The organism is Methanobacterium sp. BRmetb2, from assembly GCA_003491285.1.
Taxonomy (GTDB): Archaea; Methanobacteriota; Methanobacteria; order Methanobacteriales; family Methanobacteriaceae; genus UBA117.
On the sequence record CP022705.1, the window covers coordinates 57,672 to 173,014 of the forward strand.

Annotated in this window: 102 protein-coding genes, 1 tRNA gene and 1 pseudogene (2 of these 104 cut by a window edge); 84 read left to right on the plus strand and 20 right to left on the minus strand. The window is 33.9% G+C overall.

All coding sequences use genetic code 11. The features are described 5' to 3' along the window. A protein-coding gene (locus CIT01_00255; GenBank protein AXV36735.1) for a TIGR00374 family protein crosses the window boundary here: on the plus strand, nt 1-696 show its 3' portion. The gene continues 249 nt to the left of window position 1, outside the view; the window shows 696 of its 945 coding nt (coding positions 250-945); its start codon lies beyond the left edge, outside the window; its stop codon occupies nt 694-696. A 109-nt stretch (nt 697-805) separates the two neighbouring features. Continuing rightward, nucleotides 806-1,933, plus strand: coding sequence for an iron-sulfur cluster-binding protein (locus CIT01_00260; GenBank protein AXV36736.1), 1,128 nt, complete (start codon nt 806-808; stop codon nt 1,931-1,933). A gap of 4 nt (nt 1,934-1,937) precedes the next feature. On the opposite strand, the gene CIT01_00265 is transcribed toward CIT01_00260, so the two are convergent. Continuing rightward, nucleotides 1,938-3,392 (minus strand): lipopolysaccharide O-side chain biosynthesis protein, encoded by a 1,455-nt coding sequence (locus CIT01_00265; GenBank protein ID AXV36737.1) that lies wholly within the window; start codon nt 3,390-3,392, stop codon nt 1,938-1,940. 243 nt (nt 3,393-3,635) lie between these two features. Between CIT01_00265 and CIT01_00270 the strand changes: the two genes are divergently transcribed. From CIT01_00270 to CIT01_00325, 12 genes are all read left to right on the plus strand, one after another. Next, nucleotides 3,636-3,860 (plus strand): hypothetical protein, encoded by a 225-nt coding sequence (locus CIT01_00270; protein ID AXV36738.1) that lies wholly within the window; start codon nt 3,636-3,638, stop codon nt 3,858-3,860. Nucleotides 3,861-3,955: 95 nt separating this feature from the next. Beyond that, nucleotides 3,956-4,255, plus strand: a complete 300-nt coding sequence (locus CIT01_00275) for a TIGR04076 family protein (GenBank protein ID AXV38678.1) — start codon at nt 3,956-3,958, stop codon at nt 4,253-4,255. A gap of 4 nt (nt 4,256-4,259) precedes the next feature. Continuing rightward, a complete protein-coding gene (locus CIT01_00280) occupies nt 4,260-5,198 on the plus strand; it encodes a nucleoside-diphosphate sugar epimerase (GenBank protein ID AXV36739.1) in 939 nt (312 codons plus the stop codon). A 46-nt stretch (nt 5,199-5,244) separates the two neighbouring features. Further along, nucleotides 5,245-6,129, plus strand: coding sequence for a dolichyl-phosphate mannose synthase (locus CIT01_00285; protein AXV36740.1), 885 nt, complete (start codon nt 5,245-5,247; stop codon nt 6,127-6,129). A 32-nt stretch (nt 6,130-6,161) separates the two neighbouring features. After that, nucleotides 6,162-7,832, plus strand: coding sequence for a hypothetical protein (locus CIT01_00290; protein AXV36741.1), 1,671 nt, complete (start codon nt 6,162-6,164; stop codon nt 7,830-7,832). Between the two features lie 74 nt (nt 7,833-7,906). After that, on the plus strand, nt 7,907-9,670 hold the full coding sequence (locus CIT01_00295; protein ID AXV36742.1) for a hypothetical protein: 1,764 nt from the start codon (nt 7,907-7,909) through the stop codon (nt 9,668-9,670). A 216-nt stretch (nt 9,671-9,886) separates the two neighbouring features. Then, nucleotides 9,887-10,885: a nucleotide sugar epimerase gene (locus CIT01_00300; GenBank protein AXV36743.1), complete on the plus strand. Its 999-nt coding sequence runs from the start codon at nt 9,887-9,889 to the stop codon at nt 10,883-10,885. Between the two features lie 115 nt (nt 10,886-11,000). Continuing rightward, nucleotides 11,001-12,194, plus strand: coding sequence for a glycosyl transferase GT4 family protein (locus tag CIT01_00305; protein AXV36744.1), 1,194 nt, complete (start codon nt 11,001-11,003; stop codon nt 12,192-12,194). Continuing rightward, nucleotides 12,191-13,375, plus strand: coding sequence for a glycosyl transferase (locus CIT01_00310; protein ID AXV36745.1), 1,185 nt, complete (start codon nt 12,191-12,193; stop codon nt 13,373-13,375). The genes CIT01_00305 and CIT01_00310 overlap by 4 nt, the downstream gene beginning before the upstream one ends. A gap of 104 nt (nt 13,376-13,479) precedes the next feature. After that, nucleotides 13,480-14,019 (plus strand): hypothetical protein, encoded by a 540-nt coding sequence (locus CIT01_00315; GenBank protein AXV36746.1) that lies wholly within the window; start codon nt 13,480-13,482, stop codon nt 14,017-14,019. Nucleotides 14,020-14,056: 37 nt separating this feature from the next. After that, the gene (locus CIT01_00320; GenBank protein ID AXV36747.1) at nt 14,057-15,181 is read left to right on the plus strand and encodes a hypothetical protein; all 1,125 of its coding nucleotides are present in this window, start codon (nt 14,057-14,059) and stop codon (nt 15,179-15,181) included. A 69-nt stretch (nt 15,182-15,250) separates the two neighbouring features. Next, nucleotides 15,251-16,531 carry a hypothetical protein gene (locus tag CIT01_00325; GenBank protein ID AXV36748.1) on the plus strand — a complete coding sequence of 427 codons (1,281 nt, stop codon included), beginning with the start codon at nt 15,251-15,253 and terminating at the stop codon, nt 16,529-16,531. Between the two features lie 421 nt (nt 16,532-16,952). On the opposite strand, the gene CIT01_00330 is transcribed toward CIT01_00325, so the two are convergent. The 5 genes from CIT01_00330 to CIT01_00350 all read right to left on the minus strand — a co-directional run bounded on the left by CIT01_00330 (nt 16,953) and on the right by CIT01_00350 (nt 24,245). Next, on the minus strand, nt 16,953-18,254 hold the full coding sequence (locus CIT01_00330; protein AXV36749.1) for a hypothetical protein: 1,302 nt from the start codon (nt 18,252-18,254) through the stop codon (nt 16,953-16,955). A 65-nt stretch (nt 18,255-18,319) separates the two neighbouring features. After that, entirely contained in the window at nt 18,320-19,420 is a 1,101-nt protein-coding gene (locus tag CIT01_00335) for a UDP-N-acetylglucosamine 2-epimerase (non-hydrolyzing) (protein ID AXV36750.1), read from the minus strand. Nucleotides 19,421-19,477: 57 nt separating this feature from the next. Continuing rightward, complete coding sequence (locus CIT01_00340) at nt 19,478-20,794, minus strand: UDP-N-acetyl-D-glucosamine dehydrogenase (GenBank protein ID AXV36751.1); 1,317 nt, start codon at nt 20,792-20,794, stop codon at nt 19,478-19,480. 133 nt (nt 20,795-20,927) lie between these two features. Continuing rightward, nucleotides 20,928-21,857, minus strand: coding sequence for a GDP-mannose 4,6-dehydratase (locus CIT01_00345; GenBank protein AXV36752.1), 930 nt, complete (start codon nt 21,855-21,857; stop codon nt 20,928-20,930). A gap of 105 nt (nt 21,858-21,962) precedes the next feature. Further along, nucleotides 21,963-24,245, minus strand: coding sequence for a hypothetical protein (locus CIT01_00350; protein AXV36753.1), 2,283 nt, complete (start codon nt 24,243-24,245; stop codon nt 21,963-21,965). Between the two features lie 332 nt (nt 24,246-24,577). Here CIT01_00350 and CIT01_00355 point away from each other — a divergent pair, with 332 nt between their 5' ends. From CIT01_00355 to CIT01_00520, 34 genes are all read left to right on the plus strand, one after another. Beyond that, nucleotides 24,578-24,889: a hypothetical protein gene (locus CIT01_00355; protein ID AXV36754.1), complete on the plus strand. Its 312-nt coding sequence runs from the start codon at nt 24,578-24,580 to the stop codon at nt 24,887-24,889. Next, nucleotides 24,886-25,389: a hypothetical protein gene (locus tag CIT01_00360; GenBank protein AXV36755.1), complete on the plus strand. Its 504-nt coding sequence runs from the start codon at nt 24,886-24,888 to the stop codon at nt 25,387-25,389. The genes CIT01_00355 and CIT01_00360 overlap by 4 nt, the downstream gene beginning before the upstream one ends. A 49-nt stretch (nt 25,390-25,438) precedes the next feature. Further along, entirely contained in the window at nt 25,439-25,687 is a 249-nt protein-coding gene (locus CIT01_00365; GenBank protein ID AXV36756.1) for a hypothetical protein, read from the plus strand. A gap of 142 nt (nt 25,688-25,829) precedes the next feature. Further along, the gene (locus tag CIT01_00370; GenBank protein AXV36757.1) at nt 25,830-26,117 is read left to right on the plus strand and encodes an energy-converting hydrogenase A subunit D EhaD; all 288 of its coding nucleotides are present in this window, start codon (nt 25,830-25,832) and stop codon (nt 26,115-26,117) included. Further along, nucleotides 26,110-26,370 (plus strand): hypothetical protein, encoded by a 261-nt coding sequence (locus CIT01_00375; protein ID AXV36758.1) that lies wholly within the window; start codon nt 26,110-26,112, stop codon nt 26,368-26,370. The genes CIT01_00370 and CIT01_00375 overlap by 8 nt, the downstream gene beginning before the upstream one ends. Then, a complete protein-coding gene (locus CIT01_00380; GenBank protein AXV36759.1) occupies nt 26,367-26,846 on the plus strand; it encodes a hypothetical protein in 480 nt (159 codons plus the stop codon). Before CIT01_00375 ends, CIT01_00380 begins: the two co-directional genes overlap by 4 nt. Next, a complete protein-coding gene (locus CIT01_00385; GenBank protein AXV36760.1) occupies nt 26,847-27,515 on the plus strand; it encodes a hypothetical protein in 669 nt (222 codons plus the stop codon). Between the two features lie 71 nt (nt 27,516-27,586). Then, the gene (locus tag CIT01_00390) at nt 27,587-28,267 is read left to right on the plus strand and encodes a hypothetical protein (GenBank protein ID AXV36761.1); all 681 of its coding nucleotides are present in this window, start codon (nt 27,587-27,589) and stop codon (nt 28,265-28,267) included. A gap of 141 nt (nt 28,268-28,408) precedes the next feature. Beyond that, complete coding sequence (locus CIT01_00395; GenBank protein AXV36762.1) at nt 28,409-28,624, plus strand: DUF788 domain-containing protein; 216 nt, start codon at nt 28,409-28,411, stop codon at nt 28,622-28,624. Nucleotides 28,625-28,687: 63 nt separating this feature from the next. Further along, a complete protein-coding gene (locus CIT01_00400; GenBank protein AXV36763.1) occupies nt 28,688-29,548 on the plus strand; it encodes an NADH-ubiquinone oxidoreductase in 861 nt (286 codons plus the stop codon). Nucleotides 29,549-29,602: 54 nt separating this feature from the next. Beyond that, nucleotides 29,603-29,860, plus strand: a complete 258-nt coding sequence (locus CIT01_00405; GenBank protein ID AXV36764.1) for a hydrogenase — start codon at nt 29,603-29,605, stop codon at nt 29,858-29,860. Between the two features lie 102 nt (nt 29,861-29,962). Beyond that, complete coding sequence (locus tag CIT01_00410) at nt 29,963-30,286, plus strand: NiFe hydrogenase (protein ID AXV36765.1); 324 nt, start codon at nt 29,963-29,965, stop codon at nt 30,284-30,286. Continuing rightward, nucleotides 30,283-30,681: a NiFe hydrogenase gene (locus CIT01_00415; GenBank protein ID AXV36766.1), complete on the plus strand. Its 399-nt coding sequence runs from the start codon at nt 30,283-30,285 to the stop codon at nt 30,679-30,681. The genes CIT01_00410 and CIT01_00415 overlap by 4 nt, the downstream gene beginning before the upstream one ends. 4 nt (nt 30,682-30,685) lie before the next feature. Next, nucleotides 30,686-31,135 carry a hypothetical protein gene (locus CIT01_00420; protein AXV36767.1) on the plus strand — a complete coding sequence of 150 codons (450 nt, stop codon included), beginning with the start codon at nt 30,686-30,688 and terminating at the stop codon, nt 31,133-31,135. Continuing rightward, the gene (locus CIT01_00425; protein ID AXV36768.1) at nt 31,132-32,259 is read left to right on the plus strand and encodes a hypothetical protein; all 1,128 of its coding nucleotides are present in this window, start codon (nt 31,132-31,134) and stop codon (nt 32,257-32,259) included. The genes CIT01_00420 and CIT01_00425 overlap by 4 nt, the downstream gene beginning before the upstream one ends. A 71-nt stretch (nt 32,260-32,330) precedes the next feature. Next, complete coding sequence (locus CIT01_00430; protein AXV36769.1) at nt 32,331-33,362, plus strand: ferredoxin; 1,032 nt, start codon at nt 32,331-32,333, stop codon at nt 33,360-33,362. Nucleotides 33,363-33,366: 4 nt separating this feature from the next. After that, entirely contained in the window at nt 33,367-34,716 is a 1,350-nt protein-coding gene (locus CIT01_00435; protein ID AXV36770.1) for a ferredoxin, read from the plus strand. Nucleotides 34,717-34,918: 202 nt separating this feature from the next. Continuing rightward, entirely contained in the window at nt 34,919-35,947 is a 1,029-nt protein-coding gene (locus CIT01_00440) for a hypothetical protein (GenBank protein ID AXV36771.1), read from the plus strand. After that, complete coding sequence (locus tag CIT01_00445) at nt 35,940-36,824, plus strand: formylmethanofuran--tetrahydromethanopterin formyltransferase (protein AXV36772.1); 885 nt, start codon at nt 35,940-35,942, stop codon at nt 36,822-36,824. Before CIT01_00440 ends, CIT01_00445 begins: the two co-directional genes overlap by 8 nt. A gap of 61 nt (nt 36,825-36,885) precedes the next feature. After that, nucleotides 36,886-37,815, plus strand: a complete 930-nt coding sequence (locus CIT01_00450) for a ribokinase (protein ID AXV36773.1) — start codon at nt 36,886-36,888, stop codon at nt 37,813-37,815. Nucleotides 37,816-37,917: 102 nt separating this feature from the next. Beyond that, nucleotides 37,918-38,682, plus strand: coding sequence for a ferredoxin (locus CIT01_00455; protein ID AXV36774.1), 765 nt, complete (start codon nt 37,918-37,920; stop codon nt 38,680-38,682). Next, on the plus strand, nt 38,672-39,307 hold the full coding sequence (locus CIT01_00460; protein ID AXV36775.1) for a CBS domain-containing protein: 636 nt from the start codon (nt 38,672-38,674) through the stop codon (nt 39,305-39,307). Before CIT01_00455 ends, CIT01_00460 begins: the two co-directional genes overlap by 11 nt. A gap of 49 nt (nt 39,308-39,356) precedes the next feature. Further along, nucleotides 39,357-39,427: transfer RNA gene (locus CIT01_00465), tRNA-Cys, on the plus strand. A 62-nt stretch (nt 39,428-39,489) separates the two neighbouring features. Then, on the plus strand, nt 39,490-40,869 hold the full coding sequence (locus CIT01_00470; protein AXV36776.1) for a cysteine--tRNA ligase: 1,380 nt from the start codon (nt 39,490-39,492) through the stop codon (nt 40,867-40,869). Nucleotides 40,870-40,985: 116 nt separating this feature from the next. Then, on the plus strand, nt 40,986-41,384 hold the full coding sequence (locus CIT01_00475) for a flavin-nucleotide-binding protein (protein ID AXV36777.1): 399 nt from the start codon (nt 40,986-40,988) through the stop codon (nt 41,382-41,384). A 252-nt stretch (nt 41,385-41,636) separates the two neighbouring features. Then, nucleotides 41,637-43,139 (plus strand): asparagine synthase (glutamine-hydrolyzing), encoded by a 1,503-nt coding sequence (gene asnB / locus CIT01_00480; GenBank protein AXV36778.1) that lies wholly within the window; start codon nt 41,637-41,639, stop codon nt 43,137-43,139. 205 nt (nt 43,140-43,344) lie between these two features. Beyond that, nucleotides 43,345-43,560, plus strand: a complete 216-nt coding sequence (locus CIT01_00485) for an Asp-tRNA(Asn) amidotransferase GatCAB subunit C (protein AXV38679.1) — start codon at nt 43,345-43,347, stop codon at nt 43,558-43,560. Next, the gene (locus tag CIT01_00490) at nt 43,557-44,045 is read left to right on the plus strand and encodes an amino acid-binding protein (protein AXV36779.1); all 489 of its coding nucleotides are present in this window, start codon (nt 43,557-43,559) and stop codon (nt 44,043-44,045) included. The genes CIT01_00485 and CIT01_00490 overlap by 4 nt, the downstream gene beginning before the upstream one ends. Nucleotides 44,046-44,085: 40 nt before the next feature. Beyond that, on the plus strand, nt 44,086-45,099 hold the full coding sequence (locus CIT01_00495) for a homoserine dehydrogenase (GenBank protein AXV36780.1): 1,014 nt from the start codon (nt 44,086-44,088) through the stop codon (nt 45,097-45,099). Between the two features lie 112 nt (nt 45,100-45,211). Beyond that, complete coding sequence (locus tag CIT01_00500; GenBank protein ID AXV36781.1) at nt 45,212-46,432, plus strand: cofactor-independent phosphoglycerate mutase; 1,221 nt, start codon at nt 45,212-45,214, stop codon at nt 46,430-46,432. Between the two features lie 189 nt (nt 46,433-46,621). Further along, nucleotides 46,622-48,226: a CTP synthetase gene (locus CIT01_00505; protein AXV36782.1), complete on the plus strand. Its 1,605-nt coding sequence runs from the start codon at nt 46,622-46,624 to the stop codon at nt 48,224-48,226. Nucleotides 48,227-48,373: 147 nt separating this feature from the next. Next, entirely contained in the window at nt 48,374-49,540 is a 1,167-nt protein-coding gene (locus CIT01_00510) for a hypothetical protein (protein ID AXV36783.1), read from the plus strand. Nucleotides 49,541-49,636: 96 nt separating this feature from the next. Beyond that, complete coding sequence (locus tag CIT01_00515; protein AXV36784.1) at nt 49,637-50,062, plus strand: hypothetical protein; 426 nt, start codon at nt 49,637-49,639, stop codon at nt 50,060-50,062. Nucleotides 50,063-50,190: 128 nt separating this feature from the next. Then, nucleotides 50,191-51,090: a hypothetical protein gene (locus CIT01_00520; protein AXV36785.1), complete on the plus strand. Its 900-nt coding sequence runs from the start codon at nt 50,191-50,193 to the stop codon at nt 51,088-51,090. 79 nt (nt 51,091-51,169) lie between these two features. Here the strand turns inward: CIT01_00520 and CIT01_00525 are convergent, their stop codons facing one another. Beyond that, the gene (locus CIT01_00525; protein ID AXV36786.1) at nt 51,170-51,553 is read right to left on the minus strand and encodes a hypothetical protein; all 384 of its coding nucleotides are present in this window, start codon (nt 51,551-51,553) and stop codon (nt 51,170-51,172) included. Nucleotides 51,554-51,677: 124 nt separating this feature from the next. Between CIT01_00525 and CIT01_00530 the strand changes: the two genes are divergently transcribed. From CIT01_00530 to CIT01_00560, 7 genes and pseudogenes are all read left to right on the plus strand, one after another. Continuing rightward, nucleotides 51,678-52,574: a hypothetical protein gene (locus CIT01_00530; protein AXV36787.1), complete on the plus strand. Its 897-nt coding sequence runs from the start codon at nt 51,678-51,680 to the stop codon at nt 52,572-52,574. Between the two features lie 4 nt (nt 52,575-52,578). Further along, nucleotides 52,579-54,534, plus strand: a pseudogene (locus CIT01_00535) (hypothetical protein). 151 nt (nt 54,535-54,685) lie between these two features. After that, a complete protein-coding gene (locus tag CIT01_00540; GenBank protein ID AXV36788.1) occupies nt 54,686-55,732 on the plus strand; it encodes a hypothetical protein in 1,047 nt (348 codons plus the stop codon). Between the two features lie 27 nt (nt 55,733-55,759). Continuing rightward, nucleotides 55,760-56,161: a hypothetical protein gene (locus CIT01_00545; protein AXV36789.1), complete on the plus strand. Its 402-nt coding sequence runs from the start codon at nt 55,760-55,762 to the stop codon at nt 56,159-56,161. A 149-nt stretch (nt 56,162-56,310) separates the two neighbouring features. Beyond that, nucleotides 56,311-56,733 carry a hypothetical protein gene (locus tag CIT01_00550; protein AXV36790.1) on the plus strand — a complete coding sequence of 141 codons (423 nt, stop codon included), beginning with the start codon at nt 56,311-56,313 and terminating at the stop codon, nt 56,731-56,733. A gap of 5 nt (nt 56,734-56,738) precedes the next feature. Beyond that, nucleotides 56,739-57,542 carry a hypothetical protein gene (locus CIT01_00555; protein AXV36791.1) on the plus strand — a complete coding sequence of 268 codons (804 nt, stop codon included), beginning with the start codon at nt 56,739-56,741 and terminating at the stop codon, nt 57,540-57,542. Continuing rightward, on the plus strand, nt 57,539-58,219 hold the full coding sequence (locus CIT01_00560) for a TIGR00289 family protein (GenBank protein AXV36792.1): 681 nt from the start codon (nt 57,539-57,541) through the stop codon (nt 58,217-58,219). The genes CIT01_00555 and CIT01_00560 overlap by 4 nt, the downstream gene beginning before the upstream one ends. A 26-nt stretch (nt 58,220-58,245) precedes the next feature. On the opposite strand, the gene CIT01_00565 is transcribed toward CIT01_00560, so the two are convergent. From CIT01_00565 to CIT01_00575, 3 genes are all read right to left on the minus strand, one after another. Further along, nucleotides 58,246-58,632 (minus strand): hypothetical protein, encoded by a 387-nt coding sequence (locus CIT01_00565; GenBank protein ID AXV36793.1) that lies wholly within the window; start codon nt 58,630-58,632, stop codon nt 58,246-58,248. Between the two features lie 131 nt (nt 58,633-58,763). Next, nucleotides 58,764-59,324 carry a hypothetical protein gene (locus tag CIT01_00570; GenBank protein ID AXV36794.1) on the minus strand — a complete coding sequence of 187 codons (561 nt, stop codon included), beginning with the start codon at nt 59,322-59,324 and terminating at the stop codon, nt 58,764-58,766. A gap of 4 nt (nt 59,325-59,328) precedes the next feature. Continuing rightward, nucleotides 59,329-60,063: a phosphopantothenate/pantothenate synthetase gene (locus CIT01_00575; GenBank protein ID AXV36795.1), complete on the minus strand. Its 735-nt coding sequence runs from the start codon at nt 60,061-60,063 to the stop codon at nt 59,329-59,331. A 148-nt stretch (nt 60,064-60,211) separates the two neighbouring features. On the opposite strand from CIT01_00575, the gene CIT01_00580 reads away from it, so the two are divergent. Both CIT01_00580 and CIT01_00585 read left to right on the plus strand, forming a co-directional pair. Then, complete coding sequence (locus CIT01_00580) at nt 60,212-60,433, plus strand: hypothetical protein (GenBank protein ID AXV36796.1); 222 nt, start codon at nt 60,212-60,214, stop codon at nt 60,431-60,433. A gap of 137 nt (nt 60,434-60,570) precedes the next feature. Continuing rightward, on the plus strand, nt 60,571-61,599 hold the full coding sequence (locus CIT01_00585) for a peptidase M42 (protein ID AXV36797.1): 1,029 nt from the start codon (nt 60,571-60,573) through the stop codon (nt 61,597-61,599). A 129-nt stretch (nt 61,600-61,728) separates the two neighbouring features. On the opposite strand, the gene CIT01_00590 is transcribed toward CIT01_00585, so the two are convergent. The 4 genes from CIT01_00590 to CIT01_00605 all read right to left on the minus strand — a co-directional run bounded on the left by CIT01_00590 (nt 61,729) and on the right by CIT01_00605 (nt 67,557). Next, nucleotides 61,729-62,925: a potassium transporter gene (locus CIT01_00590; protein AXV36798.1), complete on the minus strand. Its 1,197-nt coding sequence runs from the start codon at nt 62,923-62,925 to the stop codon at nt 61,729-61,731. Nucleotides 62,926-63,412: 487 nt separating this feature from the next. Next, on the minus strand, nt 63,413-64,120 hold the full coding sequence (locus CIT01_00595; protein AXV36799.1) for a recombinase: 708 nt from the start codon (nt 64,118-64,120) through the stop codon (nt 63,413-63,415). A gap of 137 nt (nt 64,121-64,257) precedes the next feature. Next, on the minus strand, nt 64,258-65,529 hold the full coding sequence (locus CIT01_00600) for a hypothetical protein (GenBank protein AXV36800.1): 1,272 nt from the start codon (nt 65,527-65,529) through the stop codon (nt 64,258-64,260). Nucleotides 65,530-65,802: 273 nt separating this feature from the next. Then, entirely contained in the window at nt 65,803-67,557 is a 1,755-nt protein-coding gene (locus CIT01_00605; GenBank protein AXV36801.1) for an excinuclease ABC subunit C, read from the minus strand. 258 nt (nt 67,558-67,815) lie between these two features. Here CIT01_00605 and CIT01_00610 point away from each other — a divergent pair, with 258 nt between their 5' ends. The 12 genes from CIT01_00610 to CIT01_00665 all read left to right on the plus strand — a co-directional run bounded on the left by CIT01_00610 (nt 67,816) and on the right by CIT01_00665 (nt 84,703). Then, a complete protein-coding gene (locus tag CIT01_00610) occupies nt 67,816-69,768 on the plus strand; it encodes an excinuclease ABC subunit B (GenBank protein AXV36802.1) in 1,953 nt (650 codons plus the stop codon). Further along, nucleotides 69,768-72,677 (plus strand): excinuclease ABC subunit A, encoded by a 2,910-nt coding sequence (locus tag CIT01_00615; GenBank protein ID AXV36803.1) that lies wholly within the window; start codon nt 69,768-69,770, stop codon nt 72,675-72,677. The genes CIT01_00610 and CIT01_00615 overlap by 1 nt, the downstream gene beginning before the upstream one ends. A 309-nt stretch (nt 72,678-72,986) precedes the next feature. Beyond that, nucleotides 72,987-74,045, plus strand: a complete 1,059-nt coding sequence (locus tag CIT01_00620) for a two-component sensor histidine kinase (protein ID AXV36804.1) — start codon at nt 72,987-72,989, stop codon at nt 74,043-74,045. Between the two features lie 54 nt (nt 74,046-74,099). After that, complete coding sequence (locus tag CIT01_00625; GenBank protein AXV36805.1) at nt 74,100-74,534, plus strand: two-component system response regulator; 435 nt, start codon at nt 74,100-74,102, stop codon at nt 74,532-74,534. A 5-nt stretch (nt 74,535-74,539) separates the two neighbouring features. Then, nucleotides 74,540-76,687 carry a hypothetical protein gene (locus CIT01_00630; GenBank protein ID AXV36806.1) on the plus strand — a complete coding sequence of 716 codons (2,148 nt, stop codon included), beginning with the start codon at nt 74,540-74,542 and terminating at the stop codon, nt 76,685-76,687. Between the two features lie 68 nt (nt 76,688-76,755). Beyond that, a complete protein-coding gene (locus CIT01_00635; protein ID AXV36807.1) occupies nt 76,756-77,619 on the plus strand; it encodes a response regulator in 864 nt (287 codons plus the stop codon). Nucleotides 77,620-77,702: 83 nt separating this feature from the next. After that, nucleotides 77,703-78,887 (plus strand): hypothetical protein, encoded by a 1,185-nt coding sequence (locus tag CIT01_00640; protein AXV36808.1) that lies wholly within the window; start codon nt 77,703-77,705, stop codon nt 78,885-78,887. Between the two features lie 329 nt (nt 78,888-79,216). After that, complete coding sequence (locus CIT01_00645) at nt 79,217-80,284, plus strand: hypothetical protein (GenBank protein AXV36809.1); 1,068 nt, start codon at nt 79,217-79,219, stop codon at nt 80,282-80,284. A gap of 17 nt (nt 80,285-80,301) precedes the next feature. Next, on the plus strand, nt 80,302-81,411 hold the full coding sequence (locus tag CIT01_00650; protein AXV36810.1) for a nucleotidyltransferase: 1,110 nt from the start codon (nt 80,302-80,304) through the stop codon (nt 81,409-81,411). After that, complete coding sequence (locus CIT01_00655) at nt 81,411-83,270, plus strand: hypothetical protein (GenBank protein AXV36811.1); 1,860 nt, start codon at nt 81,411-81,413, stop codon at nt 83,268-83,270. The genes CIT01_00650 and CIT01_00655 overlap by 1 nt, the downstream gene beginning before the upstream one ends. Then, complete coding sequence (locus CIT01_00660) at nt 83,270-83,746, plus strand: hypothetical protein (protein AXV36812.1); 477 nt, start codon at nt 83,270-83,272, stop codon at nt 83,744-83,746. The genes CIT01_00655 and CIT01_00660 overlap by 1 nt, the downstream gene beginning before the upstream one ends. 318 nt (nt 83,747-84,064) lie before the next feature. Further along, nucleotides 84,065-84,703 (plus strand): hypothetical protein, encoded by a 639-nt coding sequence (locus tag CIT01_00665; GenBank protein AXV36813.1) that lies wholly within the window; start codon nt 84,065-84,067, stop codon nt 84,701-84,703. 796 nt (nt 84,704-85,499) lie between these two features. Here the strand turns inward: CIT01_00665 and CIT01_00670 are convergent. Then, nucleotides 85,500-85,850, minus strand: coding sequence for a hypothetical protein (locus tag CIT01_00670; protein ID AXV36814.1), 351 nt, complete (start codon nt 85,848-85,850; stop codon nt 85,500-85,502). Between the two features lie 463 nt (nt 85,851-86,313). Between CIT01_00670 and CIT01_00675 the strand changes: the two genes are divergently transcribed. The 10 genes from CIT01_00675 to CIT01_00720 all read left to right on the plus strand — a co-directional run bounded on the left by CIT01_00675 (nt 86,314) and on the right by CIT01_00720 (nt 105,061). Next, nucleotides 86,314-88,464: a hypothetical protein gene (locus CIT01_00675; GenBank protein AXV36815.1), complete on the plus strand. Its 2,151-nt coding sequence runs from the start codon at nt 86,314-86,316 to the stop codon at nt 88,462-88,464. 204 nt (nt 88,465-88,668) lie between these two features. Then, nucleotides 88,669-88,881 (plus strand): hypothetical protein, encoded by a 213-nt coding sequence (locus tag CIT01_00680; GenBank protein ID AXV36816.1) that lies wholly within the window; start codon nt 88,669-88,671, stop codon nt 88,879-88,881. Further along, complete coding sequence (locus CIT01_00685) at nt 88,878-90,011, plus strand: hypothetical protein (protein ID AXV36817.1); 1,134 nt, start codon at nt 88,878-88,880, stop codon at nt 90,009-90,011. Before CIT01_00680 ends, CIT01_00685 begins: the two co-directional genes overlap by 4 nt. A 316-nt stretch (nt 90,012-90,327) precedes the next feature. Then, the gene (locus CIT01_00690; protein ID AXV36818.1) at nt 90,328-91,854 is read left to right on the plus strand and encodes an N-6 DNA methylase; all 1,527 of its coding nucleotides are present in this window, start codon (nt 90,328-90,330) and stop codon (nt 91,852-91,854) included. Next, complete coding sequence (locus CIT01_00695) at nt 91,844-93,328, plus strand: hypothetical protein (protein ID AXV36819.1); 1,485 nt, start codon at nt 91,844-91,846, stop codon at nt 93,326-93,328. The genes CIT01_00690 and CIT01_00695 overlap by 11 nt, the downstream gene beginning before the upstream one ends. Before the next feature lie 135 nt (nt 93,329-93,463). Next, a complete protein-coding gene (locus CIT01_00700; GenBank protein ID AXV36820.1) occupies nt 93,464-94,726 on the plus strand; it encodes a hypothetical protein in 1,263 nt (420 codons plus the stop codon). 26 nt (nt 94,727-94,752) lie between these two features. Further along, nucleotides 94,753-95,844: a hypothetical protein gene (locus CIT01_00705; protein AXV36821.1), complete on the plus strand. Its 1,092-nt coding sequence runs from the start codon at nt 94,753-94,755 to the stop codon at nt 95,842-95,844. Next, a complete protein-coding gene (locus CIT01_00710; protein ID AXV36822.1) occupies nt 95,837-98,911 on the plus strand; it encodes a DEAD/DEAH box helicase in 3,075 nt (1,024 codons plus the stop codon). The genes CIT01_00705 and CIT01_00710 overlap by 8 nt, the downstream gene beginning before the upstream one ends. Nucleotides 98,912-98,928: 17 nt before the next feature. Continuing rightward, complete coding sequence (locus CIT01_00715) at nt 98,929-101,790, plus strand: hypothetical protein (GenBank protein ID AXV36823.1); 2,862 nt, start codon at nt 98,929-98,931, stop codon at nt 101,788-101,790. Nucleotides 101,791-101,866: 76 nt separating this feature from the next. Beyond that, nucleotides 101,867-105,061: a hypothetical protein gene (locus CIT01_00720; GenBank protein ID AXV36824.1), complete on the plus strand. Its 3,195-nt coding sequence runs from the start codon at nt 101,867-101,869 to the stop codon at nt 105,059-105,061. Nucleotides 105,062-105,555: 494 nt separating this feature from the next. On the opposite strand, the gene CIT01_00725 is transcribed toward CIT01_00720, so the two are convergent. The 4 genes from CIT01_00725 to CIT01_00740 all read right to left on the minus strand — a co-directional run bounded on the left by CIT01_00725 (nt 105,556) and on the right by CIT01_00740 (nt 108,849). Continuing rightward, on the minus strand, nt 105,556-106,245 hold the full coding sequence (locus CIT01_00725) for a hypothetical protein (GenBank protein ID AXV36825.1): 690 nt from the start codon (nt 106,243-106,245) through the stop codon (nt 105,556-105,558). Then, entirely contained in the window at nt 106,191-106,796 is a 606-nt protein-coding gene (locus CIT01_00730) for a hypothetical protein (GenBank protein AXV36826.1), read from the minus strand. The genes CIT01_00725 and CIT01_00730 overlap by 55 nt, the downstream gene beginning before the upstream one ends. 67 nt (nt 106,797-106,863) lie before the next feature. Then, on the minus strand, nt 106,864-107,625 hold the full coding sequence (locus CIT01_00735) for a hypothetical protein (protein AXV36827.1): 762 nt from the start codon (nt 107,623-107,625) through the stop codon (nt 106,864-106,866). A gap of 39 nt (nt 107,626-107,664) precedes the next feature. Further along, nucleotides 107,665-108,849, minus strand: a complete 1,185-nt coding sequence (locus tag CIT01_00740; GenBank protein AXV36828.1) for an integrase — start codon at nt 108,847-108,849, stop codon at nt 107,665-107,667. A gap of 188 nt (nt 108,850-109,037) precedes the next feature. On the opposite strand from CIT01_00740, the gene CIT01_00745 reads away from it, so the two are divergent. Both CIT01_00745 and CIT01_00750 read left to right on the plus strand, forming a co-directional pair. Next, complete coding sequence (locus tag CIT01_00745) at nt 109,038-110,816, plus strand: hypothetical protein (GenBank protein ID AXV36829.1); 1,779 nt, start codon at nt 109,038-109,040, stop codon at nt 110,814-110,816. A 16-nt stretch (nt 110,817-110,832) separates the two neighbouring features. Continuing rightward, a complete protein-coding gene (locus CIT01_00750; protein AXV36830.1) occupies nt 110,833-111,339 on the plus strand; it encodes a hypothetical protein in 507 nt (168 codons plus the stop codon). A 153-nt stretch (nt 111,340-111,492) separates the two neighbouring features. On the opposite strand, the gene CIT01_00755 is transcribed toward CIT01_00750, so the two are convergent. Continuing rightward, entirely contained in the window at nt 111,493-112,296 is an 804-nt protein-coding gene (locus tag CIT01_00755; protein AXV36831.1) for a hypothetical protein, read from the minus strand. Between the two features lie 250 nt (nt 112,297-112,546). On the opposite strand from CIT01_00755, the gene CIT01_00760 reads away from it, so the two are divergent. The 3 genes from CIT01_00760 to CIT01_00770 all read left to right on the plus strand — a co-directional run. Next, nucleotides 112,547-113,371, plus strand: a complete 825-nt coding sequence (locus CIT01_00760; protein AXV36832.1) for a hypothetical protein — start codon at nt 112,547-112,549, stop codon at nt 113,369-113,371. Between the two features lie 155 nt (nt 113,372-113,526). Further along, complete coding sequence (galE, locus tag CIT01_00765) at nt 113,527-114,498, plus strand: UDP-glucose 4-epimerase GalE (protein AXV36833.1); 972 nt, start codon at nt 113,527-113,529, stop codon at nt 114,496-114,498. Nucleotides 114,499-114,590: 92 nt separating this feature from the next. Next, nucleotides 114,591-115,343, plus strand: partial view of a CPBP family intramembrane metalloprotease domain-containing protein gene (locus CIT01_00770; protein ID AXV36834.1) — the 5' portion only. The gene runs 552 nt beyond the window's last position; the window shows 753 of its 1,305 coding nt (coding positions 1-753); it begins with the start codon at nt 114,591-114,593; its stop codon lies off the right edge, out of view.

Sequence of the window (115,343 nt, forward strand, 5' to 3'; positions counted from 1 at the left end):
GCCATGATTATAACTCCTGCTAAACTGGGAGAGATATGGAAAGGCTGGTTAATAAAAGAGATAAATGGAGAAGATCTGGGTAAAACCGTACCCGTGGTTATAGTGGATAGATTCACTGACCTTATATCCCTGTTATTATTATCTCTTTTAGGTTTCCTTTACTATGAAGAGGGAATGTGTATACTGGCCGTTTTTCTTATCATATTTTTTGCATTTATTATCATGATTAAATCAAAAAGACTCTCTAATTATCTGCTAACCTTTCTGGAGAGAAGAGCAGGTAAATATTCACGAGACATTAAAACCATGCACTACACATTCCAGGAAACAATGAGCTTCAAAAATCTTCTATCAATGTCCCTATTAGGTGTTTTAGCCTGGTTTTTTGAATGTTTAGGATTATATATGGTTGTGCAGGGTTTTGGAGATCACATCAGTTTAATGCTGTCAATTTTCATATTCAGTTTTGCTTCTCTAGCCGGGGCAGTTAGCATGATACCTGGAGGTTTAGGTGTAGCCGAAGCAACCCTTTCTGGTTTGTTAAAATTGTTTGGACTGAGTTCAACCATAGCCATAGGTACTGCCCTAATAATTAGATTTGGAACATTGTGGTATGGGGCCTTGCTAGGTGTAGTTGTATATTTAATCTTTAAAAATAGGATTAAAACAGAAAAACTAGATGAAAAAATAGAATAAATACGTCCACAACGTAAAAAATAGATTTAGAGTGATAAAAGAACCTACAACAAAATAAATATTAACATATTTATAGATAATATTAAACATATAATTTATGAGTGATTTAATGTCAAAGGTAGCAGTTTTAGAAACATCACCATCTACTGTGATTTATGATTATAAAAGGGCTATGGATCTGGTAGGATACCCAAAACATATTCCACCAATGAATAAAACCATTTTAAAACTTAATTTATCCTGGACTCTTTATTATCCGGCTTGTTCTACTCCACCATGGCAGTTGGATGGAGTTCTAAACTGTTTAAAGGAAGATGGTTATGAAGATATTTTAGGAGTGGAAAACCAGACAGTGGTAACCCATCCTTGGAAGGGTGCTTATTATAATAAATGGCTTCCTCTCCTTGAAAAGTATGGTATCCAGTTCCAGCCATTAACTGATGTTAAATGGGTTGAATATGATGTTAAATCTGAAATGTTGGCTATGGATGAGATTTTTGGGGAAATCTGGATCCCGGAGATTTTCATTGATACTAATGTTATCCATTTTCCCACCATGAAAACCCACGGCCACACCACCACCACCGGCGCCATGAAGAATGCCTTTGGAGGATTAATACCCAAATACCGGCATCACGCCCACAAGAAGATACACGAAGTACTGGTGGATCTTTTATCCATACAGAAAGAGATACATGCCGGGGTCTTGGCAGTGATGGACGGGTGTGTCTGCGGTGATGGGGCCGGGCCCCGTACCATGGAGCCCTACTACGGTAACCTTATACTGGCCAGCTCTGATCAGGTGGCAATAGATGCTGTTGCAGCAAGTATTATGGGATTTGAACCAATGAAAATTGACTACATTAAAATGGCTCATGATAGAGGTCTGGGAATAGGGGATGTGGACCAGATAGAAATAGTGGGTGTGGATGAAAGTCAATTAAAAAGTTTGAACTTCAATTTCCAAACCAAAAGAAGTCCAGTTATCCGCTGGGATCAACGGCTTAGAAAGAAGACTATGAATATTAAATGGCTTCACAACCTCTTATTTAACTCGCCACTTTTTAAAACATTTATTTTTGCCTCAGAATATTACCACGACCACCTATGGTATCCCCTTATTGGTAAAAAAAAGATTGATCAATTTAAAAAGACCCCATGGGGGGGACTCTTTGATAGATATAAATATGGTAAGTTTCCGGAATATGAAGAAGTAAGAGAATGGGATCCCTACTAATCCACTAGTTTTCATCTTCATTTTTATTTATTTTTAAAATATTCCTTAAAAGGGTTAAATCCTCTTTATCAAAAATTTTGGTAATGAATAAGACTACTATATATATTAAAACTCCTAAAATAATTAATATTAAGAGATTGAGATAGTTAAAGTACCATAATACAGCCCCCATCACCAGACCAGAGACTGCAACCTTTAAAATGATAATTATATTCTCTTTTATTGGTAACCCGTAACCTACCCGGTAGCTTAAGGCTATGATGCTTCCCACCACCACCATTTCAGTTAAAACTGTGGCAATGCTGGCACCAATGAAACTATATAAAGGGATTAAAATTAAGTTAAGGACTATATTTACTGCAACCCCTACGCCTGTGACCTTAGTTATGACCATTTGCCGGCCAGAAGCCTCAAATAGCTTTACAAATGCAGCTCCGCAGAAAGTAATTACAATTGTCCATATTAAAACTTGAAGGGCAAATATAGATGGTAAAAATCCAGCACCAAATATCAGTAAAATTATTTTATTTGATAGAACAGTAGTACCCACCCCTATGGGAAATCCCAATATCAACATATATTTAAAGAATTTCTCCTGAACCTTTCGAAGTATGTCATCAGAAGAGATGTAGAATTTGCTCATTACCGGAAAAATGGCCTGATTAATAATACCAGGAAGATATAAAACAATTAATATCAACCGGTAAGCTGCAGAATACCATCCCACCACCACGTCTCCCTGCATAAGTGATAACATTACCGAGTCAATGTAAGTGTAAATAGTCCCATATATTGATGTTAATCCAAAAGGTAATGCTTCCCTGATTTTAAAACTCCAGAAACTCTTTTCAAGTCCTAAATGGAATTTACTAAACTTCCAGTAGGTTATGATTAGATTGTATAACAGTACAACCATGCTTCCCAAAAGGTAAATAGCAGATACTAAAATGACATCGGCCTGATAATATATGGCAATTAAGGTGAATACAAGGATCAGCGCCGTATTTAATACCTGGCCTATAGATTGATATTCCATCTCCTCATAGGCCTGGTAAATAGCATAAAACATTTGACTGAAGGCTGCAACTATTACATACAAGCCTAAAAAGTAGACCACCATGACTGTCTGGGAGGGATAATCTAAAAGGTTGATGGTGACAGCTATCAGTAAGAAAACAATTACTGATAAAATGAGTTTAATGGTGGTTACATTAGTTAAATAGTTCGAAGTTTTTTTGATATCACGGGACAGATCACGTGTGGTGATGGTGTTAAGTCCAAGATCAACGGCCACTGCAAATATTCCAGTAAATGCAAGCCCAAATGAAAGTATACCGTACCCTGCCGCACCTAAATAACGGGCCACGTACACTATGTAAATGAATCCGAGTAGGTAGGTTATTATCTGTGATAGGACCAGAACTCCGGTGTTCTTGGCAATTTTTTTTGCAGTGGTCATTTAACTCTCCCTAATACATAGGAAATATTAATTTTTCTTATCTAAATTATTTTGGGAAGAATTTTTTTATTTAATCCCTCTATTTTTCCCTTGAAACTGGTACTTTACTTATAAATTAGTGGCATTCTTAAACTACATTTGGGTAAATTTATTAGTAACTATATCTCAATCATATTATCATAAACTGAAAATTATCTTTAACAAGTTTATCTTTATTATAATTAAGAAAAGATGGTGTAATAGATGAATAAAAAATTTAGGAAACAGAAAGTTGACTATGAAAATGAACTGGCCAAACAGTTCAGAATGTTTAAAAATAAAAATGTTCAGATTGCCTTTAAAAACAATACCTACGATGAAGGTAAAATCATAGCCCTTGATAATTATTTAAACACAGTTATAGAGACTGATGAAGGCCTTAGAGTTATTAAAGGTGGTAAAATACTGTACATTGCTATTAATGAATAATTGAGTGGTAAAAAAGTAAATTTAGTTTGTTATTTTTAACAGATTTTTCTACATTTTTTTGACAATAATCTGATTGGTTGAGGATGTGCATTTTTTTGATTGAAATATCCGTCCACAAAATAAAGGGTAGATGTCCGGTTCATGAAGTGGGTGATAAAATTATAATTAAAGACCCTGAAATAATAGTTGATAAAACGGACAAAATCTGTACCCATGCACTTTCAACCATCCTGCACTACACAACCATCCTCGAGCACAACTGGTGCCCAGTGGAACTTGGATTGACCCATAAAAAAGACCCCCAACATGCTTATATGCAGTGTGTTGACCCTGGATCTCCCTACACTGATGGTGGTACTGTGATATTTAGGTGCAAAAAAATAGAGGAGGAATAATATCATGGAAACCCAGAAGATAATGGTCACTGGTGGTTCTGGCTTTATTGGAACCAACCTGGTTAATGAGCTAGAAAACCGTGGCCATGAGGTTTTAGCAGTAGATCTGCTTCACAATGACAGAGATAATTATATAAGGGCTGATGTGAAAAATTATCGGCAAATAGAACGATTATTTGATAATGATAAGTTTGACTACATTTATCACCTGGCTGCTGAATACGGCCGATGGAACGGTGAAGAATACTATGAAAATCTGTGGCAGACCAATGTAATTGGAACCAAACACATGATACGTCTCCAGGAAAAATTAGGGTTCAGGATGATATTTTTCTCATCAGCGGAGGTTTATGGAGACTACAACGGGATTATGAGTGAGAATGTCATGGAGGACAATCCCATAAAAGACACTTATCAGATGAATGACTACGCCATAACCAAGTGGGCCGGTGAGTTGATGTGCATGAACTCAGCTACCATGTTTGACACAGAGACTGTCCGGGTTAGACCTGTGAACTGTTACGGGCCCCACGAACATTACACCCCATACAAAGGATTCATACCCATATTCATTTATAAATCATTATTCGACCAACCTTACACTGTATATGAAGGACACAAGAGAATTATTGACTATGTGGAGGATTCTGCCCGTACCTTTGCCAATATTATAGACAATTTCATACCTGGAGAGGTTTACAATGTAGGCGGTAAACAGGAATGGGAAAAAGACATAAAAGAGTACTCAGATATTGTCCTGGATGCAGTGGGAAAGGATGATTCGCTGGTGACCTACCATGAAGCAGAGGCCTTTACCACCAAGGTTAAGACCATGGACTTCACCAAGGCTATTCAGGATCTAAAACATGATCCTCAGGTAAATCCAGAAGAAGGAATAAAGAAAACTGTAGATTGGATGAAATGGTACTACCGTATAGAGTAGTTAACAATTCGATATTATATAATATTATTTACGGAGAATATAACTAATGGCTAAAATAACAGCAATACTGCCTGCATATAACGAGGAAATTTCCATAGGAAGTATGGTGCTTAGAACTGCCCAGTACGTGGACCAGGTTATTGTAGTGGATGACGGAAGTACCGATAAAACAGCTCAGATTGCAGAGATGGCTGGTGCAGAGGTTGCAAGCCACTCCACCAATAGGGGTAAAGGTGCAGCACTTAAAACTGGTTTCAATATGGCTAAAGATGCAGATGTGGTGGTAACCATTGACGCTGATGGACAGCACTATCCTGAAGAGATACCCGCCCTTATAAAGCCTATCCTGGAAGGTGAGGCAGATGTGGTTAATGGGAGCCGGTACATAAATGGAAAAGATGAAAACACTCCCCGTTATAGAAGGGTTGGTCAAAAGGTTCTGGATAAAGCCAGCAATATTAGCAGTGGATTGGACATCACCGATACCCAAAGTGGGTACCGGGCTTTTGCCAAGCATACCATACCATTATTCCGATTCCAAGATACTGGATATGGTGTGGAAAGTGAGATGCTGGTAGATGCAGCTAAAAATGATATGCGAATCGTGGAAGTAGAAATTGGCGTGCGTTACGATGTGAAAAGTTCAAGCAGACACCCTATTAGTCAGGGTATACAGGTTCTAACCCGTATAATAAGGGACGTTGAGATAAAGAAACCTTTGTACTACTTCACGATACCCGGTTTAATTATTGTGGTGGTGGGAATAATTATAAGCCTGTTTTTCATCCGTGATTATATAACTGGTAAAAGCATAACCATGGCCCCTACCCTGTTGATGATCATGTTTACCCTGGCAGGGATATTCATGACGTTTACCGGTATCATTTTAGACTCTATATCCCGACTTATAGAACGAACCATTAATAAATAAACTTTTTCTAATAAATTTTAAGAGACGATTATATGTTTTTAGATAAAATGAGAGATATATTTTTGAAGGATAGAACTACATCGTTTCTTTTAATTCTACTTTTATTAATAGTTTCAATTATTTCCCTATCTTTAATAGATCTTCAGTCAAAACTGGGAGTTTATTACTGGGATATATTTGTTTATTTAGGTAATGCCCTGCGTTTTGCTGGATTAGGTGTGGGCGACCAGATGCTGCTTCCACCATTGCTACCCTTTTTAACCTCATTATTTTTCAGGGCAGGATTTGTATCAGAAAATGTCGTCTTCATTTTAAGTGGAGTATTGTATGTATTGGGAGCTGTGGGACTTTACCTTTTATTAAATGAAAGATTTAATGCATTTGCCAGTTTTGCCGGGAGCATCTTTTTTGCTTGCATAGCATTGGTTATTCCCTGGGCAGTTTCTGGAGCAACAGATGTACCTGCCATATCGTTCAGCATATGGGCCATGTTTTTTACTGTTAGAGCCATTAAAAATCCCTGTTATTACTATATTGCATTTCCCCTGGCAGCCATGGCATTTTTAACCCGTTATACATCTGGTTTTATAATTATTTTGATGTTATTTTATATAATTCTAAATAAAGATTACCTCAAACATTTAAAGAATATATTAATTGGCATTGTACTGTCAGCGGCAGTAAGCACACCTTTTCTCATATATTTCTATCGTATTTCAGGCAATGCATTTCCCTTCATTAATCAAATGACCAGCACTGCCACCGGGGCAGTTACAACCGCCAATCCGGGATACAACTTGGACCTCTTATATTACTTTAAGTACATTCCCAATTACATATCCAGTACACCCCTCAAGTCTTACAGCCAAATTTTAACCACCAGCGGGCCTGCTACCCTTGTATCATATCTAATTCTCATTATCATCACGATAGGTATCATCATTTACATTTATAATATTGTAAGTTCAGTAAAAAAGGTTAATACCAACTTTTCCAGAATAAATCTATTAAAATTCTTTTCTATAATAATTTTAGGCGTTATTTTAGTTTTAACTTACTCTAAGATTTCATATTTAGTAAGTGTAGCAATTCTCTTGGTCATATCCTTTTTTATCCATGATTTAATCAAACAAAAACAAAAAGATGCTGATCTAGACGTGATATTTTTCGCATGGTTTATGATGTACTTCCTTTTTTTAAGTTACCATGCTGTGAAGGTAGACAGGTACATTTTAACAGCCATGCCAGCTCTGGCCTACTTCCTGACCCTCTCCATCAGTTGTATTTCTTCAAAGCTCAAATTTAAATATAATAAATTCAATCTAACTTCAGCCATTTTATCTGTGGCTGTGGTAGTGATGATGTTGTCATCAGCATTTTACTTCATCGGAGAAATGCCCCGGGATTATTACTGGATTGACGATGAAAAAACAGCTGCAGAGTTTTTAACAGATTATGATCCAGACTATCAATCCAAGGTAATTGTTGCTGATCGAGGCCCGGCCTTTAGCTGGTATTTAAAAAAGAGAGTTTATACTAGAATACCTCGAAACTTCAAAACAAGTGAGGACTTCTTCCATGAACTGGAAACATTAAAGGCAGATTATTATATAGATGTGCTTAAAAATCCTAAAATGGATATTCCGGGATATGAGAAAATAAAAACCATAGGCATTATCGCTATATATAAAAGAATATATTAGCTGAAAGATCATCATAAACTAATAAAAAAATGTGATATCTGTTTTAATAATAACTTTCATCAGAGGAAAACCATATGAATTCATTGATACAGCGATTCAAAGCATACGTTAACTCAAATAAGTTATCAGTTTCATTATTTTTATTATTGATGGTTATAACTACAGTAATTACTTTATATAAACTCCAAATACAATTCAATGTTGATGTTGGCTACTGGGATACATTTCAATACTTAAATTTTGCCCGCAGATTTGCAGTTACCAGCCTAGGTAATGATTTAAGCCTTTCCCCATTTTTACCCTATTTAACATCATTTATTTTCAACTTAGGCTATATTTCGTCTCATGCTATTTTCATATTAGACAGTATTATCTATTTAATGGGAGTTCTGGCATTTTACTGTCTTTTAAAAATGAGATTCAATGCTGTGGAAAGTTTTGCAGGAAGTATTATATACGCCACCTTCACTTTAGTTTTAACCTGGGTGGCAGTGGGAGGTATTGATTTAGCCTCAGTATCCATCAGTATAATGGCCCTTCTATTCACGGTTCTGGCGGTTAAAAAAGATTCTCGATATTATTATCTGGCATTTCCATTAGCAGTTATTGCATTTTTCACCAAATACACCGCAGGGTTAATTGGCCTGTTAATATTATTTTACATTTTCACAAACAAGGACTATCTTAAAAATCTTAAAAATATAATTATCGGGATATTAATTGGCGGAATCATCTCTGCCAGATTTATAATCTATTTTTACACCACCATAGGCAATCCTTTCCCTTTCTTTGGACAGTTTAAAGGTACAGTATCCAATGCCGCCACTACCATTGATTCTGGTTTCAATCCAGATTACCTGTTTTATCTGAAAAACTTACCTAATTACATCTCCAGTATCTCACATCAAAGCGATTTCACAGGATTTTTGAATCCATCTCTAAGTGATCCTACATTTATTGCCTACCTATTACTCGGAATTATGGTTTTGGGCCTGGTAATCTACCTCTTTAATATAATTAAAAAGTTGAATGAATTAAAAAATGGATACGGAATCTTAAAGACTAAAATGGGTTGGTTGAAGCTGGGAGTTTTTATAGTACTTCTCGTAATTCTTTTTGTAACTATGGGAAGTGTTTCCTACGTTTTAAGTATTATTATTGTATCCATAATATTTTTATTGATATATCAATTCCTGGAAACCCTGGATATTAAAAAGATAGACATGGATATAATGTTTTTCTTCTGGTTAGCTGTTTATCTTATATTTAACAGTATATTGGCCACCAAAAATGATAGATACTTTGTAAATGTAATGCCGGCTCTGGCATTTCTGGTGGTGCTGGCCGTAAACTGTATCTCCAGTAAAGTCAAGTTTAATTATAGAAACCTGAATTTAAGTTCGTGGCTATCGATTGCACTGGTGATACTTGTTTTATCATCTTCACTGGCATTTCTGGATAACATACCTGAAAAAAATTATGCCCATGACATGGAATCTATCAGTAAGTGGCTCCAAAACTATGATGGGGAAATCTTTAGTAAGGTGATATACTCTAATCACTGGCCTGGATTCGAATGGTATCTCAAAAAAAGAATATACAGAGCCGTACCCCAAACTAAAGAAAGTATGTTCAAAAAAATTGGAGACTTAAATGAGTTTTCAAAATTTTTACAGGACAAAAAGGCTTATTACTACATTTATAAAGGAACAGATCTCTCCATTCCAGATTACCATATAATAAAAAGGGTGGGCATGTTTACTCTATATGAAATTGACAACCCAGAACTACTGGAAGAACCAGACTATATACAATATAAACCTGGAATTATTATTTAGAACTTTGGATGAGATTATACTATTAGTAGAACTATATATACTATGATAAATTTTAATAGCATTTGAAGTCAATAATTATAAACCCTTAATACTGATTAATCTAAAATTAATTCTATACAACTTATAATATGAAAGACTCAAATTTATTCCACTAATTAGAAGAAAACAGTATTACTAAAATTTATCCCATTACTTAGAATGAAACGAGGTAGAAGTATGAACATATTTAATGAATATGAAGGAAAAACTGTGCTGGTCACTGGAGGGGCGGGCTGTGTTGGAAGTAATCTAAGCAGAAAACTTGCAGAACTTGGCACAGAAAAAGTTATAATATTAGACGACCTTTCATCTGCTTATGAATGGAATATTCCTCGAGGAGATAATATAGACTTTATCAGTGGTGACATTCTCGATGATGAAGTTTTAAAACGGGTCTTTAAGGAAAAACCCCAATATGTTTTCCATTTAGCAGCTCATTTTGCCAACCAGAACTCAGTGGATAATCCTAAAAAAGATTTAATGGTCAATGGTGTGGGAATACTAAAAGTATTACAGTTCGCCCATCTAGCAGGGGTTGAACGATTTGTATACTCGTCTTCAGGATGCGGAGTATACGGTCTTGATTCAAAGATGCCCTTTGAAGAACATGATATATCCATCAGTCTACATACTCCTTATCAGGTTACGAAACTACTGGGAGAACTATACACCAACTACTTCCACAATTTATACGACCTGCCTATAGTTAATGCCCGTTTTTTCAATGTTTTTGGTCCAGGAGAAGTTCCAGGTAAGTACCGTAATGTAATTCCCAACTTTTTCTACTGGTCCATGACCAGCCAGCCACTGCCTATTACTGGTGACGGCTCAGAAACCAGGGACTGGACTTATGTTGAGGATATTATAAATGGACTGCTGGCCATGGGAATTGAAGAGAAAGCCGTTGGAGAAGCTATAAACCTTGGTTCAGGTCAAGACCATCAGGTTATTCACATGGCCAACCTGGTAAACGAGTTAACTGGTAACAGCGAAGGCATAGCTTACATGCCCCGTAGAGATTGGGATGCTAAGACCAAGCTTTTATCATCAATAAAAAAGGCAAAAAAAATCCTAGGTTATAAACCTAAAATGAAATTTGAAGATGGTTTAAAGAAAACCCATCAATGGTTCCTGGATAACTGGGATAACATAGAAGAATGCGCTGAATTTGACTAATTTTCATTAAATTTTTATTAATTTCTATTGTTATTTATTAAGGGAACTCCTTAAAAGTGCTATTAACCATATTGATAATTATAATTAAATTAAATACTAATTTCAAGTGAAATATATGAAGATACTGGTAGTTCAAGAGTCAGATTGGCTAAAAAGAAATCCCCACCAACAGCACCACCTTATGGACCGTTTATCTGCCAAAGGCCATGAAATAAGAGTGATAGACCATGGTATTGACTGGCGAAGAAAGGATAAAAAGTGGAAGGGGATATACGTTAAAGGAAATGAATGTAAAAACATCCACAAAGTAATTGATGAAGCTAAAATCACAGTTATAAGGCCAAGTATTATTGAAATTCCAATAATTGATTATATTAGTATACCTATTTTCCATACCCTGGAGATTAACCGGCAGATAAAGGAGTTCAAACCCGATGTTATAGTGGCCTTTGGACTTTTAAATGCATATTTTGCTGCCCGAGCAGCCCAAAAACATAACATACCCTTTGTTTATTATCTTATTGACGTGTTATATACACTCATCCCAGAGAAGACCTTCCAGAATTTGGGTAAAACTCTTAAAAAGAAAACATTGACAAGATCCAGCAAAATAATAACCATAAATAAGCGACTGGCAGAACTTGCCCTGGAATTAGGAGCAAATAAAGAAAAAACCATGATTATTGATGCTGGTATTGACCTGAACGAATTTGAACCAGATATTAGTGGAGAATCCATTCGCCAGGAATACGCTATAAAAGATACAGATACTGTCTTATTTTTCATGGGGTGGATATATCATTTTGCAGGGATGAAAGAAGTTGCAAAGGCTCTGGGACAGAATAAAGATAAATATCCCCATGTCAAGTTGTTAGTAGTGGGGGATGGAGATGCTTATCCTGATATGATAAAGATAAGAGACGAATACCAACTCCATGACCAACTTATCCTAACTGGTAAACAGCCCTACCACCGGATCCCTGAATTTATAGCAGCTGCCAATATATGCCTTCTGCCGGCATATGCTGATGAGATAATAATGCAGGACATTGTACCTATAAAACTCTACGAGTACATGGCCATGAAAAAACCAGTGCTGGCCACCAGATTTCCGGGAATTTCCATGGAATTTGGTGAAGGTAATGGAATAATTTATGTTAATGGCCCTGAAGATGTTTTAAGTACTGTGGAACAATATGATACTAATGAATTATCAGAGTTAGGGGAAAAAGCCCGCAAATATGTTGAAAAAAATGATTGGGAGGATATTACCAGGCACTTTGAGGAAACCCTGGAAAAGTTAATATGAAAATATTACAGGTAACCCCATTTTTCAAGCCTTCCTGGGAAGCTGGAGGCCCGCCGAGGCTAGCATATGATGTTTCCAGATCCCTCATTAAAAGAGGTCATGAAGTTACGGTTTACACCACTGATGGTTTCAAGTACCGGTTGGATGTGGAAAAAAACCAGCCTGTGGATGTGGATGGTATTGAAACTTACTATTTTCGCAATATCTCCAATTACTTAACCCGGAAAATGAATTTTTTGACCCCCTATTATTTACCTATGGTGGCCCGCAAGGAAATTAAAAAATTTGATGTTATCCACATACACGAACACCGCACACTGCTGGCTGTTGTAGTCCATTACTATGCCCATAAATATAATATTCCATACGTACTGCAGCCTAGGGGTTCGGCTCCACTTCTGGGTAAGGATAAGCAGAAAATTTTATTTGACAAGCTGTATGGAGATAATATTGTCCACGATGCCGACAAGATAATTTTCACATCCCCTATGGAAGCTGAAAGAACAATAAAAACATTTCCCTTTATTAGAAAGGAACAGGAAACCTTCACCCCCAACGCCATAGATATAGACTATTTCAAGGAATTACCTGAAAAAGGTACTTTCAGGATGAAATACTCCGTGTCAGAAGATGATAAAATAATTTTATACCTGGGCCGTTTGAATAAGATCAAAGGATTAGATACTCTTGTTAAAGCATTTAAATCCATGCAAAAAGATATTAATAACTTAAAATTGGTCCTGGTAGGGCCGGATGATGGTTATAAGAACGAATTATTAACCTTGATAGGGGAACTGGAACTTGAAAGTGATGTTATTATGACTGGCACCCTGGATGGAAATGATAAGCTTAGCGCCTATGTTGACGGGGATGTATTTGTTTTACCCTCCAGTTACGAGTCATTTGGTAATGTAATATTTGAATCACTACTGTGCAGCACCCCGGTAATTGTTTCAAGAAACTGTGGTTCTGCTGACATCATAGATACTGCCTCATGTGGATTAACATTTAAATATGGTGATGTTAAGGATCTAAGAGATAAGATGGATTATTTAATAAGTAATCCAATTAAAGGTAAGGAAATGATAGGTAATGGTCAAGAATATGTTAAAGAAAATTTGACCCATGAAAAGATTATCTCCCATATAGAGGAAATATACCACAGCGTGATTAAAAAGTAGAGATTAAATATTTACTAAAATTGTTATTAATAGATTAAAAATTGAAATTAAATATTATTCCATAAAATTATTCTAATCTAATAAAAATCCAAAAAGGTTACAATATGGAAAACCAGGAAACTCCTCAGGAATACGGAGAAAATAATAATGACCTTATTTTATGGCTATTTTATACCCATATTGCCTCTAAAATTCCATATGCATTAGGAAACAGTATTCGGCAACCTTTCTTAGAAAAACTCCTAAAAAAGATAGGAAGTGATGTTTCCATAGCCACTAACGTAAAACTGCTCCACCCCCAAAGTATTACACTTAAAAACAAGGTAGGAGTAGCAAATGGAGTAATATTAGACGGCCGTGGAGGTATTGATATTGATGAATACACTATTGTGGGTTTTGAATCTGTGATCTTATCCTGCACCCATCAACATCAAAAAAAAGACATTCCCATAAGGGACCAAGGTATGTTTACAGCTCCAGTAAAAATTGGTAAAGATGTGTGGATAGGGGCTCGGGTAATGATCCTACCAGGGGTGACTATTGGTGATAGGTCAATAATTGGTGCAAACTCAGTTGTAACCAAAGATGTGGCACCTAATTCTATAGTAGGAGGCATACCTGCCAAGTTCATAAAAGACCGCTAAAACAATTTATGAAAAATTTTCTAAATTTCTGATCAGCATGACTAATAAGAAAAATATTGCAATCATAACCCTTTCTGTGACCAAGGCCGGTTTTGTGCCGGTACAGAAACTTTTCAGAATTATCAAATCCATAAGTAATGAAGTTTACCTCCTAACTGGAGGTCTTGGTGCAAATTTAAAAGATGAATGCCCAGAAAACTGTCACATTTACAGTATAAAACACGACCTCAAAGATTCAACAATTTCAAGAATTTTAAATTTTATTAAAACCCAGTTCAAATATTTAATTCAACTACACAAAATAATAAATGATGTAGATATGATCCTCTTTTATATCGGAGGACAGGGCCTGATTTTACCCCTTTTTCTAAGTCGTGTCTATAGTAAAAAGGTGGTACTTGTTTTTGCAGGATCACCTGCCAGTACAGCTAAAGCTAAAAATGACACATTAACTGGATCTATCTTTTTACTCTCCAGAATAGCCTGCCGATTTTCCAATCAAATCATAGTCAATTCTAAAGGGCAAATTAAAGAGTTTGAACTGGAAAAATATGAGGACAAGATAGACACTGCCATGGAACACATAATTGATTTTGATAAATTCCATATTGAAAAGGACATCAATGTAAGAGACGAGTGTGTAGGATATGTAGGCAGACTCAGTAGAGAAAAAGGCATCTTAAACTTCTTAAAAGCCGTGAATATCCTCGTTAAAAAGGGATGCCAATTGAATTTCACAATATGTGGCGAAGGTGACATGGAAGATGATGTTAAGGATTACATTTCAAGGGAAAAACTTCAGGATAAAGTGGAATATAAAGGCTGGATATCTGACCAGGAACTTCCCCACCATTTGAATAATTTAAAACTGATTGTGATACCCTCCTATACTGAGGGACTTCCTAATTTAATGCTGGAGTCCATGGCCTGTGGAACACCTGTTCTATCCAACAGGGTAGGTTCCATTCCAGAAATAATCCTCGAAGGAAAAAATGGATTTTTGATGGATAATAACTCTCCTGAAACCATAGCCCATAATATCCTCAAATCTTTAAATTCGCCTGATCTTAACAAGATCAGTGCCCATGCTCAAGAATACATAATTAATAATTTTGAAATTGAAAAGGTCAGAAAAAATTGGTCTAAAATTCTGTATAAATAAGTTACTGGAAAAAATTACCAAGATTATGTTAAATTAAATAATTTCCACATTTTAAACTGAGGTATCCTAATGAATACTGTTCTACTAATTGCTTATTATTTCCATGAAAAAGAAAATATTGGATCAGTTCGTCTTAGAGGTCTGGCCAAAAATCTTCCAAGATATGGATGGAATCCAGTGATTGTTACTCCCCAATCATCTGAAAAATTAGATCCGCTCTGGAAGGACTATAATATAATAGAAGTGCCCTACGAAGATTTAATGACTAAATGGAAAAAATATTTAGGATTTAAAACCCAAACCACGGTTAAAGAACAGCTACAAACCAAGACCTATAAAAATAAGAGGTCATGGTTTGAAAACCTGGCCAGGGTATGGGAGGAGTTCTTCACCTATCCTGATGGGCAAAAAACATGGTATGATCCTGTAATGGCTGAAATGGATGAGTTAATAAAAGAGGAAAAAGTTGATGCTGTTATTAGTTCCGCATTACCTCTCACCACCCACATAATTGCCAGTGAAATAAAAAAAAGATATTGTATTCCATGGATAGCTGATTTTCGAGATCTCTGGACCCAAAACCATTATTATAAATATACTTCATTGAGGAAATTTTTTGAAAAACAGTTAGAGTTAAAGACCATGGCCAATGCAGATATTATGACCACGGTATCTGAACCACTGGTTGGTGATTTAAAAAATTTACACCATAATGAGGAAGTCTATTCAATACCCAATGGATTTGATCCAGATAAAGTAAATCCAGGTACGCCTTTAACTAATAAATTTACCATTACCTATACTGGCCAATTATACAAGGGGAAAAGAGATCCTGAACCTCTTTTTGAAGCCTTGAATGATTTAAGTAGAGAAGACTTGATAAACATTGACCATGTTGAGATCAATTTTTATGGGGCTAGTGAAAGCTGGCTGACAGAGGAGATTGCAAAATATGGTCTGGAAAGAGTGGTAAATATACATGGAATGATACCCCGGGATGAAGTAATCTTAAAACAGAGAGAATCACAATTATTGCTACTTTTAATGTGGGATAATCCCCTTGAGATAGGGGTGTGTACTGGTAAGATCTTTGAGTATCTATCTGCTAAAAGGCCTATTATATCCCATGGCATAACTGAGGGGTGTGTTCCTGATATTCTAAATGATACCAACACTGGAAACTCAGTGAAATCCGTCCCAGAAATTAAAAAAGTGCTACAAGAATATTACTCCCAATATCAAAAGAAGGGCCAGGTATTCTATTCCGGTAATGATAATATTTATAAATATTCCCATAAGAATATGGCTAAAAGATTTGCAGAAATTCTAGATAAAGTTAGTGCCGATTAAAAAGAAAAATATTATTTCCATTTTTTCATCTAGTTTTTATCGTTCAATATTAAGCAAATAGAAGCGTTTTTTACTAATTAAAGGGACTCTCGTCACAAAATAGGTTAATTTATTAGTTAAAAGAAAGAAATTTATATTAAATTTAATAGTACATGACTAAATTCATACATTTAAAGCTAGTTTCAGTGTAATGCCACCCCACCCTACACCAGTACATGGAAAAACCGTGCCTATGCAGAACACAGGAATGCCAATAACAGCGCTGATACTAGCAGTTCTTATGGTTTTAGGCTGAATGGTAACTAGTAAAAAATAAATCCCCTATTTTTTCTTTTTTTCTTTTTTAAACTTAAAAAAAAGTATATCCAGAATTAGTTTTTTCCCGGAGACAATTTAATACTAATTATTAAAAAGATACGCTCTAATCTTTTTTCTTACCAATAAATCCTGCCACTATTCCTCTGTAAAGTTCTAAATCGGATTTTTTAAGTATAATTAAATCTGATATTCGGTTTTCAGAAACTCTGCTGAAATACACTAGAGTTAGAATTGCACTTACTGTGTATGAAACAGTGGATGCCAGTGCAGAACCAGAAATGCCTAATACTGGAATTAGCAAGAAATTAAGGGGTATATTTACAACCAGTGATGTTATGGAGATGTAGGTATTGATGATGGGCTTGCCGCGGCCGGCCAGTTCATTTCCCAACACTTTACAAATGCTTAAGGCCACTATTCCTGGTATTAAATACCATAAAGGTTCCACTGATGGTAAATATTCATTACCAAAAAGCAGTACAATAATGAATTTCCCAAATACAAATAGGATTACTCCTAATACAAGGGTTATAAAAAAAGCGTTACGAGAAATTAGTGGTGTGGATTTGTTAACATCTTCTGTTTTTAATTTAGGAGTTCTCGAAAGAAGTAAAGTTCCAACAGCGTTGGGAAAGTACCACAGTGCCTCCACCAAACTAACGGCTATGGTGTAGTAACCAACACTGGCTGCACCCAAAAGCATGTTTAATATGAGCATGTCAATTCGGTAGTTGAAAAATTGTATAACTGTGCCAATATAACCTTTAACACCAAATTTTATGCTTTCTTGGAATATTTCAAGTTTAAATGATAATCTTTTAATGGTTTTCACCCGAAATATCAATAACAAGGATGTCAATAAAACTGCCAGAACATAAGATATTATAACTCCCTGAACTCCCCCATTCAGAATAAGGAAGTTCACGAAGATAAAAATAAGATACATCAAATTTTGTAGTATGGTGGTTAAGTTATACTCCTTTATACGGTACTGGCCCAATAAAATATACTGCAGATAATTTATTAAAAGCATGAATGGCACTATAAAACTTATAATCACCAGTAACTCAGCGCCAGTTTGTGGAATAAGATTTTCAGAGAAATATAAAAAATAGATTATTCCCACAACAATTAAAAGGGATCCTAATATTATGGAAGATACTATGGAATTATTGGTTAATTCTTCCCAGGAATACTTCTTTTTTCCTCCAAAAAAGATATTGGAAAGTCCGATACCCAGATTTCCGAACATGGAAAGTAAGGTTAACACTACAACTACCAAACTCATAATACCCAAGCCGCTGGGGCCTAAATAACGGGCATTTACAATAGAAATTATAGTTATTAACACAGTGGCCAATATCTGGGTGAAAAACAATGAAAAGGTATGCTTTAAAAAGGTCATTTTATATTCTCATCCACTTATTTTAAAAATTATAATAATTTACTTAGAAAAATACAGATTTAAATTTAATTTTCTCCATAACTTTCTAGTATCTTGCATATTTTCTTTGATGCCTGCCCATTACCAAAAACATTTTCGTACTGTCCTTTTGGATTAAAAACATCCACTACATTTATTATTTCATCTTTATCCAAAAAGTTATTTTTACTTTCAGTGAAAATTGTGTTCCATCCTTCCAGTACAGTTTCAGGCCATCCAGTAGAAGAATCTATTGTGATACAGGGTACTCTGGCAAAAAATGCTTCTTTTTGCAAACCACCAGAATCAGTGACAATCCTACAGGCATTTCGAGTTAGTATATTCATGTCCAAATATCCTACTGGTTTTATTAATTGAATATTAGGATTTTCCTGTAGAGCATCATATAATCCATATTCATTCAGATATTTTACTGTACGGGGATGAACTGGAAAAACAATTTTATAATTAGCTGAAAGGTCATCAAATGCATGGGTTATGGCTTTCAAGTTTTCAATTGAATCAGTATTCCTAGCCCGGTGAATGGTGGTTAATATATACTCACCCCTATCCAATCCCAGTTCTTCCAATATACTTGAAGATTCATCTGCCTTTTTTGAGAAGAATTGGAAGAGATCTAACATTACATCTCCCGTCAAGTGTACTGCATCCTTTAATCCTTCTTTATAAAGATTTTCTGCTGCATAGGGTGTGGGGGCAAAAAGTAGGGTGGATATATGGTCAGTTATAATACGGTTCACCTCTTCTGGAACCGATTTATCATACATACGGGGACCAGCTTCCACGTGAGCTATAGGAAGGTTCAATTTGGAAGCAGTGATTGCTGCAGCCAGAGTGGAGTTGGTATCCCCATACAAAAGTACCATGTCGGGTGATTCTTCCTGGAATTTTTCCTCCAGTTTAATCATCATCTTCGCGGTTTGGGCCGCATGTGAACCAGATCCAACCTCCAGATTATAATCTGGTTGGGGTATTCCCATTTCCTTGAAAAATATTTCAGAAAGTTCAATGTTATAATGCTGACCAGTGTGAATAATAATTTCTTCATTGTTCTTTCTCAACTCATTTGATACCAGAGCAGCCTTAATAAACTGAGGTCTTGCACCTAATACAGTTATTATCTTCATAAAATCATCTTTTAAATCTATAATATACAAATTACGCTTAAATCATCTAAATTAGAGTTATAACTTAATATAATAATCAGATTCATCAGTTTTGAGTTTTAGAGCGTTGCGTGTGTCTACGATAATTATTTCATCTTTTTTAACCATGTTTATCATGGTGGGGTTTTCTATGAATGCATCATGATCAGTTACGATGATGGCACAGTCAGCCCATTTTAGGGAGGTTTTCAGATCTTTTTCTGAGTGGAATGGTCCGTATCGGGTTTTTATACAACTTGTGTGCGGGTCGTATACTTTTACTTGTGATCCGGCTTCTTTTAGTTCTTCAATAATGTTTACTGCAGGTGATTCTCGGGTGTCGCTGATATTGGATTTGTAGGCCATGCCCAGTACCAGGATTTTGGAACCTCGCAGCTTTTTGTCTATCTTTTTAAGCCCTTTTTTGGCCAAGTTCACAGTGTGTATGGGCATGAAGTCGTTTATTTCCCCGGCAGTTTCAATAAAACGGGGTATTATGCCGAAGTGTTTGGCTCTATAAGAGAGGTAGTATGGATCCAGTGGTATGCAGTGACCTCCCACCCCTGGTCCGGGATAGAAGGGCATAAATCCATAGGGTTTGGTTTTGGCTGCTTCGATTGACTCCCATAGATCAATATCCATTTTTTCAAATATGAGTGATAATTCATTTACCAGTGCAATGTTAACGTTTCTGAAGATATTTTCTATCATTTTCACAGCTTCTGCCGTCTTACAATCCTTTACTTCAATTACGTTGCCAGTCACATCTTCAAAAAGCATTTTACATATGCTGGTAAATTCTGGAGTTAATCCACCCACCACATTAGCTGTGTTTTCAATTTTGTATTTTTTGTTTCCGGGATCAACCCTTTCTGGAGAGTAGGCTAATCCAAAATCTTCACCTACTTTCAGGTTACTGGTCTCTTCCAGGATGGGTGCCAGGAAATCTTCGGTGGTGCCCGGGTAGGTTGTGCTTTTTAATATCACAAACTGGCCTTTGTGGAGAATTTTACCCAATGTTTCACCAGCATTCTCAATATAAGATAAATCCGGACTCTTATCTTCACGCAATGGAGTGGGAACCGCTATAATTATAAAATCACATTTTTCCAACTTTTGGTAATCACTGGTGGGGTGGAATGAGTTTAAATTCAGATCTTCATCTTTCACATCCTCGATGTATGATTTTCCCTGCTGGAGAATCTCTACCTTTTCCGGTTTATTATTATATCCTATTACTTTGAATTTTTTTGAAAAAGAAACAGCTAAAGGCAAACCAACATAACCTAAACCCACAATACCCACAACTGCAGATTCATCATTAACTTTATCTCTTAAATCAGCAACCCAACTCATAGATAATCCTCCTTAAAAAAATTGAATATGTTAAACAGATTTTTTATAAATATTCCCTATTTAAATTAAGTTATGACATAAATAAAATATTTTAATCTTATTAAATAAATTAATTCGATTTTATTTAATGGATTTATTTTAATTTTTTATAATCCATTATAGTTTCTTCCAACTCTTTTATAAGATTTACATCAGGATTAAAACCGAATACATTAGCATTGGATATATCAGCCCAGGAATGTTTAATTTCCCCTGATTGCGGATCAGCGTAGTTAGGTTCTATATCCAATCCCATAATATCTTTTATAGTTTCAAATAACTGGTTAATTGATATGGATTTACCACCTGCAATATTAAAATTACCTGAAATTCGGGATTTACAGGCCTTTATATTTGCATCTACCACATGATCTATGTAAATAAAATCACGGGTCTGCTCCCCATCCCCATATATGGTGGGAACTTTATTATTCAACATAGATTCTACAAATTTAGGTATAACTGCTGCATAATGTGAATCAGGATCCTGTCGAGGTCCAAAAACATTGAAATATCTCAAAGAGGTTGTTGATAATCCGTATATCTGGTGGAAAACACTGCAGTAAAGTTCCCCGGCTACCTTGCTCACTGCGTAAGGCGACATGGGATTAATAGGAACCTCTTCTGTTACAGGGAGTTGGGACGTGTCACCATAAACTGCACTGGAAGAGGCAAAAACCACTTTTTTAATGTCAACCTCCTTGGCTGCATTTAAAACCTTCAACGTACCAGTAACATTAACTTCATTACATAGTAACGGATTATCTATACTTAGTGGAACACTGGCCATTGCTGCGTGGTGCAGGACGTAATCACATCCATCAATTATTTCTTCAAGGTCAATAGAGGTTATATCGCCAAATATAACATCTATGTTGGTAAGATCCAGATGTTTAATATTCTCTAGTTTTCCTGATGATTCATTGTCTATTATAACAACTTCATTATTTTTACATAATCTCTCAACCAGATGGGATCCAATAAAACCCAAACCACCGGTTACTGCAAACTTCTTATTTTTCATATTAATTCCCTGCAATTTAACAAAGCTCATTATACTATTTAATAATAAAACTCACTGTTAATATATTTTGATATAAAATCTATTATCAACACATTTTGATTAATCTCAAACAACATCCACCCATAGATGGAGGGATCTATAGGCCTTATCTTGATCTGGCAACTTATAGAGTAATAGTTCCAGTTTCTGATTTTTACCTAGGGTGCTGGCATTGAAGGTTAATGGCTGCTCCCATTTTTGACCATTGGTCAGGGTGATATTCTTACTGGTAACCGTGGTTCCATTAAATTTAACCAGTAAATTATATGTAACATTGGAATATTCATGATTCACAATTCCAACCATAATTGTACCAGATTGTCCAATAGTTAGATTGGTTGGATAGTCACTGGCTTTTCCACCAGCCCCCAATATATAAAATTCAGTGAATTTCTCTCCTTCTTTAGGTGTTACTATAATATATATTGTAGCTGAGATAGCTAGGATTATGGAAATTATTAGTATGATTGATAATATTTTATCCAGTTTTTTCTCTTGGTCGAATGAACTTTTAAGGTTGTGAAAGTGTACCCCTAGATTTAATTTGAATTTTTCCTGATCTGGAATTCTGCGTCTTCGCAAAAAGGCTACCACTATCAAAATAAAACTCAACAAAGATAGAACAATTAAAATAGGATCCAAACGTATTTCAAAGGAGGTGTAATTCAGAATGAATGCAATCAAAAGAGTTAAAACTATACTAAAACCAAAACTGAGTGCGACACGTTCAATACCATCTAAATCTTGTTTTCTGGGGAATAATGCTGCTATTAATGAATATCCTGGTATGAAAAGTATGAATATTAACTCTAATACTGTTTTAATAACTGTTCCATTTAATACAGGTACAGTTACAAAGATCGTGGTAAGAAATGTGAATAAAAGAATTATAATGAGGTCGTTGGCTAAGAATTTAAACCTTCCGGAATAAAGTTTTGGTTTGGATTCCTTTTTTCCTTTTGGCCAGGCCTCTGGTTGAACAGAGTCTGGTGTTACAGATTCTTTTTGAGCTAAATGTCTCAATTTAACTGTTTCATCAATTACTTCTTCTTTTCCCCTTTTTTGGCTAATTTCCGATTTTATAATTTTCATCCGGGATAATCTTCGTCTTCGAAGATAAGCAATTCCAATCAAAGTGGCCGTGACAATAATCAAAAGCCCGATGCAGAGCTGTGATGATATAGGACAAGGTGCAATAAAAACCAAAACCCCAATACCCAAGGTAATAAGTAAACTCAACAAAATCCCAGCAAGTAACACCTGGACAATCTTTAATCTATTTTTAGACGAAACCATGGTTTTTGGGAATATTATAGTTAAAAGGGCGTATCCAGGTAAAAATAATATTAAGGGAATAACAAAGATACTTCTAAAAACTGTTTGGCTTAACGGACTTATGGTGATAAATATAACTGCTAATAACAAGAATAAAACCAGTATATTAAGGTCCCTGTTGGATTTGGAAATTTTTATATCTTTTCCTGGAATTTTTCCTCTTTTAGAATCTTTTCTAACCTTTCTAACAAATATTTTTTCATGCTCTCTAGGCTTTTCAACTTCTCTTATAAATTTAGTATCCTCTTTTAATTTTTTTCTTCGCCTTAAACCAGCCAGAATTAAAAAAACAATTGTCAGCAGTGCCATGATTAAGAATGTGGTTTTAGAGGGTATGTTATAAATGAATTCTGAAAAAACTCCCATAATTAAAACCAAAACAATACTTAAACCTAGACTTAAAATAAGTTTTTTAATAAAACTAAGGTCCCTCATATCCCAAAATAATAGGGCCGTTAATGAGTACCCAGGTAATATAAAGGTTAAAAGCAGGAAAGGAATTAATTCTATCAGTTCAAAAGGTGTGTATATTATTAACAGGGAAACTATGGTTAAAAATCCAGTTATGAATAGATCTTTAAATCCGTGTTTCAGTCTGTAGACATGTAGATGCTCTGTTTCTTTTGAACCTCCTTTTTTAATATATTCAATTTTTCTGTATCTCCGTATATATGTGGCAATAAGTAATATTATAGTTAAGAATCCAGGAAATATAATAAAGTAGTTTGTAAATATTTTGAAGGGATCATACGTAATAAAAAAGCCATAAAATGGTATTATAGCTACGCTTATTACTAAACTTAAAATCAGACGTATCACTAGATTCAAATCTTTTCTTTGTGGGAATAAAACACTTATTATTCCATAACCCGTGAAGAAGAATATGATCGGAATACTTAAAGCTACTTTTAACCATTCATTCTGATTTAAAAGATCAATATTCAATATTATCATGCTTAAAGCTGTGAAAGCTATGATCAATATTAAATCAATGTATTGATTTTTGATTTTCATTTAATCTTCCTTCAACTTATCCTAATGTTAATTTTATAATACTGATATTCGTTTTTATATCTAAAAAGATGGTATGCATTTGGATTTTATGTTTAAATTTGAAATTTATTTAGTATTTATATATAAATTCTATTATTAATCTATAATCTTATCCTAGTTATGTAGCTAAATAATATGAGGTAATAAAATCTATCTGATTTAATTTGAAATAAAATTTTCCATTAAATCTATTATTTTTCGTCTTTACTTGCTATTATAATATATAATGAAAATTTTATGAGTTTAAGGGCAAGTAAAAACATTTATATATTGTGGAGTATTATCCTTTTATCATGATTATTCATGCTAATGAAATGTATATTATACTTAATTATGTGCTTGCGATAATCTTTGCAATAGTGGTAGGATTAATAGTTAAACTTCCGCTGTTACCAGAAAAGCCTATGAGGGATTCATGGACTCTAAGCGCCATATTTCCTACTGCAATAATTGCTTTAGGTTTTTCAGCCATAATATTTAAACTGGTTATTTTTGATCTTTACAGTGGTATGGTAGTGGCTGTGATAATTGGAATTTTTTCTGCACTATTTACCAAATTTTTATTCGGCAGAATATTTCCCAAACCTGATGGAGGAATTTCATGAACGAATTAATTGGAATTGCACTGGCCGCAGTCATATCATGGATAAATTTCGTTATCATTGATACCTGGCTAGGCCTGCCTGAATCTCCAGGAGTTAAAGGGGCTGAAGTTATTGGAAGGTCTGTTAAAAAGCGAGGCGGAGATCTTTCTGGAGGTTTTTTCCAGGGAAACATCGTATGTTCTCCTGATGCCTCGGCGGGAACACTTCTTGGTGCTGTAGGATGTTATGCTATAGGTATCCCTGAAGGAGGGTTTATTGCCGCATTATTAGTATACTTTGGTAACCGGCTTTGTGCTGATCCTGGGTATGCAGGAACAACTGGAGCCATTTCTATAACCATAATAATTGCATTAACATCATTCATTGGATTGAATCCTGAGTATTATGTGGTTGGAATGGTAATTGCAATTCTCACCATTCAGGGAATTTCACATACCAAAGCATCAATTCTGCTTGGAAAAATTGCAAAGAAAATGGGAAGGTACACTAAGATCAGTTAAAAATAATGTCACTAATAATGGTGAACATGTAAAAGATAGGTAGATTATAATGTTGATTGAGATCGTTGGTATCATAGTTTTATTTGTGGCTATTAGAACCCTAATTGCCCAAAACAGGGCGGAAAGAATGCTTTATCTTAATGCCCTGAGCTTTGGGATTTCTGCCCTAATAGCACTTTATATTCAAACACCATTTGGGGCTGTTATTGCCATAACCTATTTTGTAGCATCTACCATAGGTTCAAATGCTATCGCCTACACTATAGGAAGAGTAAAAAATGAGATTACAATCGAATAAATGATTATAATACAATAAAAATTAAATAAATAATTATTAAGATGATAATGATTGTTAAGGATTTAATAATTATTCCTCAACCATAAAAACAGTTTATTAGTAACTTTATAATAAAATAAATGTGAAAGTTCGGTGAATTATAATGTATCCCCTACTAGAGTTGGTAAATTTAACCACAATATCTGCAGTCGTAATGCTGATAGGAGCAATTGGTATTATATTGCTTCCCAAACCCATTGATAAAGTTATTATGTTTGCATTACTTCAAGGAGGATTTATTGGTATAATTGCTGCAGCTAAATATTTAGATGTTGCAATGGCTGCAGCCATATTTGACCCCATATCAACAGTTATTCTCTTAATAGCTATAATCAAAATTAATGAAGTAAGAGAGAAAAAAAAATCCCAGGAGGAAGGGAATCTTGCTTGAAATTCAAATATGGTTTTATACTGGCTGTGCACTAGTCATACTAGGTAGTTTAGCTACAGTATTTGGACCTGGCGTTAAAGATCCTCTGGCTCGGATCTTAAATACTGAAATTGCAGCGGTTGGTGTTTCTCTAATATTTTTAACATATAACCATACTATAGCACTTTTAACATTCATTGCAGCCACGCTAATAATAACCTTAATTCTGCTTCGAGCCGTGGTAAGATTAGAAGAAATGGGGGCAAAGCTTTGAAAAGTATAGGAAGACTTTGGAATGCTCTTGCAAATCCTAAACGGATCCCGAGGCTTTTCGCAATAGTCATGGGTATAGTACTTCTGACTGGACTTTTGGTGCCTCTTACTTTAAATGACCACCAACTATATCCTAGGCCCGAACCTCAGCAGCAGATAAATGATAAGGATCCTCTGGCCCCTTATGATCGTGGAGGAGTACCTCTTAAGGAAAGAGGTATTGTAAAGGCCCAGTACCCCGAAAATTCAGTTAATTTAGGCAAAATTACGGGTTACTTATCACCTATTGCCATAGAGGTTAAAAATAATACAATTTATTATGGTACATCTATCTATTCATCTCCTGGTGGCCTTATAGATGAAATTTTATATTATACCCGAGGTTTTGATACCATAATTGAATCGACCATTTTGATGATGGCCTTTGTAATAGCATCATGGGTGGCCATTCACTTCACCATGCGGAGGGATGAATAAATGCTGGTGCCAGATTTAGTTTCTCCAGTTGTAGTTTCACTTTATACTCCAGCAATCGTCGTAGGTATCCTGGTGGGTTTTATTGGACTTCTTGGAATTTCATTCCAGAAAAATGATTTAAGTGCATTAATACTCACCGATATTGTGGGTATTGCCATGTTAATTGTAGTGGCTGCTGTGGCCACAGACCTTGCCGAAGCCCTTATACTTCCTGGTTTAGTCGTAGAACTGGCAGAAATTTTAGCCATATCTGAGATCTTGATGAGCCGGGAGATGAGAAAAAGCGGTAAAAAAGTGGAACTTTTCCCTGTTCCTCTGGCCATGGATATGGAGATTTTAAACACTGCCCCTAATTTTATAGCACTAGCTTTAGTTGCATATGGTGTATTTCTCACTGGTTTTACTGGAGGGGCTGTAGCAGGAGTTGGAATACTCTTCTATGTTTTATCTAAGAAATACAGAGGAATACCTTCTGGTCTATGGGAGGGTATGAGTGGAGCCTCTGGTATTGCCTGGTGTTTATGGATTGCAGGATTTTTAATATTCTTTATAGCCCCTGATATATGGCTTCTAGGTTTATTCCTATCATCATGTGGATTACTTATTAAAGTAGCTTCAAAATCTGGACTAATAGGAGTAATGGGTAGAGAAGAATTTAAAAAAGAATAGACGATTTAACAAAAATATAATGATTAACATTAACTAAAATTTATGTAAAAATTGTTACAGGTGCAAAAAAAATGGATATTGCTACAATAAGTGGACAATTATTTGGTACCATACCTCTGGGAGATATTGTGCCTTATATTACTCCTTTCAACCTTTTTATGTTCGCTGGTGCACTGGTCTTCACCGTGCTTATTGCTATAAGCAGGACTGAGACACAAATTGAAGCAGGTTTTGGTTCGCTTAAAGACCGTGAAGTTAAAGTTGATATTAAAGAATTCAAAATAAGGAGATTTTTGGCCATAGTATGTGGACTGGCCACTGCTGGAGCTATGATAACCGGTGATCTGTTTAACTTCACCCTATTTGTGGCTTTAATTGGAATCGTAAATATAGGTATTGTATCTGCAGTAAAACAGATTGATGTTCTGGATGCTGCATTTCAATATGGACTGATAGCTATGATGGCTTCCCTGCCATTATTTGGAGGAGCAGCAATAGTTTTAGCATCAACAGGTACTTTAAGCTTATTCCAGTTATCACAAATGGCAGTTACTCCTGCAATGGTAACTTTTGCCTCCATACTTCTATTATTGGGTGTGGCTGGTGAAACTGGTGTGGCACCATTCTATGCTACCAAGGCCGAGATGTTTAGAACCCCTGGATCTCCATTCATATTAATAATTCATTTAAGTTCACTTTTAGTAATTGTCAGGACCATTGAAATATTGCTTATAATAAATAAGCCATTTTAACTAATAAAATTAACAATAATTACAAGAAATGTTAAAGATAAGAAAAATAGTATTTATAAATTGAATTAATGAAAAATTAAAGTTATAAAGTAATTATTAATGATTAGAAGTTTATAGAAATAATTAATGAAAGGTGAATACATGAAAACACTGTATATTGCAAGTTATTTGATGTTTATTATATCTCTGGTAAGCATAGCATATGCTTTAATATTTAACCCTCCCAGCTGGATAGTTTATGGAATATCCATAGTTTTCATACCAGTGGCCATTTTATCTTTTGGATTGATAAGTATGGCTAAGATCAAAGAAGAAGAGGAAGATGAAAGAAGAGATGAACCCTTCATTGGTTATTAATACTAAAAAAATAAATTCATTGCTAATTAACTATTCAATATAATCCATAAAATTGGTGATCAAATGAACCTAATGGCAAATATCCTGTTAAACGTTATCATTGCATTTCTGGTGGGAAGTATACTATTTGGATACCAGAGAAAAATAATGGCAAGAATTCAGACCAGACCAGGCCCACCCATAATTCAGCATTTACTTCACACACTCAAATTTTATATTAAAGAGTCTACATTCCCAAAAACAGCTGCAATGCCTTTCTATGTTGCTATTGCCAGTATGTTATGTGCTATATGGGTCAGCGCTGTTATTGTAGGCCCGGTTCTTGAAGGATCACTGCTCTTAATATTTGCCATATATGCTCTGCACAAAATTGTGGAACACAATGCTGGTTCATCATCAGGATCTCCTTATGGTAAGTTAAGCTGTGTTAGAGCAGTTTTCTCTGCAGCTGCCGAGGTACCGTTATTTGCAGTTCTAATTATAATTTACCTTAAAACTGGAACAATGGTTATAGGTGACATTGTTAACTACCAAACCCTTAACGGCCCCTTAATATATGCTATTCCACTGGCTGCGGCCATGTTCTTTGTGCTGATTCTATCAAAGGCACCTTACTCCCCTTTTGCTATCACCAAAGGAAAAGACATTATATCTGGATACGAAACAGAGCACTTTGGAGTATTAAGAGGGTACCTTATGATATCAGAATCTATTGCATGGTACATGCTCCTCTGGGTATTTTTAACAGTATTTATTGGTGGTTTAGGTCCAATAGGTTATTTAATAGGTATGGTTGCGATAAGTACAGTTGTGGCCTTTATTAATGCTACCACCCCAATTTTAAACCCTAATCATTCCATAATGATGCAGGTTACCTTTGCCTTTATTGGAATAGTTGGTTCAATAATTTTAATGTTAATATAATAAAATGAGTAGAATGAAAATATCAAAAAGGAATATTAAACTGGAGAATTAGAAATGGAAGAAGAAAAAGACACAATATTTATGATGGCCCTGGTAGCTGCAGGTGTAATACTTGTAAGTGGACTTGCAGGATTGCTGCAGTGGTTTATAGTAATTCCAGTGACCATAGCCGGTTTTTTATTAACCCTCTTAATTGGAACCCTATATCGAGAAGGTTCAATTAAACTCTCAGAAAACCTGGAAAAATGGGCCATGATAATTATACTGGCGATGATCATATTTTCATTCATAATACTTTACAAACCAGCATAAATATATTTTAATATTTAAATAAACGGTGAATAAGCCCTGTTAATTGTTATAAAGGTGATTGAATGTTATTAAAAATAAAAAATATATTTAATCGGTGATTTAATGGATCAAACGATTTATTTAGTTTACATACTATCATTTGTATTAGGTTCCATAGTGGGCCTGCTATTCAGCTATAAAAAGTACAAGTTACCATTTGTAAGTGAGAAATTTGATGTAATTGCCGTAATTTTATCGATAATTGGTTGGTTTTTATTTTTAAACAGCCCACTTGTAACATTAATTCCGTCATACATCTCCATAACTATAGGTTTATTCTTAGTGGCTCTGGTACTGGGTATGAGACCAGGATATGGAAGATATGAAACCCTTACTGGATTTATCATATCTGTATTAATATGGATAATGAGGACGGTGCTCCTATGAAATCTGATAAAATTGATAAAGATGAATTATTACTCAGAGTAATGAAAGAGAGGATTATAAGAAGTTATAAATGGCATGATGATGTAGTTATTCCCTTTGCTAAGGAATTCGAAATCGAACCAGAGCAATTAGAGGAAATACTCATGAAAAGGATGGATATGTCCAGCTTAGAGGCACTACATGCTAGATTTGAACAATCTCAATCCATCTGCCTTAAAGAAAAAATTCATGCCGATTTAAGATTATGCTGGCTTTCCGATATTATGGGAGTAATATCAACTGAGGAATCAGACCAGATAAAAAATGATATTGCCAAAGAAATTTTAAATGGTAAATCTTACCAAAAAGCCATAGAAGATGGTAGAAAAGAATTATTAGAATACTTGATGAGGTAAAGAAATGTTAGATTCACTTAAAGATGTTGTAAGGAAAAGTTCAATTCATGTTTGCCTTATAAACACTGGAGGATGTAACGGCTGCGATATAGAAGTGGTCGCCCTCCTATCGCCTCGTTATGATCTGGAACAGTATGGAATTTACGTTCATAACAACCCCCGTGAAGCAGATGTAATCTTAATTACCGGGGCGGTAACCGAACAATGGAAAGACAAATTGATAAGAATTTATAATAAAGCTCCTCAACCTAAAATAGTTGTGGCACTGGGAAACTGTCCTTTGACTGGAGATGTATTTAACCAGGAAGGTTCCAGTGTTTATGCCCCTGTATCCGACTTTATACCAGTGGATGCAGAGGTTTCAGGGTGCCCGCCTAGACCTTCAGAGATCTTGGCTGCTATTTTAGCTGTAGGACCCGACGCAATAGCAGCAAAAGGGAGGCAGAAAGAATGATACTGCCAATCGGACCAATACACCCTGGTTTAAAAGAACCATTACGATTAAAACTTAAAACACAAGGAGAAAAAGTTTTAAGTGCAGAAATTGATTACGGCTACGTTCATCGAGGTATTGAACGTATAATGAAGGGAAAAACCTGGCAAAAAGCCATATACTTATCAGAAAGAGTTTGTGGAATATGTTCATATATACACACCCAAACATTTGCTGAAACATTTGAATTGATTGCAGGAGAACAGGCTCCCCTAAGAGCACAATATCTTAGAGTACTTACCAATGAACTGGACAGGATTCAAAGCCACTTCATTGCTAATTCAACCTATTTCAAAGCATTAGAACATGAAACTCTTTTCATGTACATGCTGGCCCTGAGAGAACCTATAATGGATGCCATAGAATTGCTTACTGGTAACCGGGTAAACATGGGTTGGAATGTAGTTGGTGGAGTAAGAATGGATGCTAAGGAAGTTCACCTAAACCAGATCAAAGAAATCATTACTGAGTTAGAATCTGGATATGATAAATACGTGGAAATGTTTGAACAGGGGCCACTAGTGGGACTTAGATCCCATGACGTAGGTAAAATGTCCCGTGAAGATTGCATTAAGGCCAGGGCAGTAGGTCCTATCGGAAGAGCTTCCGGAATCAGTCATGATTGGAGAATTGATCATCCCACTTATCACGACCACCTTGATTTCCACACCGTATGGAGAAAGGAAGGAGATAACTTTGCCCGAACTATGAATCGTTTTGATGAAGTTTCAGAATCTATAAAACTAATTAAAGAAGTTATTGATAATATTCCCCCTGGTGAAATTAGAAAAAAAATCGATATTCCTGCGGGTTATGGTGAATGGAGAAATGAAGCTCCTCGAGGAGAAGTGACCTATATGATTGAAACCAATGGAAATCTTATTAGAAACGTCTCTATAAGAACACCCAGCATAATGAATATTGATGCCTGTGCTAAGTATATGCTTAAAGATGTGGCTACTGTTGCAGATGCTGTTGCTACCTATGCCAGTGTTGATCCATGTATTGCATGTGCAGAAAGAGTGGTTATCCTGGATAAATCAGGCAAAAAAAGAAGTTTTGACGGAATTCACAATATTAAATAAAATAAACCATGATAATCTAAACGGAATTAAATTAAACTTAATAATAAAATGAAATTGTAAGATGGTGTATTATGTCTTCAGTAATATGGTATTTATATGAATTTGCAAGAAAATCCTGGGCTGAAAAATTTGCAGGAGCAGCGACCGACCCTGAAATAGTGGAAACACCTGATAGATTCAGGGACTTTCCTCAAGTCTTTCCAGAGTATTGTATATCATGCGGTGCATGTACAGCAGCATGTCCTGCGCCTGCAGCAATCAAACTGGTTAGATCTGAGGATACTGCCGAAGAAGAAGGATCAGCATATCCCGTAATTAACACAAGAGGATGTATTAGATGTGGTTTCTGTGCAGAAGTCTGTCCCACTGAACCTAAAGCCCTGACCTGCGGAGAGAATCATCTTATAAGAGAAGAATTTACAATTTTACCAGTGGCTAAAAGCTATATTATAGATGATTACCTGTGTATCCGGTGCAAAAAATGCCAAAAAACATGTCCAGTTGATTGTATTAGTGAAGTAGATAATAAAATGGAAATTGATCAGGCCAAGTGCATTTCCTGTGGAGAATGTGAAAAAGTATGTCCTGTTAAAGGAGCTTTAAAAGACATTTCCATCACCAATATTGAGGAACAAAAAGAGATCATCAATTTAACGGTTAATACCTTAGAAGAACGTATTGAATCTGAAAGAGAAACAATAACCAAGTTGGCACCTGAAAAATTGTTCAAGATCGAAGTGCCGCTAGACGAAATACTGGAAAAATCACGACAGATTATACCAGACGATGATCTGATCATGGAGACAATCGAAAAGATAACAGATAGATTGAAGATGAGAATCATAACCTGGGATGATGATAAATGTAAACATTGCCGGTTATGTGTTGATGAATGTCCCACTGGAGCCATTAAATATAATCGAGAAAAGGACGTTGTGGAGCGGGACACTAAAAAATGTATAAGATGCAGTACCTGTTACCAGACCTGTCCATTTGGTGTAGCTGGTTATTATGTGGCAAAATTCTTATTAGACACATCCGAAACCGGCGCAGAAGAAATTTTAATCACTTTAAAACCTGCACAACTACCCATCAGGGGTTGATAAAATTACTGTTAAAAGCAAAAAGTTACATAAACCTTTAAGGGACGTGGAAGTGGTCTATGAAATAGATCGCAGCAAATGTGAAATATGTAAAGACAGACCATGTCTTAAATCATGTCCAGTAGATGCTGTACACGAAATACCACCCAACAAAGACATTGAAATTGATGATAAATGTTTTGGATGTGTTTTATGTCGTGAAGCCTGCCCTTATGATGCTATAAAAATGGAAACAACTTTAGCAGAACCAATAAGAGAAAATGTTCCTAACATTAATCCTAAACTGTGCCGGCGATGTGGAGCATGTGTAAACGCCTGCCGGACTGGTGCTATCCAACTAATATCCTCTGGTCATGAAGAAGCCCACAGTGTCATTGACGAGGACAAATGTGTCCGTTGTGGATACTGTGCCAGGGTATGTCCCACTGAAGCCATTAAATATGGTGAAATATTGCCTCGATCAGTTGTTGGTGGAAAGGCTGTAGTAGTGGATCAAAAAGATTGTATTGGATGTATGACCTGCACCAGAGTTTGTCCATCTCGCGGAGCAATAAATATAGGAAAGGTAAGCAAATTACCCTACATTGATCCTTCTTACTGTGCCCGGTGCGAGGAATGTATGGATGTGTGTCCGTCTGCTGCCATAAAATACTCGTCACGGAAAAGAGCATACGAAAATTTCAGTAAACTAAAAACCATGGAAATTGTCTCTGAAATCCTGGAAAAGGATGCCAACAAACTTGCCAATGACGCAAAAAAAATTAATAATATTCTAAATAAAATTGCCAGAGATATCAGTTTCAACCGTACGGAAGAAGAATTTGAAATTGATGTAACCAATAGAATAAAGGATGAATTAAAAACTTTTGTTGATCGGGAACTTGAAATTGATGATATTGGAGAAATTATTGAAAGAACTTCCCCTAAAAGAGAAATAGCAGTTCTGGAAGATGAATGTATTGGCTGTAGTAAATGTATAGGAGAATGTCCAGTAGAATGTATTGAACTGGAAATGCCATCTCCAGTACACATTGGTAACGAATGTGTATACTGCGGAAAATGCGTGGAAACCTGCCCAGTTGATGCCATATCTCTCAAGGAAGAATACTTCAAAACCAGTAATGGGAACATATTATTTATAAGAAAAAAACTCCATGAACCAAGAATGGGTAGCGTGGCATATGACGCTGAAACCTGCCAATCATGCGGTATATGTGTAAATAAATGTCCAGTAAATGCTCTAACATTAGAAAACGATAAAATAATAGTCGATTCTAATAAATGTATTGTATGTGGAGAATGTGAATCAATATGTCCAGTTAATGCTATAAAAATAAAATTAAATGAAGATTAATGAGGATTTAATTGATAATATATTTCCTAAAACATTAAAAACAAGTTTCAGGGAATCTCAAGAATTATTTTAATTTTTACTGAAATTTAAATCCTCACAGTTAAAATTAAAATGTTCATCTAAACTTAATTTATAATAAAATTCAGCCATTAACATTTAACATAAAAAAAGTTAGATATTAATTATTTTATGGAGTGGAAAAATAGTGGATAAAAGAGTTTTTATCACCGATTGTGAAGGTCCCATATCCGTAAATGATAATGCATTTGAACTTGCTGGAAAATTTATTGAAGACGGTGAAAAATTTTTCTCCATAATAAGTAGATATGATGATATACTAGCAGATGAAATAAAAAAACCAGGTTATAATGCAGGGGATACCTTAAAACTGATTGTACCCTTCTTGAAAGCTTATGGTTTGTCAAATAAGAAGATCATAGAATTTTCTAAAAATAATGTGCTTTTAATTCCCCATGCTAAGCAAACACTGAAATTCGTTTCAAAAATCATGCCTTCTTTTATTGTAAGCACCAGTTACAAACAGTATATTGAGGCACTTTGTGATCTAACTGAGTTTCCCTTTGAAAACACCTATTCCACCCACCTGGATCTGGACAGCTTTCCATTAAATTCAGAAGAAGAAAAAGCACTTAAAAATTTTAGGCAACGGATTATGAACAATCCTGGAACTGAAAATCTGGATGAAATATTCTGGAGGAAAATTCCTAAAATGGAAATAGGTGAAATAATCCCTAGCGTAAAAACAGTTGGTGGAGAAGGGAAAAAGAAGGCCGTTGAGGATATATTACTAAAAAATCAGTTAAATCCCTCCCAAGTTATGTATGTAGGCGATAGCATTACTGATGTGCAACCTCTGCAATTTGCCAGAGAGAACCATGGAATTGCAGTTTCATTTAATGGTAATGAATTTGCATTAAGAGAAGCTGAAATTGCCGTGATATCCAACAATACTGTTATAACCTCGGTTATGGCCGATATATTTAACAGATTTGGAAGAAATTATTTAATTGAATTTATTAAAGCTTACAGTGAAAATCCTGAAAGAGCCCTTGAAAATTTTAGATTAAACCTGGAATTACTGGAAAAAATGGAAAAAGTAGATAAACCTTTAACTTCAATTATAACTGACGAAAACCGGGATGAATTAACTAAAAAAAGTATAAAATTTAGAAAGAAAGTTAGAGGCGAAGCAATAGGAGGACTTGGATAATATGGAAGTTGAAGATACTTTTTGTGAGGCTTTCGACGGAATATTTACCCGAGTTATAGTAACTGCTGATGATTCTGACATATTGGAAAGAGCTGCCTATGATGCCACGTCTACCCCTGGAACCGTGATTGGAAGGGTCGAAGGCGGTGTTGAATCGTGGCTATCAAAAAATGAAACTCCTGATGGCCGTTTAGGTGCTATTTTGCAGTTCTGGTATGGGACTCCTGATGTGGAAAAGTTCGAAGTGGAACTTTCATACCGTATAAGGCAGGACATACTGGTTAAACCATTTACCTCTGTATTTGATGCATCCATAAAACCAGAAGGATATATTGATACCATGAAAAATGTGGGGCACTGTGGTGATGGATATGAATGGGAAGAAAAGCTATACCAAAGGGATATGATTATTGTTCCAATAGCCATTCCCGATTTTAAGATTGAACGAAAAATCGGTTATTCAGGGGGTATTATGGGCGCCAATTTATGGTACATGTGCAGTAGCAAGGAAGCAGTTATGGATGGGGGTAAAAAGGCATTAAACGCAATAAAAGATGTGAGTGGCGTAATCACTCCCTTTGATATATGTTCTGCTGCCTCTAAACCCGAGACTAATTATCCATGGATTGGTCCTACCACCAATCACCCTTACTGTCCATCCCTAAAAAACGTGCTAAAAGATTCCAAAGTTCCTGATAACGTGAATTATATCCCTGAAATTGTTATTAATGGTACAAATTTAGATACTGTAAAAAAAGCTATGAAAAATGGAATGAAGGCTCTAAAAAATGTTGATGGTGTTTTAATGGTTTCAGCAGGGAACTATCAGGGCCAGTTAGGAGATTATCAAATTCATTTGAAAGATTTAATGGATTAAGAAATTAAAAATTCCTTTACAAAGATTATAACAAATATTTATTAAAAATAGGGCAATTTAAATGAAAAAATTTGATGTTGTAGGTTTTGGAGCGTTGAATGTGGACAAACTTTTCAATGTGAACCATATAGCCTGTGAAGACGAGGAAAGTTATATTACTGATTCAACTGAATCCTGTGGCGGTTCTGCAGCAAATACCATTATTGGATTATCCAGATTAGGACTTAAAACTGGATTTATAGGAAAAATCAACACTGACTTGGAAGGTGAACTGCTCTATAATAATCTACAAAAAGAAGGTGTTGATACTCATGGTATAATAATCAGCCCAGAAGGTAGGAGTGGTAAAGTTCTGGGATTTGTAGACCAAAAGGGAGAAAGGGCTTTATATGTGGATTCTGGAGTTAATGATCAGATCATTTTTAGTGAACTGGACCTGAAATATGTGGAAGATTCCAGACTAATACACCTCACATCATTTGTTGGAAAATCTATTGAGGCTCAAAAAGAATTAGTAAATGAAATTAGTACTAAAACTATGGTGAGCTTTGATCCAGGACGAATATACGTGGAGAAAGGTGTTGAAGGTATTGGCAATATTTTAGAGAGAACAAATATACTTCTCATAAATCAGGGCGAGTTAAAACATTTAATTGGTAAAAAATACAAATCATATCAACAGAGTGCCAAGTTTTTAATGGATTATGGAATAGATCTGGTTATTGTTAAACTTGGTGAGACAGGATGTTACATCTGCCATAATGAAGAAGAATATTTAATTGAATCTTTTAAGGTTAAGTCTATTGATACCACCGGTGCAGGTGACGCATTTAATGCAGGATTCATATACAGTTATTTAACTGGAAAAAATATAGAAAAAGCAGGTATTACAGGAAATTATGTGGCATCACTTTGCATTAAAAGGTACGGTTCCACCAAAGGACTGCCTGGACAAAAAGAATTAAAGGAAATTAAAAAAGAATTAAATTAATTGAAAGAATTTAATATTATAATATGATAATTGAAGGAATTTGATATGATAATATGGTTATCAAACAAATAATTAATGAAGATTAAGGGATAAGGTGTAAGGATGGATATAACATTTAAAAAGGATTTAGATTCACTTAAAAAAGAGGTTGCTTTAAAATCTATTGATTTGAAGGAAAATATTAAAGATTTTGAACCAGAAATAGAAGAGTGCAGCGTTGAAAGGAAAGTCATGACCATATCTCCCGAGTGTGTAAGCTGCAACTTATGTGCCCAGGAGTGTCCAGTAGATGCTATATCTGATGCTAAATCAACTAGACCTGCAAAAATTTTGGAAAATTGTGTTAACTGCGAAATTTGCGCCCAGACCTGCCCAGTAAAGTGTATTAATGTTATAAAAAGCACGGCCCATGTTAACGATGATGTAACTTATGAACTTAAAGAAGTTGAAGTACCACACCGCCTACTTAAAATGAAAGAAATTGAAGTTAACCCTGATAAATGTAACTCCTGCGGTACCTGTGTAAAATTCTGTCCTACCGGAGCCATAACCCAGGCTGAGGGTGAAACTGCGTCGATTGATAAAGAGTTATGTATCGGTTGTGGTGCCTGTGCCAATGTATGTGATGAATCTGCCATAGATCTTGAAAGGGAATTAGGGCCAGTTATCCCCACTAAAAAATTGGAAATTGACCAGGATGCTTGTGTGGAATGTCAAATGTGCGAGGAAAGCTGCCCGGTTGATGCTATCAAACTTGAAGATGGTGAAATTATTTTATCAGAAGATAAATGTATTTTATGCGAAATTTGTTCTACAAAATGTCCGGTTAGTGCATTAAAACTTGAGAGGTTGCCCCATGAAAGTTAAGGAAATAATGGATAAGGAATTTGTAACTGTAAGTATGGATCAGGATTTAACAGAGGCATCAATAAAGATGGAGGAACATAAAAAGTTTACAACTCCTGTTGTTGATGAAAAAAGGAGATTAATTGGATGGATAACATCACTTGATGTTACCCGTGGATTTAGAGAAGGTTTAAAGTCAGTGCAAGACATTATGCATACTACAGAGGATATTGTACACGTTCAGGAAAACGATCCAGCCCGTCTGGCTGTTCTAGAAACATCAAAACATAAAGTGGTCAGTATTCCTGTTTTAAATGAGGAAGGAGTAGTTGTAGGAGTAGTTAGAAGCTTTGACATTGTTGAAACTCTCTCAAAATTATATGAGATAAAAGTATACAAGATCTTCGAAGCAATGAATGAGGAACTTAAAGGGGTTAGCTGGGACGAACTGATGGAAGCATCAGCAATCATGACCCGCAGAAGAACTGGTAAAAGAATTAAACCAGAGGAGTATGAAGAAAGGATCCGTAATTCCACATTTGGTGAAGCAATCTGGGCAACTGGAGGTCTTGAAAAATTCTTTGTTGGTTTAATTGCTATTGGAGAACTGGTAATTGCTAGGAAAGTAGCCCGGGCTCGTAAATAGTGATTATTTTAAATTTTTAATATTTTAATCAATAATAAAAAATATTAGTGCCGAGGTGACCGAGAGGCGAGGTGCGTGGCTGCAGACCATGATACTTGGGTTCAAATCCCAATCTCGGCCTTTAATTCTTATTCTATCAACTATTAATTTTGATTAAATTAACACGACTCCGGTGTATGCCCTTGATAAAAATATACAATACAATGAGTAAGAAAAAGGAAAAATTTATTCCCCTGAAACATAATCGGGTTAATATATTCGTATGCGGGCCAACAGTATATGATGATTCACATATTGGACACGCCCGTACTTATATAGCATTTGATGTCGTGGCCCGCTATCTTAAATACAGAGGATATAGTGTATTTTATCTTCAAAACATTACGGATATTGATGATAAAATTATTAAAAGAAGCCAGGAATTGGGAGTAAATCCATTGGACCTTGCCCGGAAATATGAAAAATTATATCTCCAAGATATGAAGATGTTGGGTGTTGAAAATGTGAATTTATATGCCCGGGCAACTGAACACCTACCAGAAATAATCAGACAGATAACCACCCTGCTTAAAAAGGGTTTTGCATATGAAACATCTACTGGTGTTTATTTTGATGAAACTAAATTTGAAGATTTTGGGAAACTTTCCAAGCGAAATATTGAAGATTTAAATTATCACCGCATCAGTCCAGACTCCACCAAGAGAAATCCAGGAGATTTTGCACTGTGGAAAAAAAGAAAAGATTTGCCTCTGTGGAATTCACCATGGGGCACTGGAAGACCAGGATGGCATATTGAAGATACAGCTATCACAGAGGAATACTTCGGAAATAGGTATGACATACATGGCGGAGGATTAGATCTTATATTTCCCCATCACGAAGCAGAAATAGCCCAGATGGAAGCATCATCCGGAGAAAAACCAATGGTAAACTACTGGATGCACACCGGATTTTTAAATGTGGAAGGAGAAAAGATGTCCAAGTCCCTGGGCAATTTTATCACAATAAAAGAATTATTAAAAGACTACGAACCAGAAATATTCCGATTATTTGTAATATCTACCCACTATAGAAGTCCCATCGACTTTTCTCATAGATCACTGGAACAGGCCAGTAAAAATATTAAAAAGATAAGAAAGTTCATCAAAAATATTGAGGAATTGCAGGATAATCTCCTTCCTGAGACCAATGAAAAAGACAGTTATTATATTGAAAAATTAGAATCAACTAGGAATGAATTTATAAATGCCATGAACAATGATTTTAACACACCACTGGCATTATCAATTATCTTAAATTTGATAAGAGATGTTAATAGGGATATGAATACTCAAAAACTCTCAAAAAATGTGTTGATTAAAATTAAAGATTTGATTACGGAGTTAGGAGAGATATTAGGCTTTAAATTTCAAATGATTAAAAAAGGAGATGAGAAAACCAGTGAGTTACTGGAACTTATAACTAATATTCGGGAAAGATTACGCTCCAAAAAAGAATGGGAACTTTCTGATGAAATTAGATCCAAACTGGCTGAAATAGACATAATAATCGAGGATAAATAAATTCTACCTATTTAAACCAGGAAAATTTACTCTGAAGAAATGTTAATACAAAAATAAATTTCCACAACGCAAATTATATATATTCTGGAATTGTTATTATTAAAGTGGTGTTTTGTATGGTAATGAATGAAGCGATGATGGACGCTATTGAAAAGGATAAACTGATATTTTTGGCCACATCAAATGATGAAAATGTGCCTAATGTGGTCCCAATTGGATTTGCAAGACCAATGGATAATGAAACTGTATTGATTGTTGATAATTACATGAATAAAACCCATAAAAACTTAGAAAAAAATCCAAAAGCATCTTTTGTACTGGGAGATATTAGGAAATGCCCTTACCAATTTAAGGGTAGCGTACAAATATTTGAATCCGGAAAATACTTTGAAGAAGCTGTAGACTGGGCACAAAGTGTTATGACCAAATTAAATCCTAAAGCAGCTATTGTATTTAAAGTAGAAGAAATATACAGTGTAGAACCCGGTCCAGAAGCAGGAACAAAGGTGGATTAATTAAGTTCTAATCAGAAGATCCTCAAAATCTTGAATATTAATTATTAATTAATTATTTTATTTTGTATGTTAATTTTACTTAAAAGAAGTTTTTAACTTTAAAAAAAGCGTTTTTCTAATTTTACTATCATTCAGTTTCAAAACTGATGAATCTGATGGAATATTTTAATTAACACTAATTCCAATATAAATTTAAACCAGAATGAGACATAAGAAGAAAATAATCTTGATTGATTAAAGGAATAATTAAAAATGTGCGCAATTGTTGGATTAAGGGGAGAGGAAATAAGCAAACAATTTTATCAAATGCTCCTATCCTTAAAGCATCGTGGACCTGATGGTTCAGGAGTTTTTATGGATAACTCCGTATTTTATGGTAACCTCGAGGATTTAAAAGTTCCACGCGGATCATTTGGAATGGGCCACAACCTACTTTCCATAGTAGGAGGAGAAGGTTTACAACCCATTAAACGGGACAATTTTGTTTTAGTGTGTAACGGTGAAATATACAATTATCGAGAACTTAAAAAAGAGTTAAAAACCGATTTTATTACTGATTCTGACTGTGAAGTCATATTAAATCTTATAAGAAAGTTTAATTCCGGTTCATTAGTTGAAGCTGTCAAAAAATCAATTAAACTGTTAGATGGTGACTATGCATTTGCAGTTTATGATGGTAAAGATCTGGTACTATCCCGAGATCCAGTGGGAGTAAAACCATTATACTATGGTGAAAACTCAGTTAGTAACATTTTTGGATTTGCATCAGAGCGAAAAGCTTTATGGAATATTGGAATAAAAGATGTAAAAACATTAGCACCTGAAAAATTATTATGCAACCAAGAATTAATTGATTTAGATTTTGGATTGGAAAACTGGATTTCAAAAAATAAAAAAACCCCTATTAAAGAATCATCCTCACCTAATTCCTATATAAATACAGTTAAATACATTTTAAAGGAAAATTTAATAGAATCCGTGAAAAAAAGAATAAGGGGCGTGGACGAGGTAGGTATCATCTTTTCCGGCGGAGTAGATAGTACACTACTTGCTAAAATTGCAGTTGATATTGGAATTAAGCCTTGTCTGTACAGTGTAGGTCATGAAGATTCAATTGATCTGAAATTTTCAAAAAAAGCAGCCAAATTACTAGATTTGCCCTTAGACTATCAGTTTATTGATGAGGAAGTAGTTGAGAAAAATTTACCTTATGTGTTAGATGCAATTGAAGAGTTCAACGTCATGAAAATAGGCGTGGGAATGACTGCTTATCTTGCTTCAAAAATGGCTCATGCTAATGGTTTGAAGGTTATGCTTTCTGGTCAGGGGGCTGATGAACTATTTGGAGGGTACCATCGTTACTTAAGTTATTATCATGAAAAAGGTGAAAAAGCCCAAAATGATCTCCTGGGAGATGTTTTAAATTTGTATCATGTCAACCTGCAGCGGGATGATGCAGCCTGCATGGCCAATAGTGTGGAGTTGAGGGTTCCCTACCTGGATAAGGATATTATTAATATAGCCATGGATATACCTATGAAATATAAGATAAAAGATGAAAATGATAAGCTTAGAAAATGTATTTTACGACAAGTTGCTGCAGAGGTAGGGGTTCCCCCATTAATAGTAAATAGACCAAAAAAGGCAGCTCAGTACGGCTCTGGAATACATAAAATTCTTGTAAAAAAGGTTTTAAAGAAAAAAGATTATTCCAATTATCTTAAAGAAAAATACAAAAATCTGACAATTAAATGATAAAAGTTGTACAACTCTGGTAATTAACTTAGAGAATTATATATTTTTAATTTATGTAGAAAAAAATAGATTTATTAACCAATCATTAAAAACTATAAACTAGATATTCTACCCTGATTATATACAGTACTGGTAAATTTCATATTTAATCCGATTATTGAATGTAATATTTACAAACTTATTAAATATTGGTGGAGGGATAAGTCTGAAAATTGAAAAAGAAGCAGAAAAAATACTTGAAAAATTTTCAAAAGCTCTGGAAAATATCCCGGAACTAGAAGAAACTCATTATATGGTAGATAATGTTAACCTCACACGAGAAGACCGTGCAGAAGATAAAAATCCTGAAAAGATCTTACGAAATGCTCAGATTGACGAAGATGGTAACCTAATAGCAGAAAAAGGAAAGTGGGTAAAATGAGAATAAACCTCGTTTTAGAACTTTTAGATGTTCCAGGACAGTTATTAGATGTAATGGAACCTATCGGTGCTGCTGGAGCAAATATTGTAACTATTATCCATCAAAGAGACATTAAAACTGAGAAAGGAATGGTAACTGTTCAGGTGACTATTGAAGGAGATAAAGAGACTCTTGATGCAGTTTTAAACTCCTTAAAGGAGAGGGGTATAAATATTGTTGAAATTGACGGAGTTCTCCAGAAAGAAAAAATACGCACAATCCTCATTGGAAAAATTGTTGAAAATGATATTAAAGATACAGTGGAACGTTTAAATAATTTAAACGGCGTATTGGTCGCCGATCTGGATTTAAAAATGGCCGAACACCCTAAAGAATCTGCAGTTAAAATAATTCTTGAGGCAGATTTCGGCATGAAAAGAGATGTTTTGAATAAAATTAAGGAAATAGGGGAATTAAAAAACTTTTTAGTTATAAATGAAATTTAATCAATGATCATTCCTATTTTTTCTGTTTTGGAGGAATTAAATGAATATATGTATAATGGGATTTGGTGCAGTAGGTAAAGGAGTTGCCAGAGTAATATCCATGAAAAAGGATGAATTAAAAGAGCAATACGATTTAGATCTTAAAATCACAGGAGTAAGTGATTCATCAGGTGCTGCAATATCCCCCGAAGGACTGGACCCTGACCTAGTTTTGGAAGTTAAGGAAAAGGAAGGAAAAGTAGCTAATTATCCAGAATATGGGGTAAATAATTTAACTGGATTAGATTTTTTAGAAAAAGTTGACTATGATTGTCTGGTTGAGGTGACTCCCACCAATATAGATGATGGTGAACCAGCCAGATCCCACATGTTGAAGGCATTTAATGACGGAAAAAATGTGATTACATCCAATAAGGGACCCCTTGCACTGAATTTTCAAGAGTTAATTGAAGCTGCAAGTTCCAATAATGTATCATTCAAATATGAAGCATCCGTGGGCGGTGCCATGCCTATCATTAACTTTGCCCATACAACCCTAGCTGGGTGTAATTTCGACTCAATATATGGAATTTTAAATGGAACCACCAATTATATTTTGTCTAGAATGGCTAAAGAAGGTTCAGCCTATGAACAAACCTTAAAAGAAGCTCAGGAGATGGGTATAGCTGAGACTGATCCCACCCAGGATGTGGAAGGTTTAGATGCTGCCTGTAAAATTGTTATTATTGCCAACTCCATAATGAACATGGACGTGAGTTTAAAAGATGTAGATTTAAGCGGAATATCTAAAATTAATTCAGAATCTATATTGTTAGCCAAAAAAGAGGGTTATTTGATCAAATTGGTAGCTGAAGCATCAGATAATGCTCTGGAAGTTTCTCCAAGACTGGTTAAAAGTGGATCACCATTCTCTGTGGACGGAACCATGAACGTGGCTACTTTAAATACTGACCTGGCCGAAGATGTTACTGTCGTAGGAAGAGGGGCCGGATCAATTGAAACTGCATCAGCAATTTTAAGCGATCTTATCAGTGTCTGGAAATCCCAGAGATAAACTAATCCATTATAACTAGAATAGTGGATTAAAAACTCTCAAATTAAATTTAAAAACCTTTTTTAAAATATTAGAACTATTAAAATTTATAATGTTTAATTGGAGAATAAAAATGAAATATGTAGTTGTTATTGGGGATGGTATGGCTGATTATCCGCTGGAAGAACTAAATAATAAAACTCCTCTCCAATCAGCTAATATTCCTAACATGGACCATGTTGCAGCTAAAGGAGTTAACGGATTTTTAAGAACCATCCCTCCCCACATGGAACCTGGCTCTGATGTAGCAAATTTAGCAATAATGGGTTACAATCCTGAAAAGTGTTACACTGGTCGTGGTCCCCTTGAAGCCGCCAGCATAGGTATTGAGCTAGAAAATAACGATGTTGCATTTCGTTGCAACCTAATAACTGAAGAAAATGGATTGCTTGCTGATTTCAATGCAGACCACATCACTACCCCTGAGGCAGACCAGATAATTGAAACCCTAAACCGTATATTTAAGGATAATGGAACCTTTTATACTGGAATAAGTTATAGAAATCTTTTTTTATATAAAAATAAAGAATCAAGCAAACTAAAATCAATACCCCCACATGATGTGGTTGGTGAAGGTATAAAAAATAATCTCATTCAACCATTTGATAATGAAATAGCCCAAGAATTAAATAATATAATGTTAGAATCTAGATCAGTTCTGGAAAAACATCCTGTTAATCAATTAAGAGTTAAAAATGGGAAAAAACCAGCAAATATGATATGGTTATGGGGTCAAGGATCAAAACCATTGATGGACCCCTTTAAATCTAAATACGGCCTACAAGGAGCTACAATCACTGGTGTGGATTTAATTAAAGGTATTGGAATGTATCTGGGTCTTGAAAATGTAAAAGTTCCGGGTGCCACGGGTTATTTTGATACTGATTACAAGGCTAAAGCTGAATATGCACTGGACTCTTTAAAGCGTAACGATATCATTTTTATACATGTAGAAGCCCCTGATGAAGCTGGGCACGCTGGAGACATTGGAGAAAAAATAAAAGCCATAGAAAATATTGATTCAAAAATAGTTGGAAAACTTTTAGATGAGCTTCCCCAGTTTGGTGAACATGCTATATCAATATTACCAGATCATGCCACTCCTATAAAAATTAAAACTCATACTTCCGATCCAGTTCCATATGCAATGCTCTCAACTCAGAATAATGCAGATGAAGTCAAATTTTACGATGAATTTTCAGCCAAGGGAGGTTACTTGGATATTAAACCGGGTCATGAATTTATTAGTACATTTATTAATTATTCAAATTCCGAAAAGAAACAATTCCTATAAATGGTCATCTGATAATTAGTATAATATAATATTATAAGATAAAAATCTAAAGAATTACTATAAATTAGAAAAATCAAAAGAGAATCTAATTTATAAATTAGTAATAGTGGATTAATCATAGTTCATTATACCACAAGTTCTACATTTAATATTAAGTGATAATAAAAATAGTTTAAGGAGAGTGTTCGGCTGTCAAAGTATATTATTGTAACTGGAGGGGTTGTAAGTTCAATTGGTAAAGGAATAACCGCAGCATCCATTGGTAGAATACTAAGATCATATGGTATTGCTGTAACTGCCATAAAAATTGATCCTTACCTTAACTGGGACTCTGGAACCTTAAATCCTTACCAGCACGGAGAAGTATTTGTAACTGATGATGGAATGGAAACAGATCTTGACTTGGGTCATTATGAAAGATTTTTAGATGTTGACCTTTCTGGTGAATGTAATATCACCACAGGAAAGGTTTATTCTTCTGTTATTGAAAAAGAAAGGGAAGGAAAATATTTAGGATCATGTGTTCAGATTATCCCCCACATAACCAATGAAATAAAATCCATGATAAGAGAAAATGCTGATAATAGTCATGCAGAAGTGGTTTTGGTTGAAGTAGGTGGAACTGTAGGGGACATTGAAAGCCAGCCCTTCCTGGAGGCTTTAAGGCAGCTTCGTAACGAAGAGGGTCATGACAATGTAATGTTTGTCCACGTAACCTATGTCCCATACTTGAAAGCTGCAGGAGAATTTAAAACTAAACCAACCCAGCACAGTACAAAAGAACTTAGAAGTACTGGTATTAATCCAGATATGATTATCTGCAGGTCTGAACTGCCAATAGACACTCCCCTCAAAAATAAGATTGCTCATTTTTGTGACGTTGAAAAGAAAGCAGTGATCAATGCACCTGACGCTAAATCAATATATGAGGTTCCATTAGTACTGGACCGGGAAAATGTAGGAGAATATATTCTAAATAGATTGAAAATACCACCTAAAGCCCAGGACTTGCAGGATTGGCGCCTTATTGTTGATTCTCTTATGGAAGAAGAACCTGTGGTACGCGTAGGTATTGTGGGTAAATATGTGGAACTGGAAGATGCCTACATAAGTATCCGTGAATCCCTAAAACACGCCGCAGCACACATTGGAGTTAAAGTAGATATTGAATGGTTAAGTGCTGAAGACTCTATCAATACCCATAAAATAGAGGATTTAAATTCTCTATTAATACCTGGTGGATTTGGTGAGAGAGGAATCTCCGGGAAACTTGATGCCGTTAAATATTCTATTGAAAATAAGGTCCCATTATTTGGAATATGTCTGGGGATGCAATGCATGGTAATAGAGTTTGCACGTCTTCATGGCTGGGAAGATGCTAACAGTACTGAGTTTGATAAAAATACTCCTGATCCAGTAATTGATATGATGGAAGAACAAAAGAAGATTAAAAATATGGGGGGAACCATGCGTTTAGGTTCATACCCCTGTGAATTAAATGAAAATACCAAGGCATATCAGGCTTATAATAAAAAAAGCATCAACGAACGCCACCGCCATAGATTCGAATTTAACAATGATTACCTGGATCTTCTAAAAGATAAAGGTCTAGTAATATCTGGAATTTATGATAATTTTTTAGTGGAAATGATAGAATTAGAAGATCATCCATGGTTTATAGGTTGTCAATTCCATCCAGAATTCAAATCCCGTCCTAACAATGCACATCCCCTATTTGTATCATTTTTGAAAGCTGCTTATGAAAATAAAAAGGTATGTGAAAATTTAAATTAATACAAAAAACAGTGCAAACATAATAATATTACAAAGTACTACTGGTATACTAAATTATATTTATATCCATATAGTTCTCTAAAATTGAGTTATAACTACAATTATTTCCATTATAAGTGATGATTTCTATTTCAAATAGTGATAATAATGATAATGAATATTCCCTTTATTGCAGCAATTATAGCTATTTTAAGCAGTTTTTATGGAAGTTATTCTGATATCAAGGAAGGGGTTATTAGAAACAAATTCACATTCCCATTGATCATGTTAGGAATTGTTTTAAATGGAATATATGCCTACATTATTGGTTTACCCTGGTTTTTTGTACTTACCCTCATATACACCGCCATCATATTTGGTTTATGTTATTTATTCTGGAGAGTTGGAGCCTGGGCCGGGGGCGATGTAAAATTGTTCACGGGATTGGCAGCCCTTCTGCCATTTGCCCCAGCCATAGTTAATTACAATATTTTAGGTATCAACTTCCCTTTAGTTGCTAATTATCCATTTCCATTTACCTTGATGATAAACAGCATACTATCTATTTTACCTTTCTTATTGATTTATATCTTATTTGTATCAATTAAAACCAAACCCCACCTTTTAAGAGAATTACTCGAACCAGTGATAGATTTTAAAAAAACCCTGGTTCTAACCATGGTCATCTCCTCGGCAGTTACAATAACATCAATTATAACACCTTATTTACCCCTTCAAATAATAATTCTCACACTGATTCTTTTATATCTTATTTCATTTATTATATCTAAACTACCAGACCGCTTAAAGGCTGTTATTGTTAGTGTAGTTACTGTATTTGCCCTTTACAAAAATTTTGAACTGGCAATAATTGGAATAATATTTCTACTCATTTCACTAACTGTGGTTAGAATAATAAGGAAACTTTTAACCACGGTCAGTAAAGAGGCCCTTCAAGATGATTATACTGTAAATGAATTGGAAGAAGGAATGATTAGTGCCCATAATATCTACGAAACTGATGATGGAATTATTGTAGATAAAAAAGGGATTTTTGAGAAGATTAAAGATGTTGTTACCAAGGGTGAATTATCTAATTTATTAACACCACCAGGTAAGATTATTGTAACTAATATGGCTGCCGGTTTAACTGAGGATAACCTCGAAGAATTGAAAGAGTTGGTAAAGGAAGGCAAGATAAAGAATAAATTCACAATCAAAAAGGGAGTGCCTTTTGCACCGTCAATATTAATTGGAGTTATCATATCAATTTTTATAGGTGATTTAGTCCTTATAATTCAAAAACTGATTTACTCAATATTTATATACATTTAAAGATAAAGATTATTTAGATTGATGTGGTATAGACATCAGATTTAATTTGATAGTACCGTTCTTCATATTAATTAAAAAAATTAGATTGTGAGAAAAATGGATAGCCGAGGACAAGTATCTGTTGAGTATTTGTTATTACTTTTGGTAATTTTGATTGTTCTAGGATCTATTACCATACCCTTGATTGGTAATTCAATAGAAGCCAGTACTGATGTTTCCACTGTTTCTGATGCAAAAACAGCAGTGGAAAGTATTGCCAGTGCTGCTGATGTGGTTTATTCCAATGGTCCTGGATCAAAAAGAACTGTAAATGTGTATATACCCCAAGATACTAGTTTAGTAGCTCGTGGAAACAATGTTGGTATGAATATAACCTATTCAGATGGTACCAAATTTGTTAATTCAACCACTTATTATACATTTAATAATACAACGGCAACAGTGAATAATCAATGGTACAAAGTTACGATTCAGTGGCCTGTTGGCACAAATAACATAGGTATCACTCTGGTTCCAGTCTAAACTTAGAGATATGTTTGTAACGCATTTATGTTAAATGGAAAAACTGTGAATTTTTATATTTATAATAACTATATTAAATTAAGTAATAATAGTCCATTATAATTATTTAATAATGCTGAGGGTTACTGATGAGTATCTTTGCAAAATTTGGCGAAATAATCATAAAGCTTTTCAATCTAATTGGAACTGTAATTATAGAAATAACACGGATCCCGCAACATATACGTGGAATTGATACTGATAAGGTAAAAAATGATATTTCACGTATCAAAGAAGAATCTAAGATTGAAGAAAGATTATCAAACATTGACGTTTCTAAGGTAAAAGAGAAGGTATCCTCCACTTCAAAATCAAAACAATCAACAACAAGAACAGAAGCTGATTCCAAAGGGGTTTCAGAAAAGATTAGTTTTCCTGCTTTTGATAAGTTCAGTTCCAAAGAGAAAGAGAATACCATCCTTAAACTTCAATTAATTTCTGGTTTGTTTTTAGTAATTTCCATACTCTACATCTTCAGATTTTTATCTTTAATTCTATACGGATTTCTGGCAGTTGTTTTAGTGGTGCTTTTATGGTACCTTTTATATAAAAAGGTTATATTAATGTATGCTGAAGATTTCAATGCTTATCGTGACTTTTTTTTCATGTACATTGCAGTTGGTATCATTTTAGTACTGGTCGGAAACAGCGCCTCTTTAACCATGGCCTTCCCCTTCCAGTTGATGCCCTCATTTACTGTGTTGATATTTGCAGTAATTATGGTGGCAGTAGTATATCTAATATTCAGAATAAGATACCATCGTGACTTTACATATGGTCAGGTTATTGAACTTGGAAAAAACACTGCCTATGTTAGAGTGGATTATGACATACGATCCAATGTTAAACCTGACATCTATGTGGTTGAAACAAATAATATCGATGTAAATGAAAATGAATGGGTTAAAGTTCAAATTGAAAGCGGAATATTAAGCATGAACGGTAACAAACCAGTTAGAATAATTGAAAAGGTAGCTTCATCCAATTAGCATTTAATTAAAAAAATATTTTATATAACCTTCCATTAATTTAAAAAATAGTACTATAAATCCTTTAAAATTTAGCCAATTATGGTAGTATTGTAACATTAAATCTAAATCTGCCGGTAACTATTGTGTTGTTCTCACGGGTATAACCTAACTGCTGAATTGAGGATAGGCTGCGATTTCTAACAAAATTTTTGTTTACTTCGGATAAGGTGCTGGATAATCTAATCTGAATAGTTTTGTTTTGATTTCCAGTCAAAGTCATATCCATTACTCTTACCGGTTGCAAACTTCTATCTGAAAATGATAGTTCAGCTAAAGCATCACTTGTCCCTTCTTTTGCAGCAGTCATAACTGAATTTATTTCATTCTGTTCTCCAACATATGAAGCAAAAATTAAGATTATAACCAATATAAAACCAACAAGAAGTATATATTCTGCTGAGATTTGAGCTTTAATATCCATTTCAATCCAACAATATTTAATTATTAATAGTATACTGTCTAATATTTATACGGAAAGTTATATAAATGTTGTTAAATATATATCTATCCAATAATATTAGTGATGTTATGAGAGGGGACAGATTTTGCGAAGAATTGGCGATGATTCAGAAGGGTATGTGTTTTCTTTAGATTTACTCATAGCTCTTATACCTATTACCATATTGCTGGGTATGGCCGCTGCTAATATGGATGATTTTTTTTATCTCACACAGGAAGGTGTTTTTCAAAGTTCACTGGAGCGTGTGGGAGCCGATACCGTAACCACATTACTTGAAACATCCGGAACACCTTATAATTGGGAACAAACAGGAAACCCTTCTGTCATAGGATTGGCCAAATTTAATGATAGAACACAGGCCCCTGATGAGAATGATATATCGCCTGCGAAACTGGGTGCAATGAACACATCAGTTATGCAGGAGTTGGTAGGTCCTGAATATGGATACTACATAAATATTACCAACGCCCAAAACAACACCCCTTATTATACATTAGGCACCTTCAACAATTCAGCAGCCAATATTGTAAGGATCGAAAGACTGGTAAGGCTGGCAAAATTTGACATTGTATCTGACGGAATCGGAATTAGAGGCACACAACAACCAAGAGATTTCACAAGTCCTCCCGACCCCTTCAAAACAAATATAGCATATAATAATGCCTTTGATTATTATGTATTAGTTTATAATAATAGAATCAGCTCGGCTAGGGTTGAAATTAACGGGATAACCGTTGTTGCGCAAAATCAGTTTGGTGTGAATGTAGAATTTATCAGACAGCAAATTCCAAATAATATTTTACAAAACCAAACTGCACTATTGGATAATAGTGTTGTTTTAAGGCATGTGGCAAGTCAACCAGGATCATCAATGAATGTTTATATTGTTCAGGTCCCTAAAGGCACACCAGAAGAAGAAATTAATATAGAGGATGCTAAACCTATTGTTGGTAGATTCTTATTCTTTATATGGGTAAGGTGATTAAATGGATGATAAAGGTTTAATATTTACAACTGACGCGGTTCTAGCCGTTTCTATATTTATTGTTATTAGTGCCGCTTTAATGACTTATTACGTGGTTCCCAACTTCGCGGGACAGGATCAGCAGCACTTAGAAACTATAGCGGCCGATGCACTAAGAGTAATGCAATATGATGGAACATTGTATACGGCTGCGATTTATTATCAAGCAGGAAACACCACACAAGCCGAAAATTTAATTAGTTCTTCTCTTAACTATTTAATCCCTTCTAATGTAGGTTATAAATTTACACTTTCTAATTACCCTGCGGTGGAAGATAATAAAGGCATATTTGTGGCTAATGATGTTGCCTCCCGTGTAGAAGTTATATCCGGTCCGAGAGAAGGATGGATGGGAAGAGCCTGGTATAAAGTAGAAAAAGCAGAATTTGAAGACCAGCAAGCTAATGTAACCACCACCCTATGGAACTTCCACAACTGGCTGACCAATTTCTATCCATGGAGCCAAAGTGGAGAGCTTTATTCCTATCCATACTGGGGTGGTGGAAGCAATCCTCAAAACATTGCCTTTTCAATCCCCCAGGGAGCAACAATCACCGGGGCTTATTTCCTTATAGGTTCAAGTGCAGAGAACAATTTAGCTTCATACGGTGCCAGAACATACATTAATGGCAATAATTATCAAGTAAATCCTAACCAGTTTACTTTCTTAAATTTAAGACCAGGAACCAATACCCGGATGTACAATTATCGTGGAATTATTAATCCTGCACAGTTATCACCAGGCAGTAATAATTATTATGTTAATTTTAGAGATATTAGTTATTGGGACAGAAATTACTATGATCTTCCCTGGTTTTCCATTATAGGAAATTATACTACTACATTTAGAGTTCCTAAGGGAATTTTAAATGAGAGATTTAATTTTACTGATGCAGCAGGTCTGGCTGTGCCAACTGCACAGGACTTAAGTGGAGACGGTCATGCTGATCAATATGGAAGAATATATGATCTCCACACAGGTAATGTATCTTCCTTTACCAACCGTAGAGTTATGAACTGGAATACCTTTGTGGCTAACAGGAACGAGCTGGATAATTATGATGATGGAACTCCTTTTGTTATAACTAATGTTAATGGGGAAAGTGGATCTGCAGTAAGTGTAATCCAAGAGTTCGATCTACCTACCGGTGATATCCGTATACTTGATGCCGCAGTAAATATGAACATTTACGGTGGTACTGATAATGCGATGGTAGAAGTGTGGGATGGAACACGATGGCAAACAGTCTTTTGTTCATTTGATTTTGATGGAACAGACTATAGTGCCCGGAGTGATGGTTACGGAAATATTCCTGGAATAATATACGTTGGAGACAGATTAAGGGCTGGCCACAATAAAGTTCGAATCACCATATGGGACCAGGTACCTAGTAGTGATTACGATTTTGTGGGATTAGTAGATTGTTACACTACAGTAAGTTATACCCAGCTTCCTATAGTATGGCGAAATTTCCCATTCCGTAGTTATCAAGCAAATAGTAATGATTACACTCAAGAATTAACAAATGGATTTACAATTGAAGAGGGTGCTAAAGAAGCCTACCTCTTTTTAGGTCCTGGTGTGGATACTAGAAGTATTACAGTAGAAGTTAGACAAGGATATAGTTGGAGAACCCTTTATCCAACCAGCACTACCATTCCTTATTATTTAAATATTGCAGCCCTTGATGCAGACGGTTATGAAGTATTTACTTCAGGAACTTCAGGGAATTATACGCTTAAACCTGGAAATTACAGATTACGTGTTAGAGTCAGAGGGCCAACTAATTACTGGGAATCTGGTGATAACAATGGTAATGCAGAAATATACTCTGGTACCAGGGTGTCAATATTATATCCTGAATTTTTAGCTAACCTATGGGCAACATCCTATGCACTTGATGCAGAAACTGCCAGAACAGATGCTATTAATAATCTTACCCAAACATTAATTGATTCAGGTTATACAGTTGATCCTGCCCTTTTACATAGTGAGGCTTTGTATACCGGAGATATGCCTAACAATCTCCCAGTGAGGTTAGATTTATGGAGGCAATGAGGGGATAAAAATGGATGATAAAGGATACGTATTCAGCCCATTGACTGTTTTATTACTCATACCTGTACTGGTAATAGCAATAAACTACGGTGACATCGTAAATGAAGCTAACATGCTTTCTACCATAGCCATAGGTGGAGATGTGACTTACAACACAGCTACCAATGTTTTTGGATTTATCCAAAAAGCCGCAGCAGATTCAGGTAGAAATTCTGCATACAATGCCACCAGATACGTGATCGACCATAATGCATTTTTTACAGATAGTAAGACCCATATTCGCCAAAATATTGTAAACGCGTTAAATGCAAATGTCATAACCAGTTGCAGAGAATTAGAGAATCAAACAGGCCGTCAAATATATCTAAACAACGTACCCATCAATAATTATACCAATCAGACCTTTACTCTGAATGATGTGACTATAGCCCAGGATGACCCCTTTGGTTTTTATGTCAATGTAAGGGGAGGTATCCCTATTAGAGTTGAACAGGAAGATCAGGTCTATGAAGGTGTCACACCACCAATATCATCATATGTTTCATTGGAAGGAATGGAGGATCCCTACATATGGATCAATTCAAAACAAAGAACCAGTAATATAATTTTTAAGTATCCTTATTATGAATATTCACCAGTAACTGGTAGTAATTATCGTTTTGCCGAAAATGTTGACCGTGATTCTGATCCACCTCGTCTAAATTATTTGTGGGAATGCTTAAATGGAACTAGTAACCCAGGTAATATTACTCCAAGGCCATACTACGTACCCAATCCTTATGGTTTATCTTTCTTTGACAGATTAGAGAATAAAACTAATACCAGTTCAACTAGCAGCCAGTCAGTTAGAATGAGTACCTTTATTATTGGTGATCCACTACTTGAGGACCATGGCCGACCAGATATTTCACGTCTTGATCACGAGTACTTCCGTAATATAAGAGGGTACACTATTTCAATTAGAAATGAACCAATCATTGATCCAACTGGTTCTACATTTTATCTTTCGGTTTTTTACCGAAATTTATTTGGTTTAGAACAAAACTATCAGAATTAGTATGTGATAAATTACTATGTGATATATATGGACTCAAAAGGACAAGTAAGCGTTGATTTATTATTCGCAACATTAATTGCCATTATTATAATGGGAAGCTTTGTTGCTCTTATCACTGGTGGAACTGAAAAAACCGAAACTGCTGAGTTTGGAAGAGCCCGTATGATTGGTGAAAAAATAGCAGAATCAATTAACACTGTATATGTCAATGGGAGAGGTTATTCAATTAATTTAACCATGCCTGCTGTATCTGATTTGAATATGACTGCGCAGGTAATGAACAATGGGTATGTAAATGTATATTATCAAGGCAGAACTACAAGTATTAGGTTGGTTCCCCGCCAAAATATATCCCCCATCACTCTAAGCTCTGGACACATGTACAGAATTAGAAATAACAATGGTACCATTACTATCACTCAATTATAGCCCTCACATCAAAGAGGAAACTATTTTAACTAAAATTTGTTTTAAGATTTGGATTATACTATCAAAAAGAATAAACTATTTTAAGATTTAAATCAATACTTATTTAACAATTTGAAAACAACTTTTTTAAGAAAATTCAAGGTGAAGAAATGGATGTGGATCTTACCTGGGAAAAGAAAGCTTTAATTGTAGTAGGTGTAATAACAGTAATAATATTAATTTATGCCTACGGACCATTCCAATTTACTCCAGAAGTAAAAATTGTAAATCAAACAGAACAACCTGCAACAGTGCAAAAAATGCCATTTCCACAGCCCTCTTCAAATAATACAACTATAAACAATACAAACAATACTGATTTTAAAATAACCAAAGAACAAGCCCAGAGAATTGCTGAAGAACCAGGATACACTACAGGAGAACCTACACAGGGTACTTTAACTATTGACAATAAGGAAGTTCCAGTGTGGATTGTACCCCTCTTAAAAGATAACAGAGTAGAAAAAGAAGTATATGTAAATGCTGAGAATGGAAACATAGTAGGAACCAAACAAGTTAACACAGAGAGTTGAAAAACATGGACACAATCGTATCAGTGATAATGATAGTACTGTTTATAATTTTGATGATATTTATTTTTTCAACTGCCTTATTAACACCAATTATCGGCAAAAGGAATCTTATATTTGTAATATTTCTAGGATTTGCCGTGGGAGCAGTTGGCGGGGCATTCTTTATCTCTCCGGTAATGGACGATATTCCTGACATGGCCCGTGGTATTTACATGTGGTCTGAAGGTGGCCAAGAAACTATAAATGTGGAAATTTCAGCAGAAAGGGATGTTGATAAATTCATCAGTGATACAAAAGCCATAGACGGAGTTAAAAGTGTTCAAAGTAAAGGGATGCTGATTAAAACAGACCCTATCCCCAGTCAGTGGCTTTCTTATGTAGAACAACGTATTCCTATCACCAATACTAATATTACCTCTGCTAAATTTATATCCAACGATACTCTTCAAGTGAGTATGAAAGAGGGCAGCAGACCCGTTGATGTAATTAACAATCTAAAAGACTGGTTAATGTTGACTCGAGGTTTGAATCTTCGTTACAGTACCGTCTATTTAGCAGTGAATGTGGAAGCATCTAAACTGGATGATATTATCACACAGATAGAAAAAGATGAAGTGGTAATTGGGAAAGTTGAAGGTCCTGTTGAAGACAAAATTGAGAATCTTAAGAGTGTGCTCCCCCAAAAATCTAACATCATATTATTTTGCGGTTTTTTAGGTGTCATAGTAGGTTTAGCAGGGATATTCGTTGATTCTATTGTTGATCTGATAAAAAAATTCAAAGAAAGGATGTTTAGGAGAGAAGAATGAAAGTTGCTGCACTTTTTTCTGGTGGTAAAGACAGTACCATGGCTGTCTATGAAGCTCAAAAAGAGGGAAACGAGGTCAAATACCTAATATCCATGATCTCTGAAAATCCTCATTCATACATGTTTCACGTGCCTAACATCCATCTTACTCAACTCTCATCTGAAGCCATGGACATACCACTAATAAAGATGACCACCAAAGGTGAAAAAGAGAAAGAATTAGAGGATCTTAAAAATATTTTATCACAACTGAAGGCTGAAGGAATTGAGGGAATTTACGCCGGTGCCCTATCATCAACCTACCAAAAATCCAGAATTGATAATATATGTGATGAATTAGGGTTGATATCCTGTGCTCCCCTATGGCATCGCGATCCCAAAGAGTACATGCTGGAGATAATAGAACTTGGTTTTACAGTTGTAATAACCAGTGTATCAGCCGAAGGTTTTGATGAATCTTATCTAGGTAGAAAGATTGATGAAGAATTAATAGAAGAACTGGATAAGTTACACGAAAAATACAAAATACATTTAGCTTTTGAAGGTGGAGAAGCTGAAACTCTGGTTCTTGACGGCCCCCTATTTAAAAAGAAAATTGAAATTTTAAAATCAAAGACTTTATGGGATGGAGATAGTGGTTATTTATTTATTGAGGATGCTGAACTTAGAGATAAATAATAAAAATTTATTTTAAAATTTTTTTCCTACTCTTCAACTTGACTTGGTGCAATCCAATCAATAAATTTGCTTATATCATCCGTAACAACTGTAACCTCTATTTCGCCTAGTGCTGATAATTCCCGGTCCAGTATGACGGGTATTCCTGCAAATGCTGCTTGTTTACTTAATCTGAAATGGATTTTGTTTTTGTGGATTTCTTTTAAGAGAATCTTTCTGGCTGTTTCTCTGACTTTACGTTTAGCCAGTGATTCTTTGAGGTTTTCAAGCCCCTTTTGAGTGCCAGTAACTAAGATCTCTGTTTCATCAATTATTATGTTGTCATATTGAAAAACATTGTTTAAGGACTCTATTACTTTTTGAACATCTTCAGTTCCATGAAGTGATGTCTTGGCCTGGAATTTACATATCATTAGCTTTATTCTCCTTTCAACCCCAATTATTTATAGGTTGTTACAAAAAAGGGGGTTATTTATAAATTGATTCTTTAAATATTTGGTATGGCTAATATTATTTGATTATCAAGTCCTATAATAAAAAGAATTTATCTCTTGGAAAATCTTTTGAAAACATTATTTAAAGCTTTTTTATACTTCCATAAAGGCCCTTCATTGACAATCATATAATCCGAAGTGGCAATAACATCCCCAATTCCAAATCCAAGTTCTCTTTTATCTCTTTTTATAAAATCTTCGTGATTAATAGAATCATCAGACCTCTTTCTTCGCTTTAATCTTTTGAAACGTGTTTTTGGAGTGGAATATATAGCTACTACATTAAAACCTTTAAAATTATTCTTAAAAACTTCGACTTCAAAAGGGCTTCGGATACCTTCTATAATAAATTTATCATTTGTATTTGAACTTTTAGGGGGAACTTCTTTGCTGATCTTTTTTATTTTTTCCACACATCTTTCAGCAACAATATTTTCGCCGTATTCTACTCTTAGATTAACTGCAACTTCTCCAACATCTTTGCCCTGTTTTTGGGCTTCATCCCGTATTACATCGCCCATCCGAATAGTTTTATAACCCATCTTTGCTGCAATCCTTGAAACCACACTTTTACCTGATCCAGGCATTCCTGCTACTCCAATTACCTTCATATTTTCACATCATCGACATAAGTTTTAGGGATTCTCTTAAATTTTGTTTATTATCAAAATCTCCAACAATCCTTTCAAGTTCATCTGTCTTTTTATTTTCAAGGTTTTTAACTTCTTTTATAAGAAGTGGTATTGCTCTTACAATATTATCTACAATGGTTATTGTAGCTTTCTGTGATGTTCGCGACAATGGGTTAAGATCTATAGTTATAACCTTTTTACCACTGTTAATCAACACTTCAGTTCGATCTCCATCTTCAAGAGGAACCAGAACCACGTCTGCAGTGTATATACCATCGGGACTGGCGGTTGCCCGGGGACTTTTCAATCCATCAATATACTTTAATTTTTGATCATTTACTCCCATAATTTTCTGGGCACCAGCTTCTTTAAGTACAGTTTCAACTGCCTTTACCCTGCTGGGAGTTCTGTAAAAAAGATTAATTTCTAAACCGGAATTTAAAGTATTAACCAGTTCCACCACATCTTCTGGAACCAGAGCAGCAGTATTACCATTCACAGATATAACTGGATTTTCAGCCAGTAAAAGAGTAGCTGCAGCTGTTTTTATGGCATTTTTAGCTGTTTTTGACGTTTTTTCCCCTAAAAGGTAGTCAAATGCTTCTCCTCTTCCATGAGCTATCATCCCTGAATCTGCCAGGACTCCTTCCTTGTATGCCTTTACAATTTTTTCCCTTAATAACAGAGATTTGTATCGGGGATGTTCCTTTGAAATCATAACATAATATTAGACATTAGTTATATAATTAATATTCTCCATATCAATATATTGTAAAGAATTCTAAAAGGTGAATGAGGATTTAAATTAAGGAAAAATATGGATATTTATTATATTAAAAAATGCTCTTTAATTCATGGTGATCCACATGAAAGAAACTGTTGAGATTAATAAAGAAGAAGAAGCAATAGAAACCAAAAAAAGTAGAAAAAGAAATATGATAGGAATATATATTGGTATTTGCTTCGTTATTGTAGGAATAATCTGGTACGCTGTAAATATGGGACTAATACCACTTAAATATTTGGAATCATGGCCCCAAATACTGCTGGTGATTATAGGAATATTAATATTGATTAAATCACTGTAAAAACCATTTATAACTGAATCCAAACATTTAATAAGTTACAACTAATTAATCCAATAAAAATTAATCAATTAATCTTCAATCAAGTATAAAATTTAATTTTATATACATTTAAAAGAATATAACAGGAAAAAGATAACATGAATGAGTTACTAAGAAAACTAGCTGACGCACCAGGAATTTCTGGTTTTGAAGAGGATATAAGAAATTTGATGATGGAAGAGTTGAAAAAACATAGTGATGAAATAGAAATCGATAAAATGGGCAATATAATTGCCTTAAAAAAAGGGGACCCCCATGGGGAGAAAATAATGTTAGCAGCTCATATGGATGAAATTGGACTTATGGTGCGCTACATTGATGAGAAGGGTTTTATAAAATTCTCTAAAATTGGAGGCATTAACGATCAAATGCTTCTAAATCAAACTGTGGAAATATACACAGATAACGGAATAATTATGGGTGTTATTGGATCTAAACCTCCTCATAAGATGAAAGAAGCTGAAAGAAAGAAAATTATTGGATCAGAAGATATGTTTATAGATATTGGGGCATTAGACAAGGAAGATGCAGAAAAAATAGTGTCTATTGGAGATCCTATCATTTTTAAACACAATTTCAGCGAATTACCTAACAATCTGATAACTGCAAAAGCTCTGGATAACCGGGTTGGATGTTTAGTCCTTCTAGAAGTCTTAAAAAGAGTGAAGAGTAAAGCTAATATATATGCAGTAGGTACTGTTCAGGAAGAAGTAGGACTGAAGGGTGCCAAAACTTCAGCCTTTAAAATAAACCCAGATATGGCCCTGGCACTTGATGTGACCATCGCCGGAGATCATCCGGGTATTAAAGAGGATGAAGCACCAGCCAAGATTGGTGAAGGGCCAGCAATTATATTAACTGATGCCAGTGGACGGGGAATTATAACCCACCCTAAAGTTAAGAAATTGTTGATAAATGCAGCACAAAAGAAAAAAATACCCCACCAAGTTGAGGTTAGTGATGGGGGAACAACTGACGCAACTGCCATACACTTAACCAGAGAAGGTATACCTGCAGGAGTCCTTTCAGTTGCAACTAGATACATCCACACACCAGTGAGTATTGTAAGTCTGGAAGATATAGAAAATACTATAGAATTACTGGTTGCTGCCCTCGAAGATATCTAAAAATTGGGGATATCTAAAAATAAGGACATCTAAAAAATTCATTCTCTTTTTTCCTTTTTCTTGAAAATTTTCTTTAAATTTAATCTTTCTTTACTATCACTGAATTTCTAATATTTAAATTAAAGGATATTAAGTATCATCTGGTTTTAGAACCTTCTCACCGTAAAGTTGTACTCCTATTGCACCTAAAGGAGCTGTAAAGAGAATGGCCACAACTGATATGGCTAATATTAACTGACCAGATGCAACTCCTGCTGCAAGAGGTATGGCGCCGATTGCTGCTTGAACTGTGGCTTTAGGAGTGTAAGCAATTATGCAGAATATTTTCTCCTTTGTGTTTAGATTTGTTCCTGCAAGAGAACCGTAAACTGCAATGCTCCGGGCTAAAAGTCCTATTATTATAATAACCAGCCCTATAAGTCCAGCAGAGATAGCCAGATAAATATTTACCTGGGCCCCTACCAGCACAAAGAGCAGTATTTCTGCAAATATCCATATTTTATTGAATTTTTCTGATAGCTGAATTCCCAGATCCGGCATTTTTTCTATTATCACAAAACCAATAACCATTAAACCAACTAAGGCTGCCACTGGAACGAACTGGTTGAAGTAGTCCCCGATATTTTTTAAAAGAATAGCAGAACCTAATATTATAAGGGTTTTCTCAGTGTTTCTAATATTAAACCTTTTAAAGAGGTATATTAATATAAATGCCAGTACCAATCCTAAAAAAATTCCAGTGATAATTGATAGGGGTATACTTAAAAATTCCCATGCTAAATTTATCTGTTGGCCTCCATAAAGACCCAGAAAAACAGAGAAAATAGTAATTGCCACCACATCATCTACAGAGGCCCCGGTAAGTATAAGGGTGGGTATTCCCTTTCGGGTTCCCATCTTTCTATCTATAAATGACAGCATCTGAGGAACTATCACTGCAGGGGAAACTGCAGCAATTATAAAGCCCAACATACCTGCCTCCACCAAAGGCATGTTCAGAAGATAGCTGGCCACAAACATTACAGTTAATCCTTCCACTACATCTGGTATAAAACTTAATTTTACAGCTGAAAAACCCACTTTTCGCAGACTTTCCATGTTAATACCGAAACCTGCCCTTAACAATATTATTATCAATGCAATTATTCTAAGATCTTCAGATAAACTTAAAAAAGCCACATTGATCCAGTTTAAACCATAAGGACCAATAATAATGCCTAAAATTAACATTCCCAATAAGCCTGGTAATTTTATCTTGATAAAAATCTTGTTAAATAATAATCCCAGTAAAATTATAATTGCCAGACTTAAAGCTACAGATTCCATAGCATCACCTTATAATTGGAATAATCAGTATAAATGTCAAATGACAATATTAAATCATTTATTATTTTAAAATAAGATATTAGACAATTAAAATAATATTTTTTAAAAAATGTAACTACATCAATTAAAATAGTATGTTGATTAAATTGTTTATCCATAAATTAGCCTCTTTCCTACATTTTATTTTTCTGAAAGTAGGAGTCATCAGCTTAAAAAAGCGGTTAAAGGTGGAACCCCATCACCTGATTAAGATATTTTATAAAAAATTAAATTACATAGAAGTAATATAAAAAAGTTCCTATTTTGTCAGATATTATGCAACAATCCAGGGACTCAATTCTAACCATCAATAATTAAAATATTATAAAGTCTTTTTTTGTAAAAATATTATCTTTAAATGACTCTTTTTAAAAAAATTGAAATAAAAAGAAGAAATAAAAAGAATATTTGAGAATTAAAGTAGAAAATTTGATTTTAATGAAGATAGCTAACTACTTTCAACCTCTGATGTGACTTCTATACCATCCGGGCCTATTTCATATGTTAAAAATTCAATAGGTGTTCTGGTACTCCTCATTTTCACCACATCCATGACTCTTTCCCTGCGTCCAGTGTATGGATTTTCCCTTTTCATTAATTTTATGGCACCATACACAGAAAAAAGGGCTAGTTCATTGAATTCTCGGGAGGTAGCACTATCAAGGATAACCAGTGCAGTAATACCTCGCTGTTTTAATTCATAGATTAAAAGATCGAAACGGTCACGGAATTCATAAGGTGTCAACTTGGCGGTGTGGCTTCCTAAACTGTCTATTATAACCACTTTAGTATCTTCTGGCAGATCTTGAAGCAGCTTGGCAAAGTTACCTTTCATAGCTTCAACCCCAATACTCATCTCTGCCTCAGTAACCCTTGCTCTTAGACCAGCAAGTTCTATAAAATTCAATAGGCCTTCTTCTTTAAAATCGTCAACACCCCAATTAAATGAATCCCCTTGTCTTTTTAAATCCTGATTATCTTCCTCAGTAGTTATATAAACCGTTTTTAGATTCTGATCACAGGCACTTTTTGCAAATTGGAGTGCAAATATAGTCTTTCCAGAACCTGCATCACCAGTAATAAGTATGGTTCTGCCAGCTGGAAAACCATCGGTAATCTCATCCAAACCATCTATCCCTATTTTTATTCTTTCCACACTATCCACTCCTTTAATTAAAGGTTATAAATCAATATAAATGCAGATCATTAATTATGTAACAGTTATTATGTTTCTACCAGATTTTTATCAGTTTCTTTAATTTGTTGATATTCTAAATAAGGGTTAGATTATATTTATTTCAATGCAGATAGATAAAATTCAAATTTCATAGATTTAGAACCATCTACTAAACTTGAACTTTGAGAAACATTCCCTTTAAGATTAGTCCAGGTGAAGCTTCTAATCAGCATTGCCCTAAATATTAGGGAGAATATGGGATTTTTGGCTGCATCTTTCATCCATGGAAATGTTAAAAATTCCAGAGTATTTTTTGACTTTTCAGAGATCATTTTTGTTTTAATTCCCAGATTTAGTAATAGATCAGATAACCACTTTAAGTAAGCAGAAAATATTTCTGGGGCGTCTTCCACAGCTACATCATCTATTTTTGAACTTATACCTTTATTTTCCATATATTCATCGAAATTAGGTTTCATATTAGATTCAAATCTATCAGCAAAATTCTTTATTATGGTATTTCGAAGTTGTGGGGGGATATTTGTTGCAAATACCGGTATCGCACTTACCACAAAGCTGTATAATTCTGAACGAGCCTTTTCTTTTGCAAGTTCCAGTTTTTGTTTTTCTGCTTCCCTTATAACGGTTATATCGTGGGCAATAAACTGAATATTAAAATTTTCACCATTAATATTCATTAAAGTAAGATATATGTCATAATACAAAATATTTCCATTTCTTAAAATTCTTATTTCAAAAGGTTCTACTTTTTCCCCATTTAAAACATTAGAAAAATTTTCATTGAATAATTTCAGATCATGTTTATCATAAATGACTTTTGCAAGCAAATTATTAAAATCTGCACCCATCACTTCTCCAGACATAATGGGCATTTCTTCTGCTTTTTCATTATTGTAAATAATCTTTCCATTGTCATCCATTAATACAATAGGATTTGGAGATGATTGGAAGAGCATCCTGTATCGTTCTTCACTTTCTCGTAATTTACTGTCCATTTTATGTTTGTAAAGGGCCACTTCCACGGCGCTGTGCAGTTCCCTATCTTCAAATGGTTTGATTATATACCCAAATGGCCCGGTGAGTTTGGCCCGGCTAAGTGTTTTCTCATCAGAATAAGCAGTTAAGTATACAACTGGAATATCAAAACGTTCCCGTATTTCCTGGGCTGCTTGAATCCCGTCCATCTTACCTTTCAAAACAATATCCATCAGCACCAGATCTGGCTGGTTTTCCTCTGTTTTTTCGATGGCTTCTTCACCAGATGCGGCGATTCCAAGGACATCATATCCTAAACCTTCAGCTCTGTGCTTAATATCCATTGCTACAATACTTTCATCTTCCACAACCAGTAACCTTGTATTAGCCATGATATCCCCTATAATATTACAACATTACACTAAGTTATATCACTATTTATTATTAAGTTTAACTTATTCTTTAAAGCATTATTTATTATTAAGTTTAACCTATTTATGTTTTAATATGATTATTTAAAATCTAACTAATAAATTGAGTCCCATGTAGTATTATACTTGATTAATAATCATGATTAATTCAAATAAATTATTTAAACATATAAAAAAAGGTACAACTAATTTTTAAATTTATTAACTAAAAACCAATATTTATTGAAGATTTACTTAATGAAAATGGTTATAAATATCTTTAGCTACCCTGCTATTGATACTGTCAACTTCCATTAATTGATTGACCCCTGCCTTTTTAATATTTTTTAAACTCCCAAAGTGTTTTAAAAGTTTCATTTTACGTTTTTGACCTATTCCTTTTATTTTGTCAAGTTCTGATTCGGATATCTTTTTAGATCTTAATTTTCTATGGTAACTGATGGCAAAGCGGTGGGCTTCGTCCCTAATTCTCTGCAATAAAAGTAATACTTGGGAACGAGGAGGCAATATAATAGGATCTAGATTTCCTGGGAGAAAAATGTGTTCAAATTCTTTGGCCAAACCCATGACTGGAATTTCAATATTTAAAGAGTTAAATACACTTAACGCTACATTTAACTGGCCCTTACCACCATCTACTATAACCAGATCTGGATATTCTGATTTTTCCAGTTTTAATTTTTCATATCTACGCCTTAAAACTTCTCTCATCATAGCATAATCATCAGGACCTTTTGTTTCTATTTTATATTTACGATAACTGCTTTTTTCAGGAACACCATTCTTGAATACTACCATAGATGCCACTGGTTCCTTTCCAGCTATATTAGATATGTCAAATGCTTCTATACTTCGAGGCAGCTTTGGTAATTTAAGATACTTCTTAAGATCAAGTAATGTGTTTTTAAACTCTTTTTTCTGAATCTTGATTACCTCGGCATTTTTAACCACCATTCTCATTAACCGGTATTCTACTCCTTCAACAGGTACCTTCAATTTGACTGATTCACCCCTGCGTTCTGATAACCATTCAGTTATCAAATCATGGTCATAAACCACATTTTGAAGTAGGATCTCGCCAGGTATGTACCGGGGGTTGGAGTAGAACTGTTTTATGAATGCAGATAATACCTTTTCTGGTGGCGTATTTTCAATACCATTCATTATAAAATCATCTTTACCTGTGATTTTTCCATCCCTTATTGAAAAAACCACTATATATGCAGTTTTGCTCTCATATGCTCCGGCAATTACATCCTGATCCAGTTTATTGGTGAAGGATACTTTCTGTTTCTCCATAATCTCTTTAATAGAATCAATCTGATCTCTTAGTACTGCGGCCTTTTCAAATTCATGATTTGCACTGGCATCATCCATCATCTCCTGAAGATGCTGGATTATTTCCTGATATTTCCCCTGGAAAAAAAGATTAATTTGATGGATAATCTCATTGTAATAGTCCTTGGATATCTTCCCATCACAGGGCGCATCGCAGATCTTTATTTGATAATTTAGACAGGGCCCATCCATTTTTTTGCAGTCTCTAATTTTAAAAAGAGATTTAATGAATTTTATAGTTTTTCTAACAGCCATAACATCAGTAAACGGGCCGTAATAATGTGATCCATCGTCAGTCACATTCCTGCTGATTAAAATACGAGGATAATCTTCATTGGTTATTTTTATGTAGGGGTACCTTTTGTCATCTTTTAGTCGCACATTGTATCGGGGGCGGTACTTTTTAATCAGATTAGCTTCTAATATCAGTGCTTCTTTTTCTGTATCTGTTAAGATGTATTCTAAACTGTGGAAATGTTTCATCAAGGTGCGTGTCTTTGGTGTATCATAAGTATCCTTGAAGTAGGATTTTACTCGTTTTTTGAGTGATATGGCCTTTCCAACATAGATCACATCATCTTGTTCATTTTTCATTATGTAAACACCGGTTTTATCCGGTAAACTATTAGGGTCCTGGGTTTGAAATGACATTTTAATCTTTAAAGGTATTTGTTAAGTTAAATGGGATATTAAAGGTTTAAAAGGTTTCCCTAATACCCACTTTTTAATGGAAATTAATTGATCATTATACGAATGATTGAAAATTGAAAAATTTATATATTAGTTTGTAGAAACTATGTTTATTATTTTTGATATATTATAATAAAATTAGAATTTAATAATGATATACTTTTTATAAAAAATATTAGAACAAACGACAATATACTTTGTTTTTCTATGAGGATTAAAATGGGAGAATTTAAACTCAGATCAAATTATAAACCATTAGGGGATCAACCAAAAGCAATAAAATCACTTGTAAACGGATTAAAGAAGGGATACCGTGATCAAACTCTTTTAGGAGTAACTGGTTCAGGTAAAACTTTCACCATGGCCAATGTTATTGAGAAAATCCAGAAGCCTACTCTAGTTATTTCTCACAACAAAACACTGGCTGCCCAGTTGTACGAGGAATTTAAAGAATTTTTTCCAGATAATGCAGTTGAGTACTTTGTAAGCTACTACGATTATTATCAACCTGAAGCTTACGTACCTCAAACCGACACCTACATTGACAAGGAAGCTTCTATTAATGACGAAATTGACCAGATGCGCCATTCTACAACCCAGTCTCTCTTATCTAGGGACGATGTCATAGTTGTATCCAGTGTTTCCTGTATCTACGGTTTAGGAGCACCTGAAGATTATGGAGAATTTTTACTCACTATTGATGTGGGAAGCAGTATTGATCGGGACGAAATACTGGCCCAACTGGTGAAGATGCAGTATGACCGAAATGATATAGACTTCAGCCGTGGAAAGTTTAGAGTGAGAGGAGATGTAATTGATATTAACCCAATACACGGCAGCAAACCTATTAGATTGGAGCTTTTTGGTGATGAAGTAGATTCTATCTCCCTTATAGATCCATTAAAAAATAAGTCCACAAGAAAAATGGAAAGAATCACTATTTTCCCTGCTAAGCATTTTGTAACATCTGCAGATAAGATGAAAAATGCCATTAAATTAATTGAAGAAGAATTAGAAGATCGTCTTCTTGTTTTAAAATCACAAAATAAACTGGTAGAGGCTCAAAGATTGGAGCAAAGAACCCGATTTGATGTGGAAATGTTAAAAGAAATGGGTTACTGCCAGGGAATTGAAAACTATTCACTATATATGAGTGGACGTAAATGGGGGAGCATGCCTTACACCCTCCTTAAATACTTCCCTGATGATTATTTGACTATCATTGATGAATCACACGTGACCGTTCCTCAGATCAGAGGAATGTATGCTGGGGACAAGGCCCGGAAAGATACATTGATTGATTATGGTTTTCGGCTGCCATCTGCAGGTGAAAATCGTCCTTTAAAGTTTGAAGAATTTGATAGTTTGATTAATCAAATTATATATGTTTCTGCCACCCCCGCAGACTACGAAATAGGAAAAAGTAAGAATCACGTGGAACAGATTATCCGGCCCACTGGTCTGGTAGACCCGGAGGTCATTGTTAGACCTGTGACTAACCAGGTGGATGACCTCTTACACGAAGTTAAAAATAGGGTGAAAAATAATCAGAGAACCCTTATAACCACCTTAACCAAGAGAATGGCAGAAGATCTGACTGAATACTATGCCAAGGTAGGAGTGAAGGTGAGATATCTCCACTCAGAAATAGATACTTTGGAGAGAATAGAAATAATTGATGATTTAAGAAGAGGAGAATTTGACTGCCTGGTAGGAGTAAACCTCTTAAGGGAAGGTTTAGACCTGCCGGAGGTTTCCCTGGTTGGAATTCTTGATGCAGACAAGGAAGGTTTTCTGCGCTCTAAAACATCCCTTATACAGACCATTGGAAGAGCAGCAAGAAATGTGGACGGACAGGTATTAGTATATGCAGATAATATCACTGAATCTGTAAGATCAGCAGTGGACATAACCAACAAGAGACGTAAGCTGCAGATGGAATACAACAAAACCCACGGTATTATACCGAAAAATGTGGTCCGTTCCATCAAAGAAAAGGATAAAAAAGAAGAAATAGATATAAAGAACATTGGAAAGATTCCTAAAGATGAATTGGATATTTTGATAAATGATTTAGAAAATGATATGAAAGATGCGGCTGCACAGCTGGATTTTGAAACAGCTGCTAAAATTAGAGATAAAATTCTCACATTAAAAGGAGTTTCAGAGTAATGACTGATAAGAAAGGAAATATTTTATTGAAAGGGGCCCGTGAACACAACCTTAAGAATATTGATTTAACTATTCCCCGGGATAAATTCGTGGTTATAACTGGAATCAGTGGTTCTGGTAAATCATCTCTGGCATTTGACACCATCTATGCTGAAGGACAGCGTAGATACGTGGAATCATTATCAGCCTATGCCCGGCAGTTTTTAGGGCAGATGAAAAAACCCGAGATCGATTATATTGAAGGGTTATCCCCTGCAATTTCTATTGACCAAAAAACCACCAAGATGAATCCCCGGTCCACAGTTGGTACTGTAACCGAAATCTACGATTATTTACGACTATTATATGCCCGTGTAGGGATACCTCACTGTTATCAATGTGGTCGAGAAATATCCCAGCAAACAGCTGGACAGATCGTTGATAACATTGTGCAGGAAGAAGAAGGTACAAAAATACAGGTCTTAGCACCGGTAGTAAAAGATCGAAAAGGAGAACACCAGAAAATATTCGAAGATCTCCGTAAAAAAGGATTTGTAAGGGTACGGGTTGACGGTGAGATATCTGATCTGGAATCTGAATTCAAACTGGATAAAAACCGGAAACACAGCATAGAGGTCGTGGTAGATCGATTAATCATAAGACCAGATGAAGACTTTAAAAGACGTTTAGCCGACTCTCTGGAAACTGCACTGGAACTTGGTGAAGGACTGGTTATAATTCACTACTTCTTAAATGATAACTCTAAAGAAAAGATATTCAGCGAACATTTTGCCTGTACTGACTGTGGGATTAACTTCGAAGAGATTAGTCCCCGAATGTTCTCATTTAACAGTCCCCATGGGGCCTGCCCTGAATGTAACGGTCTGGGATCAAAACTGGAAATTGACACAGAACTGGTGGTACCAGATCCTGAATTATCTCTTAATGAAGGGGCAATCCTGCCGTGGAGTAAGTCAAAAAATAGGGACAACTACTACCATCAGATGTTAAAGGCTGTGGCCCAACACTATGGATTTAGTATGGATACTCCATTTAAGGATCTGAATGAAAAATATCAGAATATTATCCTCTACGGTTCTTCAGATAGGATTGAATTTGAATTTAAAAGAAGAAACAGAGTACATCGAGTCCGAAGAAGATTTGAAGGTGTGGTTAAGCGTATGGAACGGATTTACATGGAAACTAAATCTAATTATATGCGTAGCTACGTGGGTCAGTTCATGAGCGACCGTAACTGTCCTGTGTGTGATGGGACCCGTCTTAGGCCTGAAAGTCGTTCAGTGACTGTTGGTGGAAAATCAATATCTGAAGTTGTGGAAATGCCTATAAAAACTTCTAAAAAATTCTTTGATAATTTGAAACTTCAGGATCGGGATCTTTTCATAGCAAAAGAGGTTTTAAAAGAGATAAAAGAACGTCTTAAATTTTTGGCAAATGTGGGATTGGATTATATAACTTTACACCGTTCATCCGGAACTCTTTCTGGTGGAGAAGCTCAAAGAATAAGATTGGCCACCCAGATCGGATCAGGACTGGTAGGTGTACTTTATATTTTAGATGAACCCAGCATCGGACTGCACCAGAGAGATAATATGAGACTGATTGACACCCTTAAAAGATTAAGGGATATTGGAAATACCCTCATAGTGGTTGAACACGATGAAGAAACAATTCTGTCCGCTGATCATGTGGTGGATATTGGTCCTGGAGCAGGAGAACATGGGGGACATGTTATTGCAACTGGAAATCCCCTTGAAATAATGGAAAATCCCCAATCCATTACAGGTAAATACTTATCAAAAGAGGAAACTATTGAAACCCCAACTACACGTAGAAAACCAAATGGAAATCATTTAAAGGTGGTTGGAGCAGAGCATAACAATCTAAAATCCATTGACGTGGAGATACCTTTAGGTGTTTTCACCTGTATCACTGGTGTTTCTGGTTCAGGAAAAAGTACATTAATTAACGACGTACTCTATAAAGGTCTGTATGGTGAATTAAACCATAAACATGTGAATCCTGGTAAATATGAAGATATTCAAGGTTTAGAAAATATTGACAAAGTTATAATTATTGATCAATCTGCCATAGGGCGTACTCCCCGTTCTAATCCAGCCACCTATACTGGAGTATTTACTTACATTAGGGAAATCTTTGCAGAAACACAGGAATCTAAAAAAAGAGGTTATAAACCTGGACGGTTCAGTTTCAATGTTAAAGGTGGTAGATGTGAGGCTTGTACTGGGGACGGTATCAAAAAAATTGAGATGCACTTTTTAGCAGATGTGTACGTACCCTGCGAAGTTTGTAAAGGTAAAAGATACAACCGGGAAACTCTTGACATACGCTACAAGGGCAAAAATATTGCAGAAGTATTGGATATGACTGTAGAGGAAGCTTTACATTTCTTTGAAAACATTCCCCGTATCAAGAAGAAATTACAAACCTTAGACGATGTAGGATTAGGCTACATAAAACTGGGACAATCTGCAACCACTCTTTCAGGTGGAGAAGCTCAAAGGGTAAAACTTACCAAGGAGTTGAGCAAGCAGAGCACTGGAAAGACATTATATATTCTGGATGAACCAACCACCGGACTGCACTTTGCAGATATTAAGAAGCTATTAGATGTACTGGGGAGGCTTACTGACTCAGGTAACACAGTAGTGGTAATTGAACATAACTTAGATGTTATAAAGACTGCTGATTATATTATAGACTTAGGTCCTGAAGGTGGGGATGGTGGAGGACTGGTTGTGGCTCAAGGAACCCCAGAGGAAGTTTCATTAAGCGGCACTTACACTGGTGATTTTCTAAAAGAGGTTTTAGAAGAAGGGTCTATTTCCTTTGACCGGAAAACACCAGCTACAAAATCTGCATCTGAGCCGGTTATTGACAATAAGTAAGAAATCAAGGATTTTTTTACTAGTTAGATTATGAGTAACTTGTAAGTTTGATCATAATCTTTTTTTATATTTTTTAGTTGATTTTCTGGGGGATATCTATTTTTCAATAAAATAGTTTTTAAAATATACTTTTTAATAAGTTATTCTAAAAATTAAATGATTAAATCATATTACTTCAATTTGTTTCTATCAATAATATGAATAAACCAGATAAGATGCTTATACTATTCTGAAACTATATTAAATCTCGCAATAGATATGATAAAAAATATATGTAAGAGTATGATATAATATAGATTGTGATAAAATATGACATCTATTTTTAAGGGCCGAACACGAAATGATTTATTTATTGTATTATTGCTGTTTACAGCTGTATTTCTAATTTACTATCTTAATATTTTACCTGTAAAAAACACTTTTTTTAATCAATTACTGCTTTTTCCTTTAGTTTTAGCAACCAGCAACCGCAAACGATTCATATGGTCTATACCTATAATTATTGGATTAATATTGATCATTATCCAGCCTATTTTCAGCACCTTTGGAGTATCAGTTACCGACGATCTATTCCGTTTAATTCTTTTGATGGTAGTAATCCTGATGGTGGCTCTCTTAGTTGAAAGAATTGAAAAAGTGAGAAGTTTAAGGAGTTTGAATGACAAACTAAAAAAGCAGACGAAAATGTTAGAAGATGCTAATGAAGAACTGGAAGCATTTGCTTATTCAGTTTCACATGATCTAAGAGTTCCCCTGAGAGCTATTGACGGCTTTTCACGTATAATAGTAGAGGATTATCAGGACAAACTGGATGAAGAGGGAATTAGACTCCTAAACATAGTCCGGGAAAATACTCACAAAATGGGCCAGTTAATAGATGATATTTTGATGCTTTCCCGTGCTAGTCGTCAGGAAATGAAAATATCCAAGATAGATATGGTGGCTCTTGTTAATAATGTTTATGATGAAGTTAAACAAGGTATGGAAGATAGAAATATTGAATTGAAGGTAGGGTCTCTGCCCAATGCTTATGGGGATCGTGCATTGTTAAGCCAGGTCCTCAGTAATTTACTTTCTAACTCCATAAAATTCACCAGTAACCAGGAAAAAGGGATTATTGAAGTTGGCTACCAAGATGGTGTGAATGAAAATATTTACTATGTGAGGGATAATGGCGCTGGTTTTGACATGAAATATGTTAATAAATTATTTGGATTATTTCAAAGATTACACGGCCCTGAAGAATTTGAAGGTACAGGAGTAGGTTTATCCATTGTTCAACGTATAATAAGAAGACATGAAGGACGTGTATGGGGCGAAGGAGAAGTGGATAAAGGAGCCACAATTTACTTTACTCTTCCTAAATAATATTCTTAAATTAACTCTAAATATTTTATTATTAGAATAGAAGGAGGTACATATATGGATGAAATTGATATTTTACTGGTTGAAGATAACCCCACCGATGCAGAACTGACTATGCGGGCTTTAAAAAGAAAGAATTTGGTTAATAAATTAGTATGGGTTAAAGATGGTGCAGAAGCTCTAGATTTAATTTTTGGAAAAGGTAAATATTCTGATAGAGATATAAACGAATTCCCACGTTTAATACTCTTAGACTTGAGGATGCCTAAAGTAGACGGTTTAGAAGTTCTCCAAACCATAAAAGCTGATGAACGTACCCGCAAAATACCGGTAGTTGTTCTAACTTCATCTAAAGAAGACAGGGATATTGTGGAAAGCTACAAGTTAGGAGTAAATAGTTACGTTAGTAAGCCAGTTGAATTTGATGAATTCATTGACGCTGTATCAACCCTTGGATTTTATTGGATGCTTATAAACAACCCTCCTGAGTAAGAAATATGGCTGATTTAACTAGAATCTTAATACTGGAAGATGTTCTCTTGGATGCTGAATTAATGGAGAGAGAACTTAAAAAAGAAGGACTCAATTTTGAGTCACTCATAGTTGACAGCAGGGAAGATTACATAAAAGGGTTAGAAGAGTTTAAACCAGATTTAATCCTGGCCGATCATTCCCTCCCCCAATTTGATGGTTTATCTGCATTAAAAATAAAAAAGGAAATATTTCCAAACACCCCCTTCCTATTTGTAAGTGGAAAAATAGGGGAAGAATTTGCAGTTGAAATGCTAAAAGAGGGCGCAACAGATTATGTTCTAAAAAATAACTTACTAAAACTGGGTCCTGCTGTCAAAAGAGCTTTAAAAGAAGCTGAAGAATACAAAGCCCATCAAATTGCCGAAACTTCCCTTTTAGAAAGTGAAGAGAAATATCGTGCATTGTTTGAAAGGTCCATAAACCCCATACTAGTTCTTGATGAAAATGGTTACTGTATTGACCTTAATAGATCTGCACGGGAGTTTTTTGAAAATCCAAACATGCAATTAAAAAACCAGTATATTAATGATCTTTTAATTTTTGATATGGATTTAAATTATAATAATGACTTTTGGAAAACAGGAGGTTCCTTTGAAGCTAATTATTCCACAGATAGTAAGATTAAATATTTGGATATATCATTTAATCCTGTTAAAATAAAAAATAGTCTTATTATATTTGGTATTGCCAAAGATGTGACCAGCCAGAAAAAAGCAGAAATATCACTTAAAGAAAAAGAAGAAGAATACCGACTTTTAATAGAAAATCAGACCGATTACATCATAAAATTCGATTTAGATGGTCTTTTAAGGTTTGTTAGTCCATCATATTGTGAAATACTGGGGAGAATTGAAGAAGAACTTTTAGGAAAAAGTTTCATACCTTTACTACATGAAGAAGACCGTCATAAAACCGACAAAGCCATTGACTTATTATACAAACCGCCCTACACATCCTACATAGAACAGAGGGTTCAAACTAAAAATGGATGGCGATGGATTGCATGGGCCTATAAATCAATAGTTGATGATAATAACAAAGTTACTGGTTTTGTGGGTGTTGGTAGAGATATACATGATCAAAAAATGGCTCAAGAAGCTTTAAAAGAATCCGAAAGTAAATATAGATCCATATTTGAGAATACTGGTGCAATGACCATGATTTTTGATGAAAACATGGACATTTCCCTGGTAAACTCTGAATTTGAAAAATTTTCCGGTTACTTGAAAAAGGAGATTCAAGGACTAAAAAATGTTTCCGATTTTGTAGTCAGAGAAGATCTTTCCAGAATAAAGGGTTATCACCGTCTGCAGAGGATTAATCCTGATGCAATACCAAAAAATTATGAAGTTCAACTGGTAAATAGAAAAGGCGAAGTTAAAGAGTTCTTTGCAACATTTGACATGATACCCGGTACCAGGAAAGGAATAATATCATTCATGGATATTACTGACCGTAAAGTTGCAGAGAATAAAATTAAAAAATCCTTAAGAGAAAAAGAGATTTTATTAAGGGAAATACACCACCGGGTTAAAAATAATTTACAGATTATATCAACTCTGCTGGAACTTCAATGTGATCAGATTAAGGATGAAGAAGTAATGGAACTATACCGTGAAAGTGAGAACCGTATACAGTCCATAGCACTTATTCATGAAAATCTTTATCAGTCAGATGATCTGGCCAGTATCCAGATTGATGAATATATCAATAATTTACTAAATGATCTAATGAATTCCTATGGAATAGAATCGAGTGTAAACCTTAACATTGACGTGGATAAAATAACCCTGGGAATTGAAACCGCCATTCCCTGCGGTCTGATTATTAATGAGTTGGTATCAAACTCACTAAAATATGCATTTCCTAATGGAACTTCGGGAAATATTTACTTAAGCTTAAAAGAAAAAGATGATGGGACGTTCAAACTTTTAATTAGCGATGATGGATCTGCTTTCCCTTCAGATTTTGAAGAGAAAAAAAATCGGACTTTAGGATTGCAACTGGTTAATAACTTAGTTAAACAGCTTGACGGAGACCTAGATTTTAATAAGGAAAAAAAAGAATTTAAAATTAACTTTAAGGAATTGACTTATAAAAAAAGGATTTAATACATTAAATCGGGAAAAATAAAGATTATTATACTAAATATTTATTGATCTTAACTAGGGGATATCAAATGGCCAATGAAAAAATACTGGTAGTAGAAGACGAAAGCATTGTTGCAATGGGTATAAAACATAAGCTGGAAAATCTTGGATATGAAGTAGTAGACACAGTATTATCTGGAGAAGATGCAGTTATAAGAGCAAAAACCTTAAAACCTGATTTGATACTAATGGATATTGTATTAAAGGGAGAAATGGACGGTATTGATGCTGCTAATCAGATCAAGAAACTTTTTGATATTCCAATAATCTATTTAACTGCCTATTCTGATGAAGAAATGTTGGAACGGGCCAGAGTAACTGAACCCTATGGGTACATTCTTAAACCTTTCAAAAAAAGTGAACTCAATGCAAATATAAAGATGGCCATCTACAAACATCAAGGAGAGAAAAAACAGCGCGAAATAATTAAAAATAATTTATTAGCTGATTTTTACGATTTTATTTTAGGGGCCATACCAACTTCCACCACCTCCAGTGACAAAGAAATGCGGGAAATGCTGAAGAAAATATTTGAACAACGTGTAGATGATGATTTAAAGGAGCAATTTGATGAACGCCTGGAATTATTAGAACTGGACGAAAACAGTGCAACTGAAGACCTTTTAAATGCATACACCTCCTGGATAACTGATCTATATTCAGAGTTTGGTATTGAAACTCAATTTACCCCCAAAGAATCCCGCTGTTATCTGGAACTTTTAAACTGTCCCTGGATAGAAGATGCCAAGAAAAATCCCATATTCTGTCTAAACTGCCAGGCCATGATAAGTCGAAGTTATGATTGGAGCCAGCTTGAGGGGGAGGTAATTAGAAAATCCACCATAGCAGATGGATCACCCACCTGCATGTTTCAGGTGAAAATATCAGAGTAATATTACTTAATCATTCTAAGGGTCATTATTAATTCTAAAATAATCTAAATAAATATTATAATAACTGATACCCGGTCTTTTACATGAATAAAAGAGGAACAGCAAATCTACCTTTACACGGAGGCCATGCCCCCCGCTGGCTTTTTCAACGGATGGTTAAACTAGCGGGAGCTATTTCTGAATCAATTCTCTATGAATACGGATCAGATGAATTTCTAAGAAGGATTTCCGATCCACACTGGTTTCAGGCCTTTTCCTGTGTTCTGGGTTTTGACTGGCACTCATCAGGTACCACAACTACAACTTGTGGTGCTCTAAAAACCGCTATAAAACCTGAAGAACATGGAATAATGGTAGCTGGAGGTAAGGGCCGTGCTTCCAGGAAAACATTAGATGAAATTGAAATGATAGGTGATTCTTTTTCCCTGTCACCCCTTAAAATAGATGAACTAATCTATAACAGCCGAATCTCTGCCAAAATTGATAATTCCTGTATACAGGATGGTTATAATCTGTACCATCATTCTTTTATTTTCACAGAAAAGGGTGAATGGGCCGTAATTCAGCAGGGATTAAACACTGAAGATAAGTATGCCCGTAGATATCACTGGCTTTCTGAACTTGTGGAAGATCCAATAGATGAACCCCACCAGGCAATTGCCTGTGACCAACATCAAGTAAATACCCTGAATATGACCTCACATGAAAGTGAGAAGTGTAGAGATATCAGCGTTGATTTGATCTGTGATAATCCTGAACATTTAAGATCCTATTTTAAATCGAAAGATAGTGCCCAAACACTTTTAACTGATTATTTTAATAATACAGAAAGTCCAGATTCAATTGATACTCGTAACCAGTTTGAAATTCCTAATTTTAAAAATCATAATGCCCAACTACATATGCCTAAGCATCATCCAGTTCTGGATATGGATCTAAGTTCCAGAGAATTCCAGGTCTTGAAGGATGCTTGGGAGATTCAGCCCCAGAATTATGAAGAGTTAATTTCACTTAAGGGTATTGGGCCTAAAAAGATCCGGGCTCTGGCTTTAATATCTGATCTGGTGTATGGTTCTGCACCCAGTTGGAAGGATCCTGTGAAATACAGTTTCACCCACGGAGGAAAAGATGGGTATCCATACCCTGTTAATAGGGAAGTTTATGATAATTCTATACAAACCCTTAAAGATGCTTTGGATGAGGCTAAATTGGATAAAAAAGAGAGATATCAGGCCATAAAAAGGCTTGAAACTTTGATTTGCCATTAAATACGTTATGTTCATAGTTATTTTTTTATTTTTTAAATTAATAACAGCAAACTTTTAAGGAGTGATTATCTAAACTTTCACCGAAAAGAACCTATAAATATTAATTTTTCAATTGTTTTTACTATTAATCCTAAATATTTTTAATGTATTATTAATCTACTCACTTTATTGAATTAAATATCTACATCTTACTAAATTCAAAATAAATTTAGTGTTGTTATTAGTAAAAGAAAAAATCAATTAATATTGTATAGAAAATATTAAATTTATATGAATCTAATTATTGATTAATATAAGTTTCAAGTTATAAAATTTGTAGGAGTTAATCAATGGGGTTTTCTCGGGAAGTTAAAGAAAATTTACTTGTTGCTTGTCACAGACGTTGCTGTATTTGTCATAAAAGTACGGGTATTAAAATTGAAGTACACCATATTATTCCAACTTCAAAAGGAGGACCTGACACAGAAGAAAACGGTATTCCTCTCTGTTTTGATTGTCATGCTGAAGTATGCGCATATAATCCCAATCACCCAAAGGGCAACAAATTTAGTCATTCAGAGCTTAGAAGACACAAAGAACAATGGTTTAAAATATGTCAAAATGGACTTTATCCGTTAAATAAACCTTCTCAAAAACCCGGGAAAATTTCCCATGTGGGAATCAGAAGCTTTGAAAGAGGGGCTGGATATATGCCTAATGAAACTGAGAAGATGTTATGTTTAACCGACTTTTTCAATGAAAAACAAATTAAAGACGATAATAATTGGAATGGAGAAATATTTAATAAATTAAAAGAATTTACAAAAGAACTTTCACCAAAATTTGAGTATAGATTACATTTGGAAACACACTTATCGATAGCTTTTGTCATAGGTTATTTATTAGACTCTAAATCCGGAATTGAGATATATCCTATGCAAAAATCAAGAGGAAAAAAGGATTGGTCCCCTGAAGGAGATTATACTAAAAAATACACCAAATTAGAAAAAAATATAGAAATTTTATCTAATGATCCAAAAGATGTAGTGTTGGTTATAGGGATTACACATAACATTTTAGAAGAAGTCAAGAAATACATCAATACTAATCAAATTCAAGCCTCGAAGATTATCAAATGCAATGTAGAAGGATATGTAGGCAATAATGCAATAATAGATGGTACACATGCTATAGAACTTGTAAATAGTCTTTCAACTATATTAAATGAAAGGAGGGATACGCATGAAAAAAGAAACACACTTCACATTTTTGCGGCCTGTCCAGTAGGTTTCATATTTTATTTAGGCCAGATCTCAAGAATTTTTGGAAAAATTAAATTATATGAATATGATAGTGAGGATTTTGTTTATTCACCTTCATTTAAATTGCCAACACATGATAATGTTACTAAAAATTAAAAAAGGGGGAGATTTTTATGAAATTAAATACTTATTTTAAAGATTTTTTACATGAAATTAGATTAACTGACGATCAAGTGACCGATCTAAAAAATGAACATGAAAAATTGCGTGGACTATTAAAAGAAGATGATGAACTATCAGATATTATCGTGCATACATTTTTACAGGGCAGTTATAGGCGCAGCACAATCATTAAACCAAAAAATGACAATAACCCTGATGTTGATGTCGTTGTTGTCACCCGCTTAGATAAAAATAAATACACACCTGCAGAAGCACTTCATATGTTTGAACCGTTCCTTGAAGAAAATTATGAAAATAACTACAGAATACAAGGCCGTTCTTTGGGAATAAATTTAGATATCGTTGACCTAGATCTAGTTGTAACAGCCGCTCCGTCTGAGATTGATGAAAACATAATTCAAAAAAGTGGGATATTGTTTGATTTAACTATTGAAGATATTAAACAAACGGACAAAACATATAGATCAAAAGGAAGGTATGAATCTGCAGAAAAAATCATTAATTTTGTTGAAAAAAGCAAAAATACACCCGAATGGAAAACTGAACCTTTATACATTCCAGATCGGAATGCAAACGAATGGCAACCAACTCATCCACTAGAACAGATTCTATGGACATTTGAAAAAAATGATAAAACAAATGGACATTATGTCAATATTGTTAAGGCATTAAAATGGTGGCGACAAGAGAAATTTCCTGATGCAGACCACCCCAAAAGCTATCCTTTAGAACATTTTATTGGATATTGCTGTCCAAATGGTATAAAATCTGTTGCTGAAGGAATAACATCGACATTAGAAACAATTAAATTTGATCATGAAAATAAACCTGAACTTCCTGATCATGGTGTTCCAGAACATGATGTTTTCAGCAGAATAACTGATGAAGAGTATGAAGAGTTTTATTCTCAAGTAACTGAAGCAGCAGAGCTTGCAAGGGAGGCATTAGATTCTGATGACAAAAAGGAAAGCATCAAAAAATGGAGAAACCTGTTTGGAAAGAAATTCCCACCATATAAAATTAATACAGATATTAAAAGAGGCGGATATTCGAAAAGAACCAAAAAAACATCAAATATTCCTGGAGGAAAATTTGCATAATGAATTACAATGATTTAACTGATAATTTAAAAATCGGAAGAAGAGAATTAGACGGTGTAAATGGGGTAAAAATACTGGATGATTGGAAATGGGATTTTAATTTAACTATTTGGTATATTGAAATAGAAATTACTTCAGATATTTCAGGTAATATCCCAACAAAGTCAACATGGTATGTTATAGCTGAAAAAAGTTACCCTAAAGGAATTGTAAAAATATACCCTGCAAAAAATAATTTTAATCTTACTTTTGAGCATCAGTCAAATAATGGATTGGAAGAAAACAATTTATGGCGAAAAGGCTCATTATGTCTAGAATCCCCATTGAAATGTTTAGGTAAACATGATTTTGATTCAGAACCATTAACAGCAGAAGATCGTTTATTATGGAATGTTAAAAGAGCAATCGATTGGATTAATGCTGCTAATAAAAATGAATTGACAAAAGATGATTATTATTTTGAATTGCCACAATTTAATGAATCCTTAACATACTTTGCATTTTCTGAAGATGAAAAATCGTTCAATGATTGGAAAAAAATCAAAAATACATTTGGAATTGCTGAATTAGATTTATATAAGTCTAAACCTCCCGTCTATTTTATTAAAAAGTTTAAAAATGAGAATAATAAAACAATTAGAAAAGTCAGATGGGGAAAATATTTATCTCAGGAGTTTGAAAAACCAAATGTCGCATTGTGGGTTATGCTTAAGAAAACTCCTGTAATCAATCGATGGCAAGCTCCTAATCTTTTTGGTGAGCTTTTCGATGCATGTAGAAAACAGAATATCGACTTACGAAGTATTGTTAAATGGCTAGCACATAATATAAGAGATGGAAAGCATCATCTTCTTCTTTTGGGTTTTCCCATCCCCACAACAATAGGTGGCGAAAACACAATTATCCATTGGCAAGCACTTAAACTGCCAATCCTATCGCCTAGTAATTTAAAAGAATTAAATCCCTATGATCATACTGCTAGGAAAAAAATAAAAAAATCGAAACCTAAACATAATGCAAAAGGAGTTAGGGCTCATGAAAAAGCCCTATGGAATTTGGACAGAACAATATTAACATCCAAAAAAAAAATAGAATGGTTGAAATCTCAAAATTGGAATAAACAAGAAATTCATAATCGAGGGCAATTAAGTGAAGATTTAACTTCAATGAACATATTAATAATTGGAGCAGGTACAATAGGGAGTTCTATTGCTGAATTATTAGTTAGATCTGGAATTTCTAATCTGTCTATAATCGATGCAGATACATTAAAAATTGGAAATTTATCAAGACATTCACTGGGATTAACACAAATCGGGAAAACTAAATCTAATGAAATTTCACTTTATTTAAATCAAATTAACCCAAATACTACAGTTGAAGTTATTGATAACAATTTTGAGTTTTCTGTAGCTTTTTCTAAGAATATAGAAAATTTTGACATGATTATTGATTGTACTGGTGAAGATATAGTGCTAGAGGATCTTGAAAAGTTCAAATTTCAAAATAATAAAATATTTATATCAATTTTCATTGGATTTGCTGCAAAAAGATTATATATGTATCTACAAATAGGAAACAAATTTAAAACTGATGATTTTTGTAAAAAAACTCTTTTTTGGCAAGAAAAGGAGAGAAAAGAGTTTTCAAGTTACAAATTACCACGAGAAGGGACTGGTTGTTGGAGTTCTGTATTTCCTGCGAGATACGACGATATACTACTAGCTAGTAGTACTGCAATTAAAATTATCGAAGATTTCATTAAAAATAAACATATTACATCACTAATTTGTATTTATGAACAATATTCAGATAGTGATGGGATTTTTATTGGCTATAAAAAAGTAGAGAAGGTATAATGAGCAAGATTACTTTTAAAAGTGTTGATGATAAATTTTTGGTGGAAATTAATAATAAAATTCTAAATAGAATCAAGAATGAATGTATTAATGCAAGAACTAAAGAAACTGGTGGGATTTTAATCGGTAATTATTCAGAGAATCAGAGTATTGCTAATATTAGGAGTATTACTGGCCCCCCAAAAGATTCTAAACAAGATAGACATACTTTCAGAAGAGGAATAAATGGATTAATGAAATTACTGGATAATAAATGGAATTTAGGACAGTATTATCTTGGTGAATGGCATTTCCACCCGAATTCATCTTCTCAACCGAGTCAGGTAGATGATAATCAGATGAAAAATTTTGCAAAGGATGGGCTATTGCAATGTCCTGAACCAATTCTATTAATCATAGGGGGAAATCAAAATAAATGGGATCTGAGCGTACATGTTTATACAAAAACAAATAGAACAACTTTGACAAAAATATAATTAATATTTTAATATAGTGATCTGCTATGAAAGTACAAAAATTAGATTTATTTTACATATTCGTTATAGTATCGTTACTTAAGTATATGGATCGATTTAATTATTTTCAAGATAATATTAGAATGAATTATTATATAAGTTTTCAAAGATTTATTGTTTGGATGAATTAGGGGATTGGAGTTTAATTATTAAAAATTAATATGAAGGTATTTCATGAATAAAATCTGAACTAATTGTGAAAATAATAATTAAAAAGAAGTTAAATTATATTTAAACAGTGTAAATTAATTTATAAAAATAATTGGTTTAGGTGAAAAAATGGGGTTATTAGATAGTTGGCAATGTCCTAATGTAGAATGTTCGTATAAAAGAAGTGGAAAACAAGGTGAATACTGTCCTGAGTGTGGTACTAAATATGAAAAATTTGGTTTTTCAGATTCTGGAGGACTTTCGATAGAAAAAGATAAGTTTAAAAGAAAAAACGATCTTATTGAAGAAGTTGGGGAAGAAAAAGCATTAGAAATCTTAGAAAAAGAAGAAAGTAAAGCAGGAAGAGGTGAAAAATATATTTGTGAAGATTTGTATTGCTCTAACACCGATACATACAAATATAAAGATAATTGTCCTGATTGCGGAGAAGAATTAAAAAAATTAAAATCTAAAGAATATGACAGAATACTCGATATTAAGAGAAATATCATGAAAAATAAAAAGCTAGTATTGTTTCATGATAATCTAACAGATGAAGAAATCAGAAATAGAATATTTGAAGATATGGCTAATTTAGCATACCAAGAAACAGGTACAAAATGGATGAGTATGGGAACTTTATTAAGCTTCAATTCAACTGAACAAATGATAGGAGCAGGATTTAAGGCCATTATAGATCAAAATAAACTTATAATAAGACAAAACGAGCTTTTATTAAGAGAATTGCAAAAACTAAATAATAAATAAATAATTAAAAATTTTGAAAAAAAATTATTAATTTACTCATCGTTATCAATAGTTATCTTAGTAATTATAAGATCCTCTAAGCAGTTCTGTAAAGTTTGATAACCATTTTTGCAGCAATGTGATTTTAGTTCATCAATTAAAACCTTAGATATTTTGACATATACAAAATCGTCGTTATTTGTTTTTCGAATCATCTTCTATTTCTCCAAGATTATCAGAAATTTATTCCTCTTTAGTTTCATCAACGATAATTACTCCAGTTTTAGCCCAATATATCAATTTTTTCCATGAATGGATGGATTCTTCAAAACTTATTTCTTTATTTGGATTTTTTTCCATATAAACCACCATAATACACATTCTGAGTTTTTTTTATGTGAGAAATCAATAACCGAAGACTATTGTCAGTATTGAAATCCCAATTAAATATTTATTAAAAATTGTATATAAATGTATTACTTATTTTAATAATAGTAATATTAATATTGAATTTGATGATGATTTTTTGTTTCTAGATAATTTTGGCAGTTAATTTTTAAAGAAAATTAAGTGGTTATGATTTGGAAAAATGAACAATTTTTAAAATTATTCAATTTTTGATAGGAATTAGGGATATTTGTTCATTTAGATTCTGAATAAAATAAAAATCAAAAACCGTTCATAAGGTCTATTATAAAAAAATAAGGTTTAAATGTAATTTTTGAATTTAAGCCTAAGATTAAGAATTGCGTTATACCAAAATATAAAGAAGTTGAATATGTAATTTTATAAATTTATGGTTGATATCTTTTTTAAACTACTTTTTAGATTCTAACACTTCATGTGGTAATATCATAAATTTTTCTAATTTTTCATCAGGATTCTTTGGTTTCAAATTTGAATATGATTCAATTAAAACCACTGCATAGTTACCCTCATCAAAATAGTAGTATGTATCTTCAGGTTCTGGTGTATCTTCAACTCTGTCACCAACTATTTTAGCCATTTGGATAGATGAAGATTTAACAGTTTTAAGTTTTATGAAATTCTCTATTTGTTTTAAATTTTCTATTTGCGATATTTTTAGCCTAACATATTTTTTATAATCAATTTTTAGTATTTCAGCTTCTTTTATGAAATCCATTTCGTCAAATATTAAGTTTGCCATGTTTTCACACCCCTTAGTAAATTTATTTTATCAATAGAATAAATGCAACTATTCAATAGACATATTGTTTTTTTTAATTAGGGCAGTTTGTATGAACAAATATATTTCACAAAATATTTAAGATTAGTAATATTATAATACTATTAATTAATAATATATGCTAAAAGGAGGTGCTTCTGGTGATGGTTGCAAAAAGTGTATCATTAGATCTTGAAGATCTAATGCAGATTGAAGAGATGATAAGAAACGGTGAATCTAAGAATCTAAGTCAATTCGTTAGAACTGCTATAAAAAAAGAATTAAAAGGTGAATAAATGTCAAAAACGTTGGAAGATAAGTTATTGGCCATTTATCTGAATTATAAAGACAACGAAAATCCACCAGTTCCGTTAGAATTGATAAGGGAATATTTGGAACTTTCTGGTGTAAATCTGGCTGATAGATTCGATTAAAGGAGGATTAAATGACAAAAGAAAGAGTCAAGGGGGATGTTAGCGGAGACCCCTTAAATAACAATTTGCCTTCTGAGAATAAAAACTTATCGGATGAAAGCAATCCAATGACTACAATTCCTGTAAAAATAGATAATCAAATACCATATTTCAGAGAAAAACCCGTAATACTACTCCCAGAAGGTTTCAGCATTTATTTCAAAAGTCAAGATAGCTATGAATATTGGATCAGTGAAGAAACAAAAAAAGGAAGCTATTTAATACAATGGATTGAAATGGATGGATCAAAATCGATTAAATTTCACCGAAAAATCTCAAACAGGAATGGATTAGATGTAGAAAACAAGAAAAGAGATCGAGATCTAGCAAACTATTTACACAGTAGATGTGGAATCGAAAAAGAAGAAATAAAGTTATTTTTAGAAGAAGCAGGTATATACATTGGAGAAAATAAGGATATTATTTCACCTATCTACAATGAAATAGATGAAGAATTAACAGTTCCTGCAATAGATGATGATTCAGAAGAAATTTCAAAAAAAAGAAAAAATGAGTTAATATCATTCCTTAAAAGGGAAGATTTACTTAGTTTTATTGATAAGGCCCTATATGAACGTTCCCCTGATGAAGGTTTTATAATAGGTGAAGTGGAATCTAAACACGTATTAAATTTTAATTGTGTAGGGGCCCGTTTAGGATTATCAACAATTAATACTCTAAAAGGAGAATCATCAATCGGTAAAACAAATACAGCAAATGTCGTAACAGGGTTACATAGGACCAAGAAAGTAGGAAGTCTTTCAGAAACTGCTCTAAAATATGCTGATGACTTGGCCCAAATAGACATTTTGTATATTCAAGAAACTTTGGAAGAAGAATTTAAAAATAAAGAAACAAGACTCATGTCTGCAGATGATGGAGGATTTATTGCCGAAACAACAATAAAAAACCCTAAAACAGGACTATTTGAAGTTCAACAGACCACCATACCTGTAAAAACATTAGTAACAACCACAACCGCCATAGAATTAGATCCTGAATTTGCCTCCAGGAACTTTATCATACCTGTAGATGATAGTGAAGAGCAAACACAGAGAATATTAGAAGAAAATTTTAAATCCACAGAGAAAAAACTCCAAGAAATCAAAGGAGAACTAAATTTTAATTACAAATATGAACTTCTAAAAGAATCATACCAACTATTAGAGCCATATATAGTATTAATACCATATGAAGAAGAATTATTAGAAATATTCCCCATATCCAATCCAAGAACTCGCAGAGACTCCAAAAAACTAATGCAACTGATAAAAGAAAGTGCCCTACTATTCCAATATCAACGCTGCAGAGATGAAATAAATGAAAAAAAAGTATTAGTTGCATCATGGATCGACTTGGCCCATTCAATATTATTAGGCGGCCCTATACTAGAAGCAACGCTCACAGGCTTTGATAAAAGGCTGATAGAAGCATTGCCTATCATATATGAACTGATTGATATTAATGGCTATGTGACTACTAAATCTCTTCAAAGAAAACTAAAGAAATCTTCAAAATATGCCTGGCAAATACTCAACTTTTTCGAAGAAAATGGCTACATCTACCATGATCCAGCAACAAAACATGACGAAGGAATAAAAGGAAAAGCCAAAGTGTACATAAAAACAGGTACCAACCAATATAAAAATCTGCTATTAGCTATAGGAAATATAGATTGGATAAATATTAAAAAAAAGGAAGAAGAATTCATAAAAATACAAATTCCAAATTCTTCCCACCAAGTAGGAGAAGTAATATACCTACCAAACTACAACCCCACGTTACCCAACAAGGTGGCGTACACACCAACACATATACACTCAAAGGAATTTAGAATTTACAAGAAGAACAAACTAAAAACCAAATTTACAGATGATAAGAATCCAGAAATTCTGACAGATAAAAATAGAAATAATAAACAGGACAAATTAATAAAACAGTCGTTAGAAGCAGAAATAAATTATGATAATCTAATGGTAATAGAAAAAGATATCCTAACAGAGTTAGCTGGATTCATCAAACACACCATCAACTCAATAGTTGAACATCTAAAAGATAAATACCCTAAAACTGATATTCTCTCAACAATTCAAAATATGGAGAGTAGGGGGTGGATAGAATAATCCAACAAACCAAACTCTCACTTTTCAGCCGAAAAAAAGAACCAATCACCCCTAAAAAACCAAAAATATATATCAACTGGAAAAAAATACCCCCCACAACTAAGAAAGTTCCTACTACTGCATATAATAAGAGCATTCGAAGAAAACAGTGGCCCAAATAAAAAAATAAAAAAAAAAGGAATTATTAATGTATTAAGCAAAAATATGGGGAATGTTGCCAAAAAACAAGTAGAAATGTTCATTGAAAACCTGATATACCAGAGCTACATCCAGGAACTAGCTGACCATGAACTGGGATATACAGATAAAATTTATGAAGATCTAAAAAAAATCGATAAAATCATCAAAAAACAGATGTATTCCCAAAAATATCAAAGAAAAAACACTCATAATAATCTAAGGGGTTTTACAAAATGAAAGGGCTTCAATCATTTTATAAAGCCTTTTACGGACATTCTTTTTACCGACACTTCAGACGCCCACCAGACTTCAATCTAAAAAAATTTAGGATACAATTCACCGTTGAAAATCCTAAAACATTATATCTACATGTACACCGCAACAGCAGCCACCACCCCTGTTTAATCCACACCTATGATTATGGAAGCAAGGGAAATCTAAGAGAGAGAAACAAATCAAAGATTGTATTTGATCGTGCCTTCTTTGATTTTGACGTTACCAACCCCCAAATAAAAGAAATAAAAAATGAACTTATATCACTAAGAAGTCATGGATTGAACTACCAGAAGGAAAAACAGGAAGATCTAACAGAAATTCTCCAAAAGCTAATCATTAAAAAGAAAGTAGCTAAACCTGCTATTGATGAAGCCAAAGATTTCGCATTAAAATTTAAGGAAACTTTCGGAAAAGAACCTGCACTTTTTTTCAGCGGATGCAAAGGCTGCCACGCATATACTTTCTTCAAAGCATCAAGCTTTAAAAATATAGACTTGGCCCTCTCATGGTTTGCAGAACATATTAAAAATACCTACAATTATGAAACTCTTGATTTATCTGTAAATCGCGATTCAACGGCCCGTTTATCACGCATTCCCTACAGCAAGCATCAAATAACCCAATTAGCCGTAGTTTCTTTTACAATTGATGATGATTACTTAGAAATAATGCGAAAATCTCTAAATCCTTATGTAGAACCATTTGAAATAGAAGATCATTCAACCAATTTTCATAAACACTTACAAAAAATAGATCTAGTCGAATCATTCAATGCAAATGTCAAAAAAACTACTAAACCAAAAAATGTGGCCCTTTCAGGCAATTTTAATAATCAAAGAAATTTAAATGACCATAGAATATTTTTCAGATCAATCTTGGGAAATCCTGTTAGAGAATATCCTGAAAAGAATTATGTGATGTACCAATGCCCCTTTCCAGACCACACTGACATAAAACCCTCATTTATGGTGCATAAATGTGGATATCAATGTTACAGCTGTCAAAAAAAGGGTAATTACTGGCAGTTCTTAAAGGATTACTATAATTTAAGTGATATTCAGGTCAAGAAGTGTTTAAAGGAAATGTTATAACAAATATTCACAACTCTTGCTTGAAATATATAATAAAAACCAAAAATTTATCGGATTCTTCTTATCTATTATTAAGCTTATTAGACTCCAAATATTCGTTTGGTTTTTCTAAATTGAATATTCTAGAATAAAATAGAAAAATAAATTAATGATATTCATTCTTTGACCTGAATGTTAAAAAAAATTATCACAATCTTCTGCTAACATTATAAATTAAAAATTTGACTTTTAGCTTAATTTTGTAAATGATCAAATAGTAAAATTTAAGATTTAGCATGGAAAACAATTTTTATAGATAAGTTACAATTTTTGGTGAATGAACATGGCTAAGAGCAATGGGGCAAATTTGGGTTTTGAACAGAAATTATGGCAATCAGCAGACAAACTAAGAAACAACATGGACGCAGCAGAATACAAACACATAGTGCTAGGGCTGATATTCCTAAAATACATCTCCGATGCTTTCTTAGAAGTTCACAAAAAATTAGAAACAGATAAATATGCAGACTCAGAAGACAAAGACGAATACACAGCGTTAAACATATTTTGGGTACCAACAAAAGCACGATGGAACTACCTACAAGATCATGCCAAACAACCAGACATAGGAAAACTCATCGACGATGCCATGGACGCCATAGAAAAAGACAACCCCCAACTAAAAGGCGTACTACCCAAAGACTATGCACGAGAAGCACTAGACAAAAAAAGCCTAGGCGGCATAATCGACCTCATAGGGACCATAGGCCTCGGAAACAAAGAAAGCAGATCAAAAGATATACTAGGAAGAGTCTATGAATACTTCCTAGGACAATTTGCCAGTGCCGAAGGAAAAAAAGGAGGCCAATTCTACACACCACGAAGCATAGTCAAAGTCCTAGTAGAAATGATCGAACCTTATCATGGCAGAATATATGACCCCTGCTGTGGATCTGGAGGAATGTTCGTACAGAGTGAAAAGTTTGTAGAAGCACATGAAGGTAAAATAGGAGACATCGCCATATACGGCCAAGAATCCAACCAAACCACATGGAGATTATGCAAAATCAACTTAGCCATACGAGGCATAGACTCTGACATCCAATGGGGAGACAGCTTCACCGAAGACAAACATAAGGACCTAAAATCGGATTACATCCTTGCTAATCCACCTTTCAATGACAAAGACTGGAAAGCCGAACTACTGGAAGACGACGTAAGATGGAAATATGGCATACCACCCAAAAGAAACGCCAACTTTGCATGGGTACAACACTTTATCCACCACCTAACACCCAATGGAATAGCAGGATTCGTATTATCCAACGGATCCATGTCTGCTGGTGGAATTGAGGGAAAAATAAGACAAAAAATAGTGGAAAATGACTTGGTAGATTGTATGGTGGCCCTACCATCACAACTATTTTATAATACAGGTATACCGGCTTGTTTATGGTTTATTTCAAGGGATAAAAAGAATGTTCGTTTCAGGAATCGTGAAGATGAGATACTTTTTATTGATGCTCGTAAAATGGGTTACATGGCAGATCGCACACACCGGGAACTAAGCGATGAAGATATACAACAGATCGCACAAACATATTATAGTTGGCGAGGTGAAGGTGGAGAATACAAAGATGTTCGCGGATTTTGCAAGTCTACCACGTTAAACGAAGTAAAAAAACATGATTACATACTCACCCCTGGTCGTTATGTGGGTTTTGCTGAGGAAGAAGAGGATCTTGAAGAATTTGAGGAAAAGATGAAAAGATTGACCTCTGAACTGGCGCAACAATTTAAGGAATCTGATAAATTAGAAAAAGAAATAAGTGATTATTTAAAGATGATTGGTTATGAAATTTAAGATATTTGTCAGTGGCAATCAGAATGAGCTTAAAAAAGAGAGAATGGCTGTGAAAGAGGCTATTGTAAATATTCCCGTAATTAAAGACTTTTTTGAGCCTTTTTTATTTGAAGACTTGCCTTCATTAGGTTGTGACCCGGTTTCAACTTATCTAGATGAAGTTAAAAATAGTGATATTTATATTGGTATTTTGGGAACTAATTATGGTAATAAATATGAAGATGGTATTTCAGCCACTGAAAAAGAATATAATACCTTTATAGAGTATGTATCTGATGGTGAAATATTACTTTTTGTTAAAGGTGATAAAAGTATTTCTCGAGACCCTGAAATCGATGATTTTATTGAAAAAACCAGATCTAAATCTATTTACAGGCGTTTTGATTCTATAACGGATCTTGAAGAAGAAATAATTAATAGCTTACAATCTTTTCTTGAAAATGAGGGAGTAATCAATTTTGAAGTTTTTGATAAAAGGATATGCTTGGTGGCAGATTATAGTGCCATTGATGAAAACGAAGTTAAAGATTTTCTTCAAAAAAGAGCTACGAATATGGATGTTGACGTTCCAGATGCTCCAATTCAAGATATTCTTATAAATTTGTTAAAAGTTTTAAAGACATATAAAGGAGAACTACATCCAACTAATACAGGAATCCTATTTTTCAGTGAAAATGCGTCGGATTATATTCCACAAAATGTAATAAAGATTGTTAGATTTAAGGGAGTGACACGAACAGATATAATTGACAGTAAGGAAATAAAAGGCCCTATTTATAAAATGATTGGTGAAGTGGAAAGTTTTTTCAAGAGAAACACCCGAACTGCTAATAAAATAGTAGACTATAAAAGGGTTAACATTCCTGAATATCCATATTTGACTATTAGAGAAGCGTTAATCAATGCAATTGCTCATAGAGATTATAATCGTGTCGGTGCAAAGATAATGTTCTCCATATATGATGATAGGGTAGAGATAAGTAGTCCTGGAGTTCTTGTTTCTGGATTGTCAATAGATGACCTTGAAAACCAGCACGAAACTCGAAATGATGCCATATGTGAAATATTTAAATTAACAAAAGATATGGAAACGTTTGGGACAGGTATTAAAAAGATGCGTAAATCCATGAAGGAACACGGACTCCCTGAACCTGAATTTAGGATTGAAGGAGAATTTTTTGTAGTTAGGCTTCATGGTCCGGGCAATAAAATACTGGATTTAGCTCCTGATATTCCTGAAAGCAGGATAGTTGCTGATCTAAAGAGATCAAAGTTAAATGAAAGGCAAATAAAGGCCTTAGAAATGATGTTAGATAATCAAATTTTCACTAACAGTATTTATCAAGAAACATTTGGAGTTTCTCGTCAAACTGCTTCTCGAGATTTAAAAGATCTTACGAATAAAGGACAAATCTATTCAACTGGAAAGGGGAAGGGAACTAAATATAAAGCTACGAATATAGATGAGTCATAAACTCAAAAATTGAGGCATAAATTGAGGCGTATTTTCATGAGGCATAAGTTGAATTTTTGAGGCATAAAATGAGGCATATCTTAACAAAAAAAATTAGTGAATCAAAAAGTTTACAAGTAAAAAAAGAGTGTGAATATGGTTGAGGGGAAATTTAAAGAGACAAATATAGGATGCATACCTGAAAATTGGGAAACTGTTCCTTTAACAGATATAGTTACTCATTATGTTGATAATAGGGGTAAAACAGCACCCACTACTGAATCAGGAATTCCATTGATAGCTACTAATTGCATAAAAGAACAGGGGTTGTATCCAACTTATGAAAGGTTGAGATTTGTTTCTAAAGAAACTCATGAAACTTGGTTTAGAGATCATCCAAAACCAGATGATATAATAATTGTAAACAAAGGAACGCCAGGTTTAGTCTGTTTGGTACCAAATCCGGCTGATTTTTGTATTGCTCAGGATATGATTGCTATTAGGGCAGATAAAAGTAAGGTATATTATAAATATCTATTTGCGTACATGAGAACTGAAAATTTCAAATACCAAGTTCAAAATCTTAATGTAGGGACCACAATACCTCATTTAAAGAAAACCGTTTTTTCAAACCTTATTATACCTTTACCCTCCGTTGAAGAACAAATTTTCATTGGAAATTTGTATTATGAAATATCTAAAAAATTCGAACTCAATCAAAAAATAAATCAGACTTTGGAAGCGTTGGGTCAGGCTATTTTCATACAATGGTTTATAGATTTTGAGTTTCCTGATGAGAAGGGGCAGTCTTACAAGTCTAGTGGAGGAGAAATGATTGATTCAAAGTTGGGTGAGATACCAAATGGTTGGGAAGTTAAAAAACTTGGAGAAATTTGTGATATAAAGATGGGTCAATCTCCAAAATCTGAATTTTACAATGAAAATGGAGAAGGACTTCCGTTTTATCAGGGTGTAACTAATTTTGGAGAAAGATTTCCAAAGGATAAGATGTATTGTACTGTTAAAAATAAAGTCGCAGAAAAAGGAGATATTTTATTCAGTGTAAGAGCTCCAGTGGGCAGAATAAATATTGCTAATACGAAAATGATTATTGGAAGAGGTATTTGTGCAATTAAACATAAAAATAGTTTACAATCATTCTTGTTATATCAATTAAAAAACATCTTTACTAAAGAAGATTCCATAGGAAGTGGAACTGTGTTTAATGCAATAACTAGGAAAGATTTGGATGAGTTATTGGTTTTAGTTCCTAATATAAATATTAACAAGAAATTTGATTCATTGACTGGATCTATTGATAAAGAAATTGAGAATTTAACTTTACAAAATAATAATTTATCTCAAATTAGGGATTCAATTTTACCCAAACTAATGTCAGGGAAAATTAGAGTTAACTGAAACTAAATTTAGGGGGAGGGGTTAATATGAAAAAAGAGGTAAGATTATTACTAGAAAAATCTATAAATTCTCTTATATTAAGTATAGAACATTTTAATAGGCCTTGGGATAGGGGAAGAGTAGAAGCCGTTTTAATTTTACTTGATCACTCATTTGAACTTCTTTTAAAAGCAACTATCGTGCATGAAGGAGGTAAAATAAACAAAAAGGGTCAGAACGAAACTATTGGTTTTGATTCGTGTGTAAGAAAAGCTATATCGCACAAAATAATAACAAATGAACAAGCTCTCACTCCTCAAACAATTAATGGATTAAGGGACGCTGCGCAGCATTATATAGTTGAAATATCTGAACAACAATTATATATGCACTCACAATCAGGATTAACGTTATATAAAGATATTTTAAAAGGTACATTTCAAAAAAACTTATCTGATGAACTTCCAGTCAGAGTATTACCCGTTTCTACAACACCACCTCTAAATATTAATACTTTATTCGAAAATGAACTTAAAGAGGTTAAAAAACTTCTTATTCCTGGCACTAGGCGAAAAAAAGAAGCGACAGTCAAATTGAGGGCGTTATCTATTTTTGACAGAACATTAAGAGGAGAAACATTCCAACCGAGTGAAAGAGAACTGAATAAATTAGCAGATGATGTTAAACAAGATAAAGACTGGAATGAAATTTTTCCAGGTGTTGCCTCAATCAATTTAACTTTAGATGGAATTGGCCATAATCTATCACTAAGAATAACGAAAAAAGAAGATGCACCACCTGTGCAATTAGTACCTGAAGGAACGCCAGGGGCAGCAGTTGTTGCCGTGAGAAGAGTAAATGAATTAGATTTCTACAATTTATCACATAAACAATTAGCAAAAAAAGTCGGCTTGACTTCGCCAAGAACAACTGCAATAATAAAACATATGAAACTAAGGGATGATTACGAATGTTATAACTTAATAAAAATTGGAAAAACTTCATATCATCGCTATTCACAGTATGCTATTCATAAAATAAAAGAAGAACTAAAAACGGCTGATATGGATAAAATATGGAAAGAATATCGGGCTGAAAGATATGATCCTATTACAAAGAGGAGAATAAAAAATGAGTAATTTAACAGAGAATCATGTAGAATATGCAACCATCTCTATCCTTCAGGAACTCGGCTACAATTATCTCCATGGTTTAGACATGTCCCCCGACGGGAAATCACCAGAAAGAGAACTTTATTCTGATGTGATATTGGTCCAACGACTCCGAAATGTTATAAACCGCCTAAATCCTAATATCCCACCTACTGCTCGCGAAGAAGCATTAAAAAAAGTTTTAAGATCAGAATCTAGCGATCTTCTATCTAACAACTTTCGCTTTCATCAACTATTAACCGAAGGTATTGGCGTTGAATATCGTGAAAATGATAGAATAAAAGGAGATAAGGTTTACTTGGTGGATTTCCAGAACTTATCTAACAACGATTTTTTAGCAGTTAACCAGTTCACCGTAATTGAAAACAATAACAATCGTCGCCCAGACATTGTATTATTCATAAACGGCCTACCTTTAGTGGTTATTGAACTCAAAAATCCTGCTGATGCGAGTGCCACCCTGAAAAAAGGTTATCAACAACTGCAAACTTACAAAAATCAAATTCCTTCTCTATTCCAACTCAATGAAATTCTCATAACCTCTGATGGTATGGAAGCTAGGGTTGGGACTTTAACCAGTTCATGGGAACGTTTCATGCCTTGGAAGACCATTGATGGTTCCACTATCCCTGGTGACACCTTCCAATTAGAGGTCATGCTCCGTGGAATGCTCAACCCGGAAGTTCTCCTAGATATTATTAACCACTTCATCACCTTTGAAAGGGAAAAGGAAATTAAGAAAAAAATAGCAGCATATCATCAGTACCATGCTGTAAACCGGGCTGTCTATGCCACTCTGGAAGCATCCCAACCTGAAGGAAACAAAAGGTGTGGGGTGGTTTGGCATACTCAAGGGTCGGGTAAAAGTCTGATCATGGCATTTTATGCAGGTAAATTAGTATTAGAAATGGATAACCCCACTATAGTGGTTTTAACCGATCGAAACGACTTGGACGATCAGTTATTTGGAACTTTCACCAAGTCAAGGGATCTTTTAAGACAGGACCCACAACAGGCTGACAGCAGAGAAAAACTGCAGGAACTACTTAAAGTAGCCTCTGGGGGAATAGTCTTCACCACCATCCAGAAATTCTTCCCAGAAAAAGGTTTATCTTACCCCCTTCTATCTGATAGGGACAACATTGTAGTAATAGCAGACGAGGCCCATCGTAGCCAGTATGAATTCATTGACGGCTTTGCCCGGCACATGAGAGATGCCCTCCCCAATGCTTCCTACATTGGATTTACAGGAACGCCTATTGAGATGAATGATAAAAACACGGTTCAAGTGTTTGGTAATTACATTGATATATACGATATTGAACAGGCAGTGGAAGATGGGGCCACAGTCAGGATTTACTATGAAAACCGGCTAATAAAACTGGACATTGATGAGGAGAAGAAGGCTTTAATCGATCCTAAATTTGAGGATGTTACAGAGGGAGAAGAAACTGAAATCAAGGAAAAATTGAAAAGTAAATGGGCTCGAACTGAAGCCATTGTGGGTAGTGAGAATAGAATAAAAGAATTAGCTGCAGATCTGGTTGACCATTTCACCCAGAGAATAGAAGCTCAAAATGGTAAGGGAATGGTTGTTTGTATGAGCCGGAGAATCTGCACTGACCTTTACAATGAAATTATCAAAATCAAACCAGAATGGGAAAACAATGAGGATGATAAGGGATTTTTAAAGGTGGTTATGACCGGATCTGCCTCAGACCCTGAAGACTGGCAGAAACACATCCGGAACAAACCGCGTAGAAGAGAATTGGGTGAAACCTTCAAAGACCCTGAATCTGAAATAAAACTGGTAATTGTAAGGGATATGTGGCTTACAGGTTTTGATGTGCCCAACTTGCACACCATGTATCTTGACAAACCCATGAGAGGTCACGGCCTGATGCAAGCTATTGCCCGGGTAAACAGAGTTTACAAAGACAAAGAAGGCGGATTAATAGTAGATTATCTGGGAATCGCAGCAGAACTCAAAAAAGCTATTCAAGATTATACTGTGGGTGGTGGCAAAGGAAAACCAGCATTTGATCAGGATAAAGCCGTGGGATTAATGCTAGAAAAATATGAGATTGTTAAATCCATGTTCCACGGCTTTGAATACACAGGATACTTCACTAAAGACACTAAAAAACAATTAAAAATCCTTTTAAGGGGAATAGACCATATCTTGGGACTTAAAGATGGTAAAAACAGGTTCTTGAAGAATGTTAATGAACTTTCCAAAGCATTTGCACTTTCAGTCCCCCACGAAAAAGCCATAGAAATAAGGGATGAAATTGGTTTTTTTAAGGCAATTCGAGCTCAATTAGTAAAAACAGAACAATCCGATGATAAAAAACTCAGTAAGGATGAAATAGAGCTTGCCATAAAGCAGATAATTTCTGATGCCCTGACATCAGAGGGTGTTGTGGAAATAGTTGGATCTAAAGATGTTTCAGGATTTAAAAATCCGGATATTTCTATTTTATCTGATGAGTTCTTGGAAGAGGTAAAGGGAATGCCTCAAAGGAATCTGGCAGCGGAACTACTAGAGAAACTTTTAAAGGAACAAATTAAAACCCGGTCGCGAAGGAATGTTGTTGAAGCTAAATCCTTTGCAGAAATGTTGGAAAATGCTTTAGAAAGGTATAAACAGCGTCCTGTTGATAGTAATGAAGTGATCAATAATTTAATTGATATTGCTAAAAAGATTCGCGAAGCAGATCAAAGGGGAGAAGATCTGGGTCTAACTGAATATGAAATTGCATTTTACGATGCATTACTGGTTAGTAAAGAGGCAGAAGAAGTTTTAGGTAATGAAGAATTGAAAAAAATTTCCATGGAGTTAGTCAGGACAATTAAAAATAATATAACCATTGATTGGACATTAAGAGAAAATGTTCAAGCCAAAATGAGGGTGGCTGTTAAAAGATTACTAAAAAAACATCAATATCCTGCCGATAATCGTGATAAAACAGTGGAAATTGTCTTAGAACAAGCTAAAATCGTATGTGAGGAATGGGCTAAATCTACTATTTAATTATAAGATGTGTTCAAATGGATCCAGAAAAAACTACAAATAACGAATCTATTGCCCCGGCCGAGGGTGAAAGACGTGCAATAGGTGGTTATTTTAATCAATACGAAGTATCGGCTTATATTATCCTAAAATCTTTTCTAAATGATTCTTTGGATTGGATTAAAGTTGCTGATCCTGATGCAAAACATGTGGATGATTTTCAAATTTGCAAAGGGGCACGTTTAGATGCTTTTCAGATGAAATGGAGTCATTACACCCGATCATTCAGTTTTAACGATTTAATTAAAAAAAGAAAAAATGCTCCGAGCTTAATTGTTCAACTTGCTGAAGGATGGAAGAATTTTAACAAAAAATACCCTGAAATGAAAATTGCTGTGCATTTAATAACTAATGATTACATTTCTACCTCTACTAAAGCAAAAATCCCTTGTGGCGAACCAAAACCTGCCTCATGCCATTTTGCAGCATTTATAAATCAAGCTTGGAAACCATTTAAGTCTGGCAAGAATATCCCCAAAGAATGGAAACCCGCTTGGAATAAATTGCAAGTGGAAAGCGGGTTAAATTTAGATGATTTCCAAATGTTTGCACTCGATTGTGAATTAGATTTTGAATATAAGATTATTATTCCTGAAGAAGAGCGAGAAAAAGAAATTTTTATAAATGATTTGAAAGATATAGCTCATAATTTAATTAAGGCGGTTGCAGATCCTTCCCAAATTATTAAAATTACTAGTAGAGAACTAATTGAAAAACTTAATTGGTCAACAAGAACTGAGTTGAGAAGTCGTCATGAGTTTCCTGTGGATGAAGATTTATATCATCCAATTAAATCTAATATGGACGATTTAAATGCTGCATTGGATGCGCATGTAGGAGGATATATTGGTGTTTTTGGAACGCCAGGATCTGGTAAATCGACATTTTTATCTCATTTTTTGCGTTCTAGAGAAGAAAGAGTAATTTTTTATTATGCTTATGTCCCAGATTCATATGACTCCGTTATTAGAGGAGAATCAGAAAATTTTCTGCATGATATCACATTATCTTTAAGACGTATGGGGTTCACTTCTGGAGAAAATTTAAATTTAGATTTAAATCAACTTTTAAAATATTTTTACAAACAACTTGATCTTTTACATGATGATTGGAAAAACAATGGCCATAAAACGATTTTTCTAATAGATGGATTAGATCATATTGAACGTGAACAAAATCCCCGAGATTCAATGCTAAAATATTTACCTTCTCCAGAAAATATCCCTCAAGGGGTTTATTTTATATTGGGAAGTCAAACAGAAACAATACTTCCTGAAAATATCCAATATTCTATAAATAAAGAAAATCGTACAGTTTTAATGAGGCCACTTAATAAAAATGCCGTTTTTGACATTATTAACAAATCTAATTTGCCTCTAATCATAGGTAAACAGAAAGAAACAATTTATGGTTTATCTGATGGACATCCATTAGCATTATCATATATTCTGAATCATCTCAAAGGTATAAAGGATAATAAAGAAATTGAAAGAATCCTCGAAAGAACAATAGAATATGGGGGGAATATTGAAGCCCAATATAATAGTTATTGGGCTTTAATTAAACACGAAGATGATTTAATAGGTTTAACAGGATTATTATGCCGTTTTAGAAATTATATTGATATTGACTGGGTGAAAACATGGGCAGAATTGGGAATTCTAAGGAAATTTGTATTAGAATTTAAACATTATTTCAGAATAGAAAATAAACGATGGTATTTTTTCCATAATAGCTTTAGACTATTTCTTCAGGAAAAAACAGGAGAGTTAATACCTGGAGAGTTTGATCAAAGTATAGACAGAGATTTTCATCTTCAAATGGCAGATTTATGCCGTAAATCTGAAAAAAACTCCTATTGGTTTTGGGAAGAAATATTTCACCTTGCTAAGGCTAGTAAACATCGTAAAGTTTTAGTATATGCTTCACAAACCTATTTCAGAGAGCAATTTTTAAATTTTAGGCCTTTAGATACTATCCAAGTTGATATTAATTTTGCTTTAGAATCCGCTGTAATTTGTCAAGATCCTGTCGCTCTTACCCGTTTATTATTTATTCGATCAGAAATTGGGGAAAGAGAAGTAAACTTGGATAAAAAATCCATGATTTCTATTTTATTACATCTCAATGAAAAATTTGCTTTAGAATATATCCGTGACGGTAATCATCTAAAAATTGAACCTGTTGATGCTTTAAAATTAATCCCAGAATTAGTATTAAATGGGTTTCATGATGAAGCTAAGAAAATATTTGAATTATCCGAGCCTTTAAATGTAATATATTCTCCTAAACCAATTGAAAACCATTTTAATAATGATGAAAGCGAACTAGTCAAGTTTTGGGCAACTTCTGCCATATATTTTAAAGAATTAGAAAATATTTTGAAAATAATTCGGCAGTTGAAGAAACTTCCAGATCGTTCAAGCATAAAAGAAGATCTTGATCCATCAAGAACTTTTCAAAATTTAATTATTTATAATATGGGATTGTTTTTAATAAAAAATGAAATATGGGATAAGGTTTTTAGTATATTAAATGATTTCAATACAGATCAAAAAGATTTAAAATATCTTTTTTATTTATATGCTAACTCTTGGAATGAAGCTAATAAAAATGAAAATATTAATATTGCAAAACAATTTTTAAACGGTTTTTTAAGCAGATTTAATCAAATCACGATTATCGATGAAGATATGTGCCTTACTCTAGCTGAAGCTTTCTATTTTGTTTATAATGATGCTAACACAGTTGAAAGTTATTTAAGGGATTTATCTCAACCAGAATTACAAACTAATATGCATCAATCAAACCCTAATATGCAACCATTTATGTTTCGTTAGACTAAATCGACTATTTTATTGCTTAGGAAGTACAAAAGCTCCTGAAGATATCATTCCAGACGCTGCTGACATTGAATTGAATGGTATCACTGAATTTGAAAGAAATATATGTATATTATCAAAGATGGGGGCTGATGCTTGGAATGGAAAAAAAATGGAAGATGAAATAATTTATCAAGAAATTCCAAAATTTTTTAATTTGTTTTATGTGGGGGATAGACAAGCTATCGATTATAATTTATATTATATCAAAGAGAGAATGGGTGATTTTTTTATATTAGTTATTGATACGTTGTCTAATTTCGGTTTAAATACTTTAAAAGCTTTAGCTTTAGTTTTTGAAAGTGAGTGGGGTAATGAAAAAGTCAAAACCTTTTGGCCTAGTAGTGTTCGTCGTCAAATAATAGAAAGTCTATCCAATCATGGTATTGATCATGAGTGGGCTGTTAAAGAGTTAGAAAAAGTTGAAAATGGTATATGGGAAGGATATAACATACAAGGAAGAGTTGAAGAGTGTTTAAAACAATCAAAAGCATGGTTAATGATTGAAGAAACAGATCATTCTTTTAATTCATTAGAAAAAATGTTGAAAATGTCTTTTGGGATATACTATGAAAAAGACTTCCAATTCAGTGCATGGATTGATTGGCTTGATGTTTACATAGAATTATATCCTGAAAAGGCTGAAGAATTAATAATATTATTCGCAAATTACATTGTCAAGATAAGCAATTATGCAGAAGTTGATACATACAACAGTGCTTCTAATACTCTTCTTACTGCTACATTTAAGTGGAATCCTCAGAAAGCTCTACAATTAGCTTCATGGCTTATAGATCAGATGTTAATAACACAAGAGGACGTTTATAGTGTATTCATAAGAGAAACATTAAAAAGTGATGATGGTAATTTGCGTCTAGTAATCTTCTCTTTATCAAATCTTTTATTTCCATTAGCCCCCTATGCAAATTTCAAAATTGTAGATCTATTATTAAAAGCTATAAATGTCAAATATGGGTCTCAAAAGACAATTGAATCTTCTAGATATTTAGTTTCTAAAATTAGAATTTTGGCTCAAAAAAAAGCTCGATATAATTGGTTTTATTCTATCAAACAAACAATGGAAAATTTAGGGTTTGATGTAGAAAAGGCGGGAATTACAATCAAGGACATACATTTTGATGAACATGATATGATTACATACAATCTACTTAAATTAAAAGACTCTAGAGTTCTTGATACAAATGAAGTAAAAAGGTATGTTTTATCAGTGGATGATTATGTAGATTTTTTAGAAGAAGAAACTGATAATTCACACTTTGATTGGGAACCAATAATTATTAATTTGGCAAATAAACTAAATTATAGAGAGATATTAAATTTAAGTGAAATTATTTTAAATAGTGACAAGATAAATGATAGGAAATCTAGTGAATTGATTTCAATACTTAGTCAGAGACTATCAGATTTTAATGATTTTGATCATGCTATTAAATTGGGAAAAATATCATTAAATCTATCTAAACCTAATGGGTGGGGTAATTGGGGTGGTAGATCTAGAATAAAAGCGTTTAATGCTTTGATAAAAGTTAATAAAAATCAATGTAGGCCTTTAATGTACAGAACATTAGTGAATGATATTAAAAATTCAAAAATCGATGCAAAAACTGTTACTCTAAATTTAGGGGATATTTTAGGTTTACTCACTGATGAAATTCCAATTAAAGATATTTGGCAAGAAATAGATCACCATATACAAATTTTGTTCGAAAGTTATCCTTCACATGATTTAGAATCATTTGAGTTTGTGAATCTGGAAGACGAAATAACCACTCCTTCAAATGCATTGATGGATCTTGTGTTGGGTTGTTTGAATCATCCTATAAGATTTATATCAGAAAGTGCTATTCAGATATGTGCAGATCTCTTAATAAATGGAGATTTGATGATTCAAAGATCGATAAATGAATTTTTCAAAGATGAAAGTTTTTCTGAGCAAATTTTAATTGTTATGGATGCTGTTAGCCTTAAAGATCCATTTAAAATCGGATTTTTTCGTGAAAAATTAATTTTTTCAAACACATCTTCAAACTATTATATTCGCAGAATTTCTGGGATATTGTGTAAGCGTATTGGATGTAAAGTAAATAATCCTACACGAATTGATTTACCTAAAATTTATGATAAAACTTTTCCCGATCTCAATGTTTTTGATTTTATTAATATTGATATTCCTAATGGTCAACCGTTACCCGACTTCGATTTTCCGGAAGAAATTATATATCCTTATGATTTACAATTAATATCAAAGTTATCTAACTATCCTGAAATAAATCTCAGCCATCGAATTGTGGAGATCATGTATCAGTTAGCAGATTTTGATTCATGGTCTAAAGATGCAGAAGGTAAATTAAGAATAATATTAAAATCAGCTGGATTAAGATTTACTTTTTATCCTCCTAGATTAATTTTGGTTCGTAGGGCTATATTTCATCTTATTTGTGAGTTAATCGATGGTGAAAAATTGGCTTCTGATGATCTTGTTTATATAGATCAGACTTTTAGATTTTATGATCCTGCACTTATATTAATAGAACGAACGAGAAGGCCTGTGCACATTAAGCCTGCTTATGAAGAGTACAGATCAAAACATTTAACAACACCGGCCGAAAACTGGATAGAAAATATTAATAATTGTAATAATTCTGTTTTTCGTATTTTTAATGGTAAATTCATTTTGGCTGAAAAAACAGAGCTTAAATTTATTGACTTAGATTTGCCTACAGAATTGAGAAAATCTAAAGTGATGTTGAATTCTGGGAAAAATGAAAAGACAGATAATTTATTTTTCTACAATGTTTTAAGTAATGTGCAGGAATATGGTGATACTCTTTTGCAAGATGGAGTAATTCCATTAATAATACAAAATAACGGATATAATTGGATTGCTTTGAATCCTATTATTGGAATTCAACTCGGATGGAAGCTTGAAAATACTGGATTATTTAGATGGGTTGATGAAGATAATAATATAATGGTGGAAAGTAAATGTTGGAAAGACGGGTTATTAGATCAATTTGAACCGTCATTTGAGGAAGTTGGTGAAGGATGGTTAGTTTTGGCATCTGAAAATGCTTTAAAAATTTTAAAAGCTCAGTATGGGCTGCTTAAACGAGAAATTATAATTGAACGTAATTTGAATAAAAATGGATATGTATATCGAGAATCCAAATTTGAGGAACATTTTTTATACAAAACCTATTTCTTTTGAGGAGAAAATTTGATATAAACCATCAATTAAATTTTGAATACAGCATCTATTCAACTTCAGATGAATTCTTTAATATATCTATTAACTGATTAAGAATAAGATTCTTTTACTTTTAATATTATGTAAAAAATTTAGCAGAATCATTTTTTTAATTAACATAATAATTTTAAGAATTAATTAACTTAAAAAAGGCCGAAATATTAAAAATAGCTAAAAATAGATTTAAACTATTAATTATCCAAATCCGATTACTCCGTTCATTTTTAACACAATCATATAATATATAGCAAAAACTCATCAAAACTACAATACCAATTATCAGATTAATCATCCAATCTCTCCTGTATATTGTACCAAGAATTTCCCATAAAATGGGCAATCTTTATAATCTGAAACTTTGTATTTATCTTTCATTTTGCAGTTTTCACAATCTTGTTTTCTTACATCTCTCCTATATGCATCGCAGTATACTCTATAGTATTCACACACTTTATTCAACCTCCAGGTTCTAGATCTTTAATTGTGATTGTTGTGAGATTTTCGTCCACTCTATGAATGCTTATTTTCTTATTTACATTTTCATCTAATTGAAAATTCAAATAGAAATTATTTTTATTGCCAGAAACACTTTCAGTAACGTTTTCAATGTCAGAATTAGTTGCAAAAATTGTATATTGAGAATCAAAATCATTGAAAAGATATCCTAGATTCATGCTGAAAATTATTATAGGTATAAGAAAAATTATAAAGAAAAAGAATACACTCTTATCCTGGTTAGTTCCTGTTTTTATTCTTCTTTTTTTACCTAAACAAGTAAATTTAGTTTTTTTAAATGGATATAACAGTGGACACCCATTAACAGTGAATGAATCCAGTATTATATGTGATAGAAATCCAACTATTAATGCAGCTCCTAAAACAATGTTGTATAATCCAACAAATATTATGGGAATAATCCATAAAATGGAGTGGCCCATTCCCCTGTGAGTTCCTGACACTTTATCCAGGATGTCGGGGGTTATCGAAATCACAGATACCATAAATAAATTCAACAAAAGATGGCCAGGATTAAGGAAATGAGCCAAAATCAAATAAAATAACAATGCACCAGCAATATGAGTATAAAATTTCATACACGGCCCCCTACATACATTAAAGACCGGAATATGATCAATGCAAACCATGAAGCCCCAACTAAAAGAAAACCAATTTCCAATGACGCCATTTTAATATAAATAAAGAAAAATATAATGCTTAAAAGAGCAAAAACAGGATAAGTAATATTAATCTCATCTGCACCACTTGAATACATATATTCGTCCCTATTAACTAATTCAAAAGTTTTAAAGAAACTATAAGCCTCTGATTTAAATTTTTTATCAAAACTACAAACAAACTGAATATTATCCAGGGAGTTAAGATATTGATATGATTGAACCGTTTTCTTGGTTAATCTTTCAAAATGATTAAAAAATATTATCAATTGTTCATACTTCAATTCATTAATAAGGATCTCCATTAGCTCAGCGATAGTTAAACGATTAAGAGATAACTTATAATCACTAGAAATATGAATAATAGCTTCAATCAATCTGGGTTTGATAGGTATAGGTTCATTGAAGTATATACATAAATAATCATTTCTCAATGAATTAAAACAATCGAAGACATTCTTATTATAAAAGATCAGGTTGTTACCCTTCTCTATTTGCTCCGTTATTTGTATTAAATTCATACTTTAATGTATGATTTTATCATATATATAGATTAAAAAAACACACACAAATTTAAAAATAAATTTACTAAAGATTATAAACATTTCCGGGTGTCAAAATATGCCAAGGATATTGTTCCCAAAAACTATCTGTACTCCAAATAAAACCAAATAATTCACTTTTAGCTATTATTGGTTCAGATGTTTTAATATCGTTAGAATAAATAAATTTGGAATCATTTAAGCTGATATTACTTCTAATTACATTATTATCCACTAAATATTGACGATTATCCAAAGTATAAATGTTTAATAAAAATAAAGCTGCTAAAGAATCTAAAACTATTTCTAATGTTGCTAATTTTTTATTTTGAAATTTGCCATGTTTTAATTGTCTATAATTAATCCACCATTGAGGACTTTTATCTTTTCTCCATTCGTTAAAAGGTGTTATTTTTTCTTCAGTTCTAGAAACATGAACTGATTTGTTACTTAACTGATAGAAATCTTCAAAGACATTTCTATATAACCCCATGTTGGGATCAACATCTTTTAAAATATATTCATAGAAATTAGATACTGCCTTAAAATCTTCTATTGTATAACTTATCCCCCTATAATTATATTTATAATTATAGTGATTTTCTACCCTACTTTTAAAAGAGGCTAATGCGCATTTAAAAAATGAATCAATGCTGCTTCCAATCAACAATAAAAGGTTAGCTAACTTTAAAGACCAAACTTTTTCATGTTCATTAGATAGTGGTACATACTTAATAAAATCTAGAAATTCAGATTCAAGTGATTTATAATCTTCTTCCCATGTTAAAAAAGAATTCATTCCATCCATATACATCCATCCTATAATAATTTTTGTTCAATAATATTATTAGGATGTTCGACGTAAAACTTCTATTATCTCATGGTTATTCTCTATAGCTTTTAAAGTTTTTTCAGTTTTCATCAATTGCTTTCTCAAAATTTCCTGAGTTCTTTCTAATTCTTCTATACGTTTATAATCATCGCTTTTAATCTCTAAAACTTTAGCTTTGTCAATAGAAAGATAAGGTAATGCTTTCATATACCTTTTTTTCAAATCTTCGGAGTCCATATACCAGTAAGCCCTATCAACATCTGATATTTTATGGCCCGCTAAGAAATCTGCTAAAACTTTATCTCCGAGTTTGTTCATGATTGTGGAAATGAAGTATTTTCGCATACCGTGAGCTCTCCAAAAACTATAGGCTCCATCTCCCTTTTTGAAACCCGCTTGTAATCCAATTCTTCTAAAATTGGTCACAATTACATCACGATCAATCGGTTCTCCATTATTTTTAACAAATAAGGCCGAATCATAGTTTTTTATTCGAATCTTTTTATTGCGTCCATAAACTCTTTCTTTAAGATACATAATGATATACTTGGTGGCTTCTGGAGGAATAAACGTGATATACCTATAATTAACTTTTTTTCTAGTAATATGAAGTGTAATAATAGCATTTTTTAATTCATCTTTTAAATCAAAAAGTTCATTTATTGTTCTAATATCTTTATTGATGGCTTCACCAGCTGCATCCATAAATTTTCTCAAAGTTAGATTTCGAGCTTCAGCCTGAGCCATTCCTGACAAAGCCATTAAATAGATAAGTGCCTTTTCCCTTGGTGCAGCTGCATTTACAAATTCAGATATTTCTTCCTTTGAAATTAATTTTCCATAATTCTTTTCAAGACCAATATCTCCTCGAGAAGTCTTAATTTTAGGTAAATGAATATCAAGAGCATCATAAAATGACTTTACAGCATGAATATACATATTAATAGTGCTTTCAGCTTTATTATCCATCTGCAACTGTTTCTTAAACTTTAAAAAATAGTAATTTATTTTCCGATCTCTTAATTTTACTCCTTTTTCTTCTTCAGTATCAGCCTGTTTAATAAGTTCATCAGGAGATAAATTTATTAAATTACAGTAGTATTTTAGACATATTAGATAGGTTTTAAGAGTGGAATTTTCAAGATCTTTATTTAGCACCCAAAAATCAATACGATTTTGATCATCATCCGAAAACTTCATACAGATCACTTAATTATTATTACTTTTAAGTTTACCGATCCATATATTCGTTATAGTATCGTTTAACGAAGTTCATGACAGTGTGTCATTATCATTTGTATGATTTTTTGTATTTTAATTATCATCATCCCTCAATAATTCAAAAAACTATTTAAAATTTGATTAACATAGTATAGATGGTGATATAAATGGAAAAAGAAATACTGGCAGCTATAATGGCTTCTACTTCCGATATTGATATGATGACCAATGATCGTATAGAAGCCTTAACTAAGGGACATGGGATGTTGAATATTGCGGCCATATGTGCAGCAAACACTATAGCAGAAGAAGTGTTAAAAGGGAGAGAAATAAAGCTGACTGATGAAAATGTGCAGTATTTACCAATAGACGACGTGTTGAAAAAAGCCATAGAATCAGCAAAGCTTGCAGGAGCAGATCCTGCCAATGCCGCTTTAATCAGTGCAGCATTATGTTATTTTGCAGGTTCAAATGCTCAGGCCGGTGTGCCAGCAGGTAACAGGAAATTGGGGGCCATGGCCCGGATGATTGCCGGAGTAGATCGTTGCGGTGTACTGGCCATACCCACAGCTAAAGTTAACAACAGAATATCAGGATATGCTGCTGTTAAAGCTTTATATGATGACATTTTTGATAACAAAGTATCAAGTGTTGATGGAAGCATCTTGCCTATGGGTGTAGGTGGAGGTCCTTTATATGGTCACGGAGCACTGGGAGAAGATGTGGCATTTCCAGAACTGGCCAAAAAAGGTGCAGCATCAGGGACAAAAGGAATGTTAAAAGCATATGCCAATGTAGGTATGCCCCCGAGCCCCATAATGTCAGCAATATTTGGAGCAGCAGCCATACTGGAAATTGTCCACCCAGACTCAGAAGTTGGAGAAGAATATGGTGAATTTTTCAAAGCCAACAGTGCCTATATAGCGGGTTTAGGGGCAGTTGAAGCAGCAGGACTCCCAGAAAAACTTCATATAAGAGGTACTGGTGAAGAATATGATACTGCGGAATTAGTAGGTGATATGGGAGTTATACTCAAGGACATAGGCGGCCCATCAGTGGTGGGAATGATTGCCTTTGAAGAGATGCTATCTGCATTTGAAGAATCACTTGCTATTGGGGCTGGCTTTTCAGGAGGACCCTTACAACCACCACTGGGACATATGACTGCAGATGCTGTACTAGCTATGAAAGTACTAATTGCCAGTGCCGGTGACATAGAAAAAGCCGCCAACCGCATCAAAGATATCAAAGAGAATTTTTGGATTGAACCTGAACTAGCTAAGATTTCAACCAATACCATTTCCCGTAAATCTGAACAAGTTCAAAGAGGCCCTGTAACCAAAGCCATGATACTGGCCACTGACGGTGCCTTGGCTCGGGGCGTCTATGAAAGGGCCAATTTCGCCTACGAAAAACTAAAAAGCGGTATGGAACTTGACGAAATTGTTCGTCAGTTAGATAACGAAAAACTGGAAACCGTGGAAACAGCGTGTGGAATGATATTCAGTCAGATGCTTGGAAAAGACATAAAAATTAAGGTAACCAGCTTCAAGGGATGTGCCCGTAGAAGACCTAATGACTTCCTTAAAAAATATTGTGGATTTGACACCGATGCAACTGTGGAAGTAACTGTAGACGGAGAAAAAATAGTATTTGAAGGGTTATCCCATAAGGTAATACCTGACGCAGTTTTAAACAAAAAACAGGATATACTTGAAGCTATACCATTAGCTGCAGTTCCAGTTGTTGAGTTACAGCTTTGCGGCCATACCATTATAAACATTATAGTACCTGCTGCAGTGGCTGCGGCCATGGGTGGTGAAGATCCAAAAGATATTGCAAGAAAAGCTGTTGCCGGAGCATATATATCCTCTGCAATACCTGGAGGTATTCCCAGAGCTGAAGAAGTTGCCAAAAGAGCAGTGAAAATAATGGCTGAACTTTAATCTATCGGTGGCCTAAATGCTTTTGATGACAACTGTAGATGATCTACCTGCCGAGGGTTTGCCCTACATCATTGAAAAAACATTAGAGAGGGGAGCCAACAACGTACATGTGATAAATGCAGTTACCAAAAAAGGGAGGATGGAATATATCGTACTGGTAGATCTAGATAGAGATAGACTGGATGATATATGTTCTTTAATTGCCCTTGAATTTGGAACATTAGGGATGAAAATATTCCATTCACAACACTTAATGCTTCCCTATGAAATAGAAACTAAAAAAGTTACAGTAAGAGCTGATCAAGCTAACATCAAATCTAAAATCAGAATAAAATATTTAAAAAATGATGAAAACAAGGTAATATCGCTAAAAGCAGAATATGAAGATGTTAAAGAAACTGCTGAAATCCTCAATAAACATGGAATAGAAATAGCTTTCTCAAAACTAAAAACTATTATCGAAGCAGAAGCATACAAAAACATTCTTCAAGATAAGGAGATCACAATTGAAGTTTTAGGTTAACACCAGAAATTCCAATTTTTATTTTTTATCCTTGCAAAAAAAATTATTTTTTCAACTTTTTTATTATTCAGAAGAAGTAAAGTTTGACATAATCAAAAATCTTCAAACTCATCGAAAATATTATGGATGGTATATATGTACTGATCGATATTATCAATGAAAATAAATTTTATAGTTCAAGTTCTCATTTTTGCAATAATTTATAATTTCATCTTTAACAATATCCCAGTAAACACTGTCTTCAAAATATATTTGGCGATATTCATCAATCATGTCTGGAAAATTTTCATCTAAAAATTTTTTTACAAAAGGCCATACTGATCCGATGATATTCAGATTTTCAAACATATAATAATCTACAAAATCGCGGGTTGTAGTTATGATATCTTTCCAGTCTGTTAAAAAAGGAAATATGGGACTGATGAATAAATAATTTCTAATACCCTGATTGTGAATATGTTTTAAGGTTTTAAGTCTGGCACTAATGGAAGGTGCTGATGGTTCAAGCTTTCTTCTTAGATCTTCATCAAGTGTAGAAAAGGAGATACCTACTTCACTTTTTTTGAATTTTTTTATTATATCTAAATCCCTTGAAACCAGATTAGATTTGGTTAGTATGCCTAAATCTATTTCTAATGGAAGTAATTTCTCTAATATTTTCCGTGTAATTTTATATTTTCCTTCAAATTGAAGGTAGGGATCAGTTACAGAAGAAAGAAGCACATATTTGTTCCTATATTTATTGGTTCTTTTGGGTATCAGTTGCGGTGAATTTATTTTAATATCCAAAAATGATCCCCATGCTTCCTTATGACCGGTGAAACGTTTCATAAAACGAGCATAGCAATAAATACATGCATGACTACAGCCTATGTATGGGTTTATAACATAGTCTGCTTTAGGTATGGCTGTTTTTGATAATATGGATTTTGATTCAACTTCTTTAACAATTATCATTTTTTATACCTAAATGATTATTGTTTGATATATTTATTCTTTATAAATAAAATATTTTATTTTAACTAAAAAAAGTGGATGAAACCTTAAAACAGACTTAAAAAATTTTATATTATACTCACAATCCACTCCACTATTTTTCCAGGGATTTACATTGCTATAAATTGATTGAATACCAAAAACTATAAATCTCTGCAAATTAAAAAGGAAGATAGGTTCTATAAAATTTAGATTAATAGGAGTACATCTAATGGAAAAATGGCAGAAAATTCTTGGAGTTTCAATCTTAATACTAATTTTAGGTTTAGGGTTGCTTATGATATTAGCTCCCAAAGATCAACCCCGTGAAAAGATTAATATACTATTATTAGGTGTAGATGCCCGTGATATTAATCATCCGGGTAACACTGATTCTATTACCATTCTTTCAATTGATAAAAAAACTAAAGACGTGGCCATGCTTTCTATACCTCGTGATGCCAGGGTAGAAATTCCTGGAAGGGGTGTAGATAAAATAAACTCCGCCTATCCCCATGGAGGATTTAACACTACCATTGAAACTATAGAGAACTTTTTAGATATAAAGATAGATTACTATATATTGATAAATTTTGAAGAATTTGAGAATATAGTGGATACTTTAGATGGAATTTATGTAGATGTTGAACCAAGTACTGCGGCATCTGTACCTGAATTAAACGGAAAATCAGGATTAAGTAGATTAAATGGAGAACAAGCATTAGCCTACGCTAGATTTAGATTTGATTCAGCTGGAGATATTGGAAGAGTAAAAAGACATCAGAAAGTGATTCAGGGCATAATTGATGAAGCCTTAAAACCATCAAATCTTGTAAAAGCACCTACCATTTTAAACCAGTTAAGGGAAAATATGCGTACCAACATTCTGCCATATGATACTGTGGTGCTGGAAAAATTTGTTCAAGGTTTCAAACTTGATAAGGCCAGAATAGCAGTTATTTCTGGAAACTATACTACTATCAATGGAATTGTTTATCTCATCCCGGATAATGAAACTAATGAAAAGATTGTGACTGAATTAGGACTTAAAGATTAGCTAAGTTTCCCATTAGCCTTTTTTATAATTAAAATATCTTTTTATGGTAGATAAGTATTTTTAATATTTATCTGAAAAATTATAGGTCAAATAAATTAGACATTTTTTTTATATAATAGTAAAAAAATAGTAGATAGTGTTTAGGGGAATTTATGATGATATTAATAACCGGCGGAGCAGGGTACATAGGGTCTCATTTAAATAAATTGGCCAGTGAATCGGGGTATGATACAATTGTTTTAGATAACCTCATTTATGGCCATAAAGAATTTGTAAAATGGGGAAAGTTTCATAAAGTTGATCTAAGTAATTTAGATGAATTACGGTCTCTATTTAAAAGTTATGATATTGATGCAGTCATGCATTTTGCTGCTTATACCTATGTTGGAGAATCAGTAAGTGATCCTCAAAAATATTACAATAATAACTTAAAAAACACTCTAAATCTACTCCAGGTAATGTTAGAAAATGATGTTAAACAATTTATTTTCTCTTCAACCTGTGCCATCTATGGTGAACCAACAAAGATTCCTATAACTGAAGATCATCCCCAAAATCCTATAAACCCCTATGGTAAAGCAAAATTAATGGTGGAGAAAATACTAGAGGATTACAGTAAATCATATGGATTGAACTATGTTTCTCTTAGATACTTTAATGCTGCCGGAGCAGATCCCGATGGGGAAATTGGGGAATGGCATGACCCCGAAACTCATCTCATACCACGGGTTTTGGATGCTGTAATGGGCCGCAGTGACCATGTTAAAATATTTGGAACAGACTACCCCACCCCCGATGGTACTTGTATCCGGGATTATATCCATGTAATGGACCTTGCAGATGCCCATATAAAAGCGTTGCAATACATGGAAACTAATGTTAAAAGCGATGTTTTTAATTTAGGTAATGGTAATGGTTTTTCTGTTCGTGAAGTAATAGAAAAATCCAAGCAAGTAACTGGTGTTCCAATTTCAATTGTTGAAAGTGATAGAAGACCCGGTGATCCCCCCGTTTTAATTGGAAGTTCTAAAAAAGCAGAAGATATTTTGAATTGGAACCCTAAATATAAAAAATTGGAAAAAATCATAGAATCTGCCTGGAACTGGCATAAGAAGTTATATTTATAATATCAAGTAGAAAATATAAAAAAAGAGCTATTAATTAACTAATTTTATCAAAAAGTAATACTATAAAACCAAAACAATTTTTGGGGCGAATTATGAAGAAAAAAGAAGCAGAAGTAGCATTTGAAAAAGGTTCGCTATATTATAGTCAAGGAAACCCTGAAAAAGCCTTGAAATACTATTCCCAAGCTTTAAAGATATTTGAAGATATTAAAAGCACTGATAAAATTGCGGACACCTTACTTGAAATAGCCAATGCTTATGGGAATTTAGGGGATTATGATGCGGCTTTTGATAAATACCAACAATGTCAAAAACTTTATCGTAAAAATAAAGATTTAATTGGTGAAGGGTACGCTCTGGCTGGCCTAGGAAACATACTTGATAAAAAGAAAAAATTTGAAGATTCCCGAAATTTCTACTCCAAATCACTGAAAAAATTCAAGAAAGCAAGCGATTATGAAAGACAAGCTACAATATCCTCTTTAATTGCAAAAACTTATGAATCAGAAAAAGCCTATGATGATGCTATTCTTGAAAATAGACGGTCACTTAATATTTACAAAAAAATAGGCAATATTCAAAAAGAATCTGAAGTAAATAATAGTATTAAACGACTTAAAAAACAAATAGATGCTATTAAACCTTCAAAAAAGTTAATACTTATTTTATTTGGGTATTTTGTAGCTATTACCATGGCAGAAATAATTACTACCTATACCAATACTGAAATGGGTCTGGTTTTGCACACCATTATCCTTTTTGTACTTTTAATTCATTCTTCTTTAAGTAATTCTTATAATGTGACTAATTTACTAAGATCAATGATGGCCCTGCCTATGATCCGT

Coding starts and splice junctions, on each gene's coding strand:
- CIT01_00645 (AXV36809.1), top strand. CDS start 79,217: ATGGGGTTTTCTCGGGAAGTTAAAGAAAATTTACTTGTTGCTTGTCAC.
- CIT01_00730 (AXV36826.1), bottom strand. CDS start 106,796: ATGAATTTAATACAAATAACGGAGCAAATAGAGAAGGGTAACAACCTG.
- CIT01_00290 (AXV36741.1), top strand. CDS start 6,162: ATGTTTTTAGATAAAATGAGAGATATATTTTTGAAGGATAGAACTACA.
- CIT01_00285 (AXV36740.1), top strand. CDS start 5,245: ATGGCTAAAATAACAGCAATACTGCCTGCATATAACGAGGAAATTTCC.
- CIT01_00390 (AXV36761.1), top strand. CDS start 27,587: ATGGATATTGCTACAATAAGTGGACAATTATTTGGTACCATACCTCTG.
- CIT01_00295 (AXV36742.1), top strand. CDS start 7,907: ATGAATTCATTGATACAGCGATTCAAAGCATACGTTAACTCAAATAAG.
- CIT01_00415 (AXV36766.1), top strand. CDS start 30,283: ATGAAATCTGATAAAATTGATAAAGATGAATTATTACTCAGAGTAATG.
- CIT01_00305 (AXV36744.1), top strand. CDS start 11,001: ATGAAGATACTGGTAGTTCAAGAGTCAGATTGGCTAAAAAGAAATCCC.
- CIT01_00330 (AXV36749.1), bottom strand. CDS start 18,254: ATGACCTTTTTAAAGCATACCTTTTCATTGTTTTTCACCCAGATATTG.
- CIT01_00650 (AXV36810.1), top strand. CDS start 80,302: ATGAAATTAAATACTTATTTTAAAGATTTTTTACATGAAATTAGATTA.
- CIT01_00280 (AXV36739.1), top strand. CDS start 4,260: ATGGAAACCCAGAAGATAATGGTCACTGGTGGTTCTGGCTTTATTGGA.
- CIT01_00430 (AXV36769.1), top strand. CDS start 32,331: ATGTCTTCAGTAATATGGTATTTATATGAATTTGCAAGAAAATCCTGG.
- CIT01_00410 (AXV36765.1), top strand. CDS start 29,963: ATGGATCAAACGATTTATTTAGTTTACATACTATCATTTGTATTAGGT.
- CIT01_00705 (AXV36821.1), top strand. CDS start 94,753: ATGAAAAAAGAGGTAAGATTATTACTAGAAAAATCTATAAATTCTCTT.
- CIT01_00610 (AXV36802.1), top strand. CDS start 67,816: ATGGGAGAATTTAAACTCAGATCAAATTATAAACCATTAGGGGATCAA.
- CIT01_00510 (AXV36783.1), top strand. CDS start 48,374: ATGATAATGAATATTCCCTTTATTGCAGCAATTATAGCTATTTTAAGC.
- CIT01_00745 (AXV36829.1), top strand. CDS start 109,038: ATGGAAAAAGAAATACTGGCAGCTATAATGGCTTCTACTTCCGATATT.
- CIT01_00660 (AXV36812.1), top strand. CDS start 83,270: ATGAGCAAGATTACTTTTAAAAGTGTTGATGATAAATTTTTGGTGGAA.
- CIT01_00565 (AXV36793.1), bottom strand. CDS start 58,632: ATGATATGTAAATTCCAGGCCAAGACATCACTTCATGGAACTGAAGAT.
- CIT01_00395 (AXV36762.1), top strand. CDS start 28,409: ATGAAAACACTGTATATTGCAAGTTATTTGATGTTTATTATATCTCTG.
- CIT01_00655 (AXV36811.1), top strand. CDS start 81,411: ATGAATTACAATGATTTAACTGATAATTTAAAAATCGGAAGAAGAGAA.
- CIT01_00560 (AXV36792.1), top strand. CDS start 57,539: ATGAAAGTTGCTGCACTTTTTTCTGGTGGTAAAGACAGTACCATGGCT.
- CIT01_00270 (AXV36738.1), top strand. CDS start 3,636: ATGAATAAAAAATTTAGGAAACAGAAAGTTGACTATGAAAATGAACTG.
- CIT01_00475 (AXV36777.1), top strand. CDS start 40,986: ATGGTAATGAATGAAGCGATGATGGACGCTATTGAAAAGGATAAACTG.
- CIT01_00630 (AXV36806.1), top strand. CDS start 74,540: ATGGCTGATTTAACTAGAATCTTAATACTGGAAGATGTTCTCTTGGAT.
- CIT01_00625 (AXV36805.1), top strand. CDS start 74,100: ATGGATGAAATTGATATTTTACTGGTTGAAGATAACCCCACCGATGCA.
- CIT01_00345 (AXV36752.1), bottom strand. CDS start 21,857: ATGAAAAATAAGAAGTTTGCAGTAACCGGTGGTTTGGGTTTTATTGGA.
- CIT01_00325 (AXV36748.1), top strand. CDS start 15,251: ATGAATACTGTTCTACTAATTGCTTATTATTTCCATGAAAAAGAAAAT.
- CIT01_00755 (AXV36831.1), bottom strand. CDS start 112,296: ATGATAATTGTTAAAGAAGTTGAATCAAAATCCATATTATCAAAAACA.
- CIT01_00490 (AXV36779.1), top strand. CDS start 43,557: ATGAGAATAAACCTCGTTTTAGAACTTTTAGATGTTCCAGGACAGTTA.
- CIT01_00355 (AXV36754.1), top strand. CDS start 24,578: ATGATTATTCATGCTAATGAAATGTATATTATACTTAATTATGTGCTT.
- CIT01_00370 (AXV36757.1), top strand. CDS start 25,830: ATGTATCCCCTACTAGAGTTGGTAAATTTAACCACAATATCTGCAGTC.
- CIT01_00670 (AXV36814.1), bottom strand. CDS start 85,850: ATGGCAAACTTAATATTTGACGAAATGGATTTCATAAAAGAAGCTGAA.
- CIT01_00620 (AXV36804.1), top strand. CDS start 72,987: ATGACATCTATTTTTAAGGGCCGAACACGAAATGATTTATTTATTGTA.
- CIT01_00360 (AXV36755.1), top strand. CDS start 24,886: ATGAACGAATTAATTGGAATTGCACTGGCCGCAGTCATATCATGGATA.
- CIT01_00385 (AXV36760.1), top strand. CDS start 26,847: ATGCTGGTGCCAGATTTAGTTTCTCCAGTTGTAGTTTCACTTTATACT.
- CIT01_00575 (AXV36795.1), bottom strand. CDS start 60,063: ATGATTTCAAAGGAACATCCCCGATACAAATCTCTGTTATTAAGGGAA.
- CIT01_00525 (AXV36786.1), bottom strand. CDS start 51,553: ATGGATATTAAAGCTCAAATCTCAGCAGAATATATACTTCTTGTTGGT.
- CIT01_00725 (AXV36825.1), bottom strand. CDS start 106,245: ATGGTTTGCATTGATCATATTCCGGTCTTTAATGTATGTAGGGGGCCG.
- CIT01_00750 (AXV36830.1), top strand. CDS start 110,833: ATGCTTTTGATGACAACTGTAGATGATCTACCTGCCGAGGGTTTGCCC.
- CIT01_00450 (AXV36773.1), top strand. CDS start 36,886: ATGAAAAAATTTGATGTTGTAGGTTTTGGAGCGTTGAATGTGGACAAA.
- CIT01_00740 (AXV36828.1), bottom strand. CDS start 108,849: ATGAAGTTTTCGGATGATGATCAAAATCGTATTGATTTTTGGGTGCTA.
- CIT01_00515 (AXV36784.1), top strand. CDS start 49,637: ATGGATAGCCGAGGACAAGTATCTGTTGAGTATTTGTTATTACTTTTG.
- CIT01_00590 (AXV36798.1), bottom strand. CDS start 62,925: ATGGAATCTGTAGCTTTAAGTCTGGCAATTATAATTTTACTGGGATTA.
- CIT01_00500 (AXV36781.1), top strand. CDS start 45,212: ATGAAATATGTAGTTGTTATTGGGGATGGTATGGCTGATTATCCGCTG.
- CIT01_00735 (AXV36827.1), bottom strand. CDS start 107,625: ATGGATGGAATGAATTCTTTTTTAACATGGGAAGAAGATTATAAATCA.
- CIT01_00545 (AXV36789.1), top strand. CDS start 55,760: ATGGACTCAAAAGGACAAGTAAGCGTTGATTTATTATTCGCAACATTA.
- CIT01_00550 (AXV36790.1), top strand. CDS start 56,311: ATGGATGTGGATCTTACCTGGGAAAAGAAAGCTTTAATTGTAGTAGGT.
- CIT01_00605 (AXV36801.1), bottom strand. CDS start 67,557: ATGTCATTTCAAACCCAGGACCCTAATAGTTTACCGGATAAAACCGGT.
- CIT01_00520 (AXV36785.1), top strand. CDS start 50,191: ATGAGTATCTTTGCAAAATTTGGCGAAATAATCATAAAGCTTTTCAAT.
- CIT01_00635 (AXV36807.1), top strand. CDS start 76,756: ATGGCCAATGAAAAAATACTGGTAGTAGAAGACGAAAGCATTGTTGCA.
- CIT01_00760 (AXV36832.1), top strand. CDS start 112,547: ATGGAAAAATGGCAGAAAATTCTTGGAGTTTCAATCTTAATACTAATT.
- CIT01_00425 (AXV36768.1), top strand. CDS start 31,132: ATGATACTGCCAATCGGACCAATACACCCTGGTTTAAAAGAACCATTA.
- CIT01_00400 (AXV36763.1), top strand. CDS start 28,688: ATGAACCTAATGGCAAATATCCTGTTAAACGTTATCATTGCATTTCTG.
- CIT01_00675 (AXV36815.1), top strand. CDS start 86,314: ATGACAAAAGAAAGAGTCAAGGGGGATGTTAGCGGAGACCCCTTAAAT.
- CIT01_00460 (AXV36775.1), top strand. CDS start 38,672: ATGAAAGTTAAGGAAATAATGGATAAGGAATTTGTAACTGTAAGTATG.
- CIT01_00695 (AXV36819.1), top strand. CDS start 91,844: ATGAAATTTAAGATATTTGTCAGTGGCAATCAGAATGAGCTTAAAAAA.
- CIT01_00580 (AXV36796.1), top strand. CDS start 60,212: ATGAAAGAAACTGTTGAGATTAATAAAGAAGAAGAAGCAATAGAAACC.
- CIT01_00260 (AXV36736.1), top strand. CDS start 806: ATGTCAAAGGTAGCAGTTTTAGAAACATCACCATCTACTGTGATTTAT.
- galE (AXV36833.1), top strand. CDS start 113,527: ATGATATTAATAACCGGCGGAGCAGGGTACATAGGGTCTCATTTAAAT.
- CIT01_00495 (AXV36780.1), top strand. CDS start 44,086: ATGAATATATGTATAATGGGATTTGGTGCAGTAGGTAAAGGAGTTGCC.
- CIT01_00320 (AXV36747.1), top strand. CDS start 14,057: ATGACTAATAAGAAAAATATTGCAATCATAACCCTTTCTGTGACCAAG.
- CIT01_00710 (AXV36822.1), top strand. CDS start 95,837: ATGAGTAATTTAACAGAGAATCATGTAGAATATGCAACCATCTCTATC.
- CIT01_00570 (AXV36794.1), bottom strand. CDS start 59,324: ATGAAGGTAATTGGAGTAGCAGGAATGCCTGGATCAGGTAAAAGTGTG.
- CIT01_00350 (AXV36753.1), bottom strand. CDS start 24,245: ATGAAAATCAAAAATCAATACATTGATTTAATATTGATCATAGCTTTC.
- CIT01_00265 (AXV36737.1), bottom strand. CDS start 3,392: ATGACCACTGCAAAAAAAATTGCCAAGAACACCGGAGTTCTGGTCCTA.
- CIT01_00680 (AXV36816.1), top strand. CDS start 88,669: ATGGGGAATGTTGCCAAAAAACAAGTAGAAATGTTCATTGAAAACCTG.
- CIT01_00585 (AXV36797.1), top strand. CDS start 60,571: ATGAATGAGTTACTAAGAAAACTAGCTGACGCACCAGGAATTTCTGGT.
- CIT01_00455 (AXV36774.1), top strand. CDS start 37,918: ATGGATATAACATTTAAAAAGGATTTAGATTCACTTAAAAAAGAGGTT.
- CIT01_00315 (AXV36746.1), top strand. CDS start 13,480: ATGGAAAACCAGGAAACTCCTCAGGAATACGGAGAAAATAATAATGAC.
- CIT01_00665 (AXV36813.1), top strand. CDS start 84,065: ATGGGGTTATTAGATAGTTGGCAATGTCCTAATGTAGAATGTTCGTAT.
- CIT01_00700 (AXV36820.1), top strand. CDS start 93,464: ATGGTTGAGGGGAAATTTAAAGAGACAAATATAGGATGCATACCTGAA.
- CIT01_00405 (AXV36764.1), top strand. CDS start 29,603: ATGGAAGAAGAAAAAGACACAATATTTATGATGGCCCTGGTAGCTGCA.
- CIT01_00640 (AXV36808.1), top strand. CDS start 77,703: ATGAATAAAAGAGGAACAGCAAATCTACCTTTACACGGAGGCCATGCC.
- CIT01_00690 (AXV36818.1), top strand. CDS start 90,328: ATGAACATGGCTAAGAGCAATGGGGCAAATTTGGGTTTTGAACAGAAA.
- CIT01_00420 (AXV36767.1), top strand. CDS start 30,686: ATGTTAGATTCACTTAAAGATGTTGTAAGGAAAAGTTCAATTCATGTT.
- asnB (AXV36778.1), top strand. CDS start 41,637: ATGTGCGCAATTGTTGGATTAAGGGGAGAGGAAATAAGCAAACAATTT.
- CIT01_00715 (AXV36823.1), top strand. CDS start 98,929: ATGGATCCAGAAAAAACTACAAATAACGAATCTATTGCCCCGGCCGAG.
- CIT01_00300 (AXV36743.1), top strand. CDS start 9,887: ATGAACATATTTAATGAATATGAAGGAAAAACTGTGCTGGTCACTGGA.
- CIT01_00340 (AXV36751.1), bottom strand. CDS start 20,794: ATGAGTTGGGTTGCTGATTTAAGAGATAAAGTTAATGATGAATCTGCA.
- CIT01_00685 (AXV36817.1), top strand. CDS start 88,878: ATGAAAGGGCTTCAATCATTTTATAAAGCCTTTTACGGACATTCTTTT.
- CIT01_00335 (AXV36750.1), bottom strand. CDS start 19,420: ATGAAGATAATAACTGTATTAGGTGCAAGACCTCAGTTTATTAAGGCT.
- CIT01_00615 (AXV36803.1), top strand. CDS start 69,768: ATGACTGATAAGAAAGGAAATATTTTATTGAAAGGGGCCCGTGAACAC.
- CIT01_00365 (AXV36756.1), top strand. CDS start 25,439: ATGTTGATTGAGATCGTTGGTATCATAGTTTTATTTGTGGCTATTAGA.
- CIT01_00600 (AXV36800.1), bottom strand. CDS start 65,529: ATGGCTAATACAAGGTTACTGGTTGTGGAAGATGAAAGTATTGTAGCA.
- CIT01_00555 (AXV36791.1), top strand. CDS start 56,739: ATGGACACAATCGTATCAGTGATAATGATAGTACTGTTTATAATTTTG.
- CIT01_00310 (AXV36745.1), top strand. CDS start 12,191: ATGAAAATATTACAGGTAACCCCATTTTTCAAGCCTTCCTGGGAAGCT.
- CIT01_00540 (AXV36788.1), top strand. CDS start 54,686: ATGGATGATAAAGGATACGTATTCAGCCCATTGACTGTTTTATTACTC.